The 111,183-nt window shown below is 66.8% G+C and carries 123 protein-coding genes and 2 tRNA genes (2 of these 125 running past the window's edge); 49 read left to right on the top strand and 76 right to left on the bottom strand.

All coding sequences use genetic code 11. The features are described from left to right. From F1C10_RS05635 to F1C10_RS05650, 4 genes are all read left to right on the top strand, one after another. Positions 1-765: the 3' portion of a M20/M25/M40 family metallo-hydrolase gene (locus F1C10_RS05635; protein ID WP_185209516.1), read on the top strand. The gene continues 642 nt to the left of window position 1, outside the view; the window shows 765 of its 1,407 coding nt (coding positions 643-1,407); its start codon lies beyond the left edge, outside the window; the stop codon is at positions 763-765. 129 nt (positions 766-894) lie between these two features. Continuing rightward, on the top strand, positions 895-1,161 hold the full coding sequence (locus tag F1C10_RS05640; RefSeq protein WP_085810546.1) for a hypothetical protein: 267 nt from the start codon (positions 895-897) through the stop codon (positions 1,159-1,161). Positions 1,162-1,299: 138 nt separating this feature from the next. Further along, positions 1,300-1,373, top strand: a tRNA-Ile gene (locus F1C10_RS05645). Between the two features lie 50 nt (positions 1,374-1,423). After that, positions 1,424-1,500, top strand: a tRNA-Pro gene (locus F1C10_RS05650). 13 nt (positions 1,501-1,513) lie between these two features. On the opposite strand, the gene F1C10_RS05655 is transcribed toward F1C10_RS05650, so the two are convergent. Together F1C10_RS05655 and F1C10_RS05660 are read right to left on the bottom strand one after the other, a co-directional pair. Next, the gene (locus F1C10_RS05655; RefSeq protein ID WP_185209517.1) at positions 1,514-2,536 is read right to left on the bottom strand and encodes a polysaccharide deacetylase family protein; all 1,023 of its coding nucleotides are present in this window, start codon (positions 2,534-2,536) and stop codon (positions 1,514-1,516) included. A 2-nt stretch (positions 2,537-2,538) separates the two neighbouring features. Continuing rightward, positions 2,539-4,257: a HAMP domain-containing histidine kinase gene (locus F1C10_RS05660; RefSeq protein WP_185209519.1), complete on the bottom strand. Its 1,719-nt coding sequence runs from the start codon at positions 4,255-4,257 to the stop codon at positions 2,539-2,541. A gap of 176 nt (positions 4,258-4,433) precedes the next feature. Between F1C10_RS05660 and F1C10_RS05665 the strand changes: the two genes are divergently transcribed. Continuing rightward, positions 4,434-4,904: an Lrp/AsnC family transcriptional regulator gene (locus F1C10_RS05665; RefSeq protein WP_185209521.1), complete on the top strand. Its 471-nt coding sequence runs from the start codon at positions 4,434-4,436 to the stop codon at positions 4,902-4,904. A 30-nt stretch (positions 4,905-4,934) separates the two neighbouring features. Here the strand turns inward: F1C10_RS05665 and F1C10_RS05670 are convergent, their stop codons facing one another. From F1C10_RS05670 to F1C10_RS05680, 3 genes are read right to left on the bottom strand one after another with little or no spacing between them, the layout of a single operon-like run. Next, complete coding sequence (locus F1C10_RS05670; protein WP_185209523.1) at positions 4,935-5,948, bottom strand: inorganic phosphate transporter; 1,014 nt, start codon at positions 5,946-5,948, stop codon at positions 4,935-4,937. Between the two features lie 12 nt (positions 5,949-5,960). Next, entirely contained in the window at positions 5,961-6,611 is a 651-nt protein-coding gene (locus F1C10_RS05675) for a DUF47 domain-containing protein (protein ID WP_185209525.1), read from the bottom strand. A 22-nt stretch (positions 6,612-6,633) separates the two neighbouring features. Further along, positions 6,634-7,833 carry a penicillin-binding protein activator gene (locus F1C10_RS05680; RefSeq protein ID WP_185209527.1) on the bottom strand — a complete coding sequence of 400 codons (1,200 nt, stop codon included), beginning with the start codon at positions 7,831-7,833 and terminating at the stop codon, positions 6,634-6,636. On the opposite strand from F1C10_RS05680, the gene rsmI reads away from it, so the two are divergent. The 4 genes from rsmI to F1C10_RS05700 all read left to right on the top strand — a co-directional run bounded on the left by rsmI (position 7,832) and on the right by F1C10_RS05700 (position 10,826). Beyond that, positions 7,832-8,683 (top strand): 16S rRNA (cytidine(1402)-2'-O)-methyltransferase, encoded by an 852-nt coding sequence (gene rsmI / locus F1C10_RS05685; RefSeq protein ID WP_185209529.1) that lies wholly within the window; start codon positions 7,832-7,834, stop codon positions 8,681-8,683. The genes F1C10_RS05680 and rsmI overlap by 2 nt on opposite strands. A gap of 85 nt (positions 8,684-8,768) precedes the next feature. After that, a complete protein-coding gene (locus F1C10_RS05690) occupies positions 8,769-9,143 on the top strand; it encodes a YraN family protein (RefSeq protein WP_185209531.1) in 375 nt (124 codons plus the stop codon). Positions 9,144-9,238: 95 nt separating this feature from the next. Continuing rightward, positions 9,239-10,198: a glutathione synthase gene (gene gshB, locus F1C10_RS05695; protein ID WP_185209533.1), complete on the top strand. Its 960-nt coding sequence runs from the start codon at positions 9,239-9,241 to the stop codon at positions 10,196-10,198. A gap of 19 nt (positions 10,199-10,217) precedes the next feature. After that, complete coding sequence (locus F1C10_RS05700) at positions 10,218-10,826, top strand: DedA family protein (protein ID WP_185209535.1); 609 nt, start codon at positions 10,218-10,220, stop codon at positions 10,824-10,826. A gap of 10 nt (positions 10,827-10,836) precedes the next feature. Here F1C10_RS05700 and thiS read toward each other — a convergent pair whose 3' ends face one another. Continuing rightward, a complete protein-coding gene (gene thiS / locus F1C10_RS05705; protein WP_185209537.1) occupies positions 10,837-11,844 on the bottom strand; it encodes a sulfur carrier protein ThiS in 1,008 nt (335 codons plus the stop codon). A gap of 83 nt (positions 11,845-11,927) precedes the next feature. Between thiS and aroQ the strand changes: the two genes are divergently transcribed. The 10 genes from aroQ (at position 11,928) to bfr (ending at position 21,174) form a co-directional block, all read left to right on the top strand. Next, positions 11,928-12,359, top strand: a complete 432-nt coding sequence (gene aroQ / locus F1C10_RS05710; protein ID WP_185209539.1) for a type II 3-dehydroquinate dehydratase — start codon at positions 11,928-11,930, stop codon at positions 12,357-12,359. Positions 12,360-12,395: 36 nt separating this feature from the next. Next, positions 12,396-12,881 (top strand): acetyl-CoA carboxylase biotin carboxyl carrier protein, encoded by a 486-nt coding sequence (accB, locus tag F1C10_RS05715; protein WP_185209541.1) that lies wholly within the window; start codon positions 12,396-12,398, stop codon positions 12,879-12,881. Between the two features lie 4 nt (positions 12,882-12,885). Beyond that, entirely contained in the window at positions 12,886-14,235 is a 1,350-nt protein-coding gene (gene accC / locus F1C10_RS05720; protein ID WP_185209543.1) for an acetyl-CoA carboxylase biotin carboxylase subunit, read from the top strand. Positions 14,236-14,297: 62 nt separating this feature from the next. Next, positions 14,298-14,987: a hypothetical protein gene (locus F1C10_RS05725; protein ID WP_185209545.1), complete on the top strand. Its 690-nt coding sequence runs from the start codon at positions 14,298-14,300 to the stop codon at positions 14,985-14,987. A gap of 9 nt (positions 14,988-14,996) precedes the next feature. Next, positions 14,997-15,317: an ArsC/Spx/MgsR family protein gene (locus tag F1C10_RS05730; protein WP_185209547.1), complete on the top strand. Its 321-nt coding sequence runs from the start codon at positions 14,997-14,999 to the stop codon at positions 15,315-15,317. 95 nt (positions 15,318-15,412) lie between these two features. Continuing rightward, positions 15,413-16,750 carry a phospholipase D-like domain-containing protein gene (locus F1C10_RS05735; protein ID WP_185210097.1) on the top strand — a complete coding sequence of 446 codons (1,338 nt, stop codon included), beginning with the start codon at positions 15,413-15,415 and terminating at the stop codon, positions 16,748-16,750. A gap of 85 nt (positions 16,751-16,835) precedes the next feature. Further along, positions 16,836-19,058: a phosphoribosylformylglycinamidine synthase subunit PurL gene (gene purL / locus F1C10_RS05740; RefSeq protein ID WP_185209549.1), complete on the top strand. Its 2,223-nt coding sequence runs from the start codon at positions 16,836-16,838 to the stop codon at positions 19,056-19,058. 46 nt (positions 19,059-19,104) lie between these two features. Continuing rightward, positions 19,105-20,343 carry a DUF418 domain-containing protein gene (locus F1C10_RS05745; RefSeq protein ID WP_185209551.1) on the top strand — a complete coding sequence of 413 codons (1,239 nt, stop codon included), beginning with the start codon at positions 19,105-19,107 and terminating at the stop codon, positions 20,341-20,343. Positions 20,344-20,421: 78 nt separating this feature from the next. After that, positions 20,422-20,592, top strand: coding sequence for a bacterioferritin-associated ferredoxin (locus F1C10_RS05750; protein ID WP_185209553.1), 171 nt, complete (start codon positions 20,422-20,424; stop codon positions 20,590-20,592). Positions 20,593-20,688: 96 nt separating this feature from the next. Beyond that, on the top strand, positions 20,689-21,174 hold the full coding sequence (gene bfr / locus F1C10_RS05755) for a bacterioferritin (protein ID WP_185209555.1): 486 nt from the start codon (positions 20,689-20,691) through the stop codon (positions 21,172-21,174). A gap of 50 nt (positions 21,175-21,224) precedes the next feature. On the opposite strand, the gene F1C10_RS05760 is transcribed toward bfr, so the two are convergent. The 41 genes from F1C10_RS05760 to rpsL form a co-directional block, all read right to left on the bottom strand. Next, entirely contained in the window at positions 21,225-21,638 is a 414-nt protein-coding gene (locus F1C10_RS05760) for an Hpt domain-containing protein (protein ID WP_185209557.1), read from the bottom strand. Positions 21,639-21,720: 82 nt separating this feature from the next. Next, positions 21,721-23,070 (bottom strand): ribosome biogenesis GTPase Der, encoded by a 1,350-nt coding sequence (gene der, locus F1C10_RS05765; protein ID WP_185209559.1) that lies wholly within the window; start codon positions 23,068-23,070, stop codon positions 21,721-21,723. Between the two features lie 31 nt (positions 23,071-23,101). After that, positions 23,102-24,424, bottom strand: a complete 1,323-nt coding sequence (locus F1C10_RS05770; RefSeq protein ID WP_185209561.1) for a PQQ-like beta-propeller repeat protein — start codon at positions 24,422-24,424, stop codon at positions 23,102-23,104. Then, entirely contained in the window at positions 24,421-25,134 is a 714-nt protein-coding gene (locus tag F1C10_RS05775; protein ID WP_185209563.1) for a tetratricopeptide repeat protein, read from the bottom strand. Before F1C10_RS05775 ends, F1C10_RS05770 begins: the two co-directional genes overlap by 4 nt. A gap of 67 nt (positions 25,135-25,201) precedes the next feature. Next, complete coding sequence (gene panB / locus F1C10_RS05780; protein WP_185209565.1) at positions 25,202-26,062, bottom strand: 3-methyl-2-oxobutanoate hydroxymethyltransferase; 861 nt, start codon at positions 26,060-26,062, stop codon at positions 25,202-25,204. A 24-nt stretch (positions 26,063-26,086) separates the two neighbouring features. Further along, the gene (locus F1C10_RS05785; RefSeq protein ID WP_185209567.1) at positions 26,087-26,392 is read right to left on the bottom strand and encodes a hypothetical protein; all 306 of its coding nucleotides are present in this window, start codon (positions 26,390-26,392) and stop codon (positions 26,087-26,089) included. Between the two features lie 291 nt (positions 26,393-26,683). Beyond that, positions 26,684-27,031, bottom strand: coding sequence for an arsenate reductase (locus F1C10_RS05790; protein WP_185209569.1), 348 nt, complete (start codon positions 27,029-27,031; stop codon positions 26,684-26,686). A gap of 6 nt (positions 27,032-27,037) precedes the next feature. Beyond that, the gene (locus F1C10_RS05795) at positions 27,038-27,445 is read right to left on the bottom strand and encodes a GNAT family acetyltransferase (RefSeq protein ID WP_308458079.1); all 408 of its coding nucleotides are present in this window, start codon (positions 27,443-27,445) and stop codon (positions 27,038-27,040) included. Next, entirely contained in the window at positions 27,442-28,251 is an 810-nt protein-coding gene (gene bla / locus F1C10_RS05800; protein WP_258043092.1) for a subclass B3 metallo-beta-lactamase, read from the bottom strand. The genes F1C10_RS05795 and bla overlap by 4 nt, the downstream gene beginning before the upstream one ends. Positions 28,252-28,301: 50 nt before the next feature. After that, positions 28,302-29,855, bottom strand: a complete 1,554-nt coding sequence (gene guaA, locus F1C10_RS05805) for a glutamine-hydrolyzing GMP synthase (protein ID WP_185209572.1) — start codon at positions 29,853-29,855, stop codon at positions 28,302-28,304. Between the two features lie 112 nt (positions 29,856-29,967). After that, complete coding sequence (rplQ, locus tag F1C10_RS05810) at positions 29,968-30,390, bottom strand: 50S ribosomal protein L17 (RefSeq protein WP_085810257.1); 423 nt, start codon at positions 30,388-30,390, stop codon at positions 29,968-29,970. 257 nt (positions 30,391-30,647) lie between these two features. Next, the gene (locus F1C10_RS05815; protein ID WP_185209574.1) at positions 30,648-31,712 is read right to left on the bottom strand and encodes a DNA-directed RNA polymerase subunit alpha; all 1,065 of its coding nucleotides are present in this window, start codon (positions 31,710-31,712) and stop codon (positions 30,648-30,650) included. Positions 31,713-31,803: 91 nt separating this feature from the next. Then, a complete protein-coding gene (gene rpsK / locus F1C10_RS05820; protein ID WP_019516037.1) occupies positions 31,804-32,193 on the bottom strand; it encodes a 30S ribosomal protein S11 in 390 nt (129 codons plus the stop codon). 86 nt (positions 32,194-32,279) lie between these two features. Next, positions 32,280-32,648, bottom strand: coding sequence for a 30S ribosomal protein S13 (gene rpsM / locus F1C10_RS05825; protein ID WP_085810259.1), 369 nt, complete (start codon positions 32,646-32,648; stop codon positions 32,280-32,282). A 227-nt stretch (positions 32,649-32,875) separates the two neighbouring features. Further along, positions 32,876-33,523, bottom strand: a complete 648-nt coding sequence (locus F1C10_RS05830) for an adenylate kinase (protein ID WP_185209576.1) — start codon at positions 33,521-33,523, stop codon at positions 32,876-32,878. Positions 33,524-33,559: 36 nt separating this feature from the next. Further along, positions 33,560-34,906 (bottom strand): preprotein translocase subunit SecY, encoded by a 1,347-nt coding sequence (gene secY, locus F1C10_RS05835; RefSeq protein ID WP_185209577.1) that lies wholly within the window; start codon positions 34,904-34,906, stop codon positions 33,560-33,562. Between the two features lie 187 nt (positions 34,907-35,093). After that, positions 35,094-35,636, bottom strand: a complete 543-nt coding sequence (rplO, locus tag F1C10_RS05840) for a 50S ribosomal protein L15 (RefSeq protein ID WP_185209579.1) — start codon at positions 35,634-35,636, stop codon at positions 35,094-35,096. A 111-nt stretch (positions 35,637-35,747) separates the two neighbouring features. Beyond that, complete coding sequence (rpmD, locus tag F1C10_RS05845) at positions 35,748-35,924, bottom strand: 50S ribosomal protein L30 (protein ID WP_185209581.1); 177 nt, start codon at positions 35,922-35,924, stop codon at positions 35,748-35,750. A 6-nt stretch (positions 35,925-35,930) separates the two neighbouring features. Beyond that, positions 35,931-36,707, bottom strand: a complete 777-nt coding sequence (rpsE, locus tag F1C10_RS05850; RefSeq protein WP_258043095.1) for a 30S ribosomal protein S5 — start codon at positions 36,705-36,707, stop codon at positions 35,931-35,933. Positions 36,708-36,710: 3 nt separating this feature from the next. Further along, positions 36,711-37,061, bottom strand: a complete 351-nt coding sequence (rplR, locus tag F1C10_RS05855) for a 50S ribosomal protein L18 (protein WP_085810265.1) — start codon at positions 37,059-37,061, stop codon at positions 36,711-36,713. Continuing rightward, positions 37,058-37,591 carry a 50S ribosomal protein L6 gene (rplF, locus tag F1C10_RS05860; protein WP_185209582.1) on the bottom strand — a complete coding sequence of 178 codons (534 nt, stop codon included), beginning with the start codon at positions 37,589-37,591 and terminating at the stop codon, positions 37,058-37,060. Before rplF ends, rplR begins: the two co-directional genes overlap by 4 nt. Then, positions 37,591-37,986: a 30S ribosomal protein S8 gene (gene rpsH / locus F1C10_RS05865; protein WP_085810267.1), complete on the bottom strand. Its 396-nt coding sequence runs from the start codon at positions 37,984-37,986 to the stop codon at positions 37,591-37,593. The genes rplF and rpsH overlap by 1 nt, the downstream gene beginning before the upstream one ends. A gap of 10 nt (positions 37,987-37,996) precedes the next feature. Next, on the bottom strand, positions 37,997-38,302 hold the full coding sequence (gene rpsN / locus F1C10_RS05870; RefSeq protein ID WP_085810268.1) for a 30S ribosomal protein S14: 306 nt from the start codon (positions 38,300-38,302) through the stop codon (positions 37,997-37,999). 38 nt (positions 38,303-38,340) lie between these two features. Next, on the bottom strand, positions 38,341-38,922 hold the full coding sequence (rplE, locus tag F1C10_RS05875) for a 50S ribosomal protein L5 (RefSeq protein WP_085810269.1): 582 nt from the start codon (positions 38,920-38,922) through the stop codon (positions 38,341-38,343). Then, entirely contained in the window at positions 38,915-39,232 is a 318-nt protein-coding gene (rplX, locus tag F1C10_RS05880) for a 50S ribosomal protein L24 (RefSeq protein WP_185209584.1), read from the bottom strand. The genes rplE and rplX overlap by 8 nt, the downstream gene beginning before the upstream one ends. Next, positions 39,232-39,600, bottom strand: a complete 369-nt coding sequence (gene rplN / locus F1C10_RS05885) for a 50S ribosomal protein L14 (RefSeq protein ID WP_085810271.1) — start codon at positions 39,598-39,600, stop codon at positions 39,232-39,234. Before rplN ends, rplX begins: the two co-directional genes overlap by 1 nt. Before the next feature lie 250 nt (positions 39,601-39,850). Continuing rightward, positions 39,851-40,135: a 30S ribosomal protein S17 gene (gene rpsQ, locus F1C10_RS05890; protein WP_085810272.1), complete on the bottom strand. Its 285-nt coding sequence runs from the start codon at positions 40,133-40,135 to the stop codon at positions 39,851-39,853. Positions 40,136-40,148: 13 nt separating this feature from the next. Next, positions 40,149-40,352: a 50S ribosomal protein L29 gene (gene rpmC / locus F1C10_RS05895; protein WP_085810273.1), complete on the bottom strand. Its 204-nt coding sequence runs from the start codon at positions 40,350-40,352 to the stop codon at positions 40,149-40,151. Between the two features lie 2 nt (positions 40,353-40,354). Further along, the gene (rplP, locus tag F1C10_RS05900; protein WP_085810274.1) at positions 40,355-40,789 is read right to left on the bottom strand and encodes a 50S ribosomal protein L16; all 435 of its coding nucleotides are present in this window, start codon (positions 40,787-40,789) and stop codon (positions 40,355-40,357) included. A 12-nt stretch (positions 40,790-40,801) separates the two neighbouring features. Then, entirely contained in the window at positions 40,802-41,509 is a 708-nt protein-coding gene (gene rpsC / locus F1C10_RS05905) for a 30S ribosomal protein S3 (protein ID WP_085810275.1), read from the bottom strand. Next, entirely contained in the window at positions 41,509-41,886 is a 378-nt protein-coding gene (gene rplV / locus F1C10_RS05910; RefSeq protein WP_085810276.1) for a 50S ribosomal protein L22, read from the bottom strand. Before rplV ends, rpsC begins: the two co-directional genes overlap by 1 nt. Then, positions 41,886-42,164 carry a 30S ribosomal protein S19 gene (rpsS, locus tag F1C10_RS05915; protein WP_085810277.1) on the bottom strand — a complete coding sequence of 93 codons (279 nt, stop codon included), beginning with the start codon at positions 42,162-42,164 and terminating at the stop codon, positions 41,886-41,888. The genes rplV and rpsS overlap by 1 nt, the downstream gene beginning before the upstream one ends. Then, entirely contained in the window at positions 42,164-42,997 is an 834-nt protein-coding gene (gene rplB / locus F1C10_RS05920; RefSeq protein WP_085810278.1) for a 50S ribosomal protein L2, read from the bottom strand. The genes rpsS and rplB overlap by 1 nt, the downstream gene beginning before the upstream one ends. A gap of 1 nt (position 42,998) precedes the next feature. Beyond that, on the bottom strand, positions 42,999-43,313 hold the full coding sequence (locus tag F1C10_RS05925) for a 50S ribosomal protein L23 (protein ID WP_185209586.1): 315 nt from the start codon (positions 43,311-43,313) through the stop codon (positions 42,999-43,001). Further along, complete coding sequence (gene rplD / locus F1C10_RS05930; protein WP_085810280.1) at positions 43,306-43,920, bottom strand: 50S ribosomal protein L4; 615 nt, start codon at positions 43,918-43,920, stop codon at positions 43,306-43,308. The genes F1C10_RS05925 and rplD overlap by 8 nt, the downstream gene beginning before the upstream one ends. Positions 43,921-43,922: 2 nt before the next feature. Next, entirely contained in the window at positions 43,923-44,657 is a 735-nt protein-coding gene (rplC, locus tag F1C10_RS05935; protein ID WP_185210100.1) for a 50S ribosomal protein L3, read from the bottom strand. A gap of 311 nt (positions 44,658-44,968) precedes the next feature. Further along, positions 44,969-45,277, bottom strand: a complete 309-nt coding sequence (gene rpsJ / locus F1C10_RS05940) for a 30S ribosomal protein S10 (RefSeq protein ID WP_066776796.1) — start codon at positions 45,275-45,277, stop codon at positions 44,969-44,971. Positions 45,278-45,447: 170 nt separating this feature from the next. Beyond that, the gene (tuf, locus tag F1C10_RS05945; RefSeq protein ID WP_185209588.1) at positions 45,448-46,644 is read right to left on the bottom strand and encodes an elongation factor Tu; all 1,197 of its coding nucleotides are present in this window, start codon (positions 46,642-46,644) and stop codon (positions 45,448-45,450) included. 239 nt (positions 46,645-46,883) lie between these two features. Continuing rightward, on the bottom strand, positions 46,884-48,977 hold the full coding sequence (gene fusA / locus F1C10_RS05950) for an elongation factor G (protein ID WP_185209590.1): 2,094 nt from the start codon (positions 48,975-48,977) through the stop codon (positions 46,884-46,886). Positions 48,978-49,074: 97 nt separating this feature from the next. Beyond that, positions 49,075-49,545 carry a 30S ribosomal protein S7 gene (gene rpsG / locus F1C10_RS05955; RefSeq protein ID WP_185209592.1) on the bottom strand — a complete coding sequence of 157 codons (471 nt, stop codon included), beginning with the start codon at positions 49,543-49,545 and terminating at the stop codon, positions 49,075-49,077. 77 nt (positions 49,546-49,622) lie between these two features. Beyond that, entirely contained in the window at positions 49,623-49,994 is a 372-nt protein-coding gene (gene rpsL / locus F1C10_RS05960) for a 30S ribosomal protein S12 (RefSeq protein WP_022691828.1), read from the bottom strand. A gap of 289 nt (positions 49,995-50,283) precedes the next feature. On the opposite strand from rpsL, the gene F1C10_RS05965 reads away from it, so the two are divergent. Further along, positions 50,284-51,243 (top strand): hypothetical protein, encoded by a 960-nt coding sequence (locus F1C10_RS05965; protein WP_185209594.1) that lies wholly within the window; start codon positions 50,284-50,286, stop codon positions 51,241-51,243. Between the two features lie 6 nt (positions 51,244-51,249). Here F1C10_RS05965 and F1C10_RS05970 read toward each other — a convergent pair whose 3' ends face one another. From F1C10_RS05970 to F1C10_RS06000, 7 genes are all read right to left on the bottom strand, one after another. Beyond that, the gene (locus tag F1C10_RS05970; RefSeq protein ID WP_258043096.1) at positions 51,250-52,233 is read right to left on the bottom strand and encodes an alpha/beta fold hydrolase; all 984 of its coding nucleotides are present in this window, start codon (positions 52,231-52,233) and stop codon (positions 51,250-51,252) included. 84 nt (positions 52,234-52,317) lie between these two features. Beyond that, the gene (locus tag F1C10_RS05975; protein WP_185209595.1) at positions 52,318-52,668 is read right to left on the bottom strand and encodes a DUF3140 domain-containing protein; all 351 of its coding nucleotides are present in this window, start codon (positions 52,666-52,668) and stop codon (positions 52,318-52,320) included. 144 nt (positions 52,669-52,812) lie between these two features. After that, the gene (locus F1C10_RS05980) at positions 52,813-53,568 is read right to left on the bottom strand and encodes a sulfotransferase (protein WP_258043097.1); all 756 of its coding nucleotides are present in this window, start codon (positions 53,566-53,568) and stop codon (positions 52,813-52,815) included. Next, positions 53,565-54,485 (bottom strand): aminotransferase class IV, encoded by a 921-nt coding sequence (locus F1C10_RS05985; RefSeq protein WP_185209597.1) that lies wholly within the window; start codon positions 54,483-54,485, stop codon positions 53,565-53,567. The genes F1C10_RS05980 and F1C10_RS05985 overlap by 4 nt, the downstream gene beginning before the upstream one ends. Before the next feature lie 99 nt (positions 54,486-54,584). Continuing rightward, positions 54,585-55,985 (bottom strand): dihydrolipoyl dehydrogenase, encoded by a 1,401-nt coding sequence (gene lpdA, locus F1C10_RS05990; RefSeq protein ID WP_185209599.1) that lies wholly within the window; start codon positions 55,983-55,985, stop codon positions 54,585-54,587. A gap of 3 nt (positions 55,986-55,988) precedes the next feature. Further along, entirely contained in the window at positions 55,989-56,189 is a 201-nt protein-coding gene (locus F1C10_RS05995) for a hypothetical protein (protein WP_185209601.1), read from the bottom strand. A gap of 1 nt (position 56,190) precedes the next feature. Then, positions 56,191-57,585 carry a pyruvate dehydrogenase complex dihydrolipoamide acetyltransferase gene (locus F1C10_RS06000; protein ID WP_185209603.1) on the bottom strand — a complete coding sequence of 465 codons (1,395 nt, stop codon included), beginning with the start codon at positions 57,583-57,585 and terminating at the stop codon, positions 56,191-56,193. Between the two features lie 106 nt (positions 57,586-57,691). Between F1C10_RS06000 and F1C10_RS06005 the strand changes: the two genes are divergently transcribed. After that, positions 57,692-58,144, top strand: a complete 453-nt coding sequence (locus tag F1C10_RS06005) for a universal stress protein (RefSeq protein ID WP_185209605.1) — start codon at positions 57,692-57,694, stop codon at positions 58,142-58,144. 67 nt (positions 58,145-58,211) lie between these two features. Here the strand turns inward: F1C10_RS06005 and F1C10_RS06010 are convergent, their stop codons facing one another. Then, the gene (locus F1C10_RS06010; RefSeq protein WP_185209606.1) at positions 58,212-59,006 is read right to left on the bottom strand and encodes a hypothetical protein; all 795 of its coding nucleotides are present in this window, start codon (positions 59,004-59,006) and stop codon (positions 58,212-58,214) included. Between the two features lie 148 nt (positions 59,007-59,154). On the opposite strand from F1C10_RS06010, the gene F1C10_RS06015 reads away from it, so the two are divergent. Beyond that, positions 59,155-60,492, top strand: a complete 1,338-nt coding sequence (locus F1C10_RS06015) for a M20/M25/M40 family metallo-hydrolase (RefSeq protein WP_185209608.1) — start codon at positions 59,155-59,157, stop codon at positions 60,490-60,492. A 151-nt stretch (positions 60,493-60,643) separates the two neighbouring features. Here the strand turns inward: F1C10_RS06015 and F1C10_RS16675 are convergent, their stop codons facing one another. Together F1C10_RS16675 and F1C10_RS06025 are read right to left on the bottom strand one after the other, a co-directional pair. After that, entirely contained in the window at positions 60,644-61,837 is a 1,194-nt protein-coding gene (locus F1C10_RS16675; RefSeq protein ID WP_258043099.1) for an RcnB family protein, read from the bottom strand. A 131-nt stretch (positions 61,838-61,968) separates the two neighbouring features. Further along, positions 61,969-62,454 (bottom strand): GAF domain-containing protein, encoded by a 486-nt coding sequence (locus tag F1C10_RS06025; protein ID WP_185209610.1) that lies wholly within the window; start codon positions 62,452-62,454, stop codon positions 61,969-61,971. Between the two features lie 121 nt (positions 62,455-62,575). On the opposite strand from F1C10_RS06025, the gene F1C10_RS06030 reads away from it, so the two are divergent. Then, a complete protein-coding gene (locus tag F1C10_RS06030) occupies positions 62,576-63,877 on the top strand; it encodes an isoprenylcysteine carboxylmethyltransferase family protein (protein ID WP_185209612.1) in 1,302 nt (433 codons plus the stop codon). A 101-nt stretch (positions 63,878-63,978) separates the two neighbouring features. Beyond that, positions 63,979-66,129 carry a hypothetical protein gene (locus tag F1C10_RS06035; RefSeq protein WP_185209613.1) on the top strand — a complete coding sequence of 717 codons (2,151 nt, stop codon included), beginning with the start codon at positions 63,979-63,981 and terminating at the stop codon, positions 66,127-66,129. A gap of 4 nt (positions 66,130-66,133) precedes the next feature. Here the strand turns inward: F1C10_RS06035 and F1C10_RS06040 are convergent, their stop codons facing one another. Next, on the bottom strand, positions 66,134-67,399 hold the full coding sequence (locus F1C10_RS06040; RefSeq protein WP_185209615.1) for a glutamate-5-semialdehyde dehydrogenase: 1,266 nt from the start codon (positions 67,397-67,399) through the stop codon (positions 66,134-66,136). A gap of 115 nt (positions 67,400-67,514) precedes the next feature. On the opposite strand from F1C10_RS06040, the gene msrB reads away from it, so the two are divergent. Continuing rightward, positions 67,515-68,012, top strand: coding sequence for a peptide-methionine (R)-S-oxide reductase MsrB (gene msrB, locus F1C10_RS06045; protein WP_185209617.1), 498 nt, complete (start codon positions 67,515-67,517; stop codon positions 68,010-68,012). Positions 68,013-68,036: 24 nt separating this feature from the next. Here msrB and F1C10_RS06050 read toward each other — a convergent pair whose 3' ends face one another. The 3 genes from F1C10_RS06050 to F1C10_RS06060 form a co-directional block, all read right to left on the bottom strand. Next, entirely contained in the window at positions 68,037-68,621 is a 585-nt protein-coding gene (locus F1C10_RS06050; protein WP_185209619.1) for a CHAP domain-containing protein, read from the bottom strand. Positions 68,622-68,756: 135 nt separating this feature from the next. Continuing rightward, positions 68,757-70,289: an MFS transporter gene (locus F1C10_RS06055; RefSeq protein ID WP_308458080.1), complete on the bottom strand. Its 1,533-nt coding sequence runs from the start codon at positions 70,287-70,289 to the stop codon at positions 68,757-68,759. Further along, on the bottom strand, positions 70,286-71,104 hold the full coding sequence (locus F1C10_RS06060; RefSeq protein WP_185209621.1) for an SDR family NAD(P)-dependent oxidoreductase: 819 nt from the start codon (positions 71,102-71,104) through the stop codon (positions 70,286-70,288). The genes F1C10_RS06055 and F1C10_RS06060 overlap by 4 nt, the downstream gene beginning before the upstream one ends. Positions 71,105-71,249: 145 nt before the next feature. On the opposite strand from F1C10_RS06060, the gene F1C10_RS06065 reads away from it, so the two are divergent. Beyond that, the gene (locus F1C10_RS06065; protein WP_185210105.1) at positions 71,250-72,038 is read left to right on the top strand and encodes an SDR family oxidoreductase; all 789 of its coding nucleotides are present in this window, start codon (positions 71,250-71,252) and stop codon (positions 72,036-72,038) included. 52 nt (positions 72,039-72,090) lie between these two features. On the opposite strand, the gene F1C10_RS06070 is transcribed toward F1C10_RS06065, so the two are convergent. From F1C10_RS06070 to F1C10_RS06085, 4 genes are all read right to left on the bottom strand, one after another. Further along, entirely contained in the window at positions 72,091-73,071 is a 981-nt protein-coding gene (locus F1C10_RS06070) for an RcnB family protein (RefSeq protein WP_185209623.1), read from the bottom strand. A 122-nt stretch (positions 73,072-73,193) separates the two neighbouring features. Continuing rightward, positions 73,194-74,786 (bottom strand): AMP-binding protein, encoded by a 1,593-nt coding sequence (locus tag F1C10_RS06075; RefSeq protein ID WP_185209625.1) that lies wholly within the window; start codon positions 74,784-74,786, stop codon positions 73,194-73,196. Positions 74,787-74,903: 117 nt separating this feature from the next. Continuing rightward, a complete protein-coding gene (locus F1C10_RS06080; protein ID WP_185209626.1) occupies positions 74,904-76,481 on the bottom strand; it encodes an acyl-CoA synthetase in 1,578 nt (525 codons plus the stop codon). Positions 76,482-76,545: 64 nt separating this feature from the next. After that, positions 76,546-77,805 carry an acetyl-CoA C-acetyltransferase gene (locus F1C10_RS06085; RefSeq protein WP_185209628.1) on the bottom strand — a complete coding sequence of 420 codons (1,260 nt, stop codon included), beginning with the start codon at positions 77,803-77,805 and terminating at the stop codon, positions 76,546-76,548. Positions 77,806-77,893: 88 nt separating this feature from the next. On the opposite strand from F1C10_RS06085, the gene F1C10_RS06090 reads away from it, so the two are divergent. The 3 genes from F1C10_RS06090 (at position 77,894) to F1C10_RS06100 (ending at position 81,177) form a co-directional block, all read left to right on the top strand. After that, positions 77,894-78,487, top strand: coding sequence for a TetR/AcrR family transcriptional regulator (locus F1C10_RS06090; protein WP_374939367.1), 594 nt, complete (start codon positions 77,894-77,896; stop codon positions 78,485-78,487). Positions 78,488-78,500: 13 nt separating this feature from the next. Further along, the gene (locus F1C10_RS06095) at positions 78,501-79,460 is read left to right on the top strand and encodes an NADPH:quinone oxidoreductase family protein (RefSeq protein ID WP_185209632.1); all 960 of its coding nucleotides are present in this window, start codon (positions 78,501-78,503) and stop codon (positions 79,458-79,460) included. A 100-nt stretch (positions 79,461-79,560) separates the two neighbouring features. Beyond that, positions 79,561-81,177: a choline dehydrogenase gene (locus F1C10_RS06100; RefSeq protein ID WP_185209634.1), complete on the top strand. Its 1,617-nt coding sequence runs from the start codon at positions 79,561-79,563 to the stop codon at positions 81,175-81,177. Positions 81,178-81,216: 39 nt separating this feature from the next. On the opposite strand, the gene F1C10_RS06105 is transcribed toward F1C10_RS06100, so the two are convergent. Then, positions 81,217-83,703, bottom strand: a complete 2,487-nt coding sequence (locus F1C10_RS06105; protein WP_219729793.1) for a PAS domain S-box protein — start codon at positions 83,701-83,703, stop codon at positions 81,217-81,219. An 82-nt stretch (positions 83,704-83,785) separates the two neighbouring features. On the opposite strand from F1C10_RS06105, the gene F1C10_RS06110 reads away from it, so the two are divergent. From F1C10_RS06110 to F1C10_RS06120, 3 genes are all read left to right on the top strand, one after another. Continuing rightward, positions 83,786-85,831 carry an NAD(+) synthase gene (locus F1C10_RS06110; protein ID WP_185209635.1) on the top strand — a complete coding sequence of 682 codons (2,046 nt, stop codon included), beginning with the start codon at positions 83,786-83,788 and terminating at the stop codon, positions 85,829-85,831. A gap of 52 nt (positions 85,832-85,883) precedes the next feature. Next, the gene (locus F1C10_RS06115) at positions 85,884-87,647 is read left to right on the top strand and encodes a sensor domain-containing diguanylate cyclase (RefSeq protein WP_185209636.1); all 1,764 of its coding nucleotides are present in this window, start codon (positions 85,884-85,886) and stop codon (positions 87,645-87,647) included. Positions 87,648-87,717: 70 nt separating this feature from the next. Further along, positions 87,718-88,152 carry a PaaI family thioesterase gene (locus tag F1C10_RS06120; protein ID WP_258043101.1) on the top strand — a complete coding sequence of 145 codons (435 nt, stop codon included), beginning with the start codon at positions 87,718-87,720 and terminating at the stop codon, positions 88,150-88,152. Between the two features lie 12 nt (positions 88,153-88,164). Here the strand turns inward: F1C10_RS06120 and F1C10_RS06125 are convergent, their stop codons facing one another. Both F1C10_RS06125 and F1C10_RS06130 read right to left on the bottom strand, forming a co-directional pair. Continuing rightward, positions 88,165-88,944 (bottom strand): SDR family NAD(P)-dependent oxidoreductase, encoded by a 780-nt coding sequence (locus F1C10_RS06125; RefSeq protein WP_185209637.1) that lies wholly within the window; start codon positions 88,942-88,944, stop codon positions 88,165-88,167. Between the two features lie 103 nt (positions 88,945-89,047). Further along, positions 89,048-89,269: a hypothetical protein gene (locus F1C10_RS06130; RefSeq protein WP_185209638.1), complete on the bottom strand. Its 222-nt coding sequence runs from the start codon at positions 89,267-89,269 to the stop codon at positions 89,048-89,050. A gap of 142 nt (positions 89,270-89,411) precedes the next feature. Between F1C10_RS06130 and F1C10_RS06135 the strand changes: the two genes are divergently transcribed. Genes F1C10_RS06135 through F1C10_RS06145 form a run of 3 tightly spaced genes read left to right on the top strand, consistent with a single transcriptional unit; the run spans position 89,412 to position 91,667 of the window. Further along, positions 89,412-90,152, top strand: a complete 741-nt coding sequence (locus F1C10_RS06135; protein ID WP_185209639.1) for a hypothetical protein — start codon at positions 89,412-89,414, stop codon at positions 90,150-90,152. Between the two features lie 40 nt (positions 90,153-90,192). Further along, positions 90,193-90,567: a fluoride efflux transporter CrcB gene (gene crcB, locus F1C10_RS06140; RefSeq protein WP_185209640.1), complete on the top strand. Its 375-nt coding sequence runs from the start codon at positions 90,193-90,195 to the stop codon at positions 90,565-90,567. Continuing rightward, positions 90,564-91,667, top strand: a complete 1,104-nt coding sequence (locus F1C10_RS06145) for an RluA family pseudouridine synthase (RefSeq protein ID WP_185209641.1) — start codon at positions 90,564-90,566, stop codon at positions 91,665-91,667. The genes crcB and F1C10_RS06145 overlap by 4 nt, the downstream gene beginning before the upstream one ends. Here F1C10_RS06145 and F1C10_RS06150 read toward each other — a convergent pair. Beyond that, complete coding sequence (locus F1C10_RS06150; protein WP_374939368.1) at positions 91,650-91,826, bottom strand: hypothetical protein; 177 nt, start codon at positions 91,824-91,826, stop codon at positions 91,650-91,652. The genes F1C10_RS06145 and F1C10_RS06150 overlap by 18 nt on opposite strands. 219 nt (positions 91,827-92,045) lie before the next feature. On the opposite strand from F1C10_RS06150, the gene F1C10_RS06155 reads away from it, so the two are divergent. Further along, entirely contained in the window at positions 92,046-92,258 is a 213-nt protein-coding gene (locus F1C10_RS06155) for a hypothetical protein (protein ID WP_185209643.1), read from the top strand. Continuing rightward, positions 92,255-92,938 (top strand): ATP12 family chaperone protein, encoded by a 684-nt coding sequence (locus F1C10_RS06160; RefSeq protein ID WP_185209644.1) that lies wholly within the window; start codon positions 92,255-92,257, stop codon positions 92,936-92,938. The genes F1C10_RS06155 and F1C10_RS06160 overlap by 4 nt, the downstream gene beginning before the upstream one ends. Positions 92,939-92,941: 3 nt before the next feature. On the opposite strand, the gene gmk is transcribed toward F1C10_RS06160, so the two are convergent. From gmk to F1C10_RS06180, 4 genes are all read right to left on the bottom strand, one after another. Beyond that, on the bottom strand, positions 92,942-93,613 hold the full coding sequence (gene gmk, locus F1C10_RS06165; RefSeq protein ID WP_374939369.1) for a guanylate kinase: 672 nt from the start codon (positions 93,611-93,613) through the stop codon (positions 92,942-92,944). Between the two features lie 39 nt (positions 93,614-93,652). Continuing rightward, positions 93,653-93,871: a hypothetical protein gene (locus F1C10_RS06170; protein WP_185209645.1), complete on the bottom strand. Its 219-nt coding sequence runs from the start codon at positions 93,869-93,871 to the stop codon at positions 93,653-93,655. A gap of 44 nt (positions 93,872-93,915) precedes the next feature. Further along, complete coding sequence (fumC, locus tag F1C10_RS06175) at positions 93,916-95,307, bottom strand: class II fumarate hydratase (protein ID WP_185209646.1); 1,392 nt, start codon at positions 95,305-95,307, stop codon at positions 93,916-93,918. 91 nt (positions 95,308-95,398) lie between these two features. After that, a complete protein-coding gene (locus F1C10_RS06180) occupies positions 95,399-95,884 on the bottom strand; it encodes an SspB family protein (protein ID WP_085810325.1) in 486 nt (161 codons plus the stop codon). A 73-nt stretch (positions 95,885-95,957) separates the two neighbouring features. Between F1C10_RS06180 and hisB the strand changes: the two genes are divergently transcribed. The 12 genes from hisB (at position 95,958) to F1C10_RS06240 (ending at position 109,247) form a co-directional block, all read left to right on the top strand. Continuing rightward, on the top strand, positions 95,958-96,545 hold the full coding sequence (gene hisB / locus F1C10_RS06185) for an imidazoleglycerol-phosphate dehydratase HisB (protein ID WP_085810326.1): 588 nt from the start codon (positions 95,958-95,960) through the stop codon (positions 96,543-96,545). Next, entirely contained in the window at positions 96,542-97,159 is a 618-nt protein-coding gene (gene hisH / locus F1C10_RS06190) for an imidazole glycerol phosphate synthase subunit HisH (protein WP_185209647.1), read from the top strand. Before hisB ends, hisH begins: the two co-directional genes overlap by 4 nt. Next, complete coding sequence (hisA, locus tag F1C10_RS06195; RefSeq protein ID WP_185209648.1) at positions 97,156-97,890, top strand: 1-(5-phosphoribosyl)-5-[(5-phosphoribosylamino)methylideneamino]imidazole-4-carboxamide isomerase; 735 nt, start codon at positions 97,156-97,158, stop codon at positions 97,888-97,890. Before hisH ends, hisA begins: the two co-directional genes overlap by 4 nt. Beyond that, positions 97,887-98,648, top strand: coding sequence for an imidazole glycerol phosphate synthase subunit HisF (gene hisF, locus F1C10_RS06200; RefSeq protein WP_185209649.1), 762 nt, complete (start codon positions 97,887-97,889; stop codon positions 98,646-98,648). The genes hisA and hisF overlap by 4 nt, the downstream gene beginning before the upstream one ends. 53 nt (positions 98,649-98,701) lie before the next feature. Beyond that, a complete protein-coding gene (locus tag F1C10_RS06205; RefSeq protein WP_258043103.1) occupies positions 98,702-98,899 on the top strand; it encodes a hypothetical protein in 198 nt (65 codons plus the stop codon). A gap of 31 nt (positions 98,900-98,930) precedes the next feature. Continuing rightward, positions 98,931-99,266: a phosphoribosyl-ATP diphosphatase gene (locus F1C10_RS06210; protein WP_085810329.1), complete on the top strand. Its 336-nt coding sequence runs from the start codon at positions 98,931-98,933 to the stop codon at positions 99,264-99,266. A gap of 17 nt (positions 99,267-99,283) precedes the next feature. After that, positions 99,284-99,676 carry a histidine triad nucleotide-binding protein gene (locus F1C10_RS06215; RefSeq protein ID WP_185209650.1) on the top strand — a complete coding sequence of 131 codons (393 nt, stop codon included), beginning with the start codon at positions 99,284-99,286 and terminating at the stop codon, positions 99,674-99,676. A 153-nt stretch (positions 99,677-99,829) separates the two neighbouring features. Continuing rightward, complete coding sequence (locus F1C10_RS06220; RefSeq protein WP_185209651.1) at positions 99,830-101,395, top strand: amino acid permease; 1,566 nt, start codon at positions 99,830-99,832, stop codon at positions 101,393-101,395. A 64-nt stretch (positions 101,396-101,459) separates the two neighbouring features. Beyond that, positions 101,460-103,589: an NAD-dependent DNA ligase LigA gene (gene ligA / locus F1C10_RS06225; protein WP_185209652.1), complete on the top strand. Its 2,130-nt coding sequence runs from the start codon at positions 101,460-101,462 to the stop codon at positions 103,587-103,589. Between the two features lie 183 nt (positions 103,590-103,772). Next, the gene (locus F1C10_RS06230; protein WP_185209653.1) at positions 103,773-107,135 is read left to right on the top strand and encodes a carboxypeptidase regulatory-like domain-containing protein; all 3,363 of its coding nucleotides are present in this window, start codon (positions 103,773-103,775) and stop codon (positions 107,133-107,135) included. Positions 107,136-107,232: 97 nt separating this feature from the next. Continuing rightward, on the top strand, positions 107,233-108,351 hold the full coding sequence (locus F1C10_RS06235; RefSeq protein WP_185209654.1) for a sensor histidine kinase: 1,119 nt from the start codon (positions 107,233-107,235) through the stop codon (positions 108,349-108,351). Positions 108,352-108,437: 86 nt separating this feature from the next. Beyond that, entirely contained in the window at positions 108,438-109,247 is an 810-nt protein-coding gene (locus F1C10_RS06240; RefSeq protein WP_185209655.1) for a LytTR family DNA-binding domain-containing protein, read from the top strand. Here the strand turns inward: F1C10_RS06240 and F1C10_RS06245 are convergent. The 3 genes from F1C10_RS06245 to F1C10_RS06255 all read right to left on the bottom strand — a co-directional run. Next, positions 109,244-110,347: an acyltransferase family protein gene (locus F1C10_RS06245; RefSeq protein WP_185209656.1), complete on the bottom strand. Its 1,104-nt coding sequence runs from the start codon at positions 110,345-110,347 to the stop codon at positions 109,244-109,246. The genes F1C10_RS06240 and F1C10_RS06245 overlap by 4 nt on opposite strands. 49 nt (positions 110,348-110,396) lie before the next feature. After that, the gene (locus tag F1C10_RS06250; protein ID WP_185209657.1) at positions 110,397-111,065 is read right to left on the bottom strand and encodes a GDSL-type esterase/lipase family protein; all 669 of its coding nucleotides are present in this window, start codon (positions 111,063-111,065) and stop codon (positions 110,397-110,399) included. 117 nt (positions 111,066-111,182) lie between these two features. Next, position 111,183, bottom strand: a 1-nt sliver of a protein-coding gene (locus tag F1C10_RS06255; RefSeq protein WP_185210110.1) for a TonB-dependent receptor. It continues 2,309 nt past the right edge of the window; just 1 of its 2,310 coding nucleotides falls inside the window; the start codon falls outside the window, past its right edge — the gene reads right to left on this strand; only part of the stop codon is in view: it crosses the right edge, with 1 base visible at position 111,183.

Raw genomic sequence — 111,183 nt, forward strand, 5'->3', positions numbered from 1 at the left:
CCCGACGGCACCGCTGCGATCCCCGCGGCGGCGCTCTCCGTCCCAGATGCCAAGCTGCTCGAAGCGATGGCGCGCCGCGGGCAGCCGATCCGCATGAAGCTCGTGTTGACGCCACGTCAGGTCGGCGAGCAGGAGTCGGGCAACGTTATCGCCGAGGTACCGGGCACCGATCCGAATGCCGGCGTCGTCCTCGTCGGCGGCCATCTCGACAGCTGGGATCTCGCCACCGGTGCGATCGACGACGCGAGCGGCGTCGCCATTACCGCGGCCGCGGCGAAACGCATTCTGGACAGCGGCAAGCGGCCTCGCCGCACGATCCGCGTTGTCTGGTTCGGCGCGGAGGAGGTCGGTGGCTTCGGCGGGCGCGACTATGCCGCGAAGCACGGTGCCGAGCGACACGCGCTCGCCGCGGAGAGCGATTTCGGCGCCGATCGCGTGTGGCGTTTCGAAACGACGCTGCCGGAGACCGCCGGCGCAGTAGGCGATCGCCTCGCCACCGCACTGTCGCCGCTCGGGATCGTACGCGGCACCGGTCGCGCCGGCGATGGCTCGGATATCGCCCCTGTAATCGCGCTCGGCGTAGCCGGGGTCGACCTCAATCAGTCGGGGCTCGACTATTTCGACACGCATCACACGCCCGACGATACGCTCGACCGCGTCGATCCCGAGAAGCTGCGGCAGAATGTCGCTGCCTGGACGACGATGCTCGCGGTCGTTGCCGACGCGCCCGAGGAAATCGGCCCAGTCGTGCGCCCGGCGCGCTAGTTCGGTTCGTCGCGAACCTTGCTGGCAGATGAATTTCTCGATTGACCCATCAAAATGCTGCGGTATTTGCCGGGGCTCGCGACGGCACAGGGTCGGCTGCGAAACGAATATATGCTTGGGAGCATTCGAATGAAGAAGATCGTTCTGATCGCTGCCGCCGCCGGCCTGATGTCCGTGGCTGCTTGCTCGAAGTCGCCGGAGGCGGCCGCTGTTGAGAACAACGCGGACATGATGGCCGACAATATGGAAATGATGGCGGACAACCTCGAGGACATGGCCGACAACTCGAGCAATGGCATGGCCGCTGCTGGTCTTGAGAACGCCGCCGACAACCTCGAAGACGCAGCGGACAACGTCCGTGACGTCGCCGAGGAGAAGGCCGACAACATGCAGTAAGCCTTGCGGGCCTTCGGGCTCGTGGCTTGATGCAATGAACAGGGCGTTCCCGGATCGGGAGCGCCCTTTTCTTTTATGCGCGCGACGGCGACGGCATTGCGGCACGCCGACGCAACCTCTAGGCACCGCGGCACGCGGGGGCCTGTAGCTCAATTGGTTAGAGCTGGCCGCTCATAACGGCTAGGTTGCGGGTTCAAGTCCTGCCGGGCCCACCGCGTATCGCTTGCATGGTAGGGCGTGACCGCCTACCGCACGCCGGCGTCGGGGAGTGGCGCAGTCTGGTAGCGCGCCTGCTTTGGGAGCAGGATGTCGCAGGTTCGAATCCTGTCTCCCCGACCACCGCCTCGCCGCCTTACCGGCCGGCCATCTGCTGAACGTCGGCGATCAAGATTTCGGGCGTCGTCGATGCGACCCCGAGCTCGTCGAGCAGGTCGAGCATTACGTCCCACCAGCGGTGAAAGCGCGCGAGGTCACCCGCATCGCGGACATAGGGCGTGTTCCCGGGAACGAGGCTCGGCGAGTGAAACGCAAAGTTGAGGAGGCGCCTCCCCTCACCGACCGCGACGCGCACCGCCTCGCACGCCTCGGCGATGGGGACACCTTCAGGCGTCAGTGGCACGCGCGACAGCAGCCCCGTGCGCGCCAGAACGCCGCGCCCGCGCGGGGCCGCCCCCGCCAGCCGATGGAGCGGGCGCCCGACCCGACGCAGCGTGCCGGTATAGACGGTCGTCAGCGGCACCTCGACGATCGCGCCGCCCGAGCCCGTACGAAAGGCGTCCGGCCCGATCAGCGAGAAATCCGGCCCGCCCGCCGGCCGATAATCGTGCCGCGCGCGCATTGTCGTATCGAGCCGATAGCCGCGCGCGTGCAGCAGACGCAGGGTGTTGCGGCCCAATCCATAGCGGCCCGATCGGAACGCCACCGGCGCCTGCCCGAACGCCGTCGTGATCGCTGATGTCAGCGCATCGATCTTCGCCGCCTCGAGCGCGACCGGCAGATTGCCGGCATAGGAGCTGTGCACCGACACGATCTCGTCGTGCGGCGGATTTACCCAAGCGTGCAGCTGCGCCCCGATCGATCCCGAACCATCGGCGACCATCGCCTTGAGGATCGCGGCGGACGCTTCGTCGACAACGACGGGATAGTCGCAGAGGTAGCAGGGAAAGACGCCGCGTTCGGCAAACCGCTGGTGCCTATCGGGCAGCGCCGCGATCGCCGTCACCGACCGGGCGCCGCGCGCGAACGGCGCCGACCAGTCGAATTCCTCTTCCGTGTCGACGAAAACGACGAAGCGGGCGCCGCGCTCTTCCGGCCAGCGAATCAACTGCTCCGGCGCGGGGGGCGGCACGCGCCAGCCATGCGAGCCCGCCGCCACCGTCAGTTCGTCGACGCCTGCCCTACCGCGTCGGACGACGCCGCTGGCAACACCACACGCACGTGACCGTCGGGGAACGACAGCGTACCGCCGAGCTCGGCCGCGAGATTGCGGATCAGGCGAAGCGCGAAGCCGGTGCCGAGCAGTGGCTTGCCCGGAAGGTCGGCCTCCAGCTCGGCGTCGAGGCGCAGCAGCGCATCTTCGGTCAACGCCGCCAATGCACGTGGCCGGCTGATCGTGACGGCGATGCGATCGCCGGCGCGATCGGCTGACAGCGCTACCGCCTCCTGCGCCTGCGCGGCGGAGACGATCGTGGCAAGCAGGCGAGCGAACAGACGTTCAGTCGCGCGATCGTCGCAGGCGAAAGCAAGCTGCGAATCGACCACGCCGAGCGTAATGCCGCAGCGGCGAACCTCGGCAAGTGTCGAAAGCTCGCCCACCGCACGCGCCAGCAGGCCGGACACGGGAACGACGCCGGGCCGCAGCTCCAGCGCATGCCCGTCGATTCGTGCGGCAAGGTCGAGATCCTCGATCGCGGCAACGAGATCGGCAGCCTGCGCGCGGATCGCCGCCGCGCGCTCGCGGTACGCAGGCGCGACGGGCCCAAGCAACTGCGCCTCGATCAGCTCGGAAAACCCCGCAATTGCATTGGTGGGCGTGCGAAGCTCGTGCACCAGCCGTCGCAACCCTTCCGACTGCCCGCTCCCGGATGGTCGCACCGCGCTCTCGTCGACGCGCGGTCGCCGCCCGCCGCCGCGATAGCCCAAGAAGCGTCCACCAACGGGATCGAACATCGGGACGGCCGATAGTCGCCAGTCGCCGGCGATCGCCGACGCGCCAGGCAGCGTCAGCCGCGCGTCGGTGAAGGCGGTACGGCGACGGAACGCACCGGTGACGATCCCGTCGACCGGCGCCGCGCCCTGCCCATCGGCGCGCGCGATCGACAGGCCGATCACCGCGCCGCGCGGGGCCGCGTCGGTCCATGACACGATGCCAGCGGCGTCGGTCTCTAATCGAAAGGTGTCGATCCGCTCCGGCGTTGCGACCGGCGTCGGCGTTCCGCGCGCGCGCTGGAAGGTCGCGATGCGATCGACCAGGTCGGCGATCTCGAACCCGGTCGGCTCCGGCACGGGCTCGGTGCGTGCAGCGCGGCGGGCGAGCGCGACGACGGGGAGTGCGTCGGTCAGCAACCCGACCGGCTTGAATGGACCGGTGCCGACCGGGGGCGGTACCGGGCGATCGATTGGCGCCGACGGCGGCGCGTCGGACGTGGTGTCTGCGGCCGGTGGCGCATCGAAGCCGATCGTGAAGTCGGTCGAGCCGAAGCTTTCCAGCCCGCGCGCCACCACCGGATCGAGATCACTTCGGTTGCGCAGCGTCGCGCGGCCGACCGGCCCAAGCGTCGGCAGTAGCGCGATCCAGTCGGCGGCCGGCAGCCGCGCCGCGCGCAGCGCCGCCGCCGCAATCGCTGGTTCGTCCTCGGCAAGCAGCGCGACGAGACCAACCGGCGGCCGTGACAGCGCGAGCCCTCGTGCGACGGCAGCACGGACCGCGGGCGGAACCTGCGGGCGCAGCGTCCGCAGGCGATCCAGCGTTGCAGCATCGGCAGCGGCGCGACCGCGCGCAATTAGGTCGACCAATTGGCGGAACGTCGCCTGTGCCCCGAATGCGGTGGAGGCATCGGCGGCGAGCACGGTATTGAGACTGTCGTCGAACCGCACGCCGCGCCCTCGTCGGGCCCACGATCCATTCGCGCCCTGCGTCCCCTTAACGCGGCTGAGGCAGGCCGGAAACAGCGCAATTTGCGCACGTCGCATTGTGGGACAATTGCGTTTGCGCGCAATTATCCTATGGTTGGGCGTATGTTAATGGTTACGATGATGCGTGCGACCGTCTGATGGCGCTGGACAAGATCGATCGCCAGATATTGGCGCTGCTGCAAGACGATGGCCGTATGACCAACGTCGACCTCGCCGAGCGCGTCGGGCTGACGGCGCCGCCATGCCTCCGCCGCGTGCGCTCGCTCGAGCAGGCGGGCGTCATCCGCGGTTATCACGCGGTGTGCGACCCGGCGCTGCTCGGATTTCCCATCACCGTTTTCGCGATGGTCAGCCTGCGAAGCCAGGCGGAGCATGATCTCGCGCTGTTCGAACGCCATGTCGCCGGCATCCCCGAAGTGCGCGAATGCCACATGCTCAATGGCGAAATCGACTTCATCCTCAAGATCGCCGCCCCCGATCTCGAAACGTTCCAGCGCATCCTGACGACGCATCTCACCGCGGCGCCGAACGTCGCTAGCGTCAAATCGTCGCTGACGATCCGCACCGCGAAGATGGCGCCGGGCGTTCCGATCGACGATGCGGCGTGAGGCCGGCCGTGACCGGAACCGCGCAGACGATCAGAAAAGCAGCGTGAGCGCGTAGAACCCTGCGCCGACGATCGCGGAGGCGGGGATGGTGATGATCCACGCGACCACCACGTTGCTCGCGGTGCCCCAGCGAACCGCAGACGTGCGCCGCGCAACGCCGGCACCGATGATCGCGCCCGTGATCGTGTGCGTCGTCGAGACGGGAATGCCGAGCGCCGACGCGGTGAACAGGACGATCGATCCGCCGGTCGACGCGCTGAATCCCTGGTGCTGCGACAATTTGGTGATCCGCGAGCCCATCGTCTCGATGATCTTCCACCCGCCCGACAGCGTGCCGAGCGAGATGGCGACGTAGCAGCTGATCGCCACCCAGTGCGGCACCTCGAACTCGCCGCTGAGATAGCCGGTCGAGTAGAGCAGCACGGTGATGATCCCCATCGTCTTCTGCGCGTCGTTCAGCCCGTGGCTCAGCGAATAGGCCGCCGACGAGATCAGGTGTAGCACACGAAAGCGTCCATCCGCTTGCCGCACGGTTGCTCGGCGCAGCGCCCAGCTGCTCGCCAGCATCACCATCATCGCGAGAATCATGCCGAGCGTCGGCGACACGACGATCGCTAGCAGCGTCTTGGTCAGCCCGCCGATTTGCACGCTGTTGACGCCGGCGTGCGTAATTCCCGCACCGACGAGACCGCCGACGAGCGCGTGGCTCGACGACGACGGAATGCCCTTCTGCCACGTCACCACGTTCCAGAACATCGCCCCGCCCAGCGCGCCGAAGATCACGGCCGGCGTCACGGCGTCCTGGCTGATCAGCCCCTTGCCGATCGTCTCGGCGACCGCATGCAGACTGGGAACCGCGAGCGTCAGGAAATAGGCGGCGAAATTGAAGAAGGCGGCGAACAGCACCGCCTGGACGGGGGACAATAGCCGCGTCGCGACGACGGTCGCGATCGAATTGGCGGCGTCGTGCAATCCGTTGAGGAAATCGAAGGCCAGGGCGACCGCGATCAGGCCGATCAGCAGCGGTAAGGCGAGTTCGTGCATGGGGATGCGGGCTCAGGCGTGATCGATGACGATGCCATCGATCTCGTTCGCGACATCCTCGAAGGCATCCGAGATCTTCTCGAGATGCTTGTAGATCTCGCGATCGACGACGAAGCGCATCGGATCGCCGCCCGCTTCCTGATGCTTCTCGAACAGCCGGCGAAGGCCCTGCTCGTGCAGCTGGTCGACCGAACCTTCCAGGTTGACGAGACGCTCGGTCAAATCGTGGAGTCGCGGGCCGTTGCGCGCGATGTCGGGCAGCAGCCGCATCGCTTCCGCACTGACGCCAGCGGCTTCCAGCATCAGCCGCGCCATCTCGTGCATATCGGGGGCAAAGCTCTGCACACCGTAGATGCGCACCGCGGTCACCGCGGCGAACATCGCGTCGATCGCATCGTCCATGCGGTTGATAAGCCCGCTGATCGCGCTGCGGTCGAACGGCGTCAAGAACGTGACGCGCACCGTCTGCAGCACGGTGCGCGTGATATCGTCCGCCTGATGCTCGAGATCCTTCAGCCGCGCGATCAGCGTCTCGGCATCGGCCTCTCCCGCGAAGATGCGCGTCGTCGTCTCCGCCGCCTGCAGCGTCACCGCGGCATGGGCGTCGAACAGCTCGAAGAAATTGCCGCGCTTCGGAAGGAGGCGCTGGAACCAGGCAAACATCGATGATCCTTATGATTGGCCGTTAGCGCCCGAAACTGGCCGGGGCCGGCGAGACGACGACACTGCTGCCGCCGCGAATTTCCTGCACGTCGAGCGCGCGTTCGGCGACGCCGTCGCGGCCGAAACGGAACGCGCCGTCGATCCCCGCATAGCCTTCGCCCGAGCGCAGCCGCGCCTCCGGGAACCGCGCGCCGACGCGCCAATCGCGCGAGATGCGCGCGGCGAGCAGAACGGCGTCGTAGCCGAGGCTCGACAGGCGATAGGGCGCAGCGCCGAAGCGTGCGCGATATTTGACCGCATATTGGCGGTAGAGCGTGTTGGAGACGCTGGCGAACCACGCGCCGTTCAGCGCTGGACGCGCGGCGACGCCGCTGTCGCTGTTCCACAATTCGGTGCCGATCACCCGCGTGTTCGGGCTGGCACGGCGCAGCAGCGGCACCGCCGTCGCCGCCTTGGCCGCTGAATCGGCGATCAGCACGCCATCGAACGGCGCATCCTTCGCCATTCGGGTGACGGCCGCCCCGATGCTGTTGGGCGCCCGATCGTAGGTCTGCAGCGCGACGACGCGACCGCCCGCTGATTCGACCGCTCGCAGGAACACGGTCGAGGCGCGCGAGCCGTAAAGCGCATTGGGCACCAGCCCGCCGAAATTGGTGACGCCGCGGCTGCGCGCATATGTCACGACGCGCTCGATCGACTGCGACGGCGTGTAGCCGAGCAGGTAGACGCCATCGCCCGCGACGCCGACGTCGTTGGAAAAGGAGATCACCGGCACACCCGCCCGGCGCGCGATCGGCGCCACCGCGCGAACATCCTCAGCGAGCAGCGGCCCGAGGATCAGCTGCGCGCCGTCTGCCACCGCGCGCTGCGCGGCTGCGGTCGCGCCCAGCGCCGTATCATAATTCGTGATCCGGATCTGTTCCGATCGCGTGTCGAGCAGCGCGAGCTGCGTCGCGTTGGCCAGGCTTTTGCCGACGCCGGCGTTGGTTCCTGACAGCGGCACGAGCAGTGCGATGCGGTTGCGCGCCGTATCGCGCGGAATGCCCGCTTCGACGCCGGTATCGGGACGCGCAACCGGCGGCGGCGCCTGCGATGGGCGCGGCGGCGGGGCCGGGCCGCGCGGCACGACGGTCGAACACGCCGATATCAGCAAGGCGCTGACGGGCACGAAGCCACGCGCGATTATCTTCGCCCGTTGCGATACGGTTGCAGCCTCTGCCATGACACCCCTTGTGGAAACCCTGAACCCCGGCCTTTACATCGTCGCCACCCCGATCGGCAATCTCGGTGACCTGTCGCCGCGCGCCGCGGACATCCTTTCGCGCGCCGCCGTAATCGCCGCAGAAGACACGCGTGTTACAGCGGGGTTACTGCGTCACATCGGCACCAAGCGGCCGATGACGCCGTATCACGATCACAATGCTGATTCGGTCCGCCCGCAGCTGATCGCGCGGATGGCGACCGAGGCGGTGGCGCTGGTTTCAGATGCGGGCACGCCGCTCATTTCCGATCCGGGCTACAAGCTGGTGCGCGATGCTCACGCCGCGGGGCATCTCGTGGTGACGATTCCCGGCCCATGCGCCGCGATCGCCGCACTGACGCTGGCCGGCCTGCCGACCGACCGCTTCCTGTTCGCGGGCTTTCTGCCGGCCAAGGCGAAGGCGCGTGCAGACGCCATCGCCGAGATCGGCGCGATCCGCGCGACGCTCGTCCTGTACGAGAGTGGGCCACGGCTCGGCGCGACGCTCGCCGCGCTCGCCGACGCGCTTGGCGCACGCGACGCCGCCGTCACGCGCGAGATATCGAAGCGATTCGAGGAGGCGGTCACCGGCACGCTGCCGACGCTCGCTGCGCGCTACGCCGATGCGCCGCCCAAGGGCGAGATCGTGATCGTCGTCGGCCCACCGGGCGATCCGGCGCCAGCCTCCGCGGAGGACGGCGACGCAGCCTTGGCGGAGGCGCTGACGCGCTTGCCTGCCGCAAAAGCCGCTGGTGAGGTTGCCAAACGCCTCGGGCTCGATCGCAAGGCGCTGTATGCGAGGTCACTCGCGCTCAAGGAGCAGGATAACTGAGCGGCAAGGCCGATCACGCCAAGGTCGAATCACCTCCAGCGCCAGCTCGCTTGCTCGGCCGCGCAATGATCGTCAGGCTGTCGCGATGCCGCGCCCGACCCGCACGACCACCGACCGCCGCACCGCAGAGGCGACGGGCCGTCGCGGCGAGCGCCTCGCGGCATGGTGGCTGCGGCTGAAAGGCTGGACGATCCTCGACCAACGCGTGCGCACCGCGGCGGGCGAAGTCGATCTCGTCGCCAAGCTCGGTTCGCTCGTCGCCTTCGTCGAGGTGAAAACGCGCGCCACCGCCGCCGAGCTCGATTTCGCGATCGACGCGCGACGGCTCGCCCGAGTCGCTGCCGCCGCGGAGATCCTGATGCCGCGCTATGCGGCGGCAGGCGAGGACATCCGCGTCGACGTGATCCTGCTCGCCCCCGGCACGCGGCCTCGGCACATCGAGAATGCCTGGATCGGGTGATCGCGCCGGCGGGCCCCGCCTCGTCGCGCCCGCGGGTGACATTCCCCTGCCCTGCGCCTAGGCCGCACGACAAAGCCTGTCGCGGAGGAAACGCCTTGCCCTTGACCGTCGCTGTCCAGATGGACCCGCTCGAATCGATCAACATCGCGGGCGATTCCAGCTTCGCGCTGATGCTGTCGGCGCAGCAGCGCGGTCACCGCCTGTTCCACTATGCGGCGGATAACCTCAACTGGTCCGACGGCCGCCTGTGGGCCAAGGCGCGGCCGGTGACGGTGCAGCGCGTCGTCGGCGATCATTATGCGGCCGGCGATCCGATCGACCTCGATCTCGGCGCGGACGCGGACGTTGTTCTGATGCGCCAGGATCCGCCGTTCGATCTCGGCTATATCACCGCGACGCACCTGCTCGAGCGGATCACTGACCGGACGCTGGTGGTCAACGATCCCGCGAGCGTGCGCAACGCGCCCGAGAAGGTCTTCGTGCTCGATTATGCGCGCTTCATGCCGCCGACGCTGATCACCCGCTCGCTCGACGAAGCCCGCGCCTTCCTCAAACAGCACGGCGCGATCGTGGTGAAGCCGCTGCACGGCAACGGCGGCAAGGCGATTTTCCGCGTGGGGCCGGAGGGCGAGAACCTTTCCGCGCTGATGGAAGTGTTCAACCAGACGTGGCGCGAGCCGCACATGGTGCAGGCGTTCCTCCCCGACGTCGCCAAGGGTGACAAGCGGATCGTGCTCGTCGATGGCGAAGTTGCGGGCGCGATCAACCGCCTGCCCGGCGAGGGCGAGTTCCGCAGCAACCTTGCGGTCGGCGGATCGGCCGAGAAGGCCGAGCTTACGCCGCGCGAGCGTGAAATCTGCGCCGCGTTGGGGCCGGAACTGAAGAAGCGCGGGCTCATATTCGTCGGGATCGATGTGATCGGCGGCGAGTGGCTGACCGAAATCAACGTCACCTCGCCGACCGGCATCGTCGCGATCGAACGGTTCGACGGAACTGATGTCGCCGGGCTGATCTGGGACGCGATCGAACGCCGGGTGGCGGAACGCTCTGCCTGATCCCGCCGTTGGCGCGGGAATGACCGAGCTCATCATCGATTGGATCGCCTGGGGCGGCTATTTCGGCATTTTTCTGCTGATGGCGCTCGAGAATGTCATCCCACCAATTCCGTCGGAGGTGATCATGGGCCTCGGCGGAATTGCGGTCGCGCGCAAGCAGATGGCGCTTGTCCCGCTTATCGCCTGGGGCACGGCCGGGACGACGATCGGCAACATGTTCTGGTACGAAATCGGGCGGCGCATGGGCGTCGCGCGCTTCCGACCCTTCGTCGAACGACACGGCCGCTGGCTGACGATGGAGTGGGAAGACGTCGAACGGCTCGACCATTTCTTCCACAAACACGGTCACTGGGTAATCTTCGTGTTCCGCTTCATGCCCACCTTCCGCACGATCATCTCGCTGCCGGCAGGCATGGCCAAGATGCCGCTGGCGAAGTTTCTCGTCTTCACCTTCGTTGGCAGCGCGATCTGGAACACGGTGCTCGCCGGCGCCGGGCTGTTCCTCGGCTCGCGCTTCGAACAGCTCGATCGCTACGTCGGGCCGGTGGCGATCGCCACGACCGCGCTGATCGTCGTCGGCTACCTCTACCGCGTCGTCACGTGGAAGCCACGCGCCGAGCGCGGCTGACCTTTGGCGCTCAGATCAGGCCGGCGAGCGGCGAAGACGGATCGGCGTAGCGGCGGATCGCCATGCGGCCCGCACGGTACGACAGTCGGCCGGCCTCAACCGCCGCCTTCATCGCGGCGGCCATCATAACCGGGTCCTTCGCTTCGGCGATCGCGGTGTTCATCAGCACGCCGTCACAGCCGAGCTCCATCGCTACCGCTGCGTCGGACGCGGTGCCCACCCCGGCGTCGACCAGCACCGGCACCTTCGCGCCCTCGACGATCAGCCGGATCGTCACGCGGTTCTGAATCCCCAACCCGGAACCGATCGGCGCGCCCAATGGCATTATCGCGACCGCGCCCGCCTCTTCGAGCTGCTTCGCCGCGATTGGATCGTCGACGCAATATACCATCGGCTTGAAACCCTCGCGCACCAGTACCTCGGTCGCCTTAAGCGTCTCGCGCATGTCGGGGTAGAGCGTACGCGCCTCGCCGAGCACTTCCAGCTTCACCAAATCCCAGCCGCCCGCCTCACGCGCCAGCCGCAGCGTGCGGATCGCGTCTTCCGCGGTGAAACAGCCGGCGGTGTTCGGCAGATAGGTGAAGCGCTTGGGATCGATATAGTCGGTCAGCATGGGCGCATTACGATCGCTGACGTTGACGCGGCGCACCGCGACGGTGACGATTTCCGCCCCCGACGCCTCGAGCGCGGCGGCGTTCTGCGCGAAATCCTTGTACTTGCCCGTCCCGACGATCAGCCGCGATCGGAAGGTGTGCCCCGCGACACTCCAGCTATCCGCATCGATCGCGGCGGCGTGATCCCCGCCGCCGACGAAATGCACGATCTCCAAGTCGTCGCCGTCCTCGACGCAAACCTCGCCCAGCGTCGAGCGCGGTACCACTTCCATGTTGCGCTCGACGGCGACCTTTTCGGGCACCAGCCCGAGTTCGGCGGCGAGCTGCGCCAGCGTCATCCCGGCGGCGACACGGCGATGCGCGCCGTTCACGGTGATCGATACGGTTCCGTCGGTATGGGGCATGTCATCCTTTGTCGAAGGCAGGTATGCAGATTGCCTTCCACCTAGGCTTGGCGCAGACGCCGTTCAAGCAAGGAGCCCCCCGCTTGGCCATCGTCTACGTCCTGAACGGCCCGAACCTCAACCTGCTCGGCACACGCGAGCCGGAGATATACGGCCACGACACGCTCGACGATATCGCCGGCCAGCTCGAGGATCGCGCACGCGAGCTGGGTCTCGAGGTTGACATCCGGCAGTCCAACCATGAGGGCCATCTCGTCGATTGGCTGCACGAGGCGCAGGCACACGATGCGAAGGCGGTGCTGCTCAACGCCGGTGCCTTCACCCACACGTCGATTGCGGTGCACGATGCGATCAAGGCGATACGCACGCCGGTGATCGAGATACATCTGTCGAACCCGCACATCCGCGAGTCCTTCCGCCACGTCTCCTACGTCGGCCGTGCCGCACGCGGAACGATTGCGGGCTTCGGCGCGCTATCGTATCTGCTCGCGCTTGAAGCCGCCGCGCGGTTCTGACACAGCGCGCGCCCTATTCAGGGGAAAGGGTCGGGAATGGCCGAAAAGGAAAATGGGGCGATGAAGGTCGACGTCGATCTCGTTCGCCAGCTTGCCGAGCTGCTCGACACGACGCAGCTCACCGAAATCGAGGTCGAGGACGGCGACCGCCGCATCCGCGTCGCGCGCAAGGCGGCGAGCGTCGCGGCCGCCGCGCCGGTGCATTACGCAGCCCCTCCCCCGCCCGCAGCGAGCCCTACCGCGGTCGCCGCGCTACCCACGGCCGAGCCGGCCGCGACGCCCTCCAATGCGAATGCCGTGCGCTCACCGATGGTCGGCACCGCCTATCTCGCCGCCGAGCCGAGCGCGCCGCCGTTCGTCAGCGTCGGGCGCCAGGTCCAGGCCGGCGACACGCTGCTGATCGTCGAGGCGATGAAGGTGATGAACCCGATTACCGCGCCGAATGCCGGAACGGTGAAGGCCGTGCTGGTCGAGAACGGCCAGCCGGTGGAATTCGATCAGCCGCTCGTCGTCGTCGAGTAAGTCGATGCCCGAGATCAAGAAGCTGCTGATCGCCAATCGCGGCGAGATCGCGCTGCGCATCCACCGTGCCTGCCATGAGATGGGGATCAAGACCGTCGCGGTGCACTCCACCGCCGATGCCGATGCGATGCACGTGCGCCTCGCCGATCAGGCGATCTGCATCGGCCCGCCGTCCGCCGCCGACAGCTACCTCAACATCGCCAACATCATCTCGGCGGCGGAGATTTCGGGTGCCGACGCGATCCACCCCGGCTACGGCTTCCTCAGCGAGAACGCCAAGTTCGCCGAGATCGTCGAGGCGCACGGGCTGATTTTCGTCGGTCCGAAGCCCGAACATATCCGCACCATGGGCGACAAGGTGGAGGCGAAGCGCACGGCCGGCGCGCTCGGCCTGCCGCTCGTCCCCGGATCGGACGGCGCGCTGACCGATTCGGCAGAGGCGAAGCGCCTCGCACACGACATTGGTTACCCGGTGCTGATCAAGGCCGCGTCGGGCGGCGGCGGGCGCGGCATGAAGGTCGTGCCGTCGGAGGACGAAATGGACACGCTGATGGCGCAGGCCGGCAGCGAGGCGAAGGCCGCATTCGGCGACGCCACGGTCTACATGGAAAAGTATCTCGGCAACCCCCGCCACATCGAATTCCAGGTGTTCGGCGACGGCAACGGCAATGCGATCCACCTCGGCGAGCGCGACTGTTCGCTCCAGCGCCGCCACCAGAAGGTGGTTGAGGAAGCCCCCTCCCCGATCATCACGCCCGAGGAGCGTGACCGGATGGGCGGCATCGTCGCCAAGGCGATGGCGGACATGGGCTATCGCGGCGCGGGCACGATCGAGTTCCTGTGGGAAGACGGCAAATTCTACTTCATCGAGATGAACACCCGCCTGCAGGTGGAGCATCCGGTGACCGAGGCGATCACCGGCCTCGATCTCGTGCGCGAGCAGATCCGCGTCGCCGAGGGGTATCCGCTGACGCTGCGGCAGGAGGATGTCGTCTTCCGCGGCCACGCGATCGAATGCCGCATCAACGCCGAGGATCCCAGAACCTTTGCGCCGTCACCGGGCCTCGTGAAACTGTATCACGCCCCCGGTGGCATGCACGTGCGCGTCGATTCGGGGCTCTATGCCGGCTATCGCGTGCCGCCTTATTACGACAGCATGATCGCAAAGCTGATCGTCTACGGCACGACGCGCCAGGGCGCGCTGCGCCGGCTGCGGCGCGCGCTGGAGGAATTCGTCGTCGACGGCGTCAAGACGACCATTCCCCTGCATCAGGCGCTGCTCGAGGATCCCGAGTTCCAGCAGGGCGACTACACGATCAAGTGGCTCGAGGGGTGGCTCGCGAAGCAGGCGTGACCGATGACTAGCCACCGCTTGCGCGGGCGGTTAGCGTCGGCCGTCCCTGACGGAGCGACCGCATGTTCATCGGGCATTACGCGCCGGCGCTGATCGCCGCTGCACACCCGCGCGCGCAGCGGCTGGGTAGCCTGTTCCTCGCCGCGCAGCTCGTCGATGTCGCATTCTTCGGTTTCGTCCTCGCCGGTGTCGAGCGGATGCGCGCGGTGCCGGGGACGACGGCGATGAACGCGATGGACCTCTACCATTTGCCGTACACGCACAGTCTGATCGGCAGTGGCTGCTTCGCGCTGGTATGGGCCGCCGTGACGTATCTCGTCCGACGCGCCGCGCTCGCTGCCGCACTTGGCGGCGGCGTCGTATTGTCGCACTGGTTCCTCGACTTGCTGGTCCACGCGCCCGATCTGACGCTCGGCGGCGGGGCCGACCGCTACGGCTTCGCGCTGTGGGACTATCCGGCGATCGAAATGCCGCTCGAACTGGCGATAACTTTGGGTGCGTTCGGCTACTACCTCCTGCGCACCGTTCCGCGTTCGAGCAGAGTGTGGATCGCCCCCGCGCTGCTCTTCGCGGCGCTACTGCTCGTGCAGGCGATCAACTGGGCGACGCCGCAACCGACCGCAATACTCGATCCTGTGCCCGCCTCCGAGCCACTGACCGCACTTGCTGCCTTCGCCATGCTGAACGCCCTTGCGGCGTGGACCGGTCGAAGTCGGCTGCCAAGGCTTGGTCCGCGCGTGCGGACGCTATAGGGGCGGCGCATGAAGGCAACGATCTGGCACAACCCGCGCTGCTCCAAGTCGCGAGAGGCTTTGGCGCTGCTGCACGAGGCGGGTGCCGACGTGACGATCGTCGACTATCTGCAGCATCCGCCGACCAGGGCCGAACTCGCCGCCCTATACGGGCGTGCTGGGATCGCGCCCGGCGCAGCGATGCGCAAGGACGCGCCACCGGTCGATGACGACGATGCGGCGCTCGATGCCATGGCCGCCGATCCCCGCGTGATCGAACGGCCGTTGGTGGCGACCGAAAAGGGCGTCGTTCTCGCCCGCCCCACCAGCCGCATCCGCGACATCCTGTGAGCATTCCCGACAACGCGCGCTGGCGGGTCGAGCATGCGACGCACGCCTCGGTCATCATCGATGCCGATCATTATTTCCGCGTCGCGCGCGAGGCGATGCTCGGGGCGCGGCACCAGATCTTCCTTGTCGGCTGGGATTTCGACGCGCGGATCAATCTTGCCTGGGCGAACGAGCCGCCCGGCGTGCCGACCACCGTCGGCGAGTTCATCGGCTGGCTGGTCCGCCGCCGCCCCGACCTCAACGTCTACATCCTGCGCTGGGACAAGGGCGCGTTCAAAACGCTGTTCCGCGGCAAGACGCTGTGGACGCTGACGAAATGGCGTTTCGCTCGCAAGCGGATCCACCTCAAGCTCGATTCGTACCATCCGATCGGCGCCTCGCAGCACCAGAAGATCGTCGTGATCGACGATTGCCTCGCTTTCTGCGGCGGGATCGACATGACCGACGAGCGCTGGGACACGCGCGAGCATCGCGACGACGATCCGCATCGTACCTCCCCCAGCGGCCGGCCCAACAAACCGTGGCACGACGCGACGACCGCGCTGATGGGCCCCGTGGCGAAGGCGCTCGGCGAGCTATGCCGTGCACGATGGGAGGTCGCCGGCGGCGCGCCCGTCCCGCCGCCCCCACCGACGCAGGATTGCTGGCCCAAGAGCCTGACGGTCGATTTCAACGACGTCGACGTCGCTATTTCGCGCTCGCAGCCCGATCACGGCACGCAGGAGGCGGTGCGCGAGATCGAGAACCTGTATCTCGCGCTGATCGCCCGCGCGAAGCGTCACATCTACGCCGAGAGCCAGTATTTCGCCTCCCGTCGCGTGGCCGAAGCGATCGCGCGCCGGCTCGACGAGCCCGACGGTCCCGAGATCGTGATCGTCAACCCGGTCAGCGCGCAGGGTTGGCTGGAGCCGATCGCGATGGATACCGCACGCGCCCGCCTAATCGAGGCGCTGCGGCGGCGGGACGTGCATGGCCGGCTGCGCATGTATCATCCGGTCACCGCGGGCGGGACGTCGATCTACGTCCACGCCAAGGTTTTGGTGATCGACGACGATCTGATTCGCGTCGGATCGTCTAATTTCAACAATCGCTCGCTGCGGCTCGATACCGAGTGCGACGTGACGATCGAGCATGACAGCGACCGCATCACCGCGATCCGCGATGATCTGATCGCCGAGCACCTCGGCACCGATATCGCGAGGGTGACGGACGCGATCGCGCAGCACGGCCTGATCGGCGCGATCGAGCATCTGCGCGGATCGGGGAAGACGCTGATCCCCTACGAGATACCGGATCTTTCGAGCGTCGAGGAATGGCTGGCCGACAACGAGATCCTCGATCCCGAAGGCCCGGAGGACATGTTCGAGGCGCCGAGCAAGCGACCGGGGCTGCTGACCAGGATCAAGGACCGCCGGCACCGCAGGGGCAAGTAGTGCCACCCACGCGAGCGACGGTTCACCGCGCCGTCGCAGGCGCGGATTGGTGACACCGGCGCCGCCGCTCGCTATCGCGCGCGGCATGACCGCGATTACGCCCGAGATCGTCGCCGAACACGGCCTGTCCCCCGAGGAATACGAGCGCGTCCTCCACGCGCTCGGCCGAGAACCGAACCTCGTCGAGCTAGGCATCTTCTCGGTCATGTGGTCCGAGCACTGCAGCTATAAATCGAGCCGCATCCATCTGAAGAAGCTTCCGACCGAAGCGCCATGGGTGATCTGCGGCCCCGGCGAGAACGCTGGCGTGATCGACATCGGGGATGGGCAAGCAGCGATCTTCAAGATGGAGTCGCACAACCACCCCTCGTACATCGAGCCGTATCAGGGTGCGGCGACGGGCGTCGGCGGCATCCTGCGCGACGTCTTCACGATGGGCGCGCGCCCCATCGCGAACATGAACGCGCTTCGCTTCGGCCGTCCCGATCACCCCAAGATGCGCCACCTCATCTCGGGCGTGGTTCACGGCATCGGCGGCTATGGCAATTGCGTTGGCGTCCCCACGGTGGGCGGTGAGGTGAACTTCCACCCCGCCTATGACGGCAACATCCTCGTCAACGCGATGACCGTCGGCATCGCTGATCAGGACAAGATCTTCTATTCCGCCGCCAGCGGCATCGGCAATCCGATCGTCTATGTCGGCTCCAAGACCGGCCGCGACGGCATCCACGGCGCCACCATGGCCTCCGCCGATTTCGGCGAAGATGCTGAGGAAAAGCGCCCTACCGTCCAGGTCGGCGATCCCTTCACCGAGAAGCTGCTGATCGAGGCCTGCCTCGAACTGATGGCGTCCGACGCGATCGTCGCGATCCAGGACATGGGTGCCGCCGGCCTCACCTCCTCCAGCGTCGAGATGGCGTCGAAGGGCGGCGTCGGCATCGAACTGATCATGGACGACGTGCCGCAGCGTGAAGAGGGCATGACGCCCTACGAAATGATGCTCTCCGAATCGCAGGAGCGCATGCTGATGGTGCTGAAGCCGGGCCGCGAGGCCTTTGCCGAAGCGATCTTCCGCAAGTGGGAACTCGACTTCGCCGTCATCGGCCATGTCACCGACACCGGCCGCATGGTGCTGAAGTGGAAGGGCGACACGGTCTGCGACATCCCGCTCGCCCCGCTCGCCGACGAGGCCCCGCTCTACGATCGCCCGCACGTCCCCACCCCGCCCGCCAAGGCGCTGGTCAACGTGCCGGAGTGCAAGGACATCGCCGCCGATCTCGTCACCCTGATGGGCTCGCCCGACATCGCCAGCCGCCGCTGGATCTGGGAGCAGTATGACCACATGGTCGGCGCCGACACCGTGCAGCGCCCGGGCGGCGACGCCGCGGTGGTGCGCGTGCATGGGACGGACAAGGCGCTGGCGATCACCACCGATTGCACCCCGCGCTATTGCTACGCCGATCCGGTCGAGGGCGGGAAGCAGGCCGTCGCCGAGACCTGGCGCAACCTAGCCGCCGTTGGCGCCAAGCCGCTCGCGATCACCAACTGCCTGAACTTCGCCAACCCGCAGCGCCCGGAGATCATGGGCCAGATCGTCGGCTGCCTCGATGGCATGGCGCAGGCGTGCCGCGCGCTCGACTATCCGATCGTCTCCGGCAACGTCTCGCTCTACAATGAGAGTAAGGCGACCGGCGGCGGCAGCGCGATCCTTCCCACCCCCGCGATCGGCGGCGTCGGGCTAATGGCGGATTGGCGGAAGAGCGCCACCATCGCCTTCAAGGGCACTGGCGACGTCATCCTCGCGGTCGGCACGCGCCGCGGTGATCTTGGCCAGACGCTCTGGCTGCGCGAGATCCACGGCCGCGAAGAAGGCCCGCCCCCGCGCGTCGATCTCGCCAAGGAGCGCGCGACCGGAGACCTCATTCGCAGCGCGATCGACAAGGGCCAGCTCTCCGCCGTTCACGACGTGTCGGACGGCGGCATCGCCGTCACGCTCGCCGAGATGGCACTGGCCGGCAACATCGGCGCGATGATCGACCGCAAGCAGCCCTATGACTGTGCGCACTCCTTCTTCGCCGAGGATCAGGGCGTGTACATCGTCACCGTCAACGATCATGCGTTGCCCGATTTCCTCCTCGCCGCGCTCGACGCCGGTGTCGAGGCCGAGCCGATGGGCCGCACCGGCGGCAAGCGACTGATCTTCGAACGTCCGAACCGCGACGACGTCGTCGCGCTTGACGCGCTGCGCACCGCGCACGAGGGCTTCTTCCCCCGCCTGATGTCGGGCGAGGTCGAACTGGCAAGCTGATCGCGCGCCACCTTGCCGACGATCGGCTGCCGGGAACGCCAGGCTCATGACCGCAGCGGGCTCGACGCGGATCGTGGCGCTCGATGCCGTGCGGGGGATGGCCGTTCTCGGCATCCTCCTGCTCAACATCGTCGACTTCGCGATGCCGCGCTACGCCTACGTCGATCCGACCTTCTACGGCGGGGCTACGGGGGCGGACTGGTGGGCATGGGCGCTTACCTTTGTCGTCGCGGACGGCAAGATGCGCGGGCTGTTCTCGATGCTGTTCGGCGCATCGATGCTGCTGGTCGCCGAGCGCGCGCAGGCGACCGGCGAATCGCCCTTCCGCGTGCACATGGCGCGGATGGCCGTCCTGTTCGTCATCGGCATGGTGCACGCCTATCTGATCTGGTCGGGCGATATCCTGGTACTGTACGCACTGTGCGGCGTGCTCGCGTTCGCCTTCCGGGAAGCGCGCCTGTCGACGCTGCTCGCGATCGCCGCGATCCTGATGCTCGGCGAAGTGGCTACCGCGATCGTCGACCACCACGCGGCGCGCGCGTTCGAAGCGCGCGCGACGCAGAGCGGCGCGTCCGCCACGCTACAGGCCGATTGGGCGCAATACATGGCGGGTATCGCGGATCTACGTGCATCGATACCAGCCGAACTCGCGACCTATCGCGGCGGCTGGGCGCAGGTGCTTCCCGCGCGCGCCGCCGCAACGTGGCAGGCGCAGCGTGAGATGATCCCGGGCACCCTTGCCGATACGCTGGCCATGATGCTGCTCGGCATGGCGCTGTTCCGCAGCGGCTTCTTCGCCTTCCGGTGGCGCCCGCCATTCTACCAGTTGATGCTGGCGATCGGCTACGGCGCTGCGCTGCCGCTCACCGCCCTGCTCGCATGGTGGATCGACCGGCGCGGGTTCGATCCGATCACGCTCGCGCTCGCCGAGCCGCTTCAGCTCGCGCTGCTGCGCCCGTGGGTGGCCCTGGCGCATGCCAGCGTCATCATCCTCGCCGTCGAGCGCGGCGTCGCCGCCCGTCTCATCGCCCGGTTGGCGGCGACGGGCCGCATGGCGTTCACCAACTATCTCGCGACCAGCATCATCTGCGCCTGGATCTTCTGCGGCTACGGGCTTGGATGGTTCGGCATGCTTACGCGGTGGCAGCTATATCCCGTCGTACTCGCAATCTGGGCGCTGCTCCTCGGCTGGTCACCGTGGTGGCTGGCGCGGTTCCGATACGGCCCGTTCGAATGGCTATGGCGCAGCGCCAGCCGTATGATCCGGCAACGTCTACGCCGATGATCTAAGATGCGAGTCAGACGCAATAGACTTGCGATCCGGTCGCAATAGCGGTACGCCGCCGTTGCGAGGGAGAGTTCCATGGTCGTCTGCGTGTGCAATGCCATCCGGGAATGTCAGGTTCGTGAAGCCGCGCGGTCGGGTTCGACCACCGCTTGCCAAGCATACCGTACGCTCGGGCGGCAGGCGAAGTGTGGCCAATGCGTGCCCTTCGCCCGCGCGATCATCGATCAGGAACGTGCGGCTGCCTGACAATCGCAACAAGCGATTTTGGCGGTTTTCCGCGACTTTTAGGTTGCCCGTCCGCGAACGAACGCGATACACGGTCGCGACTATGGAGATCGTGACATGAAGGGCGACGCGCGCGTCATCGAGTATCTCAACGAGACGCTCAAGAATGAATTGACGGCGATCAACCAATATTGGTTGCACTATCGCCTGCTCGAGCATTGGGGCGTCAAGAAGCTCGCCGAGTACGAGCGGCACGAATCGATCGATGAGATGAAGCACGCCGACTGGCTGGCGGAGCGCATCCTGTTTCTCGATGGTTTGCCCAATTTTCAGCTGCTCGGTCGTTTGCGCATCGGCGAGACCGTCGAAGAGGTGTTGAAGGCAGATCTAGCAATGGAGATCGAGGCGGTCGCCGAGCTCAAGGCCGCCGTCGCCTATTGCGAGGAGGTTCGCGATTTCGTCAGCCGCGATTTGTTCATGCGCATCCTGATCAGCGAGGAGGAGCATGTCGACACGCTCGAGCGGCAGTTCGAGATGATCGAGCGCATGGGCCTGCCCAATTACATCCAGCTCAATTCGGAAGCGGATCAGCCGCACGGCTGAGGCGGCGAGCCGGGCGGCGGCGACGCGGCCCGGCTGCCGGACCTACGTCGTCAGACCTGGCGTCGTCCAAATCCCGTCACCCCGCGGCGTTCGGTTAGCGGATTGGCCTCGCGCTCCAGCAGCGCGAGCGTCTGCGCGAACAGCGGTCCCAGCTTCACCACATCCTCGAGCGCGGCCTCAGGCGTGTCGCGCGTTTCGACGCAATCACGCGCCAACGCTTCGATTCGCTCGGCAAGATCGGCGAGTGGGAGCGCGCCGAACTGCCGCGCTTCACCCTTTAGTGTGTGTGCCGGGATGACGATCGCGGTCGCGTTCTGTGCGCGCATCGCGGCCTCGATCGCGGCGACAGATTTCACGCCGTCCTCGCGAAAATAGCCAAGGATGCGACCGAAGCCGGCGCCAAGCTCGGCACGGGCCTTCGTAAAGGCGGCCCAATCGACCAGGGTGCTGCCTTCGAACGACACAGATCATATCCTCGATCGGGCCGCATATGGCCGGCGGGTGATGGCCTTGTTCTACGTTGCGGGCGTAAACAGGAAGTAACCGTCAGGTGCCGAACGGGTTTTTCGGCGCGCGCATCGTCAGCCGCACGGGCACTGCGCCGAAGCCCAGGTCGCGCCGCATCGAGTTGACGAGATATCGCTCGTAGCTCGCGGGAAGCTGGTCGACGCGCGTGCCGAAGACGACGAAGCTTGGCGGGCGCGTCTTCACCTGCGTGACATAGCGCATTTTGATCCGCTTGCCGCCCGGCGCCGGCGGCGGATTGGCGTCGATCGCGCGCTCGAACCAGCGGTTGAGCTCGCCGGTCGGCACGCGGCGCGACCACGCCTCGCGCGTCTCGAACGCCGCCGCCAGCAGCTGGTCGATGCCCTTGCCCGTCATCGCCGAGACGGTGATCAGCGGCACCCCCTTCACCTGGCTCAGCCCGTCGCCCAGCGCCGCCTTGACGCCGTTAAACAGCGCCGACGGCTCATCGGCGACATCCCATTTGTTGAGCGCGACGATCAGCGCGCGTCCTTCTTCAAGCACGCGATCGGCGATGCGCAAATCCTGCGATTCGAGCCCCAGCGTCGCGTCGAGCAGCAGGACGACTACTTCGGCGAAATCGACCGCGTGGAGCGCATCGGCGACTGACAGCTTCTCCAGCTTGTCCTGCACCTTGGCGCGTTTGCGCATGCCCGCGGTATCAATCAGCCGCACCGGCCGCCCCTGCCACGCCCAGTCGATCGCAATCGAATCGCGCGTGATGCCAGCCTCGGGTCCGGTAATCATGCGGTCCTCGCCAAGCATCCGGTTCACCAGCGTCGACTTGCCGGCGTTGGGACGGCCAACGATCGCGAGCTTCAGCGGCGCTTGGGCATCGTCCTCGTCATCGGCGTCGTCCGCCTCCGTCGACTGTTCGAGATGCGGCAGCAACGCTTCGAACAGATCGGCGACGCCCTCGCCATGTTCGGCGGAGAGTTGCACCGGATCGCCGAAGCCAAGCGACAGTGACTCAAGGATGCCCTGTTCCCCCGCGCGTCCTTCGGCCTTGTTGGCGACCAGCACGATCGGCGTCGTCGATCCGCGCAGCCAGCGCGCGATCTCCTCGTCGAGCGGCACGATGCCAGCGCGCGCGTCGACCATGAACAGTGCGACGTCAGCATTCGCCACCGCCGCCTCGGTCTGCAGCCGCATCCGGCCGGGCAGCGAGGCCGCGTCGTGATCCTCATAGCCCGCCGTGTCGACGACGCGGAAGTCGAGCCCGATCAGGTGTGCGTCGCCCTCGCGCCGGTCACGCGTCACGCCCGGCCGATCGTCGACCAGCGCCAGGCGCTTGCCGACGAGGCGGTTGAACAAGGTGGATTTGCCGACATTGGGTCGGCCGACGATCGCGACGGAGGGGAGACGTGCCATCACGCGCCCCTACCCGCTCGCACCCGCCGCGTCACCTGTAGGCGGACACCCGCCCCTTCTGATCGAGCACGTACAGCGTCTGATTGGCAACTACCGGCGGCAGAGTGAACGCATCCGCCGCCGGGATCGTCACCTGCACGCTGCCGTCGGCGGGCGACACACCGACCAGCTCGCCGCGCGAATTGGTCAGCCACAGCCTGTCGCCGGCCAGCACCGGCCCGAACCACGTATAGGCCGCCTTCTTCTTCTCTTCGTTGCGATAGGCGCGAAGCTGGCTCATCCAGCGCACCTTGCCGTTCGCGCGCGACAGGCAGACGAGCTGCGCCTGATCGGTGACGACGAACAGCCACTCGCCGGCGATCCACGGCGTCGTGATGCTCGCGAAATTCTGCTCCCACAAACGCTGTCCGGTCGCGATCTCGACCGCGACCATGCGTCCGCCCTGCCCCACCGCATAGGCACGGCCATCGGCGATCACCGGATCCGCGTCGATATCGGCAAGGCTCGATACCGAGGTCGAGATGCTGGTGCGCGACAGCGCATCCTGCCACAAAGTTCTGCCATTCTCGTAGCGATAGGCGTTGAGCTCACCCGAGGAGAAACCGGCAACGATCGTACCCGCCGCCGCCGCCGGTGCCGCGACCCCGAATACGCCCTGCGTTTCGACACTGGCAGATCCGGTCCAGACGACCTTTCCGTCCGCCTGGTTGAGCGCGAAAAGCTGATTGTCCTGGCTCAGGACGTATATCTGGCCATTCGCGATAGTCGGCGCACCGCGCAAAGGCCCGCCCGGCTTCGAGCGCCAGACGACAGCGCCGTCGGCGGCATTCATCGCCACGACATCGCCAATCCCGTCGGTTGCATAGACGCGCCCGTCATCGAAACTCACCCCGCCGCCGAAGCGCGCCGGCTTGTTCTCGTCGCCCTCGAACACCGCGGCCTTCCACAGCGGCGCGCCGGTGTCGGCAGTGAAGGCATGAACAGTGGCATCGACGTCGACGACGAACAGCTTGCCGTCGCCGATCACCGGCGCGGCGCCGAGACGCTGGCGGTTCGAACCGCCGTCGATCGCGGCGGTCCACAGCCGCGCCGGCGAACCGCCGAGCGCCAGATGCCCCATCGTCTTTGATGCGTTGCCGCCGGGCTGGGTCCACGCCGCGTTCACCTCGGCAGTCGGCAGCAGGACCTGCACGCCGGCGAGCGACGGATCGACTTCGGCGGCATTCTCCGACACCAGGATCGGCACGCGATTGCCGACGGTCGGCGTCTTCTTCCCGCCGCCCTTGAACACGCCGCAGGCGCTGAGGCCCATCAGCGCCGCAATCGCGAACGGCGCGGCAATCGACTTCTTCATTGTGTCGCCTTGTTTCCTAGCGTGCCGGCCTCTGCCGAAACCGCATCGACGCCCAGTACGCCCGCCATCTGAACCGCGCGTTGACGGAGCGACGGGGGCACGCGGTCGGATTGCGCGATCTGCCCGAACAGCTTGCCTGCCAGATCGCGCTTGCCCTGCTTCAGATAGGCAAGCGCGACGAGTTCACCCGCGCTGCCGAAATAGGCGTTCTCGGGAACCGCGATCGCACGCAGCCGGGCGATCACCTGCTCTGGCGGCAGCGTGTCGAACTCCGCATTGGTCTGCCGCACGGCGGCAAGCTCGCGGAACGAGGGATCGAGCGTATTGTCGGCGGCGATCGCGGCGAACTTGGCCGCCGCGCCCTTCAAATCGTCCTTGCGCAGCAGGAGATCGGCCTGCGTGAACAACGCCACCGCGCGATAGCCGTCGCGCTTCGACGCGGCGAGCTGCGCCAGCGCGGGCGTCGCCTTCGCCGTGCGCTCAGCGGACAGATCGTCCCACGCCAGCTGCATCTGCTCGCCCTCGCGCCCGGCAGCCTCGCGCCGCTGGTGCTGCCAGAACAGATAGCCCGCGAACACTGCGAGCCCGGCGACGATCGCGATCGCGATCGCACGTCCCCAGCGCCGCCACAGCGCCGCCGCCTGATCCTTGCGCAGTTCCTCGTCGACTTCGCGCAGGAATGCTTCGTTATTCTGCGGCGTCAGCGCCACGACATGCTCCAATCTGGCGGGGGAAGGCGCCGGACCTTAGTCGCGCCCTCCGGAAAACGGAAGCGGATCACGCTTTGGGCGCGTAGGTCTGCTCGGCGCCGGGGAAGACGCGCGCGCGCACCTCGTCGGCATACGCCGCCGCGCGCTCGCCGATAAAGCCGGCCATGTCGCCGTAACGCTTGACGAAGCGCGGGGTGCGCTCGAACAGCCCGAGCATATCCTCCGCCACCAGCACCTGGCCGTCGCACTCGGCGGATGCGCCGATGCCAATCGTCGGCACCGCGATCGTCTTCGTAATCTCGATCGCGATCGGCTCCACGACGCCCTCGATCACCACGGCGAACGCGCCCGCCTCCGCCACGGCCTGCGCGTCGCCGACGATCTTGCGTGCCTCTGCCTCCGATCGCCCGCGGGCGCCGTATCCGCCAAGCGCGTTCACTGCCTGCGGCGTCAGCCCGACGTGCCCCATCACGGGGATTCCCCGCTCGGATAGGAACGCCACCGTCGACGCCATCGCCGTACCGCCCTCCAGCTTGACCGCCGCCGCACCGGTCTGTTTGAGCAGCCACGCCGCGCTCTCGAACGCTTTCTCCGGGCTCGCCTCGTAGCTGCCGAACGGCATGTCCACGACGACGACGGCGTGGTAACTGCCACGCACCACCGCCGCGCCGTGCGCCGCCATCATGTCGAGTGTGACCGGTACCGTCGACGGCAGGCCGTAGATCACCTGCCCAAGGCTATCGCCGACGAGCAGCAAGTCGCAGTGCGGATCGAGGATCTGCGCGGTGCGGACGGTATAGGCAGTCAGCATCACCAGCGGGTCCTTGCCCTTGCGCTGGCGTACCGCCGGCACCGTCAGCCGCTTCATGGGCGCGGATACCGGCGTCGCCCGGCTGGTCGAGCTGTCAATCGTGAAGGTCGTGGACATGGAGCGGCGCTTAGCCTGTCCCGATCACGCGATCCAGCCGCGCGCCTGCACCGATCGTGAGAACCACAAGGTGACGACCCCGACGATTGTGATCACCGCGTCGAAATAGGTCGTCCCGACGCCCTCCCTGCGATCAGGCCGTTTGTCGCGAACTTTTATCCCAACACCAGAATCGTGGCGGCGAGCGATATTGCCGCGAGCGGCATCGCATACCGTCACAGAACGCGAGCCCGACGCCGCTCGCCACGACGCCCCGGTCGCAATGGTACAGATCCGCGCGTACCAGCGGGGCAGCAACACGTAGTGGCTGCGATCATAGCTGCCCGCCACGATGCCCGTCGCGGCCGGCCCGTGGGCGATATGCTTTGCAGGAACAGACGCCGATCACCTGCCACCGCCGCAGCACGATCTTCACGACTTAGAACCACCACGGTGGCCGCCCGATACCCTCAGCCGTCGCCCTCTGCCGTACCGCTACAATGCGTGGAGAAAATGCGGCTGTCGGTTCGCAAGCGTAACAATCCCAGTCGCGCGAAGCGCAGCGGCACACGGGCAAAAGCCTGGGAAACACCGGCGGTTAACTTGGACCGGGCGCACTTCGCAATCGCGCTCGCGCGACTATCACGCGAAAAGCGTCTCGTACCGCTGTGCGTCGAAGCCGAGTTCGATGTGTTCGTTGTGAACAAGCAGCGGGCGTTCGATCGCCGACGGATTCGCTTCCATCAACGCCAGCGCGCGCGTCGCAACCAGCCCGGTCCGATCTTCCTCCGGGAGCTTGCGGAACGTCGTGCCCTGGCGATTGAGCACCTTTTCCCAGCCGAACCGCTCGACCGCGGCCGCCAGAACCGCCGGGTCCACACCCATTTTCTTGTAGTCGTGAAACGCGTGCTCGATGCCGCGCGCCGCAAGCCAGGCCCGCGCCTTCTTGATCGTGTCGCAATTCGCGATGCCGTAGATCGTCGTCCGCATCGGCGATCAATCGAGGAAACGGCCGAACACCGCAACCGGCTGCGGCTCCATTCCAAGACTGGCGTAGAACAGTCGCGCCGTGTCGTTTCCGTCGCGCACCATCAGTTGCAACTTCGCGACACCGCGCGCGCGCAACCACGCCTCGGCGGCCGCCATCAGCCGTCGGCCCAGCCCCCCGCGGCGGGCGGTAGGATCGACCGCAAGGTAATAGACCCATCCGCGATGCCCGTCGTCACCCACCATCACGCTACCCGTGACGCGGTCCTCGTCGCACCATTTCAAGATCGTCGAGGATGTGCCGCTGATCGCGCGGCGGAAGTCGTCATCCGGCGAATTCCATGGCCGCGTCAGCCCGCAGCGTGTCCACAGCGCGATCACCGCCGCCGCATCCGCCATGCTGGCCTCGACGATCACCGCCGCTGCTTGGCTAGGTCTGCCGCGAAGGCGGTGCGCGCGTCCGCGACCAATTTCGGCAGGATGCTGCGATCGACCAGCGCCCTGCGCTTCGCCCGCCCGATCAGATCGACCGTTTCCGGGTGAAAGGGCAGCACCACATCGGGCTTGAGCGCGCCAAGACGGTCGAAACTGCGCGCGAAATCGGCGGCGATCCCGGGATAGCGCCTGTTGCCGACGAGCTTGTTGCCCGCCACCGTGACGCTGCACGCAAATAGGACCTCGAGCGGCTTGCCGCGGTGCTGCAGGCGCATCGTCCAGCTGGTGCAGCCGGGGGTGTGCCCGGGTGTCGCGATCGCCGTCAGCGTAACCCCGCCGAGCGCCACGCGCCCGCCATCCCGTATCGCCCGATCGACGTTTGCGGGCGGAAAGCGGATGACGCCGTAGCTCGTCTCACCCGGCGGCACGCCGGTCGACACCGCGTCGGCATCGCCAGCGCCAACGATCAGCCGCGCGCCCGTTGCCCGCTTCAGCGCCGCGAGACCGCCGGCATGATCGAAGTGCGCGTGGCTGAGCAGGATCAGCTTCACGTCGGCGAGCTTCACCCCGCGCGCCGCGATCGCCCGCTCCACTGCGGCCGCATTCTCCGCCATCGGCGCGTCGATCAGGATCGCACCCGCCGGCGTGCGGATAAGATACGCGGCGAGCCCCTCGGTCCCGACATAGTCGATCGGCCCGAGGAGATTGAACGGCGCGATCGGCCTGGTCCACGCGGGCGGATCGGGCTGCGCGGTCGCCGGTGCGCCCAGCAGCGACGCCAGCAACACGGCTGCGGCACCTACCCTGCAGCGAGCGCGCCGCTTGTCCCTAGCCTTCATCATTCCCACTCGATCGTGCCCGGCGGCTTGGAGGTGTAATCGTACGTCACGCGGTTGATGCCGCGTACCTCGTTGATGATTCGCGTCGTGACCCGCGCGAGGAACCCGCCCGGAAACTCGAACGCCTGCGCGGTCATCCCGTCGGTCGAGGTCACCGCGCGCAGCGCGAGGACGCTGTCGTAGGTGCGCCCGTCGCCCATAACCCCTACCGACCGCACCGGCAGCAGCACCGCGAAAGCCTGCCAGATTGCATCGTACAGGCCGGCATTGCGGATTTCTTCGAGATAGATCGCGTCCGCCTTGCGCAGGATATCGCAGCGCTCGCGCGTCACCTCGCCGGGAATGCGGATCGCGAGGCCCGGCCCCGGAAATGGGTGACGCCCAACGAAGATCTCGGGGAGGCCAAGCTCGCGCCCAAGCGCGCGCACCTCGTCCTTGAACAGCTCGCGCAGCGGCTCGACGAGCTTCATGTTCATCCGCTCGGGCAGGCCCCCGACATTGTGGTGGCTCTTGATCGTCACCGATGGCCCGCCGGTGAAGCTGACGCTCTCGATCACGTCCGGATATAGCGTCCCCTGCGCGAGGAAATCGGCGCCGCCGATCTTCTTGGCTTCGCTCTCGAACACCTCGATGAAGGTCTTGCCGATGAACTTGCGCTTCGTCTCGGGATCGGTGACGCCGGCAAGGCCTTTCATGAACAGCGGCTCGGCGTTCACATGCACCAGCGGGATGTTGTAATGGCCGCGGAACAGGCTGACGACCTGATCGGCCTCGCCGCTGCGCATCAGCCCGTGATCGACGAACACGCAGGTCAACTGCTCGCCGATCGCCTCATGGATCAGCACCGCCGCGACTGCCGAATCGACACCCCCGGAAAGCCCGCAGATGACGCGGCCGTTGCCGACCAGCGCCCGGATCTCCGCGATCTTGGTTTCGCGGAACTCGGCCATCGTCCAGTCCCCGGCGAGGCCGCAGACGTGACGTGCGAAATTCTTGATCAGCCGCCCGCCGTCAGGCGTGTGCACTACCTCGGGATGGAATTGCATCCCGTAATAGCGACGCTGCTCGTCCGCGGTTATGGCGAACGGCGCCCCTGGCGACGTCGCGACCGGCACGAAGCCCGGTGCCAGCTCCGCGACGTGATCGCCGTGGCTCATCCACACCTGATGGCGCTCGCCCTCCTGCCACAGGCCGTCGAACAACCCGCACCCGGTCGCCACCTCGACGAAGGCTTCGCCGAATTCTCCGGAAAAGCCCTTTTCGACACGCCCGCCGAGCTGAGTGTTCATCACCTGTTGGCCGTAACAGATGCCGAGCACGGGCACTCCGCTGTCAAACACCGCCTGGGGCGCACGCGGGCTGCCCTCGTCGACTACCGATGCCGGACCGCCGGAAAGGATCACGCCGCGCGGCCTGATGCGTGCGAACGCCTCCTCGGCTGACTGGAACGGCGCGATCTCGCTGTACACGCCCGCCTCGCGCACGCGGCGCGCGATCAGCTGCGTTACCTGGCTGCCGAAATCGACGATGAGAATGCTGTCGGGGTGCTCCATGGCGGGCGTGTAGCGGCGGTGATCGCACAAATGAAGAGGCCGCGCTCCCGGGCGGGGAACGCGGCCTCTTGTAATCAACTGGCCCGCGGCAAACCGCCGGGGGCGGGCAGGATCATGCCGCCTCGTCGAAATCCTCGTCGTTCATGACCGGGCCCGAATCCTGCCCCTTGGCGGATACGTCGCGGTCGACGAACTCGATGATCGCCATCGGCGACGCGTCCGATGCACGAACACCCGCCTTGATCACGCGGGTATAGCCACCGTTGCGATCGGCGTAGCGCGGCGCCAGCACGTCGAACAGCTTCACCAGCTGCGCGTCGTCGAGCAACCGGGCGTGGGCCAGACGGCGATTCGACAGGCCGCCCTTCTTGCCCAGCGTAATCAGCTTCTCGATGTACGGGCGAAGCTCCTTCGCCTTGGCGAGCGTGGTGGTGATCTGCTCGTGCTTGATCAGTGCTGCCGACATATTGCGGAACAGCGCGGTGCGGTGGGCCGAGGTCCGCTGAAGCTTACGGCCGCCTACACGGTGACGCATGGTATGTCCTTCTTGTTCGTTCGGGGCCGCGCAGAGCCCCATCAAAGTGATACTTTGATGGGCACCCCCAGGTACCCCGGGACAGGTGGGACGTGTGGGCCACCCGAATATACGCCAGCCCGGACTTCGGCCCGGGATCCCACTTACAGTCTTTGGCCGGGTCGCGTCGTGGCAAAGCCACGCCGTCGGTCCTCGCCGAGCGAGGCCGGCCGAGCTGATCGCCGAGGCGCGGATTAGCTTGCGCTAATGCGCTGCGATCAGCCCATGATCTCCTGCTCGAGCTTCTTGGCCATCTCTTCGATGTTCTCAGGCGGCCAGCCCGGAATTTCCATGCCCAGACGCAGGCCCATCGACGACAGCACTTCCTTGATCTCGTTCAGCGACTTGCGGCCGAAGTTCGGCGTCCGCAGCATCTCCGCCTCAGTCTTGCCGACGAGATCACCGATGTAGATGATATTGTCGTTCTTAAGGCAATTGGCCGAGCGGACCGACAGTTCGAGCTCGTCGACCTTCTTGAGGAGGTAACGGTTGATCTGCTGCGTGTCGCTGGCATCTTCGCTGCCTGCCGGCGCCGGCGCCGCCATACCGATCGGCGCGGAACGCTGCACGGTCGAATCGTCGAAGTGGACGAACAGCGCCAGCTGATCCTGAAGAATGCGTCCGGCATAGCCCAGCGCGTCTTCCGGTGTCACCGTACCATCGGTCTCGACCGTCAACGTCAGCTTGTCGTAATCGAGGTCCTGCCCGACGCGGGTTGGATCGACCTTGTAGCTGACCTGCCGTACCGGCGAGTAGAGCGCGTCGACCGGAATGAGGCCGATCGGCGCATCCGCCGGGCGGTTGACGGTGGCGGGAACATAGCCCTTCCCCGTATCGGTGGTCAGCTCCATGTTGAGCGTCGCGCCTTCGTCGAGGTGGCAGATGATCAGCTCGGGGTTCATCACCTCGATGTCACCCGAAACCGCGATGTCGCCGGCCTTCACCTCGGCCGGACCGGTCGCCGACAGCTGCAGACGCTTCGGACCTTCGCCCTGCATCTTGAGCGCGATCTGCTTCACGTTGAGGACGATGTCGGTCACGTCCTCGCGCACGCCGGCGAGGCTCGAGAATTCATGCAGCACGTTTTCGATCTTGATCGACGTAACGGCCGCACCCTGGAGGCTCGACAGCAGCACGCGACGCAGCGCGTTGCCGAGCGTCAGGCCGAAACCCCGCTCGAGCGGCTCGGCGACGAAGGTCGACTTGCGCTTGCCATCGCCGCCCTTCTTCTCGAGCGCGTTGGGCTTCTTCAGTTCCTGCCAGTTCTTTGCGTTGACGGACAAGGCTTGTGTCCCCTGATGTTGGGCCAGACGGGGGCGCGTCCGGCCGGGAAGAAAGAGGCGCGCCGGCTCGTCAGCCGGGCGCCGAAAATCATCAGACGCGACGGCGCTTCGACGGACGCACACCGTTGTGCGGGATCGAGGTCACGTCGCGGATCGACGTGATCTGGAAGCCGACCGCCTGCAGCGCGCGCAGCGCCGATTCGCGGCCCGAACCCGGGCCCTTCACCTCGACCTCGAGCGTGCGGACGCCGTGCTCGGCGGCCTTCTTGCCCGCGTCCTCGGCAGCAACCTGGGCGGCATACGGGGTCGACTTACGCGAACCCTTGAAGCCCATCATGCCGGCCGACGACCAGCTGATCGCATTGCCCTGCGCGTCGGTGATGGTGATCATGGTATTGTTGAAGCTGGCGTTGACGTGCGCCACGCCGGCGGTGATGTTCTTGCGCTCGCGACGGCGAATACGCTGCGGTGCCTGTGCCATTTGGTTATCCTGACCTTTGTTTCAAGCCGAGGCCGGGAGGCGCAATGCCTGCAACCAGCCCCTCGACCGAAGAAGAAGCGCGGTGCTTACTTCTTCTTGCCTGCGATCGGCTTCGCCTTGCCCTTGCGCGTGCGCGCATTGGTGTGCGTGCGCTGGCCGCGGACCGGCAGGCCCTTGCGGTGACGCAGGCCGCGGTAGCAGGCGAGATCCATCAGGCGCTTGATGTTCATCGCGGTCTGGCGACGAAGATCACCCTCCACAGTGTAGCCGGCGTCGATCGCTTCGCGGATCTGCAGGACTTCCTGATCGGTCAGGTCCTGAACACGGCGCTCGGCCGAAATCTCGAGCTTGTCGGTGATTTCCTTGGCCTTGGTCGGGCCGATACCGTGGATATACTGAAGCGCGATCAGAACGCGCTTGTTGGTCGGGATGTTGACACCCGCGATACGTGCCATGAACTTCTATCTCCTCATGCTCCACGAGGCGCGGCATGGATCACGCACCCCATCTCTTCGCAGGACCTTCCGCCACGCAAGAAAACGGCTAGCGCAAGAAGCGCTGCCGGTTGCCGGGGTGTTGGAAGGTCGGTCAACTAGGGCGCGGCAAACGCAGTGTCAAGCGAACGGTTCCGCGATCGTGCAGCGGCTCAGGACAAGCCACCATCGTAGCACGACCATTGGTCTCAGCTGTCGAGGATCGCCTCGATCGCCTTGGTGACGACGGTGATGTCCGCCATTCCGTCGACGCGGCGGACGAGGCCGCGCGCCTCGTACAGCGGCAGGATCGGCGCCGTCTTGGCGCGATACTCAGCCATACGCGTGCGCACGGTCTGCTCGTTGTCGTCGGGCCGCCGCTTGAACTCGTGTGAGCCGCATACGTCGCAGGTATCGGCGACCTTCGGCTGCTTGAACCGATCGTGATAGCCCGCACCGCAATTGCCGCAAGTGAAGCGCCCGACGATCCGCTCGACCAGCGCATTCTCGTTCACTTCGAGCTCGATAACGTGATCGAGGCTGCGGCCGCGCTCGTCGAGCAGCAAGTCGAGCGCCTCGGCTTGCGCTGCAGTGCGCGGATAGCCGTCGAAGATCGCGCCCTGACCGTCGCCCAGCCGATCGAGATTCTCGCCGATCAGCGCCGACACGATCGCGTCGGAAACGAGCTCGCCCGCGTCCATCACCGCCTTGGCCTGCATGCCGACCGGCGTGTCTGCCTTGACCGCGGCGCGCAGCATGTCGCCGGTTGAGAGCTGGACCATGCCACGCTCGGCGACGAGGCGCTCGGACTGCGTTCCCTTGCCCGCACCCGGCGGGCCCAGAAGAATGATGTTCACGACACGCCTCCCCGTTTGTATCCGCGCCGACGCCGCTCAGCGCAGGCGGCCGCCCTTCAGCTTCGCCTTCTTGATCAGGTCGCCATATTGATGCGCCAGCAGGTGCGACTGAATCTGCGTCACCGTGTCCATCGTCACGTTCACCACGATCAGTAGGCTGGTGCCGCCGAGGTAGAAGGGAATCGACAGCGCCGACACGAGATACTCCGGCACCAAGCAGATGAAGGCGAGATACGCCGCACCGATCACGGTGATTCGCGTCAACACGTAATCGAAATACTGCTCGGTGTTCTTGCCCGGGCGGATGCCGGGAACGAAGCCGCCGTAGCGCTTCAGATTCTCCGCCGTCTCCTCGGGATTGAACACCACCGCCGTATAAAAGAACGAGAAGAAGACGATGCCGGCGCCGTACAGCAGCATGTACAGCGGGCTGCCGTGCTGAAGATACTGGTTGAGCCTGATGATCGCATCGCCCCACCAGCTTTCGCCCGAGACGCGGTTGCCCGCGAACTGGGTGATGGTCAGCGGCAGCAGCAGCAGCGACGAGGCGAAGATCGGCGGGATCACGCCCGCGGTGTTGATCTTGAGCGGCAGATGGCTGCGATCCGCCTGCATGCCGCGCTGCGTCTGGCGCTTCGGATACTGGATCAGGATGCGACGCTGCGCGCGCTCCATGAAGCAGATGAACAGCACCAATCCGGCGACCGCCAGGATGATCGCGATGAGGATCGCGGGGTTCATCGAACCCGTGCGCCCGCCTTCGAGCAGGTTGACGATCGTCGTCGGCAGATGCGCGACGATGCCGGCCATGATGATCAGCGAGATGCCGTTGCCGATGCCGCGGCTGGTGATCTGTTCACCGATCCACATCAGGAACATCGTTCCGCCGATCAGCGAGATCACCGCCGCGACGCGGAACAGCGTCCCCGGCTCGACCACCGCACCGCCGGCCTCGAGGCCGGTGGCGATGACATAGCCCTGGATCGCCGTCAGCAGCACGGTGCCGTAGCGCGTGTACTGGTTGAGCTTCTTGCGCCCGCTCTCGCCTTCCTTCTTGATCGCCGCGAGCTGCGGCGACAGCGAGGTCGCGAGCTGCACCACGATTGAGGCGGTGATGTACGGCATCACGCCGAGCGCGATCAGCGAGGCGCGCTGCAACGCGCCGCCCGAGAAGGTGTTGAAGAAATCGAGCACGCCGCCCTGGGTCTGCTTGGCGAGCGCCGCCAGCCCCGTCGGATCGATGCCGGGAAGCGGCACGTAGCTCAGCAGGCGGAAGACGATCAGCGCGCCGATCGTAAACCACAGCCTCTTCTTGAGATCGGTCGCCTGCGCGAACTTCGCGAGGCTGATGCTTTGCGCCATCTGGTCGGCTGCGGATGCCATCGTACGTCGGTGCCTTCGGAAACGAAAACGGCGGAGGAGGTCTGCTGCCCCGCCCCGCCGCTCATATAGTCGCGCTCGATGGCTTGTCTAACCCAGCGAGCATATTCCGCCCCGGCACGAAGCCGGAAGCCCAATCACGAGCGGCGCGCGACTGGACCCCGGCGCATGGCCGGGGTGGCAGCCTGGCTTACTTGCCCTGCTTGGCGGCCTTGTTGGTGAGACGCTCTTCGCGCGCCTTGCCCTTCTTCGCCTTCGCCTTGTCGGCCGCGGCGACGACGTCGATCACGGTAACGCTGCCGCCAGCCTTCTCGATCGCCTCTCGCGCACCGGCGGAGACGCCAGCGACCGCGAGGTTGAGCTTCGCGCTGATTTCGCCCTTGCCGAGCAGGCGGACACCATCCTTGCCGCCCCGCGCCAGGCCAGCGGCCTTCAGCGCCGCATGGTCGAGATCGGTGCCGGTCAGCTTGCCGCTGTCGATTGCCTTCTGGAGCTCGCCGGTGTTGACCACGGCATAGTCCTTGGCGAAGATGTTGTTGAAGCCGCGCTTCGGCAGACGCATGTGAAGCGGCATCTGGCCGCCCTCGAAGCCCGCGATCGAAACGCCTTCACGGCTCTTCTGGCCCTTCTGGCCGCGACCGCCGGTCTTGCCCTTGCCCGAGCCGATACCACGGCCCACGCGCATCCGGCGATGGCGCGCGCCCTCGTTGTCGCGCAGTTCGTTCAGTTTCATGTGTGCACTCGCTTTCGCTTCTGTCGCGCTAAAAACAGGATGGTGATAAAAAGGAAGGGGGCCCGTTAGCCCCCTCCCCCGTATTTGTCACTAGGTGATCGCAAGGACCGTTCAGTCCTGCACTTCCACCATGTGATGCACCTTGCGGATCATGCCGCGGACCTCGGGGCTATCCTCGAGCTCCGAAACACGGTGCATCTTGTTGAGGCCCAGCCCGACAAGCGTCGCGCGCTGGTCCTTGGTGCGACGGATCGGCGATCCGGTCTGCTTTACCTTGATCGTTGCCATGCCGGCTTACTCCGTGACGGCCGCAGCGTCCGCCTCGGCGGTCTGCGAACCACCGCGGCCGAGCAGGTCGGCGATCTTCTTGCCACGACGCTGAGCGACCGACTTCGGCGAAGTCTGATTGTTCAGCGCCTCGAACGTGGCGCGGATCATGTTGTAGGGGTTCGACGTGCCGACCGACTTGGTCACCACGTCGGCGACACCGAGCGACTCGAAGATCGCGCGCATCGGGCCGCCGGCGATGATGCCGGTACCCTGCGGCGCCGAGCGCACCGTCACGCGGCCGGCTCCGAAGTGACCGTTGACGTCATGATGCAGCGTGCGGCCTTCCTTCAGCGGCACGCGCACCATCGCCTTCTTGGCCGATGCGGTCGCCTTGGAGATCGCCTCGGGCACCTCGCGCGCCTTGCCGTGGCCGAAGCCGACGCGGCCCTTGCCATCGCCCACGACGACCAGCGCCGCGAAGCCGAAGCGCTTGCCGCCCTTCACCGTCTTCGACACGCGGTTGATGTGAACGAGCTTCTCGATCAGCTCCTCGCCACCATCATCGCGATTGCGATCGTCGCGACGCCCGTCACGGCGCCCACCGGGACCACCGCGATTGCCGCCGGGGCCACCGCGACCGCGATTGCCGCCGCCGCCCGGGCCGCCGCGCCCGCGACCACCGCCCTGGTAGCCGCCACCGCCGCCCCCCTGGTAACCGCCGCCCTGCTGGGGCGCTTCGGCCTGCGTGGTGGCAGGCGCGTCCTGCTGCGGCGTGTCCGGCGTGTTGTTCTCGTCAGCCATGTCTTAGAACTCCAGTCCGGCTGCGCGCGCGGCTTCCGCCAGCGCCTTCACCCGGCCGTGAAAGAGGAAGCCGCCACGATCGAACACGACCTGCGTCACGCCGGCCGCCTTCGCGGCCTCCGCGATGCGCGTGCCGACCGCCGTCGCCGCGTCGATGTTCGCGGTCGAGCCCTCGTGGCCCTGCAGCGTCGATGCCGCCGCGACGGTGCGACCCTGCGCGTCGTCGATCACCTGGGCATAGATGTGCTTGCCCGAACGGTGGATCGACAGGCGAGGACGCGTGCCGCTGCGCGCGCGAAGCGCCGTGCGGTTGCGGCGACGCCGCTTCTCGAAAAGCGAAAGGCCCTTGGTCACTTCTTCTTTCCTTCCTTACGGAAGATGAACTCGCCGTCGTACTTGATGCCCTTGCCCTTGTACGGCTCGGGCTTGCGCCAGCGGCGGATCTCGGCGGCCAGCTGACCGACCTTCTGCTTGTCGGCACCGCTGATCTCGACGGTGGTCGCGTCCGGCGTCTTCACCTCGATGCCTTCCGGCACGTCGATGTTGACGTCGTGGCTGTAGCCGAGCTGCAGCTTGAGGTTGCGACCCTGCGCCGCCGCACGATAGCCGACGCCCGTGATCACCAGCTTCTTGCTGAAGCCTTCGGTCACGCCGGTCACCAGGTTCTGCACCATGGTCCGCTGCATGCCCCAGAAGGCGCGCGCCTTCTTGGTGTCGTTCGCCGGCTGCACCGCGATGCCGTCCGACTGCACGTCGTAGGTGATGAGGTCGGACATCTGCATGGCCAACGTGCCCTTGGGGCCCTTGACCGACAGCTTGTTGCCATCGACCGTCGCGGTCACGCCCGCAGGTACGGCCACGGCCTTCTTACCGATGCGGCTCATCAGAACACCTCCGCGAGCACTTCGCCGCCGACGTTCTGCTCGCGCGCCTCGGCATCCGAGAGCACGCCGCGCGGCGTCGAGACGATGGTGATGCCCAGGCCGTTCATGATCCGCGGCAGGTCGTTCGACCCGCTGTAGATCCGGCGACCCGGCTTCGAGACGCGCGCGACGTGCTTGATCGCCGGCTGACCCTCGAAATACTTGAGCTCGATGCGGACACCCTTGACGGGGCCCATCTCTTCTTCACTGTAGCCGCGGATGTAGCCCTCGCGCTGAAGCACGTCGAGCACGCGAACGCGCAGCTTGGACGCCGGCGAGAGGACGGAGTCCTTCTTCGCCCGCTGCCCGTTGCGGATGCGGGTGAGCAGGTCACCCAGGGGATCGGTCACTGCCATCTTGGTGTCCTTACCAGCTCGACTTCGTCAGACCGGGGATCAGGCCCTTGTTGGCCAGATCGCGCAGCATGACGCGGGCAAGACGGAACTTGCGGTAATAAGCGCGCGGCCGGCCGGTGATCTCGCAGCGATTGCGGACCCGCGTCGGGTTCGAATTGCGCGGCAGCTCGGCCATCTTCAGGCGCGCGATGAGACGCTCGGTCTCGTCGAGCGACTGGTCGTTCGCCGCCGCCTTCAGCTTCGCCCACTTGGGGGCATATTGCTTCACGAGCTTCTTACGACGCTCGTTCTTGTTCACGGAACTCAGTTTCGCCATGGACTTAAGCTCTCTCGTTCAGTTCGTTGCTACGGGGCTCACGCCGCCTGCTTCTCTTCTGCGTCCTCGTCGCGCGGGAACGGGAAACCGAACAGACGCAGCAGCTCGCGCGCCTCGTCGTCCGTCTTCGCGCTCGTCGTGACGATCACGTCCATGCCGCGCACCTTGTCGATGCGGTCATAGTTGATTTCCGGGAAAACCAGCTGCTCCTTGAGGCCGCAGGCGTAATTGCCGCGTCCGTCGAAGCTCTTCGGGTTCAGCCCGCGGAAGTCGCGCACACGCGGCAGCGCGATCGTGATGAAGCGATCGAGGAATTCGTACATCCGCTCGCGGCGAAGCGTCACCTTCACGCCAATCGGCATGCCTTCACGCAGCTTGAACTGCGCGATCGACTTCTTCGCCTTGGTAATCACCGGCTTCTGGCCAGCAATCAGCTCCATTTCCGACGCCGCCTGCTCGACGCGCTTCTTGTCCTGGGTCGCCTCGCCGACGCCCATGTTGAGCACGATCTTCTCGATCCGCGGAATCTCAAGGACGTTCTTGTAACCGAACTTGTCGGTCATCGCCTTGACGATGCGATCGTCGTAGATCGCCTTCATGCGGGGCTTGTAATCAGCCACTGATCTTCTCCCCCGTCTTGACGGCGACGCGGACCTTCTTGCCGTCCAGCGTCTCGAAACGAACGCGCGTCGGCTTGCCGTCGGCGGTGACGTGCGCGACCTTGGAGACGTGCAGCGGCGCCTCGAAGCGCTTCAGCCCGCCCTGCGGATCGTTCTGCGTCGGCTTGGTGTGACGCGTCGCGACGTTGACGCCGCCGACGATGACCTTGCCGTCCTTCGGCATGGCGGCAGTGACGGTGCCCGTCTTGCCCTTGTCCTTGCCGGACAGGACGATGACCTGGTCACCCTTCTTGATCTTGGCAGCGGCCATTACAGGACCTCCGGAGCCAGCGAGATGATCTTCATGTGCTTCTTGCCGCGCAATTCACGCACGACCGGGCCGAAGATACGGGTGCCGATCGGCTCCTCGTTCTTGTTGACCAGCACCGCGGCGTTCGAATCGAAACGGATGGTCGAGCCGTCCGCGCGATGAATGTCCTTGGCGGTGCGCACGATGACGGCGCGATGCACGTCACCCTTCTTCACCTTGCCGCGCGGCTGCGCTTCCTTGATCGACACGACGATGATGTCGCCGACGCCGGCGGTGCGGCGCTTGGACCCGCCAAGCACCTTGATGCACTGCACCCGCTTCGCGCCGCTGTTGTCAGCGACGTCGAGATTGGACTGCATCTGGATCACTGATCCGCTTCCTTCTCGCTAATGGGGTGGATACCGACCCAACCCCGCCTTGAAAAAAATGACCCCGGCCGCGGCGATCCGCGTCCAGGGGGAGCGGCCCGATAGCCGCCCCGCGGGAAAAAAGCAATGCCCCGCGGGGCGCCGCCTTCTCCTGCTCTCGATCGCCTCCGCCCCTCGCCCGGTCTCCGGCATGATCCGGACCCTGGACGATACTGACAGACGCGCCCTGTTGTTCGATCCGACGCGCGGCTTACGCCGACGCCGGCTCGTCGATCTCGACCCGCTCGGGCGTCGCGTGGGTGTTCACCCGATCGATCACCTTCCAGGTCTTCAGCTTGGAGATCGGCGCGGTCTCTTCAATCCGCACGGTCTCGCCCTGCTTGTACTCGTTGCCCTCGTCATGGGCATGGTACTTCTTCGAACGGCGGATGATCTTGCCGTAGAGCGGGTGCTTCACCTTGCGCTCGACGTTCACCACCACCGTCTTGTCGCCCTTGTCGGAGACGATCAGCCCGGTCAGCACGCGCTTCGGCATGTGCTAGGGTCCTTTACTTGCCGGTCGCAGCGGTGCGCTGCGACTGGAGGGTCTTGATGCGGGCGATGTCCTTGCGGACCTCACGCACGCGGCTCGGCTTCTCGAGCTGGTTGGTCGCCGCCTGGAAGCGCAGGTTGAACTGCTCGCGCTTCAGGTTGCCCAGCTGTTCGGACAGCTGATCGTCCGATTGGCCGTTGAAATCGGTCTTCTTCGCCATGATCACTCGCCTCCGAGGTGCGTGGTGTCGCCGAGACGCGCCACGACCTTGGTCTTGATGGGGAGCTTCATCGCCGCGCGCTCGAAAGCCTCCGCAGCGAGCGGCCCCGGAACGCCGTCGAGCTCGAACAGGATGCGGCCCGGCTTGACGCGCGCCGCCCAGAATTCCGGCGAGCCCTTGCCCGAGCCCATGCGGACTTCGGCCGGCTTGCCCGAAACCGGAACGTCCGGGAACACACGGATCCACAAACGCCCCTGGCGCTTGATGTGGCGCGTGATCGCGCGGCGGGCCGCCTCGATCTGGCGTGCAGTGATCCGCTCCGGCTCCATCGCCTTCAGGCCATAGGCGCCGAAGTTGAGCGCGGTGCCGCCCTTGGCGTCGCCGCTGATGCGGCCCTTGAACGCCTTGCGGAACTTGGTGCGCTTTGGTTGCAGCACTTCTTCTACTCCTTAGCGGCGGTCGTCGCGCGCGGGGCGCACGCCGGAGGTCTGAGCCTCCATCATCAGCCGGTCGGTGGCCATCGGATCATGGCCGAGGATCTCGCCCTTGAAGATCCAGACCTTCACGCCGCACACGCCATAAGCGGTGTGAGCCTGCGCCTCGGCATAATCCATGTTCGCGCGCAGCGTGTGCAGCGGAACGCGGCCCTCGCGATAGCTCTCGGCGCGCGCGATCTCGGCGCCGCCGAGGCGACCACCGCACGCGACGCGGATGCCGTCGGCACCCAGGCGCATCGCCGACTGCACCGCGCGCTTCATCGCACGGCGGAACGCGATACGGCGCTCGAGCTGATCGGCGATACCTTGGGCGACGAGCTTAGCGTCGACTTCCGGCTTGCGGATCTCGACGATGTTCAGCGACACGTCCGACGAGGTCATCGAGCCGAGCGTCTTGCGCAGCTTCTCGATGTCCGAGCCCTTCTTGCCGATGATGACACCGGGACGCGCGGCATAGATCGAGATGCGGCAAAGCTTGGCCGGACGCTCGATCACCACCTTGGAGATCGCCGCCTGCGGCAGCGTCTTCACGATGTACTGGCGGATCTTGAGATCCTCCAGCAGCAGGCGACCATAGTCCGCGCCGTCGGCGTACCAGCGGCTGTCCCAGGTGCGGTTGATCTGCAGGCGCAGACCGATCGGGTTGCTCTTGTGACCCATTAGGCTTCTTCCTGCTCGCGCACGACGATCCGCAGCCGCGAGAACGGCTTCAGGATACGGGTGGACTTGCCGCGGCCGCGCGTGGCGAACCGCTTCATGGTGATCGACTTGCCGACCGACGCCTCGGCGACGACCAGCGAGTCGACGTCGAGGTTGTGGTTGTTCTCGGCGTTGGCGATCGCGGATGCGAGCACCTTGCGCGCGTCGACCGCCATGCCCTTGGTCGAGAAGGTCAGGATGTTCATCGCATCGCCGGCCTTCTTGCCACGGATCAGCGCCGCGACGAGGCCGAGCTTCTGCGCCGAGCCGCGGATCTGCGTGCCGACCGACAGCGCTTCCTTCTCGCCGACCTTGCGGGGGGACTTAGGCTTGCTCATCAGCGCTTGCCCTTCTTGTCAGCGGCATGGCCGGGGAAGTAGCGCGTCGGCGCGAACTCGCCCAGCTTCATGCCGACCATCTCTTCGTTCACCGACACCGGCACGAACTTGCGGCCGTTGTAGACGTTGAACGTCAGACCGACGAACTGCGGCAGGATGGTCGAACGACGCGACCAGGTCTTGATCGGACCCGAACGACCATTCTGATCCTGCGCCACCTCTGCCTTCTTCAGCAGGTGAAGGTCCACGAACGGACCCTTCCAGACGGAGCGAGCCATTACTTCTTCCTCGCGTGACGGCTGCGGATGATCATCTTGTCCGTCGCCTTGTTATGGCGGGTGCGCGCACCCTTCGTCGGCTTGCCCCACGGGGTGACCGGGTGACGGCCGCCCGAGGTGCGGCCTTCACCACCGCCGTGCGGGTGGTCGACCGGGTTCTTCGCGACGCCGCGGGTCAGCGGACGCTTGCCCATCCAGCGCGAACGACCGGCCTTGCCGAAGTTCTGGTTCTGGTTGTCGGGGTTCGACACCGCGCCGACCGTCGCCATGCAATCGCTGCGGATGTAGCGCTGCTCGCCCGAGTTGAGGCGAACGATCACCATCCCGCGATCACGGCCGACGACCTGAACGTAGGTGCCCGCCGAGCGCGCGATCTGCCCGCCCTTGCCGGGCTTCATCTCCACGTTGTGGACGATCGTGCCGACCGGCATCTGGCCGAGTTCCATCGCATTGCCCGGCTTCACGTCGGTCTTCTTGCCCGCGACGACCTTATCGCCGACCGAAAGACGCTGCGGCGCGATGATGTACGCCAGCTCTTCGTCCGGATACTTGATCAGCGCGATGAACGCAGTGCGGTTGGGATCGTATTCCAGCCGCTCGACCGTGCCGATGACGTCCCACTTGCGGCGCTTGAAATCGACGTAGCGATAGCGCTGCTTGTGGCCGCCCGCGATGCCGCGCGACGTGACGTGGCCCTTGTTGTTGCGGCCACCGCTCTTGCGCTTGCCTTCGGTCAGCGCCTTGACGGGGCCGCCCTTGTGCAGGCCGGAACGGTCGATGAGGACCAGCCCGCGCATCGCGGGGCTGGTCGGGTTATATTGCTTGAGTGCCATCTTACTTGGCCCCCTCGGTGACGTCGATCGACTGCCCGTCCTTGAGCGTGACGATCGCCTTCTTCATGTCCGACCGGAAATAGGGCTTGCCCTTCCAGCGCTTCGTCTTGCCCTTCTGGACGATGGTGTTCACGCCTACGACGCTGACGTCGAAGATCGCTTCCACCGCCGCCTTGATCTCCGGCTTGGACGCGCTCTGGGCGACCTTGAACACCACGGCGTTCTCCTCGGAGAGAAGGGTCGACTTCTCGGTGATGTGCGGCGCAACGATCACGTCGTAGTGACGGTTGTCGATCGCCTTCTGCTGCTTAGCCATTGAAGCGCGCCTCCAGCTTCTCGACCGCCGCGCGGGTCAGCACCAGCGTATCGGCCCGGATGATGTCATAAACGTTCGCGCCGACTGCGGGGAGCATGTCGACACCCGGCAGGTTGCTGCCGGCGCGGAAGCCCTCGCCCGTCTCGCCATCGATGACGAGCGTACGCTTGCCGGTGCCGAGCGTCGCGAAATGACCCTTCAGTTCCTTGGTCTTGGTGACCTGGAAACCGTCGAGGACGATCAACGAACCCGCCTTGGCATGGCTCGACAGCGCCATCTTGAGGCCGAGCGCGCGGATTTTCTTGTTCAGCGACGGATTGAAGTCACGAACGCGGGCGCCATGCGCCTTGCCGCCGCCGATGAAGACGGGAGCGCGACGATCACCGTGACGGGCGACACCGCCGCCCTTCTGACGACCCAGCTTCTTGCCCGAACGGGCGACGTCGGCGCGCTCGCGCGTACCGCGGGCGGTGCCGCGGCGCTTCTCGAGCTGCCAGGTGACGACGCGGTGCAGGATGTCGGCGCGCGGTTCGAGGCCGAAGACCTCGTCCGACAGCTCGACGTCCGCCGCTTCGTTCCCGGCGAAGGAGGAAACCTTGACCTTCACGTTCAGCCCTCCTGGCCGTCGGTCGCGTCGGTCGCGGGAGCGGCCTCTGCGGTGTTGCTATTGGCAGCCTTGAGACCGGCCGGGCGCGGCGCATCGGCATGCGGCTTAATCTTCACGGCGTCCTTGACGAACAGCCAGCCGCCCTTCGAGCCGGGCACCGAGCCCTTGACGAAGATCAGGCCGCGCGCGACGTCGGTGCCGACGATCTCGAGGTTCTGCTGCGTGCGGTTCTTGTCGCCCATGTGGCCGGCCATCTTCTTGTTCTTGAAGACGCGACCCGGATCCTGGCGCTGACCGGTCGAACCCAGCGAGCGGTGCGACACCGACACGCCGTGAGTGGCGCGCAGACCGCCGAAGCCCCAGCGCTTCATGCCGCCGGCAAAGCCCTTGCCCTGCGTGCGACCCTGGATGTCGACGAACTGGCCGGCGACGAAGTGATCGGCCGAAATCTCCGCGCCGACGTCTAGGAGGTTGTCCTCGGTCACGCGGAATTCGTGCACCACCGCCTTCGGCTCGACCTCGGCCTTGCCGAAGTGGCCACGCTGCGGCTTATTGACGTTCTTAGCCTTGGCGACACCTGCGCCAAGCTGGACGGCAGTATAGCCGTCGGTATCTGTTTCGCGGCGAGAGACGACCTGAAGCCCGTCCAGCTGCAGAACGGTAACCGGCACGTGGCGGCCATCGTCCTGGAACAGGCGGGTCATGCCCATCTTCTTCGCGATCACGCCGGTACGCATGATCCGTTGCTCCTCAACAGAGGCACCCACGGGCCCATCCCGGGGGTGCTTGCGACGCTGCCCGGGGGAAGCGCCAACGTGGCGGCGAACGAAGCGACGCTCCATCCACCACCATCAGCCCGAGAATGCGAAGCGCGCCCCCGTCCCGGGCTGCTGCCTCTCGAGAGAGGCGGACGGGAGACGCTGTCCCAGCTGCACGCAGCTGGCGGTATCTCTTGCTCTAGGTGCCCTCGTCGGGTGCCTAGCCGTTCCCTCACCTGCGGGAACGACAAACCCGCGGGACGCAACGTCGACCGCGGGGATGCGCGCTCTTAGGCGAGCTTGATCTCGACGTCAACGCCCGCCGCGAGGTCGAGCTTCATCAGCGCGTCGACGGTCTGCGGGGTCGGCTGCACGATGTCGAGCATGCGCTTGTAGGTGCGCACCTCGAACTGCTCGCGGCTCTTCTTGTCGACGTGGGGGCCACGGTTGACCGTGAACTTCTCGATACGCGTCGGAAGCGGGATAGGACCGCGGATAAGGGCACCGGTACGTCGGGCGGTGTCGGCGATGTCGCCGGTCGCCTGGTCGAGCACGCGATGATCGAACGCCTTCAGGCGAATGCGGATGTTGCTGTCCATAATCCCTACCGATGCGAAAGAGCGGGCCACGTGAACGCGGCTCTTGCTGTTCAGAAACTGTGCGAGGCGCGGGCTGTAACCGCGCCTTCATAAAAAGGCAACCGCCCGGCGCACGCTAAGGCGCACCGGGCGGCAGCTTTTGCGGCGAACCGCAGACCTGAAGTCAGATCTTACTTGGCGATCGCGCTCACGACGCCGGCGCCGACGGTACGGCCGCCCTCGCGGATCGTGAAGCGCTGGCCGACGTCCATTGCGATCGGCGCGATCAGCTTGATGCCGAGCGCGACGTTGTCACCGGGCATGACCATCTCGGTGCCCTCAGGCAGCTCGACGGTGCCGGTCACATCGGTCGTACGGAAGTAGAACTGCGGACGATAGTTGGCGAAGAACGGCGTGTGACGGCCACCCTCTTCCTTCGACAGCACGTACACTTCCGACGAGAACTCGGTGTGCGGCTTGATCGAGCCCGGCTTGCAGAGCACCTGGCCACGCTCGACTTCGTCGCGCGCCACGCCGCGGATCAGCGCACCGACGTTGTCGCCGGCCTGGCCCTGATCGAGCAGCTTGCGGAACATCTCGACGCCCGTGACGGTGGTCTTGCGGACGGTCGGGTGGATACCGACGATCTCGACTTCCTCGCCGACCTTGACGATGCCCGTCTCGACGCGGCCCGTGACGACCGTGCCGCGACCCGAGATCGAGAACACGTCCTCGATCGGCATCATGAACGGCTTATCGAGCGGACGCTCCGGCTGCGGGATGTAGTCGTCGACCGACTGCATGAGCTCCATGACGGCGTCCTGGCCGAGCTTCTGGTTCGAACCCGACAGTGCGCAGGTCGCCGAACCCTTGATGATCGGAATGTCATCGCCCGGGAACTCGTACGACGACAGCAGCTCGCGAACTTCCAGCTCGACCAGCTCGAGGATTTCCTCGTCGTCGACCAGATCGACCTTGTTCATGAACACGACCATCGCCGGCACGCCGACCTGACGGGCGAGCAGGATGTGCTCGCGGGTCTGCGGCATCGGACCGTCGGTTGCCGACACGACCAGGATCGCGCCGTCCATCTGCGCCGCGCCCGTGATCATGTTCTTCACATAGTCGGCGTGGCCGGGGCAGTCGACGTGCGCATAGTGGCGGTTGGCGGTCTCGTACTCGACGTGCGCGGTCGAGATCGTGATGCCGCGCTCGCGCTCTTCCGGCGCCTTATCGATGTTGGCGAAGTCGACGGCGGCATTGCCGGCGACGTTCTCGGCGAGAACCTTGGTGATCGCTGCGGTCAGCGAGGTCTTGCCATGGTCGACGTGACCGATGGTGCCGATGTTCAGGTGCGGCTTGGTCCGCTCAAACTTAGCCTTAGCCATTGTATCCCTACCTTCTGGATTTCCACTGGAGCCGCACGAGGACTCACCGTGACGGCGGGCCCATAGCGGCTGAATTACGGTTTCGCAAACCCTGCGTTCTCACAGGGCCGGCTTCAATATTCCCGCGCGGGGCGGACGCGGGATCAAGTCTCCGCGTCGTCGGACGGGTTCGGCGGTGCCGACCCGCCGGCCGGCCTTTCGGCGAGGTGGGGCCAAGTTGGACTTGACCCCTGCCCGCCTCAGGCCAGCTTCGCCTTCACCTCGTCCGCGACGTTCTGCGGCACTTCGTCATAGTGCGAGAACTGCATCGAGTAGCTCGCGCGGCCCTGCGTGAACGAGCGCAGCGAGTTCACATAACCGAACATGTTCGCCAGCGGCACCATTGCGGTCACCGCCTGCGCGTTGCCGCGCGTGTCGGTACCCTGGATCTGGCCTCGACGCGAGTTCATGTCGCCGATCACGTCGCCGAGGTAATCCTCCGGCGTGACAACCTCGACCTTCATCACCGGCTCGAGCAGCGTGATGCCGGCCTTCTGCGCCGCTTCGCGCATCGCGCCGCGGGCGGTGATTTCGAACGCCAGCGCCGACGAGTCGACGTCGTGGTACGCGCCGTCGTACAGGACGATGTCGAAGTCGATGATCGGGAAGCCGACCAGCGAGCCCGTGGCCGCCGTCTCGCGGAAGCCCTTCTCGATCGCGGGGATATATTCCTTCGGAATGTTACCGCCCTTGATCTCGTCCTTGAAGACGATGCCGGCACCGCGCTCGCCCGGCGTCAGCTTCACCTTCACGCGGCCGAACTGGCCGGTGCCGCCCGACTGCTTCTTGTGCGTGTAGTCGATGTCGACGGGCTTCTTGAGGTACTCGCGATACGCCACCTGCGGCGCACCGACGTTCGCCTCGACCTTGAACTCGCGCTTCATGCGATCGACGAGGATCTCGAGGTGGAGCTCGCCCATCCCCTTGATGATCGTCTGGCCCGATTCGTGGTCGGTCGACACGCGGAACGAGGGATCCTCGGCAGCCAGGCGGTTGAGCGCGACGCCCATCTTCTCCTGGTCGGCCTTGGTCTTCGGCTCGACGCTCAGCTCGATGACGGGCTCCGGGAATTCCATCCGCTCGAGGATGATCGGATGCGCCGGGTCGCACAGCGTGTCGCCCGTCGTGGTCTCCTTGAGGCCCGCGATCGCGACGATGTCGCCGGCGCGTGCTTCCTCGATGTCTTCACGCGAGTTCGCGTGCATCAGGAGCATACGGCCGATCTTCTCCTTCTTGTCCTTCACCGAGTTCAGGTACCCACCCTTGGTGAGGACGCCTGAATAGATGCGGGCAAAGGTGAGCGAGCCAACGAACGGGTCGTTCATGATCTTGAACGCCAGCGCCGAGAACGGCGCCTCGTCCGACGATGGGCGCTCGTCCGGCGTCTCGCCGTCGAGCTTGACGCCCTTGATCGCCGGCACGTCGAGCGGGCTCGGCAGGAAGTCGACGACCGCGTCGAGCAGCGGCTGGACGCCCTTGTTCTTGAACGCCGAGCCGCAGACGACCGGCACGAACGCCATGTTGAGCGTACCCTTGCGGATCAGCTTCTTGAGCGTCGCCGCGTCGGGCTCATTGCCCTCGAGATACGCTTCCATCGCGTCGTCGTCCTGCTCGACGGCGAGCTCGATCAGCTCACTGCGATACTTCGCGGCCTTCTCGGCCATGTCGTCGGGAATCGGCTGATATTCGAACTTCGCGCCCAACGATTCCTCGAGCCAGATGATCGCGCGGTTCTCGACGAGGTCGACGAGGCCCTTGAAGCCGCCTTCCATGCCGATCGGGAGATACAGCACCGCCGGCTTCGCGCCGAGGCGATCGATGATCGACTGAACGCAGAAGTAGAAGTCGGCGCCGGTGCGGTCGAGCTTGTTGACGAAGCACATCCGGGGCACGCCGTACTTGTCGGCCTGGCGCCACACGGTCTCGGACTGCGGCTCGACGCCGGCGACGCCGTCGAAGCACGCGACCGCGCCGTCGAGCACGCGCAGCGACCGCTCGACTTCGATCGTGAAGTCGACGTGGCCCGGCGTGTCAATGATGTTGATCAGATGCTCGGGGCCCTTCCCCTCTTCCGCCTTCCACTTACACGTGGTGGCAGCCGAGGTGATCGTGATCCCGCGCTCCTGCTCCTGCTCCATCCAGTCCATCGTCGCGGTGCCTTCATGCACCTCGCCGATCTTGTACGACTTGCCGGTGTAGTAGAGGATGCGCTCGGTCGTCGTCGTCTTGCCGGCGTCGATGTGCGCCATGATGCCGATGTTGCGATACTTGTCGAGCGAATGGCTGCGGGCCATGATCGGGCTTCCTTAGCGATGTGGGGAGCAGGCCCACGGCCGGCTCCCCACGATATAGTTTACCTGCGTGACGCTTCCAAGACGGAAGCAGATGTCACTACCAGCGATAGTGGCTGAAGGCGCGGTTCGCTTCCGCCATGCGGTGCGTGTCCTCGCGCTTCTTCACCGCGTTGCCGCGGTTGTTCGATGCGTCGAGCAGCTCGCCCGACAGACGCGCGTCCATCGTGTTCTCGCTGCGGCCGCGCGCGGCGGTGATCAGCCAGCGGATCGCCAGCGCCTGCGCGCGCTCGGGACGCACCTCGACCGGCACCTGGTACGTCGCACCACCGACGCGGCGCGAGCGCACTTCGATGCCCGGCTTGATGTTGTTCAGCGCATCGTGGAACACGCCGATCGGCTCGCGCTTCGCGCGCGCCTCGACCGTGGTCAGCGCGGAATAGACGATGCCCTCGGCGACGGACTTCTTGCCGTCCAGCATCACCGAGTTCATGAACTTCGACAGAACCTCATCCCCGTAGACGGGATCAGGCAGGATTTCCCGCTTTTCGGGACGACGACGACGAGCCATCTGGTATCTTCCTTCTAAACTTCAGCCTTTGGTGGTCAGCAGCCGATCCCAGCATTCTCGCGGATCGGCGGACCGGCTTACTTCGGACGCTTGGCGCCGTACTTGGAGCGGGACTGCTTGCGATCCTTCACGCCCTGCGTGTCGAGCACGCCGCGCAGCACGTGGTACCGCACGCCTGGAAGGTCGCGCACACGGCCGCCGCGGATCAGCACCACCGAGTGCTCCTGCAGGTTGTGGCCCTCGCCCGGAATGTAGCTGATGACTTCGCGCTGGTTGGTCAGGCGGACCTTGGCCACCTTGCGCAGCGCCGAGTTCGGCTTCTTCGGGGTCGTGGTGTAGACACGGGTGCACACGCCGCGCTTCTGCGGGTTCTGCTCCATCGCAGGGACCTTCGACTTGGCCTTCTGCGGATCGCGGCCCTTGCGGACCAGCTGGTTAATCGTCGGCATTGAAGCCTTCACCTTTCATTAGGTTACTTTGCTGGAGCCATAACAGCACTTGGAATACGAAAAGGACCAAGGAGCGATCGCGCGCGACCTCCCGGTCCTTCTAGCATCCAGCAATGTTCAAGCTTGCCCGCGACCGGGCGGACCGGGTGCGAACCGGCGCGCCTATACGCCGCGACTGTCCAATGGTCAATGCCGCCACCCCTTAACGGCGCGGCAAGCAAGACGGCGCATAGCACACCCGATGGCCCCGCGACTGCCTCCCGAACCAAGCGTCCCGGCTGCCCTTGTCGTGGCGGCCGGGCTGCTCGTGCAGACAAATGCGGCGGGATACGATCACTATATAAGAATAGGGGCCGGATCGATCGTAGCAGTCGTGGCCATGGTGGCGGCGTTCGTGCACCTGACGCGGGTCCTCACGGCTCGCGAACGCACCCTCCCGCCAACGCCGCGCTTGAAGCCGAGCGCGGTGCTCTTGCCCGTTTCACTCATGTTGGCGGCCTATCTCACGGGGGCCGCCCGGCTGGGTGGCGTCGATGCCGTGTCCGTGGCGATGGGCTTGATGGCACTCGCGGCAGGCGTCGACCATCGGCACCGGCCCATGCTCGGCTGGTTGGGCCTCGCCGTCGCTGTGAGGCCCGACGCGCTGGCGATTGCTCCCTTCGTCCTCGCGCTACTAATCCGCCGACGCGTGCCGATCCGCGAGTGGCCGATCGCCGCGGCTATCTGGCTCGCAGCACGATGGATTACAGTTGCGCCGTCGGCAGACTCGTCAGGGCGTTCGATCAAAGCTCTACCGACCCCCGGCCTTTCCACGATCGTCGATCTGCTACCGCCACAAGCGGCCGTCCCGCTTACCGCGGTAATGATGGTAGCGGCCATCGGCTTTGCATCCGCCTATATAGCGCGCACCACCGTCGCCGTGCTCTCCACGCGGTCGCTGATCGCGTGCGCCGCGCTCTCTCCACTGACCGTCGCCGGGCTGCTGCCTGGCACCCACGGCAGCGCCTTCCTCCTCGCGAGCCTCGTTGCCCTGGCGATCGCGGCGGCTTGGCCAGACCAGCGAAGCATCGCCACGGCGGCGGTCTTGCTGGCGGGGTCGGCGCTAGCGGAGGCCAGCGCCGCCGTAGATCAACCTGCGCTTGCCGCATTCGGCGCAATCTGCGTCCTATCCGCCGCGATCGCTCTTGCCCGGCCGCTGCGCGACGCGCCCGCGAACGACAATTGGTATCCCGCCCGCCTCAGCGCGTAGCGCGGCTCAGCGGATCGTCGTCAGCAACGTCTGTTCGAAGCGCGCGGGATCCTCGACCTGCGGAGAGTGACCCAGCCCGTCTAGCCGGACCAGCGTTCCTTTCGGCATCTTGCGCACCGCCTCGGGCGCGACCAAAGGGATGGCACGCAGGAACTGCCGCAAGGACGCGGGAACCTGCTGGCGCCCGAACGCCGTCTTGTCGAGAGTCCCGACGATCACCGTCGTCGGCGGCTTCAGCCGGTACAGCTCGTGTGCGACGGGCTGCGTCTTGATCATCTCGCTCGTCTTCGCATGCGCGAGCGCAACGGTATCGCGCCCCTGCCCGGCGTACATGCCGGACGCCATCCACACCCAACGATCGTACGACGGCTTCCATGTGCCGTGGTAGTAATTCTCCTGCTGATACGCCTTGATCGACGCGTAAGTCGTCTTCTTCTCACCCGCCCACAACGTATCGACGTCGAGATACGGCAGCCCTTCCTCGGAGCGATCGACGAGACCAAGAGGATTGACGAGCACGAGCCGGTCGACCGCGTCCGGGAACATGATCGCGTAACGCATCGCGAGCATGCCACCCATCGAATGCCCAACCATCGTCGCGCGCGTCACCCCGCGCGAGGCGAGCAGGCGCCGCGTGTTGTTCGCCAGCATTTCGAAACTGTATTGCGCCGCCCGCGGCTTCGACGATTTGCAGAAGCCGATCTGGTCAGGAACGATCACGCGATAGCCCGCCTGCGTCAGCGCCCGCGTGCTCGATTCCCACGTGGCGCCGCAGAAATTCTTGCCATGCAGCAACACCACCGTACGCCCGTTGGGGCGCGGCGCGGCGATATCCATGAAGCTCATCGTCGCCGGCTGGCCGACGACGTCGAGCGTCATCGTCTGCACCGGCCACGGATAGGTGAAGCGTTCGAGGTTGGGGCCGAAATCAGGGCCGGCGCCATATTGCTGCGTCGCCACCGTACCGCCGACCGCCAGCGCCAAGGCCACCAATCCCGCCGCCTGTCCTATCACCGTCCCACCTTCCGCTATCGTAACGAACGGGCGCGCGTTAACCGTGACGGCGACGGATTGCTATTCCTCGAGTGGATCGTGCCCCCAGTTCATCAGTGAATAGCGCCAGTCGCTATGCTCCTTGTCCTTCGACGGCCCGCCCTGCGCGAGGTGTCGGTTAACGTAGCTGACGACCTTCTTCATGTGCGCGTAATCGTCGTCGGTGAGATCCGCCTTCTTCTTGCGCTTGATCTCAACGATGCGGCGGCCCGACGCATGCCCGACGCTCTCGCCGCCCGACTTGCCATCATCGCCCTTCCAGCCGACACGCTTCGAATCGTCGCTGTCGAGGAACTTTTCGAGCGTTGCCGGCGCCATGTTCACCGCATCCTTGAAGTCGTCGTAGATCTTTTCCTTGTCGTTGTCGGCCATCGGTGTGTCTCCTTGCGACAACAACCGATCACCTCACCGCAGGTTCAGCCGACGCGGTTGCGCCACGCAAGAAAGTACACCGTAGGCCAGGTCCTTCATGCCCCTAGCGATCGTATGACGCACGGCGCGGCGACCGCCCTACCCTCAAGCTGCGCGCAGTCTCCACCGGCTCAGCGCCTCGTAATCGTCGCGGCAGGCGTCCGCGACGCGGGCCAGCGCGTCCGGCAAGCTGGGCGCGTCCTGCTCGGCACCCCCGAACCCGGTCGACGCCTCGACGCGGCCGTACCAATGCGCCGCCCAAATCCCGTCGTCCGGGTGCCGTCCCGCCGGCCAGGCGAGCATCGCGTCGTCCCACGCGATGCCCAACGCCGCGCACAGGCGGCGAAGCGTGTCCGCGGGGTCGCGCAGCACGTCGGCGGAGTCGATGACCGGCGGCGCATGACCGATACGGTCGGCCTCGCGCTCGAACAACGCGCGCTGTTCGGCGACACCCAGATCCGCCGGCGTCACACTCTCGCGCTTCGCAGCGTAAGACGCCGCCATGCGCACCGGATCGCGGATCAGAAACGCGTGGACGACGCCGCGCAGATCGTCGGGCGCGATCGGCCCGACCATGTGGTGCGGCATGTGCTTCTGGTACCACACCGTCGCATCGCGGGGTGCCGGCCCAGCCAGCGTATCGGCGACCGAGCGCCAGTCGCAATCCATGCTCGCGATCACCGCATCGCGCATCGGATGGTCCGCGCCGCTCTCGCGCAGGAAGCAGCCGTAGAACGGCTCGTCACTCACCGCGCAGTCGGCGCGCGACGAGAAGCTGCGCATCATCGCGGTCGAGATGTTGCGCGGGCCGGACCACATCGCGATGCGGCGCGGCGCGGCGCCCTCCGAACCGTCGCTCATCCCAGCTCGCGCTCCACCGCTTCGCGGTACAGACCCTGCAGCCGCTCGACCATCGGGCCGCGATCGGTACCGATCACCCGCCCGTCGATCGCGCCGATCGGGGCGAGCCCGGCGAACGTCCCCGTAGTGAACGCCTCGTCAGCGCCGTAGACGTCGGTCAGCGAGAAGTTGCGCTCATACGTCGGGATGCCCGCTGCGCGCGCCGTCTCGACGACGATCCGCCGCGTGATCCCGTCGAGGCAATAGTCGCCGGTTGACGTCCACACTTCGCCGTTGCGAACGATGAAGAAGTGCGTCGAATTGCACGTCGCGACGAAGCCGTGCGGGTCGAGCATCAGCGCCTCGTCGGCCCCCGCCTGCGCCGCTTGGATGCAGGCGGTGATGCAGTTGAGCTTGGAATGCGAATTGAGCTTGGGATCCTGTACGTCGGGGTAGCCGCGACGGACGTGCACCGTGAACAGGTTAAGCATCCGCGTGGCGGTGCCCGCCGCCGGGCTCTTCCACTCCGGGATCAGCACGATCGTCGCCGGCGAGATCACCACCCGCGGATCTTGATAGGGGGTGGAACGGATCCCGCGCGTCACCATCAGGCGGATGTGTACCCCGTCGCCGCCCATGTCGTTGGCGTCGAGCACCCGGCGCAGCCGCCCGGCCAGCTCGTCGCGGGAGATGCCTATGTCGAGCATGATCGCCTTGGCGCCCTGCCACAGCCGATCGAGATGGCGGTCGAGAAAGGCGATCTGGCCGCCGTAGACGCGCAAGCCCTCCCACACGCCGTCGCCGAGCATGAAGCCCGAATCGAACACCGACACCTTCGCCTCGGGGCGGCGGAACAGCTCGCCGTTGACGTCGATCAGCACATCGTCGTTGCGCGGATCGGGCGTGAAAACGTGGGTGCCGGTGGCGTGATCGGTCATCGCAATCTCCTGATGTTTCGTCACGCCCCGGCTGCGGGCGTCAAGGTTGGCTTCCGATCCGGCTCCGATACGCGCCATCGGACCGGTCGGTGCGCGCGATCAGATATGCAGCGGTCGTCCATAGGCGGAGAGCACCGCCTCGTGCATCGTCTCGCTGATCGTGGGATGCGGGAAGACGGTGCCCATAAGTTCGGCCTCGGTCGTCTCCAACGTCTTGCCGATTGTGTAGCCCTGGATCAGCTCGGTCACCTCGGCCCCGATCATATGCGCGCCGAGCAGCTCGCCCGTTTTTGCGTCGAACACCGTCTTCACGAAGCCCTCGGGCTCGCCGAGCGCGATCGCCTTGCCGTTGCCGATGAAGGGGAAGTTGCCGACCTTCACTTCGAAGCCGGCTTCCTTCGCCTTCGCTTCGGTCAGGCCGACGCTGGCGATCTGCGGGCGGCAATAGGTGCAGCCGGGGATGTTGCGCGGGTCCATCGCGTGCGGATGCCCGCCCGCGATCGCCTCGGCAGCAATCACGCCCTCGTGCATCGCCTTGTGCGCCAGCCACGGGGGCGCCGTGATGTCGCCGATCGCCCATACGCCCTCCACGTTGGTTCGGCAGGCGGCATCGGCCTTGACGAACCCGCGCTCGTCCATCGCGACGCCGAGCTCTTCGAGCCCGATCTTCGCCGTATTGGGGACGATCCCGACCGCGACGATGACGTGGCTGAATTCGGCCTTGGTCTCCTTGCCGGCCTTGTCCTTCAGCGTCGCGGTCACGCCCTTCGTGCCGATGTCGAGCGCCCCCACGCCGGCAGAGGTCATGATCGTGATGCCCTGTTTTTTCAGCGCCTTTTCGAGATGGGCGGAAACGTCCGCATCCTCCACCGGCACCAACCGATCGAGCATCTCGACGACGGTAACTTCGGCTCCCATGTCGTTGTAGAAGCTCGCGAACTCGATCCCGATCGCGCCGGAGCCGATCACCAGCAGCTTGGTCGGCATCTCGGGCGGGGTCATCGCATGACGATACGTCCAGATGCGCTTGCCGTCAGCCTTGGCAAACGGCAGGTCCCGCGCCCGCGCACCGGTGGCGACGATGACGTTCTTGTACTGAAGCTCAGCCTCCTTCCCGTCCTTGTCGGTGACGCTCAGCTTGCCCTGCCCGGTCAGCCTGCCCTCGCCCATGTGCACCGCGATCTTGTGCTTCTTCATCAGGTGCGCGACGCCCTGATTGAGCTGCTTGGCGACGCCGCGTGACCGCTTGACCACTGCATCCAGATCGGCCGCGAACCCATCGACCTTGAGCCCGTAGTCCTTGGCGTGGCTCATGTAATGATAGACCTCGGCGGAACGCAGCAGTGCCTTGGTCGGGATGCACCCCCAATTAAGGCAGATGCCGCCGAGCAGCTCGCGCTCGACGATCGCCGTCTTAAGCCCAAGCTGCGCAGCGCGGATCGCCGCGACATAGCCGCCCGGCCCCGATCCGAGAACGACGAGATCATAGTTTTCAGCCACTTGTCATCGGTTCCTTGATTTGCGCGCAGCCTTGGCGATCTCGGGAACGCTCATCGCCACGATCGCGAGCATCGTCACCCAGCCGACCGGCTCGAGCGAATCCGCGCCCTGCGGATAGGCCCACACGCCGGCTCGAAAGATTGCCAGCGTCAGCATCAGGCCCGCCGCGAGATGGACGAGCTCGATCGCCACCGCGCGGTTCATGTCAGGCAAGCATGCCCAGCGGGTTCTCGCACAATTGCTTGAACGCCTGCATCAGTTCGGCACCGTCTGCGCCGTCGATCGCACGATGGTCGAAGCTGCCCGTCGCACTCATCACCGTCGCGACCGCCAGTTCGTTTTCAACGACATACGGCCGCTTCTCGCCAGCGCCTATCGCGAGGATCATGCCCTGCGGCGGGTTGATCACCGCCTCGAATTGCTTGATCCCGTACATGCCCATGTTGCTGAGCGAGGCGGTGCCGCCCTGAAACTCCTCGGGCTTCAGCTTCTTGTCGCGCGCGCGGGCGGCGAGATCCTTCATTCGCGTCGAGATCGACGACAGCGACGCGCTATCCGCCTCGGTGATGACGGGCGTGATGAGCCCCTCGGGCGTCGACACCGCCACCGAGATGTCCGCGCGCTTGAACGTGACGAGCTCGTTCGGCGTGTACATCACGTTGCACTTGGGCACCTGGACGAGCGCCGCGGCAAGCGCCTTGATCATCAGATCGTTGACCGACAGCTTCACCGCGCGCGCCGACAGGCTCTCGTTGAGCTCGGTACGCAGCGCGAGCAGCTTGTCGAGCCGCACGTCCACCGTGAGGTAGATGTGCGGCACTTGCTGCTTCGATTCGGTCAGGCGGCGCGCGATCGTCTTGCGCATGTTGCTGAGCTTGGTCGTCTCGTGCGGGATATCGGGGATCGCCACCGCGGCCGGCGCGCGCTGCGGCGTGTCCGGGGCGGCGGCTTCCGTCGCGGCCGCCGAGGGCGGTGTCGCCGCGGCAGCTTCCGGCGCTGCGCCGCCCGTCGCGCCGTCGACATCGGCCTTGACGATCCGGCCGTTGGGCCCCGAGCCGCTGAGCGCGGCGAGGTCGACCCCCTTGTCGGCGGCGATGCGGCGCGCCAGCGGGCTGGCCTTGACGCGCGTGCCGCCCGCGCTCCCGTCAGCCGACTGTGCCGCCGCGCGGGGCGCCGGCGCCTTTGTCTCGGGATTGTCGGCGGACACGGGCTCGCCGGTCTCGCGATCGACCGGGGCGTCGATCTGCTTCCTGGCCGCTGGTTCCTCCGACGCACGCGCCTCCGCTTGCTGCTTCGCGGGGGCGGGCTTCAATGCGGGTTCTGGCGCGGGCGTCTCACCACCGGCGGCGCTTTCCTCCCCCTCGGCGTCGAGCAGCATGATGACCTCGCCGACCTTCACACCGTCGGTGCCCTCGGCCACGACGAGCTTGGCGACGACGCCCTCGTCGACCGCCTCGAACTCCATCGTCGCTTTGTCGGTCTCGATCTCGGCCATCAGGTCACCGGCCTTCACCGTGTCGCCCTCCTTCACCACCCATTTCGCCAGCGTCCCCTCCTCCATCGTCGGAGAGAGCGCAGGCATCTTGATCTCGATCGGCATGAGGGTCCTCGAACTGTTCCCGGGGAGGGCATTCGTCTCTCGCGCCGAGCCCTTGCGCGGTCAACCCCGCAGGCGGATAAGCCGCCGCGACAAGGGGCTCGCACACATGCGCATTTATCTGACCGTGATCGACGATACGCCCGAGGCGGAGATCGCGCTGCGCTTCGCCGCGCGGCGCGCGGTGAAGACGGGCGGCGCGGTCGAGATCTTGGCGCTGGTCGAGCCGCAGGAGTTCATCGCGTTCGGCGGCGTGCAGGCGACGATCGAGGAGGACGCGCGGCTGGCGGCGGAAAGCCTGGTCGCGCGCGCGGCCGGCACGCTGATCGAGGAATCGGGGCTGCGCCCGGCGATCACCGTGCGGCAGGGCGACGGCCCCAAGATCATCCGCGAGCTGATCGCCGCCAATCCCCAGATCGCCGCACTGGTGCTCGGCGCAACAGCGGATGGCCCGCCTGGCCCGCTCGTCGCGCATTTCGCGGGCGAGGTCGGCGCGCTTCCGGTGCCGCTGATGATCATCCCCGGCAGCCTTGATCGCGATGCGATCGACCGGCTCAGCTGACGCGGAGCGGCCCCCGCGTTTTGGTCGACGTGCCGGGCAGCCCGCGCTGCCCGACCCGTCGCTACCATTACTGCTTGTAGGCCTTGAACGTACCGCTCGAATTGTCGCGCGGATCACGCCACGCCGCTTCGATCGTCCGGCCGTCCGGGGCGACGGTATAGGTCGTCTCCTGCATCACCTTGCCGTTCTGCATGTCGGTCAGCGTCATCTTGTTGGGCGCGAGCAGCACCGCCTTGGTCATCGTCTTGCCCGGATCGCCGACGTTGGGGGCGTAATCGCCGCCGAACTTGGCGTCGAGCGTCTCACCCAGCGGCGAGGTTAGCTTCACCCGTTCCCGATCGACCTTCAGCGTCAACGTGCGCGCATTGTCGGTCACTTCGGTCGCCGACGTGTCAGTCTTCCACTGGCCCGACACGCGATGCGCCCCTGCGATCGGCGTTCCGACGCGCGTCTGCACCATCTTCTGATCGATCTTCGTGCCAGCGGCATTGTTGGTGTTGCTCATCACCGACGTCAGCGTGCTGCCGTCCGCCGAGACGGTGCGACGGCTCTCGCCGATCACCTTGCCCGCCTTGCGGAACTGGAACGTCGCGCTGCTGGCATCGGGCGTCGCGACCGCGACCTCGTCCCAATACGGCTTGTCGGCAACCTTGTGGAACTTGCCGTCGGCCGGCACGGTGAATGGGGGAAGGCACGTCGTGCAGGTGTAGCTGCCGTTCCTGATCGTCCAGCTATCGGGCTTGACGTTAAGCGCGGCCGATTTCGGATCGCCCTTCCACGTGCCGTCGAACGGGCTTTGCGCAAGCGCGGGGGTGGCGAGAAACAGCGCGCCGACGAGGAGCGCGGGTGAAAATCTGGTCATCGTGCAAATCCTGCCTCAAGAGGAAAACGCCTTGGACTCGCGACCGTATTTTCACCCATCGTTACGCTTGCGCGTCGACCGCGTCAAAGCACCCGGCGATAACGGATCGCGCCTTGTCGCTGACGGCCTTTGCCGGCATGCCGCGACCATGCCTTTTCACCCCCGTTCCGCCCGGCTGCGCGCCGCCCTGCTGCCCATCCTTCCCGCTGCCGCGATGCTGGCCGGCGCGACACCCGCGGTCGCGCGCGAGGCCCCGTCGCAGGAGCGCCTACGCAGCTCGGTCGAGCGGCTCGTCTCGTTCGGCACGCGCCACTCGTTGTCGTCGACGACTGATCCCGCCCGCGGCATCGGTGCGGCACGCAATTGGGTGGCGAGCGAGTTCGCAAGGATCGGCGCGACTTGCGGGGGTTGCATCGCGGTCGAGCGGCTAGAGCGCCGGTTCGTCAACGCGCGCGCGCCCGCCGGCGTGGTGATCGAGGACGTGCTCGGCATCCAGCGCGGCACCGATCCCAATCGCTTCATCATCGTCGGCGGCCATATCGACAGCCGCGTCAGCGATGTGATGGACGTGACGTCCGACGCGCCCGGTGCCAACGACGATGCGAGCGGCGTGGCTCTGGTGCTGGAGGCCGCTCGCATCCTGTCGAAAGAGAAGTTCGCGGCGACGATCGTCTACGTCGCCTTCTCGGGCGAGGAGCAGGGGCTGCTCGGCGCGACGCTGCTCGCCGAGACCGCGAAGGCGCGCGGCTGGCAGGTCGACGCGATGTTTAACAACGACATCGTCGGCAACACGATCGGCCAGGACGGGCTGCGCGTCGCTGACCGCGTCCGCGTCTTCTCCGAAGGTATCCGCGTCGGTGAGACGCTGGCAGAGGCGACGGAACGCCGCGCGATCGGCGGCGAGGATGACGGGCCGAGCCGCGCGCTTGCCAAGGCGATCGATGGGATCGCCGAAACGCTACCCGGCCGTCTCGACGTGTTCGTCGACCGGCGGCCCGATCGCTTCGGGCGCGGCGGCGATCACGAGCCGTTCCTGCGCGAGGGCTATCCCGCGGTGCGCTTCACCGTCGGCGCCGAGAATTGGGATCGCCAGCATCAGAATCTGCGCACCGAGAACGGTCGCGTCTACGGCGATACGATCGAGGGAATGGACTTCGACTACCTTGCCCGCGTGACGGCAATCAATGTCGCCGCGCTAGCGCAACTCGCCGCCGCCCCCGCCGCCCCGGCGGCGGTGTCCGTATCGGGCGAGCTGACACGCGACACGACGGTCTCGTGGCAGGCCTCTCCGGACGCCGCGCGCTATCGCCTGCGCTGGCGGCGGAACGACAAGCCGGCGTGGACCGACGAGAAGATCGTCACCGGCGCGACTCCGGTGGTGCTGAAGGAAGTATCGGTCGACGATCACTTCTTCGGCGTCAGCGCGCTTGGCGCGAACAGCGCGGAAAGCATCGTCACCTTTGCCGGACGCGCTCCACGACGCTGATCCGTGGACAGTCCGGCGCTACCACGGCCCTAGCAACGACCTCCGATGCGCAAAAAAGGGTGCGTCGCCCCTGTGGCAACGCACCCTTTTTCTACTCGCTAACGGCGGACCACGGCGCTTGCCGCAATGCCCGCCCCCCAACGCGTTGAGATCAGCGGCAGATGCACTTCGGCTTGGGTCGCCACACGCGCTTGCGCGCCTTCGGCCGCGAGTAGGTGACCGAATCCTCCCAGATCTCGGTGGTGGTCGTCGTCACGACGGGCTGGCTCTGGACCGAGATCGTCGTGATGCTCGAACCGGGATAGTAATAGCCGTTGGCATAATAGCCGCCGCCCGCTGCATAGCCCGCGCCGCCGGTGGTGGTGACGACGGTCGTCCCGCCGCTGGTGACGACCGGCGACTGCCCGTGGTAAATTACCGGCGGCGGCGGCAGCGGCGCGGCGCGCGTCGCAACCGCGGGCGGATAGCCGTAGCCGGGCTGCGGGTACGGCGCGCCGTAACCGGGCGCCGGCGGTACGCGGCCGCGATCCTCGGCGCGATCGACGGCATAGCCCGTCAGCGCACCCACGCCGCCGCCGATCAGCGCCCCGCCCAATCGGTTGCCGCGGCCGGCAATCGCCGCTCCGGCGACGCCGCCGACAACCGCGCCGACTGCCGCGCCGCCAAGCCCGGTGTCGCGCTGCGGATAGCCATAAGGCGCGCCGGGCGCATAACCGCCCTGCGCCCCATAGGCATAGCCGCCGTTCTGATAGGCGTAGCCGTCGTAGCCCGCTGCGTCGTCGTAATAGGTGTAGTCGGTGCCGTCGGCATCGAACCGGTCCCAGTCGACCCCGCCGATCGTGTCGTATACCGATCCGCGACCGTCGATCAGCACCGCGTCGTCATAGTAGCGCGACCAGGTGTAGTTCGCCGGCGGCTGCGGCAGGCCGTAGCCCGACCAGTCGTTGATGTACCAGTTCGGCTGAATCCAATAGCTCGGCAGCACCCAGCCGCGGACCGGACGCTGATACGCACCCCAGCCGCCCGGCGCGCGATAGCCGCCCCACCAGCGACCCTGGACGTGGCCGCCCCAGCGCGGGCGATTGTGGACGTAGCCCGGCTTGTTCCAATTGCCACCGCCCGGGCGGTTCCAACCGCCCGGCTTGCCCCAATTGCCACCGGGCTTGCCCCAATTCCCACCCGGCTTGTTCCAGCCGCCGGGACGTGACCAGCCACCCGACGTGCCGCCGACATGGGTATTCCCGATATGGGTACCGCCGCCGCGCACGACGACGCGTTGTCCCGCATCGGCCGCGGTCGCGGAAGCCATCGAAAGCAGCGCCGTCGCCGCCAACAGGGTTCGCATCGTTTCAACTCCCCGACTGGATCTATCAGGCGCGCAACGCCCGTCCGTCTTAACGAGTTGCTTACCATCGCACCCGCGGAGTCGCCAGCGCGGGGGCTGTCCCGATATGGATCAGCGTCGAAGAATGGTTGTTAGCCGATTCGCCCGGCGAGCAGTCCCGCCACCGCTTCGCATCCAGCCGCATCGGCCGGCGTGAATCGGCCGGCAACGGGGCTGTCGAGATCGAGCACGCCGACCAGCCGGTCGCCCGCAACGATCGGCACCACGAGTTCCGATGCGCTCGCGGCATCGCACGCGATATGGCCGGGAAAGGCATGGACGTCCGCCACCAGCTGCGTCGCGCGCGTCTGCGCCGCGGTGCCACACACGCCCTTGCCCAGCGCGATGCGGATGCACGCCGGCTTGCCCTGGAACGGCCCGAGCACGAGCTCGTCGCCGATCAAGCGATAGAAGCCCGCCCAGTTGAGATCCGGCAGATACTGCCACAGCAGCGCCGCGGCATTGGCCATGTTTGCGACGCCGTCGGGCTCATCGGCAGTCAACGCGTCCAGCGCGCCCAGGATGTCGCAATACAATGAAGCGGTGTCGTCGGCCGCGGCGATGTCGAACTGGTACATGGCGTGGCATGTAGTGGCCGGCGGCGCCACGGGCGAGCGCCTTTGTCGGCAGTCTGTCGCACGTCCGTCGCACGGCGGCTCTTTACGCGATCCATACGATTGCCGCGCTATGCCGCCCCGCATGTACCATGATGCCGCGCTCGCCGCCGCCGTCCATGCCGATCCCCGGCCCGCATCGGCGGTGTCGCGCGGCGTCGGCCTCGCGGGGCTCGCGGGGCTGCTCATCTGGATCGGCGTGGCGCGCGCCTATGGCATGGACGGGCCGTACGCGGGGCTGATGAACCTCGTCGCCTGCGGGCTGCCGATGGTGCTGTGGTCGCTGCTGATCGACAAGGTCCACCGTAATCCTACGACCGGTATCGACTGGGATCACCCGCAACCATGGCGCGCGACGCTCGACGTCAGCCTCGTCAAGCTCGTCGGGCTGTGGGTTACCTGGGCCGGGATCGCGCTGATCTACGCCACCGGCCGCTTCTACTGGGACGGCAATTACCTGTTCGCGATGTGGTGCTTCACCACCGCCGCGCCGTGGTTGGTCGTCGCGTCGATCCCCTATGTGCTGTGGCTCGACCGCCGACTGATCGAGCCGCGCGACGGCGCCTGGGCGCTCGGCGCCTGGGTGACGCACACCGCGTCCACCGACGGTGCCGCGATCGCCGGCCACCTGCGTGCGTGGGGCGTGAAGGCGTTCTTTCTCGCCTTCATGCTGGCGATCGTGCCGCCGGGCTTCGCCGAGTTCATCCGCACGCCGACGTTCGGTATTCTCGCTGATCCCGTGCGGCTGACGAACTGGCTCATTACGCTGATGTTCGTCATCGACGTCGCCTTCGCGACCGTCGGCTACATGCTGACGATGCGGCCGCTCGACGCGCATATCCGCAGCGCGAACCCCTATGCCGCGGGCTGGATGGCCGCCCTGATCTGCTATCCGCCGTTCATCCTGATGAACGAAGGCGGGCCGCTCGACTATCATCCCGGCACCGCCGATTGGACGTACTGGTTTGCCGGTCACCCGCTCGTGCTCGCCGCGATCGGCTTGGTGCTCGTCGGCTTCACGGCCGTCTACGCCTGGGCGACGGTCGCATTCGGGCTGCGCTTCTCGAACCTCACGCATCGCGGCATCATCACCCACGGGCCGTATGCCTGGTCGAGACACCCGGCATATCTGTCGAAGAACCTGTTCTGGTGGCTCTCGACCATCCCCGTCCTGTCGACGAGATCGCTGGTCGACACGGTCCGCGCGACGGTGTTGCTCGGCGTCGTCAGCGGCATCTATTACTGGCGCGCCCGCACCGAGGAGCGGCATCTGTCGCAAGACATGCACTACCGCGCCTATAGCGACTGGATGACGCGCAACGGCCCCGTCCCGCGCTTTTTCCGGCGTATCACCGGCGTCTCCACGCCGCTCGCCGCCGGCGGCTGATCCCCTCCGATCGTCGCCGAACCGGCACCGCGGCGACGTGGACAGGGCAACGGGCGCTGGCTATCGCTGCCCGGGGGCACGGCGCCCCGCCGGATTGCCTCATGCCTCGTTTCATCCTTCACATCGGCACCCACAAGACGGGGACATCGGCCTTTCAGCAGTGGGCCACACGCAACCGCGCGGCGCTGCGCGATGCGGGCTTCCTCTATCCGGAGACCGGCGCGACGCCGGACGGCAACCACCACGCCCTGTCGCTCGCACTCGCCGGCGGGGAGATCGATGCCGGCCGGCGCATACAGATCCTGCGGCAGTTCGATGACGAACTACGCGCCGCGCCGGACGCGGCGGTATTGATATCCGCCGAAACCATGTCGACGGTGCGCTTCTTCCCCCTCCTGCCGGCGCTGCGTACCGCGATCGAGACGCGCGGCGGCAGCGATCTCACCGCCATCGTCGCCGTGCGGGATCAATTGGCATGGCGTAATTCCTGCTACGCGCAGATGCGCGAAATGCTGACCGCCGTCCCGCCATTCGACCGCTTCTTCATGCCCGGGCCGCACGGCGTGCACAGCGGCAATTGGGAATATCTGGACGATCGCTACACGCGCGCCGGCTTCGCGCTTCAGGCGATCGCTTGCGATGCAGCGTTCCGGCGCAACGGCGTGGTCCACGCGCTGACGCGTCTGGCGTGCCTCTCCCCGCTTGCCGACATCGACACCGCGGATCGCCAGGAAGCGAATCCCAGCCTTAGCGCACTGCAACTGATCGTTGCGGACGAGGTGCGTAGCGCCATCGCCGGCCCCGACGGCAGCGTCGATTGGCCGCTGCGCAACCTCCTGGTCCCGCTCGTCATCCGCCATTCCGAAGCGCTCGCCGGACCAAGCTTCAACGGCCATACGCCGCACGCCGCGGCGGCTTATTCGGCGCTGTTCGAGGAAAGCAATGCGCGCTTTGCCGAGCGCCACTTCGGGCGCGCATGGCATGATGTTCTTCCCCCCGCGCCGCTCAAGCCGCTGTCGCCATGCGGGATCGACGATCTTCGCCCGGCACAGCGGCGCGCCGTGATGGCAGCGGTCGAGCGCGTGCTTACCGATCCCAAGGCGGTGCGGCGTATGGCTCGGCTTGCCGCCGCCGCCCCCGCGGCGGATAAGCCTTCTCCCGCGTCCCCCGCCCCGGACGCGGCAAACGCTGTCGCGCCCCCCACTCGCACAGGCCCGCCCGCGCGGATCCTGCTTCACGCCGGCTTCGCGAAAACGGGCACCACCGCGTTCCAGGAATCGTTGGCGACGCACCGCGCCGCGTTGCTCGAGGCGGGCTACCTTCTTCCCACCGCGGGCGTGAATGCCACCGGCAACGCGAGCACCCTGCTGACCGGCCTTGCCGGGCGGCTGACCCCTGCGCAGAACGAGACGATCGCGCGGCGCTTTCACGCCGAGGTGGCCGCGCATCAGGGCGATCACGTAATCATATCGAGCGAATCGGTCACCGCGCCCCTTCTCACCCCCCGCCGCCGAGAGATCGCCGAGGCGCTCACCGCGAACGGCAATCCGGTTACGGTCCTGCTCGCGGTACGCGATCAGGTGGCGCTGCTCAATTCGGCCTATGCGCAGATGCGCGCACAGTTCCACGCGCGCGATCCGTTCGAGGACTACGTCGCGAAGATCGTCGCCAACGGCCGGCTCGACTGGAACCGGCAGCGCACCTCGTTTGAGGAACTCGGGCTCGATTTCACGCCGCTCGCCTATACGCGCGCCGTGCAGGACGAGGGAATCGTGCGCGCGCTCGCCCGCCTGCCGGAACTCGCGCCACTCGCGCCGGTCTTTGCCAACGCCGCCGAGCATCGCGCAAACCGTTCGGCAGGCTGGAAACAATTGCTCGTCGCGGAGGCGCTGCGCGTGTGGCTTGAAGACGAGGGCCGCGCCATGCTGCCGGTGCAACGTCATGCTTTGCGGGGCATCGTCGATCGGCAGATGGCGGACATTCCCGACGCGCCGTTCAACGGCTTCCACCCAACGCTGCTTGCCTACGTTCGCGAGCAGTACGCCGAGAGTAACGACACGTTCGCGGCACGCCACTTCGATACGCAATGGGCGCTGCTATTCCCGCGCACCCCGCTGCCGCCGCGCTCCCCCGCTTCGTTCGATGACCTGGCGGCGGATGTCGCGACACAGCTTCGCGGTATCGTCGCCGCCTGTCGTGACGAGGCGGAAACCAGCATCGATTGGACCATGCCGCACCGAGCCGCTGCGTAAGCGTTCAGCCTCGGCCGCGAACCTGCCCGGTACCGCGGCCGACCCATTTGTAGGTCGTCAGCCCTTCCAGCGCGACCGGCCCGCGCGCGTGCAGGCGCCCGGTCGCGATGCCGATCTCCGCGCCCAGCCCAAATTCCCCTCCATCGGCGAATTGCGTCGATGCGTTCCACAGGACGATCGCCGAATCGACGCGGGCAAGGAATTGCTCGGCAACCGCCCTGTCCTCGGTCACGATCGCATCGGTATGATGTGATCCGTGCCGTGAAATATGCGTCAGCGCGGCGTCCACGCCGTCGACGATAGCGACCGAACAGATCGCATCGAGATATTCGGTGTCCCAGTCCGCGTCGTCGGCGCGTGGCACGCCACTCAACGCCGAGATCCGCGCGTCGCCACGTACCGCGCATCCCGCCGCGACGAGCGCCGCCACCACCCCCGCGGGATCGGGATAGGCCGCGTCGATCAGCAACGTCTCCATTGCGCCGCACACGCCCGTCCGGCGCATCTTTGCGTCAACGGCCACCTGGCACGCCATTGCCGGATCGGCGGAGGCGTGAACGAATACGTGGTTGATGCCGTCGAGATGCGCGAGCACTGGCACGCGCGCTTCCGACTGAACACGGCCGACAAGGCTTTTGCCGCCGCGCGGGATGATCAAATCGATCGCGCCCGCCGCCTGCAACATTGCGCCCACGGCCGCGCGATCGGTCGTCTCCACGCGCTGCACGGCGTCGACCGGCAACGCTGCAGCGCGAAGCCCGTCCGTGAAAGCCCGGTGGATGGCGGCATTGCTCTCCAGCGCCTCTGATCCACCGCGCAGGATCACCGCGTTGCCCGACATCACGCACAGCGCCGCCGCGTCGGCGGTGACATTGGGACGGCTTTCGTAGATGATGCCGATGACGCCGATCGGGACGCGAACGCGCGCAAGGTCGAGCCCGTTGGGCCGCACCGTCCTGTCGATCTCCGCGCCGAGCGGATCGTCCAGCGTTGCCACTGTTGCTAGGCCCTGTGCCATCGCCTCGACACGGACAGCGTCCAGCGCGAGGCGATCGAGCATGGCGGCGGAAAGGCCGTTGTCGCGCGCGCGTTCCATGTCGATCTGATTCGCCACGATGATCGCGTCGGTCGCGCGCCGCAGCGCCTCCGCGGCGGCGCCAAGTGCTGCGCGGCGCTGTTTCGTGGGTGATCCCGCGAGCACAGATGCGGCCCGCCTCGCGTCAGCGGCAAGCGTTGCGATCAGAGCGGCCGAGGCGGAAGGATCGGGCATCCAACAATCGCTAGCATCGTCGCGTCCCGCTCGCGAGTCGTCCGCTCATCCCGCCGATCGCGCTTTTTTGCCGCCCGGATGCTGCGCCGGTTGCGGCGCCTCCTATATCCGAAAGATGACCAGCCTGTACGATCGCCGCTCGACGCTCGCCGCCCTCGCAACGGGCACTGTCGCCGCCGTGCTGACCGCCTGCCGCGCCGCACCGGCCGATGCCGCGGCCGGCAATTTCCCCTATCGCCTGTCCGACAAGCAGTGGCGGGCGAAGCTATCGCCGGCGGCATATCGCGTGCTGCGCGAGGAGGATACAGAGCGGCCGTTCACCAGTCCACTCAACAAGGAAAAGCGCGCCGGCACCTTCACCTGCGCCGGATGCGGTCAGCCGCTGTTTGCGTCGAAGACCAAATTCGAGAGCGGAACCGGCTGGCCAAGCTTCTGGGCCCCCTTGCCGCGCGCCGTGGGTACGACGACCGACACTACGCTTGGCATGTCGCGTACCGAAGTTCATTGCAGCCGCTGCGGCGGGCATTTGGGCCACGTGTTCGACGACGGGCCACCGCCGACCGGCAAGCGCTACTGCATGAACGGCGTCGCGCTAGGCTACCGCGGGGCCTGACACTGCCCGCGCAATCCGTCGGCCTTACTGGCCGACGGTGATTGCACCTTTCATCGGCACCGCCGCGGCCGCAGCGATCGCAAGATTGGCGAGACGCGTCTCGTCGTCGCGACCCTGCGCGATCACCGGTGCTTCGCCCGGCGCGAGCAACGGCGCATGGTCGCTATAGATAAAGCCGTTGGTGGGGTAGCTCGACGTGCCGAGCCCGCCCTGCGGCGCGTACCACACCTTGACCATGCTCCAGTCGCCTGCCGCCGACACGTCGATCGCGCGAACGTCGCGCTCGATCCCGCCGCGACGCGACCAGTTCGCGTGCGTCAACAGGACTTCGCGATCGCTGACGATGCGGCTTACCATCGCCACGTGGCCGATGCGCATGCGGCGAGTAGGCTGGAAGGACAGGACCGCGCCGACCTTCGGCGTCTCACCGCGGGCGTAGCGGCCGGCGGCCTGGCCCCACCAGGTGTTGGCATTGCCATGGATCTGGATACCCGAGATCTCACGGGCGTACGGCGCGCACTGCCAGAATTGGGCGTTGGCTGCAGTCGCCGTCGTCAGGCCGCACGCGGCCATCAGCGCGAAACGCGCTGTAAAATTCTTGAAAGTCATTGCGACCCCCCGGTCAACGGATGTCTGTTGCAGTCCGGCTACGGGGGGTTGGAAACAAAAGAAATAGCGGCGGGAACCAAAGCCGATGAACGGTGTTGCCGCGCCGACGAACTGCCGGCGCGGCCGTTTTCCGCCTTAGGGAACGGGGTCGATCCGCTCCGAATCCAGCGCCTGCATGCGCAGCGCTTCGAGCCGGGCGCTATGTTCCGCCCGGCCGAACGGGAAGGCGCGATAGGTAAGCGCCGCGATCAGCGCGAGGCTGGTGGCGGTGACGATGTAGATGATCGTCAGGCGATCGACGACTTCGACCGGCACCTGACCCGGCACGGCCTTTTCCGGAAAGCCGGCGATCGCGAGGATCAGCCCGGTAACGAAGATGCCGACACCGCTGGTGCATTTCTGGATGAAGAAACCACCGGCGAAGAACACACCTTCTGAGCGGCGCCCGGTGCGCTGTTCCGAATCCTCGACGACGTCGGCCATCATCGACGCACCGAGGATGTGCGCGGTCACGCCGGCGGCGGTACCGGCGGCGAGGAACGCGAACAGCAACGGCAGCATCGCGGCATCGCCTACCTGCGGAAAGATGCCCGCGAGACGAAGCCAGTAAGGTGCGGTGCCGATGACGATCGCGATCAGCGCCGCGGTCGACGCCGCCTTGGGCTTGCTTGTCACCTGACCGAGCTTGGGCGCGAGGACAAAGGCAACCAGCACGCCGCCGAACAGCACGAAGCTGAGCGGCACGAACGTCGGCAGCGTCAGCCCGAGGATCGTCACCGTCGTGAAGCGCCAGACGTAGGTGTAGAGATAGTTGGAGATCGCATAGGTGATCCCCTGGTTGGTGTAGACGAACAGCCCCGCGACCATCAGGATCACGAACGCGCGATTCTTCAGCGTCTCGCCCAGCTCCTGGAAATTCTTCGCCAGCGACTGCTTCTCGATCACCGGATTGGGCAGGTTCGGGATCTCGCGATGCGTACCCATAGCCGACGTCAGGATCGCGAAGCCCATGAACAGCGCGCCCGCGATCGCGAAGCCCTTATAGCCGTCACGGTTAAGCAGCCCGTTGGGAAATTCGGGCGTCGGCGACAGGAATATCCAATAGGCGCCGATCAGCATGATCAGCCCCCCTGCCCAGCCGAACAGATAGCGATACGCCATGATCCGCGTCCGCTCGTCGTAATCGGTGCTTAGCTCGGCGGCCATTGCCTGGCTCGGCACCTCATAGGCGCTTACCGCGCTGCGCACGAGAACGGCGGCGACGAACAGCCAGCCTAGGATCGCCGTCTGCGACGCCTGCGGCGGGTTCCACAAAAGCACCCAACCAAGCATGATCGGCAGCGCCGCGCCGTATAGCCAGGGATGCCGCCGCCCCCAGCGGGTCCGCGTGCGATCGGACAGGAAGCCGACGGTCGGATCGACGAAGGCGTCGATCACCAGCGCGAGCATGATGACGAAGCCGACCGTCGCCGCCGGCACGCCGATCACCTGATTGTAGAACAGCAGCAGAAACGTGCCGAACCCCGAATCCTTGACGCCATAGGCCGCCGCGCCGAAGCCGTAGCTCGCCATCGTGCCGGTGCGCAGGCGCCGTGCGGGCGGCGGTGCACCCGTAGTTGCCGCCGTGCCCAAATCCGCCGCCGCGCCGCTCGCGATCGACGCGCTCACTGGAACGCCTCCAACGCGGCGAAGAGCCCGGGCTGCTCTGGATCCCAGCTCTGCCGTGTGCCGATCGTGATGCCGCCGTCGACGACGAGGTGCGTGCCGGTGATGAAGCCAGCGTCGTCGCTGAGCAGAAAGGTAACGGCGGCCGCGATATCCTCTGGCCGGCCGGCGCGCGCGACGGGCTGCGCCTTAGCGGCGACCTGCGCGATCACCTCATTGGCGGCGGCACGCTTCTCCTCTGCCACGTCTAAGTGGCGGGTGAAGATGTTGGTGGTGATGAAGCCGGGGATCACCGCGTTGACACGCACGTTGCTCTTAGCAAGGTCGGCGGCGGCAAGCTTCGACAGATGGAGAACGCCGGCCTTGGCGGTCGAATAGGCGATCGGCGCGTAGCCGGTGCCGAGCGCCGATACCGAGGACGTGTTGACGATCGCCCCCTTGCCGCGCTTCGCCATGATCGGCGCGGCGTAACGGATACCGAGCGCGACCGAGCGCAGCAGCAGGTTCTGGGTGCGATCCCAATCGCCGGGCGCGATCTCGTCGATCTTCTCGGGCGCACCGCCCGCACCCGCATTGTTGAAGAGAACGTCGAGTCCGTCGGGCGCCTCGATCAATGCGCGGATGTCGTCGGCATTCGTCACGTCGCAGCGCTGGAAGTGGATCTTTCCGTTCGACGTTTCGGCGATCTCGCGCCCTGCCGCCTCATCGATATCGCCGATCCACACTTCGGCGCCCTCCTCGGCAAGGCGCAGCGCGGTCGCGCGCCCGATCCCCGAAGCGCCGCCCGTAACGACGGCACGCTTACCCGAAAAGCGCATCCTCTGGTCCTAACTTTTAGCTGTTTTCGGCAGCATAGTATGGCCGGCGCCTTCGTCAATCATAACCCGTTCGAATTTTCGGTAGGGTGTTGTCGCGCCTGCGACCGGACGATAGGCGATGCGTGATTATCCGGGAGAGACGACGATGAGCTTCGCCAATCTGTTCAGCCTAGAGGGCAAGATCGCGCTAGTGACGGGCGGCAGCCGCGGGATCGGCAAGATCATCGCCAAGGGCTTCATCGAGCAGGGCGCCACCGTCTATATCTCGTCACGCAAGGCGGCGGCGTGCGAGGAAACTGTCGCCGAGCTCGGCGCCAAATGCATCGCGCTGCCGCAGGACGTGTCGACGGTCGAGGGTTGCAAGGCGCTGGCGACGGCGTTCGCCGAGCGCGAACAGCGGCTCGACATCCTCGTCAACAACGCCGGCGCGGCGTGGGGTGTCCCGTTTGAGGAGTTCCCCGAGAGCGGCTGGGACAAGGTGATGGACCTCAACGTCAAGTCGCCGTTCTTCCTGACGCAGGCACTGCACGGGCTGCTCAAGGCGCAGGCAAGCCACGACAAGCCGTCCAAGGTGATCAACATCACCTCGATCGACGGGCTGCGGCTCAATCCGTGGGACACGTACAGCTACCACGCATCGAAGGCGGCGCTGATCTATCTCACCAAGCGGATGGCAGCGCGGCTGATTAAGGACGGGATCATCGTCACCAGCCTCGCGCCCGGCGCCTTCGCGAGCGAGATGAACCGCGCCGCGCGCGATCACGGCGACGCGGTGGCGAAGGGCATACCGATGCGGCGGATCGGCAACGAGGCCGACATGGCGGGCGCGGCGATCTTCCTCGCCAGCCGAGCGAGCGACTATGTCGTCGGCGATACGCTGGTGGTCGACGGCGGCGTCGTCAACGCGTCGCTCGGCACCAGCCTCGACGCGTGACGTGAAATGGGGCGGCGGCCGGTTTCCCCCGGCCGCCGCCCCCGCGACGAACCTACCAGAAGATGTTGTTGATCACGTCGACGACTTCGCCCGAGTAGACATCGACGAGCAGCGCATCGTTGTAATAGCGCACCCAGCGGTACGGCCCGTCCGCGTCGGGCAGGCGATACGCCCAGGGATCGTTGATCCAATAGTTCTGTGCGAACAGCACCTGCGACAGGATCGATCCGACGCCGAAGCTGCGATAGCCCGCGTTCCAGCCGTACGGCGCGTAATAGCGCGGCAGGCGGAAGGCATTGCGGTTGCGCGCGCGCCATCCGCTCCAATCATACCGCGTATCGCGCCGCCAGTCGCGATTCCAACCACCGCGATCGAACCGGTCGTTGCGCCCATAGGTGCGCCGCTGGTCGCCCCAGCCTCCGCGGTTCAGGTCGCCGCGATCCCAACTGCGCCGGTCCCCGCGCCAACGGTCCTGATCCGCCCAGTCCGCGCGGCTGCGGTCCCACCCGCGCTGGGCCTGCTCGCGCAGCCGCGTCCGGTCGCGGAACTGCGCGTCGCGATCACGATCGAGCCGCTGGCGATCGTCCTGCCGGTCGCGGCGATAGGCGTCGAGGTCGCGGCTGCGATCCGCACGATACTGATCGCGCGTCACCTGCCCGCCGATCAGCGCCTGCCGATCGCGCTGGCGCTCCGACTGGAAATCGCGCCGGTCGGCATCGCGCTGCTGCCGGAAGTCGCGGAACGCCTCGGCACGGGGATTATCCGGCCGCGCGCCATCTGGCCGCGCCGCGCGCTGCTCGCGCCGTTGCTGCCACGCGCCATCGGTCGGCGCCTGGCGCTGCTGCCCGCCAGTGCCCTGCGCAGGCCGCTGCCACCCGCCGCTGCGATCGCCGCCCTGCTGGCGCATCGCCTCCCGCTGCTGCGCGCGTTCGGCGCGCCATGCCCCGCGATCGCCACCGCGCTCCTGCGCCACTGCCATCGCCGGGACAATCGCCACTGCGGCCAGCAACGCCGCCACGAACTTCCTGCCCATCTCGCCTACACTCCATCGCCGGCGCACATTGCCGGCCCTGCCGATGGAACGCTTATGGACGAGGCGCGGCGACTGCGGGCTGAACCGACATGTCAGCGTTGCGAAAGGTTCTGTGGTGGTGCTTAGCTGACGCCCGCGAGAGCCTTCGCCTTGCCGTAATCGGCCTTGCCGTTCGGCGCGCGCAGCGACTGGTCGGTCGTAACGATCAGCTTGGGCAGCTTATAGCCGGCGAGCTTATGCCGCAGCGTATCGCGCGTCACGCCCTCGTCGAACCCACCCGCGGCCTGCACCACTGCCGCCACCGCCTGACCCCATTTGGGGTCGGGCATCGCGAAGACGAGCGCGTCGTCGACCTTCGGGCAGAGCTTCAGCGCCTCCTCGACCTCCTCTGGGAAGATCTTCTCGCCGGCGGAGTTGATGCACGCCGATCCGCGGCCGAGCAGGATTAGCGTCCCATCTGCCGCCACCTGCGCGAAATCGCCCGACACGGTGTAGCGCACGCCGTCGATCACGCGGAACGTCCGCGCGCTCTTTTCCGGGTCCTTGTGATATTCGACCGGGTTGGGCGGCGCGAGTACCACCTTGCCGGTGACGCCCGAGCCGGGCACCACGTCCTTGTCGTCGTCGTCGAGCACGCGGCAGCGCGTATTGGCCATGAACTTGGCGGTTTCGACCGTGCCGTCCTTCGAGGTGAGCGAGGCGCCCATGCCGATCGCCTCGGACGAGCTGAAATTGTCCTGGCACACCGCGTCGGGCATATGGCGGATCAGTCCGTCCTTCACCCCCTGCGTCCACATCACCCCGGACGACGAGATGAGCCGCATCGACGATACGTCCCACCGGCCCGGCTGCGCGTCGAGCGCCTCGAGCACCGGCCGCGCGAAGGCATCGCCGACGACGATCAGGCGATTGGCCTTCCAGCGATCGATCGCGTCGAGCGCTTCCTCGGCGCGGAAGCTGCGGCTCGGCAGCGTCGCGACGAAGCCGCCCGCGAGCAGCGCGCCGTACGACGACAGCAGCCCGGTGCCGTGCATCAACGGCGGGCCGCACACGACGCGTGGGTAATCGGAATTGGCGGCGGCGAAGGTGGCGGCTTCCTCGACGCTCGTCGGCACCGGCAGCCCCTGCGTCGCGGCGACGGCGAGGCCGATCGCATTCAACTCGCCGTGCGTCCACACCACGCCCTTTGGCATGCCGGTGGTACCACCGGTGTAGATGAAGAACCGGTCTGCCGGATCGCGTGGGATCGCGACCGGCGCACCGTCCCCCTCGACCAGATCGTCGAACCGCTCAGCGAAGGCAGGCGCCGCATCCTCGCCGCCGATCTCCACCCAGCTGCGCACCAGCGGCGAGCGATCGACGACATCGGCGACGCACTCGCGCAATCGAGCGTCGTAGACCAGCACCGTCGCGTCGCTGTCGGCCAGGATATAGGCAAGCTCGTCGGCAACGTAGCGGTAATTGACGTTGACGTGCGTGCCGCGCGCCTTCCAGCACGCCATCAGCGCGACGAGATAATCGGCCGAATTGTACGCATAGAAGGCGAAGCGATCGCCGGGTTGCAGCCCGCGTTCGATCAGCGCGCGTGCGAGGTTGTTCGAGCGGTGGCGCAGCGTCGCCCAGTCGATCACCTGTCCGCCGTGCGCCAGCGCGACGCGGTCACCGGGGATCGCGGCTTCGACAGCCTCGATCATGTCGCCGAAGTTGAAGCTCATCCTCGCCTCCCAAACTCGCGCGTCATGCCCGGCTCTTCCCGGCAGGTCCGCCGCATCCTCTCGCCGATCGGCGCCCCGCCCCTCGCTCCGGCTCATTCGCCGGAGCGATGGCCGCGGTCACGCCGCCTGCTCGGCGGGCTTGTTCTTGACCCAATATTCGTCGCGTAGCAGACGCTTGTAGAGTTTGCCGGTGTCGTGGCGCGGCAGCTCCTCGCGGAAGTCCCAGCGGCGCGGCGACTTGACGTGGCTGAGGTTGGCGCGCGCGTATTGCGACAGTTCCGCCGCGAGCGCCTCGCGATCCTCGAGCGGATCCTTGGGCTGGACGACCGCGACGACTTCCTCGCCCATCTCGTCGTGCGGCGCGCCGATCACCGCGACGTCGGCGACCTTGGGGTGCGTGATCAGCAAATTCTCGATCTCGGCGGGATAGATGTTCACTCCGCCCGAAATGATCATGAAGCTCTTGCGATCGGTGAGGTAGAGATACCCCTCCTCGTCCATCCAGCCCACGTCGCCCAGCGTCGTCCAGCCCTTGGCGCTGGTGCTCTCCTTGGTTTTCTCGGGATCGTTGTGGTAGCTGAACGGCGCCGCGCCGGTCGGGTTGAGATCGGTGACGGGCGCCTCGAAGAAGATCGCGCCCTCGGTGCGCGGCGGCACCTCGTTGCCGTCCTCGTCGCAGATGTGCGTGATCGTCGTCAGGTTACGCCCGACCGAGCCCTTGTGCGTCAGCCACTCGGACGACAGGATGTTGTGGAAGCCGTTGCCCTCAGTGCCGGCGTAATATTCGCCGATGATCGGCCCCCACCAGTCGATCATCTGCTCCTTAACCGGGATCGGGCACGGCGCGGCGGCGTGCCACACCGCCTGGAGCGACGAGACGTCGTACTTGCGGCGCACCTCTTCGGGCAGCTTGAGCATGCGGATGAAGTGCGTCGGCACCCATTGCGCGTGCGTCACCTTGTACTTCTCGATGAACTCGAGCGCTTTCTCGGCGTCAAACCGCTCCATCACCACCACCGTGCCGCCAAGCTGCTGCACCGCCATCGACCAGCGCAGCGGCGCGGCGTGGTACAGCGGCGCGGGCGACAGATACACCATGTCGGCGTTGAAGCCGTAGAGCCCCTGCCCGATCATCACCAGCGGCGAGACGTTCTCGCCATAGGGCTCCTCCGGCAGCGCGAAGCGCACGCCCTTCGGCTTCCCCGTCGTACCCGACGAATAGAGCATGATCTGCCCCGGCGACGGATCGGCGATCGGCGTCTCCGGCTGCGCGGCGACCGCCTCCTCCCAGCTGTCGTATCCCTCGATTACCCCGTCGGCCATGAATCGGGCGAGGTCGCCGATCAGCGGCAGCAGCGCCTCGGCGCAGGCAGCAGTGCCCTTGCCCGCGACGAACATGCGGCACTCGCCGTCGCGGATGATATATTCCGCCTCCGCGGGCATCAGCTTGGACGAGATGCAGGTAAGATAGACGCCCGCACGCTCCGCCGCCCAGGCGATTTCAAAGTAGCGCGCCGAATTGTCGAGCATCATCGCCATCGCGTCGCCGCGCTTCAGCCCGAGCGAGCGGATGAGATGCGCACCCTGGTTCGCGCGCGCGTCGAGCTGGGCATAGGAGACCGTCTCGCCCGATCCGCCCATGATGAAGGCGGGTTTGTCGGGCATGGCGGCGGCGTGCTTGTACGGGTGCGTCATCAGTCTCTCCGCCGCGGCGGGCGCTGGCGGCCCGCTCGCAGTCTTTTGGTCTTCGTGGCGTCGATCAGGCGGCGATACGCTCGACGATGATCGCCGGTGCCATGCCGCCAGCCGCGCACATGGTGACGAGTCCGTAGCGCTTCTCCTGGCGCTCGAGTTCGTCGACGATCGTGCCGATCAGGATCGAACCGGTCGCACCGATCGGGTGGCCAAGGGCGATCGAACCGCCGTTCACGTTCACCTTCTCGCGCGGCAGGTTGAGGTCACGGATGAACTTTTCCGAGACGACAGCGAACGCCTCGTTGATCTCGAACAGGTCGATGTCCTCCACCGTCAGGCCGGCCTTCTCCAGCACCTTCTTGGCGGCCGGCACCGGCGCGTTGAGCATCAGCGTGGGATCGTCGCCGACGTTCGCCATCGCCACAATGCGCGCGCGCGGCTTCCAGCCCTGCTTCTCGGCATATTCCTTCGACGCCAGCAGCACCCCCGCCGCGCCGTCGACCACGCCCGACGAATTGCCGGCATGGTGGAAATGCTGAATGTCGAGATCGGGATACTTGCGATTGATCTGCTTGCGGAACGTGTCGCCCTCTTTGTTGTATGGCACGTCGGCCATCGCAGCGAACGACGGCTTGAGTGCGGCGAGACCTTCCGCCGTGGTCTGCGGGCGCGGGAACTCGTCGTGATCGAGCACGACATTGCCCTCGTCGTCCGTCACCGGAACGAGCGACTTCTTGAAGCGGCCTTCCTGAATCGCGACGGCGGCCTTCTGCTGGCTCTCGAGCCCGGCACGGTCGAGCTCCTCGCGCGTGAAGCCTTCCTTGCTCGCGATCGCGTCGCCGCAGATGCCCTGGTGCGACTGGGGATGATTGATGTTCAGGCGCGCATTGCCCGAGCCCATGCCGAGCGGCGGCTTGCCGCTTTCCATGTCCTCCGCGCCCATCGCGGCAGTGAGGCTCATCATCTCGGTGCCGCCGGCGATGACGCAATCTTCCATGCCGCTCATGATCTGTGCTGCGGCGAAGTTCACCGCCGTGATGCCGCCGCCGCAGAAGCGATCAAGCGTCGTGCCGCTGGCCTTGACGTCATAACCGGCGTCGAGCGCGGCCATGCGGCCCATGTCGCCGCCCTGCTTGCCGCGCTGAGTCGAGGTCGACCAGATAATGTCGTCGACTTCCTCGGTCTTGATGTTGTTGCGCTCTTTCAGCGCCTTGAGCACCGTCGCGGCGAGGTGCTGCGGATGCATGTGCGCCAGCGCGCCCTTGCCCTGCTTGCCGATCCCGCGCGGCGTGCGGACGGCGTCGATGATGTAAGCGTCGGCCATTGCTGAATAACCCCTTCGAAGATGCCAGCCGCGAACGATAGCTTTACCGACGCGGATTTCCGGCATAACCTTCGTTATGGTAGAGGGGATGTCAAGCGTGGAGCCTGCAGTTTCGGTACGGACGGTGCCCCAAACGCGAAGTCCGGACCTGACACCACGCGTCTGGCTGGAGGCTGGCCAGTCGCTGCTGCGTCGCGGCGGATTGCGCGCGCTGAAGCTTCGCCCGCTCGCCGAGGAGCTCAAGGTATCGACCGGCAGCTTCTACCATCACTTCCGCGATTTCGACGATTACCAAGGCAAGCTTGCCGCCTATTTCGCCGAGGATCAGGTCAGCGACCTCATCGCCGCGCTGGAACGCGCGACGCCCGATCCCATCGGACGTATCCGGCTGCTCGGGCAGACGGTGCGGCGGCGCGGATCGTCGCGGATCGCGGTGGCGATGCGCGCCTGGGCCGAAAGCGACACGCGCGCACGTGACGCGGTGCAGCGCCACGACGCGCTGATGCTCGATTTCCTCGCGCGAAGCCTGATGGCGACGGGCTTCTCGCGCGAGGAGGCGGAGGTACGCGCCTACGGCCTCATCACGCTGGGGCTGAGCAAGGTCCACGCGCCGCACCTCGACATGGTCAATCTGTTCGACGCGCTGCTCGACATCATGGTCGCGCGTCCGGCGTGCAAGTGAGGGCGATCGTCGCATGAAGGCCCTGGTTGTCTCCGCCCTGTCGCCCGATCTTTCCGGGACCGCGCTCGTCGACGTGCCCGAGCCGGTCGCCTCGCTCGGAAAGGTGCTGATCGCGGTCAAGGCCGCCGCACTCAACTTCCCCGACCTGCTGATGACCAAGGGCGAGTATCAGCTGAAGCCCCCGCTGCCCTTCTTCCCGGGCATGGAGATCGCCGGTGAGGTGATCGATGGCGACGGCTTTACTCCCGGCGAGGCGGTGGTCGCGGGCACGCGATTGGGCGGTTTCGCGGAGCGCGTCAGCGTCGACGCGAACGCCGTGCGGCGCAAGCCCGCGCATCTCTCGTTCGGCGAGGCGGCCGGGGTCGGCGCGGCCTATCTCACCGCCTATGTGGCGCTGGTACGGCTCGCCAAAGTCGAGGCGGACGAGTGGGTGCTGGTGCACGGCGCGACCGGCGGCGTCGGGCTCGCCGCGGTCGATCTGGCCAAGGGTCTCGGCGCGCGCGTGATCGCCACCTCACGCTCGGCGGAGAAGCTCAAGGTAATTGAGGCCGAATACGGCGTCGACGCCTGCCTGCCCGCCCCCGGCTTCCGCGATAGCGTGAAGGAGATTACCGGAGGCGGCGCGGACGTGATCTACGATCCCGTCGGCGGCGACGTGTTCGATGAATCGGTCCGTGCGATCGCGTTCGGCGGGCGGCTGTGCGTCGTCGGCTTCACCTCCGGCCGGATCGCCACCGTTTCTACCAACATGCCGCTGATCAAGGGCTTCTCGGTGATCGGCGTTCGCGCGGGCGAATACGGGCGGCAGTTCCCCGACAAGGGACGTGAGAACCAGCAGGCGATCTGGGACCTGGCGGCCGCGGGCAAGATCAGGCCGCGCGTCCACGCCGAATATACGCTCGACGACTGGCGATCGGCGTTCGACGCGATGGCGCGCAGCGACATGGTGGGCAAGATCGTCCTCGTTCCCTGACGCGAGCGCGCCGAGAGCCGCTTGCCGAAGGCGCGGCAACGCCGCAATATCACCGCGAATGCGCCGGGCGACACGGCGCCAGCACGATTTGGAGAGCAGCATGGCCGGGTTCGATTACGTCATCATCGGCGGAGGTTCGGCAGGGTGCACGCTCGCCGCGCGCCTCAGCGAGGATCCCGCGGTCAGCGTGTGCCTGCTCGAGGCGGGCGGCGCCAACAAGGAGATGCTGGTGCGCATGCCCGCCGGCGTCGGCAGCCTGATCAAGGCCAAAGGCAAGCACAATTGGGGGTTCTGGACGCAGCCCGAGCCGCACCTCGACAACCGTCGCTTGTGGTGGCCGCGCGGGCGCGGACTCGGTGGCTCTTCGTCGATCAACGGCATGGTTTACACCCGTGGGCATCCGCAGGATTTCGACGAGTGGCGCCAGCTGGGACTCAGCGGCTGGTCGTGGGACGACGTGCTGCCCTATTTCCGCAGGCTCGAAGGCCACCACCGCGCCGATCCGCTGCACGGTGCCGAGGGGCCGCTGACGATTTCCGGTGGGGAGAGCGACAGCCCGTTCCACGACGCGCTGATCGAGGCCGGGCGGCAGGCGGGCTATCCGGTGACGGAAAATTTCAACGGCGCCAGCCAGGAAGGCTTCGGCCGCTACGACCTGACGATTGCCAACGGCCAGCGCTGGTCGACCGCGGCGGCCTATCTGCGCCCGGTCGAGCATCGCGCGAACCTCACAGTCATCACCGATGCGCGCACGATGCGGATCGTGGTGAGCGGCGGGCGCGCTGCGGCCGTCGACTATATCAGGAACAATCGGATCGAGCGCGTCGAGGTCGACGGCGAGGCGCTGCTGTGCGCGGGCGCGGTGCAGAGCCCGCATATTCTCCAGCTGTCGGGCATCGGCGCCGCGGCGGCGCTGAAGGAAGCCGGCGTCCAGCCGGTGCACGACCTTCCCGGTGTCGGCGAGAACCTGCAGGACCATCTCGACATCATCATGAGCTGGCACAGCCGCGGGCTGATGACGGCCTTCTCCTCGACCAAGGGCCTGCGCCAGCTGCGCGTCGGGATCGAATATCTGACGCGCGGCACCGGGCTCGGGCGGCAGCAGTTCCTCGAATCGGGCGCGTTCATCAGCTCGCGCGAGGGGCTGTCGCGTCCTGACGTGCAGATCCACGGCGTCCTCGCGATCATGAAGGATCACGGCAAGACGCGCGTCGCCGCCGACGGCTTCTCGCTCCATCTGTGTCAGCTGCGCCCGGAGAGCCGCGGCCGTATCGCGCTTGGCTCCGCCGATCCCACCGCCGATCCGCTGATCTACGCCAATTACCTCGCGAGCGAAGTCGACCGACGCGTGATGCGCGACTGCGTCCACATCGGCCGCGAAGTCGCCTACCAGGCGGCGCTCGATCCGTATCGCGGCGACGAAATCGCGCCGGGCCGCGCGGTGCAGAGCGATGCCGAGATCGACGCCTGGGTCCGCGCCAATGCCGAGACGATCTACCACCCCGTCGGTACGTGCAAGATGGGCGCCGACGGCGACACGATGGCGGTGGTCGACGAGCGGCTGCGCGTGCGCGGGATCGCTGGCCTACGCGTCGTCGACGCCTCGGTGATGCCGACGCTGGTCGGGTCGAACACCAACGCGCCGACGATCATGATTGCGGAGAAGGCGGCCGACCTGATTCGCGGCACCGCGCCGGCGACGGCGCTGGCGGCGTAGGGACGGCCAGCGGCGCGGCCCGCGCGGCCGCGCCGTCGCTCAGCCTGCCGGGTCGAGGATCGCGCGCAACCGATCGCTGACCGCGCCGCTCGGATACGGCTTCTGCAACACCTGATCCTCGGGCACGTGCGCCAGCGCGGCGAGATCGGCGTAGCCCGTCACGAAGATAACCGGCAGCGCGGGATAGCGGCGGCGCGCCTGCTCGGCAAACTGCGCGCCGTTCATCCCCGGCATCGCGAAATCGGCGACGACTGCCGCGATCGGCTCGGCCGCGAGCGTCTCGAGCGCGGCGGGCCCGTCCGCCGCCTCGATCACCCGGCACCCCGCCTCGCGCAGCTCGTCCGCAGTAACGCCGCGCACCCCGTCGTCGTCGTCGAGTACCAGGATCGTGCGCCCCGCGATCGATCCGCTGCGCGGCGATGCCGCAGGCGCCTGGTCGCGCGCACCGGCCAGCACTTCGGCACGCGGCAAATACACGCTGACGATCGTTCCCTCGCCGGGCGTCGTATCGATCCGCACGCCCCCGCCCGATTGCTTGGCGAAGCCGTAGACCTGCGCGAGGCCAAGCCCCGATCCCTTGCCGACCTCCTTGGTGGTGAAGAAAGGCTCGAACACCTTGTTACGGATCTCCTCGGTCATCCCGCTGCCGGTGTCGATCACCGACACCGCGACATAGTCGCCGGCTGCTGGTTCCTCCGATCGCTCGGGATCGCCCAGCGTCACGTTGCGGGTCGTGACGCGCAGCGTGCCACCGCCCTCCATCGCGTCGCGCGCGTTGATCGCGAGATTGAGGATGATGAGCTCGATCTGCGTCGGATCGACCAGCGCCGGCCACACGTCGTAGCCGAGCTCGGTCTCCACCGCGACCGCCCCGCCCAGCGTGCTCTGCAACAGGTCGCGCATGTTGGCGACAATCTCGTTGAGCGACACGGCACGCGCTTCGAGCCGCTGCCGACGCGAAAAGGCGAGCAGCTGCCCGGTCAGCCGCGCGCCGCGCTCCGCCGCAGCGCGCACGTGCTCGAGCCGCTGGCGCGTCTTGTCGTCGATCCCGGCGCGATCGACCGTTCGTTCGATCAGGGCAAGATTGCCGAGCACCACCGTCAGCAGATTGTTGAAATCGTGCGCCACCCCCGACGTCAGCTGGCCGACCGCTTCCAGCCGCTGCATCTGCGCCAGCGTTGCCTCCACCCGCTCGCGCTCGCTGATCTGCTCGGTCAGCTCGGCGGTACGCTCGGCGACGCGCCGCTCCAGCGCCTCGCCTGCAGCGTGCGCATCGGTCACGTCGACGCCGCACCCGACGAAGCCCTCGAAATTCGCGCCCCAGCGTCGCGGCCGCCCCTCAACGTGAAACCAGCGGACGTTGCCATCGGCGTCGCACAGGCGGACATCGCGCGAAAAGCTGCGCGCCTCGGATAGCCGCCGCCGGCCGAACTCGGCAAAAGCCATCACGTCGTCGGGATGAACGACGCGGCGCCACCCACCCGCCAGCATCGTCTCCGGCGCCTGCCCCAGCAATGTCTCGAACCCGCGGCTGGCGAACAGGAGGCGCCCTTCGGCATCGTTGATCCAAACCAGCGCGGGCAGGCTGTCGGCAAGCGTGCGGAAGCGCTCCTCGCTCTCGCGCAGCTCGTCGGCCTGGCGCTTGCGATCGGTGACGTCGGTGCCCTCGACGAAGATCGCGGTGATCGCGCCGTTCACGTCGCGCACCGGCTGGTAGATGAAGTCGACGAAATGCTGTTCGTCAGGCGCATGGTCGCCGCGCCACAGCCGCACGGAGACGTTCTCGCCGCGATAGGCCTCGCCGCTTGCCACCACGGTATCGAGCAGGGTCATGAAATTCTGCGAAACGAGTTCGGGCAGCGCCTCCGGCACGGTAAGCCCGATCAGGTCGCGGCCGCCGACCAGCTGCTGGAACGAGGCATTGACCAGTTCGAAGACGTGCCCCGGCTGGCGCAGAACGGCCATGAAGCTCGGCGCCTGATCGAACATCTCTGCGAGCCGCGCGCGCTCCTCCGCCAGCTGGCGAGCGGCCCGCACGCGTGTCGTCGTCTCGGCGACGATGCACAGCACCCCGCCGACCGTGCCGTCCGCCGTTCGCACCGGCGAATAGGAGATGTCGAAATACACTTCCTCGCCGTAGCCGGCACGCTCGATGTAGAAGGGCCGGTCCTTCGCGCTGTACGTTTCGCCCGTTTCCCGCACGTGCCGCAGCAGCGGCTCCAGATCGTCCCATAATTCGGACCACGATTCGCGCGCCGGCCGACCGAGCGCCGCGGGATGCTTGCTGCCGATCGTCGGGGCATAGGCATCGTTGTACAGCGCGACCTGCTCGTCGCCCCAGAACAGCACGATCTCCGCACTCGCCGGCAGCAGCAGGCTAACCGCGCTTAGCAGCGCCTCGGACCATCCATCCGGCGGGCCGAGCGGCGACGTCGACCAATCGTACGACATGATCCGGTTGCCCATGTCGCCGCCGCCGGCAAACAAAGCGGCCAGCCGGCCGTTGTCGGGTTGCGGATCAACCATTTCGCGTTGCGTAAACCACTAACGGGGTGGCGCAAGGCCGGATCGTTGGCGTGAAGATGAAACAGGAGCTAACACGCACGCCATGAACGCTCGTTTCGGTTCGATCCACCACCATCGGATGCTGCGCGTCGCGGCGGCGACCCCCGTTGCCAGCGTTGGTGACACCGCCGCCAACGCCGAGCAGACGATCGCGCTCGCGCGTCGCGCAGACGCCGAGGCGGTCGATCTCGTCGTCTTTCCCGAACTCAACGTCACGTCCTACGCGATCGACGATCTTCACCTGCAGACCGCGCAGCAGCAGGCGACGGCCGACGCTCTGACAACGATCGCCGGGGAGAGCGAGAGCCTGCGCCCCGTGCTGGTCGTCGGCGCGGCGCTGCCGCGCGCGGGCCGGCTGTACAATTGCGCGGTGGTGATCGCGCGCGGGCGGATCCTAGGCGTCGTGCCCAAGACGTTCCTGCCCAACTACCGCGAATATTACGAGAAGCGCTGGTTCGCGAGCGGCGCCGGCCTGACGGGTCTGTCGATCGAGATCGCCAGGCAGACGGTGCCGTTTGGCGTCGACCAGATCTTCGCCGCGCGCGATCTGCCGCACTTCGTCTTCCACGCGGAGATCTGCGAGGATTACTGGTCCCCCACCCCGCCCTCGACCGCAGGCGCACTCGCCGGCGCGCTCATCTGCTGCAACTTGTCTGCGTCGAACGTCGTCATCGGCAAGTCGCGTGAGCGCATGATGCTCTCCGCGGCGCAGTCCGCCCGCGCCGTCTGCGCCTATGTCTATGCCGCCGCCGGACCGGGCGAAAGCACCACCGATCTCGCGTGGGACGGACAGGGATCGGTGCACGAACTCGGCGAGCTGCTCGCCGAATCGTCGCGCTTCGGGCTCGATCCCGAACTCGTCGTCGCCGACGTCGATTGCGAGCGGCTGGCGCAGGAGCGGATGCGCAACGGCACTTTCGGCGATGCGGCGACGTTCGCCGGCCATCCCGAGACGCGCTTCCGCCGCACCGTGTTCGATCACCAACCCGATTTCGCCGATGTCGGGCTGAAGCGCGCGATCCGCCGTTTCCCGTTCGTGCCGGATACGCCCGCCCGGCTCGACGAGGACTGCTACGAGGCGTTCAACATCCAGGTCGAAGGGCTGCTCAAGCGTCTCGCCGCGACGGGGGTCGAACGGCTAGTGATCGGCGTCTCGGGCGGGCTCGATTCGACGCACGCGCTGATCGTCGCCGCGAAGGCACTCGACCGGCTTGGCCGCCCGCGCTCCGACATTCTCGGCATCACCCTGCCGGGCTTCGCGACGAGCGACGATACCAAAGGCAATGCCTGGAAGCTGATGCGCGCGCTCGGCATCACCGCGGAGGAGATCGATATCCGCCCCGCCGCGCGGATGATGCTGGAGGGTATGAAACACCCGTTCGCCAGCGGCGAACCGGTGTACGACGTTACGTTCGAGAACGTGCAGGCGGGTCTGCGCACAGACTATCTGTTCCGCATCGCCAACCAGCGCAACGGCCTCGTCGTCGGCACCGGCGATCTCAGTGAACTCGCGCTCGGCTGGTGTACCTATGGCGTCGGCGATCACATGAGCCACTATGGCGTCAACGCCGGTGTGCCCAAGACGCTGATCCAGTTCCTGATTCGCTGGTGCATCGCCACCGACCAGTATGATCGCGAGACCGACACCGTACTCGACGCGATCCTGTCGACGGAGATCTCGCCCGAGCTCGTCCCGGCCGACGCGAGCGGCGCGATCCAGAGCACCGAAGCGAAGATCGGGCCCTATGCGCTCAACGATTTCTTCGCGCACTACGTGCTGCGCCACGGCCTTGCGCCATCGAAGATCCTGTTCCTCGCCTGGCACGCCTGGCACGATATCGACACCGGCCGCTGGCCGATCGGCTATCCCGACGCGGCGCAGACTGCGTACGATCGCGACACGATCAGGGCGTGGCTCGAGAAGTTCCTGTGGCGCTTCTTTCAGATCAGCCAGTTCAAGCGATCCGCCTTGCCCAACAGCCCCAAGGTCTCCGCCGGCGGCGCGGTATCGCCGCGCGGGGACTGGCGCGCGCCGTCGGACGGCTCGGCCGACGTGTGGCTGGCCGAACTGGCCGCAAACGGGCCCTGAATTGCCCCCCTTCCGAAACCGGCTGTTTACTGTATCGGGTTAAGCGGGCGCGATGGGAAGGCGCAGCAATCGGCGGAATGGAGCGGCATTTGCTACGGGCGTCGCCTATTTCCTCGCCTGTGCGCTGACGATCAGGCTGACCCGCTTCGAAGGCGGCGTCGCCTTCATGTGGATCGCCAATGGCCTGCTGACGGCGCGACTGACGACGCTGATGCCGCGCAACTGGGCCGCCCCGCTTGCCGCCTGCTTCGTGGCAAGCGTGCTGGCGACCGCGACGCTTGGCCTTGGCGCCGCGCTGGCCGTGCCGCTAGGTGTCGTAAATGTCGGCGAGAGCGCACTGGGGGCAGTGCTGCTCCATCGCTACGTCGGGCGGCACAGCGGGCTCGACTCGCACCGGTGGCTGATCATCTTCGTACTGGCGACGGGCATCGCGGCGCCCGCGGCCGGCGCGATCGTCGCCGGCGCATCGATCAGCGCGTTGAGCGATCACTCGTTCGTCGCCGCCGCGCTTCAATGGTATAACGGACACGCGCTCGGCACCCTCGCCTTCATGCCGATCTTCATGCTGGTCATGCGCGGCGAAGCATGGCGACTGATCAGGCGGATGCGCCGCGCCAAACTTATCGAATTGGCGACGCTGATGGGGCTCATCACACTCGTCGCGATCGCTACCTTCTCACAGACGCGTTTTCCGCTTCTGTTCCTGCCGCTGCTGCCGATCGTGCTCGCCACCTTCCGCGGCGGCGCGCTATCGACGGCTGCGTCGATCGTCATCGTCGCGATCATCGGCGCGGTGCTGACGGTGCGCGGCTACGGTCCGATCGCGCTGATGGATGGATCGATCGGCGAGCGGATGCAGTTCTTCCAGCTCTATCTCGCCTGCGCGATGCTCACCGTGCTTCCGGCGAATGCGGAGCTCCAGCGCCGCAGCGAGCTGTTCCGCCAGCTGCGCGACAGCGAGGCGCGCTACCGCCTCGTCACCGACAGCTCGACCGACATTATCCTCAACGTCGATTGCGATGGGCGGCTGCGCTTCGTGTCGTCCTCGGTCCATCAGCTCGCAGGCCAGCGCGCCGAGACACTGATCGGCCGGCCGCTGACCGAACTCGTCCATCCGGACGACGCCGATCGCGCGATGGCGACGCTGCGCAGCGTGCTCGACGATCCAACCGCCGTGTCGGTCAACGAATATCGCGGGCGGACGGCAAGCGGCGACAGCCGCTGGTTCGAATCGCAGAGCCGGGCGGTGATGGATGAGGAGGGAAATGTCACCGGGCTCGTCAGCGCCATTCGTGAGGTGACGCGCCGCCGCCAGCACGAAGAGCGCCTCGCCGAAGCCGCGCTCACCGATCCGCTTACCGGGCTCGTCAACCGCCGGGGCATCGAGCATGAGCTGACGCGGCTGCTGGCGAGCAGCGACGGCGGCTGCGTCGCGCTGTTCGATCTCGATCACTTCAAGCGCGTGAACGACACCTACGGCCATTTCGCCGGCGATGAGGTGCTGCGCCGTTTTGCCGTCGTTGCGCGATCGAGCCTGCGCGATCAGGATCTGATCGGACGGCTGGGGGGCGAGGAATTCGCGGTGCTGCTGCCCGATGCGACGATCGAGCAGGCGCGGCTCGTCTGCGACCGTCTCCGCCAGGCGATCGGCGACGCGCGTATCAAGGTCGGCGACGCGCAGATCGGCGTGACGGTGAGCGGCGGCGTCGTCACCTATCTCCGCCACGAAGCGCCCGAAGACGTGCTCCACGCCGCCGACGTCGCGCTGTACCGTGCCAAGCACGCCGGCCGCGACCAGCTCGCGCTCGCCGCCTGACCGATCGCGCTTGCCGACGCAGGTGCCGGGCGACACAAGGGCGGCAACCAGAACGGCAGGAGAGCAGAACGTGAGCGAGGGCGAACCGGAGATCCACGAACTGAGCCGGACGCTCGGTCTCGTTCGCATCGTCGAGATGGACCCGGCCGGTCGCGCACGGCTCGAATATCGCGCGGGCATGCACATGTGCCACTCGGGCGGCGTCGTCCAGGGCGGCTTTGTCAGCGGCTGGATCGACGCTGCGATGGCCCATGCCGCGATCGCGATGGGCGGACCCGACGTTTCGCCGATGACGCTCGAGCTCAAGGTCAGCTATTTCGCCCCCGCGCGCGCCGGTTTGGTCGTTGCCGAAGGCTGGGTCGAACGGCGCGGCCGCAGCACCTGCTTCTTCGAGGGGCGGTTGCTCGACGAGGGCGGCAAGGTCCTCGCCAAGGCAAGCTCGACGCTGATGCTCGCGCAGCGCGACCGCGTCGAACAGGCCGCCAAGGCCGCCACGCAGGGCTGAACGGCGCGGCTCTTAGGCGTTGCGCGCGACCAGTCCGCCGTCGACCGGGATGATCGCGCCGGTGACGAAGCCCGCCGCCGGCGCGCACAGGCTCGCCGTCATGAACGCCACCTCCTCGGGCAGGCCGTAGCGGCGCAGCGCGGTGCGACGCGCGGCATAAACCTGCTTCGCCTCGTCGGGGATTCCCTGCGTCATCCCCGTCTCGATCGGTCCCGGGCAAATGCAATTGACCGTGATGCCCGATTTGCCGAGTTCCACCGCCAAGCTACGCGTTAGCCCGATCACCCCCGCCTTCGCCGCGGAATAAGCGCTGAACCCCGATGTCGCGCCCAGCCCCTCGGTCGACGCGATATTGACGATGCGCGGGTGCGCGGCGCGACGCAGGTGCGGCAACGCAGCGCGGATCAGCCGCTGGTGCGCGGTCAGCAGCACCGAAATGTGCCGATCCCACTGCGCGTCATAGCCGGCGTCGTCGACCGGCAAATTCGCCGAGATGCCGGCGTTGTTGACGATCACCGAAAGGTCACCGAACGCCGCGGCGCTCTCCTCGACCACGCGCGCGATCGCTGCCGCATCGCCGACGTCGAGCGACCAGGCCTGTGCACGCAACCCCTCGCCCGCGATCTCGTCGACCACCGCCTGCGCGGCGTCCTGCGACACGTCGGTGACGGCGACGGCGGCACCCGCGCGGGCAAGAAGGATCGCGGTCGCGCGGCCCATGCCGCTCGCGGCGCCGGTGACGATCGCACCCGCCCCGTCGAGCCGCGCCGTTACCTGGGGAATCGGCCGCATCGTCTCTCTCCTGTCGAATCGCTGTTTGCCGTAGCGTAAGCGAAATGCCGACAGGCGGAAACGCGCGATCCGCGACGGGACAGCGCGAGCCGGGGGTGACCGATCAGATGATCCCGCCGCCCAGCATCAGCCGCAGCGTGAAGATCACGATCAGAACGAGATTGAGGTTGCGCCCGGCGTTCGAGGCCGACAGCGCGCCGACCGCGGCCCCCACGATGCCGATCGGAATGACCAGCCAGTTGAGCCACCCCAGCAGCGGCACGAATGCAATCAGCCCCGCCGCCAGCGTGATGAGACCGATCAGGATCGAAGCGATATTCAACATGCCACCAACATGGGTCAGCACCCGGTGTATTGCAACAGTGAGACACACATCGTCACGGCGCGAACGCGTCGTGTGGCGGCGCACGCTTCCTTAACGGCTGGCGCTGCATGAAACGCCGGCAAGTGAATCAGGGGGATAGAAGATGATCGGGCTGGTTCGCGCGGTGCCGCTGCTCGCGTTTGCACTCGCCGCAGCAAGCTGCGGCAAGGCGCCGGACGAAGACGCGTCGATCGCCGATCTCGACAATGCGCTGGCACAGGTGAACGGTGCGGCGAGCGCGAACGATCCCGTGCTGCAAAGCGCGCTCAAGGATCAGATCATGGTCGATCCGGCGCTGGTGCAGCAGGCGAATGCCGACACCGTCCGCCCCCCGATGCAGCCCGAGAGCGGCGCGGTGCCGCCTGACGGGATCGCTGGGGCGGCGATGAAGGGCGAGAAGGACGACGTTCGTCCCGCCCCGCCGCCGGGCGAATGCAAGCAGTGCGCAAGTGCACGCCAGGTGCTCAGCCGCGGCGCGCAGGCGGCGGCGCAGGGCCGATCGGCGAATTGCGCCGGCAGCGTGGCCTATTCGGCCGGCTGGGCGAACCGCCTGCCGGCAGGCGTGCCGCTCTATCCCGATGCGCGCGTCGCCGAGGCGGCGGGCGTGGACGGCGACGGCTGCGCGCTGCGCGTCGTCAGCTTCGCCAGCGCCGCGCCGCCGCAGCGACTGCTCGACTGGTATTTCACCAAGGCGTCGGACAGTGGCTATCGCGCCGAGCACGCCGCGCGCGGCGGCGAGCACGTCCTCGGCGGCACCAAGAGCGGCGGCGCCTTCCTGCTGACGGTGAAGCCACGCAGGGACGGCGGCAGTGATGTGGACCTGATGGCCGACGGCGGCGCCTGACACCTTTCGCCGGCGCGCGCGACGCTCTAGGGCGAGCGCCATGAATTCGATGTTTCTGGTGATGGCGGGCGGCACGATCGGCGCGGCTTTGCGACATCTCGCCGGCCGGCTTGCCCTTTCCGCACTTGGCCCGGCGTGGCCATGGGGGACGCTGTTCGTCAACCTCCTCGGCGGGCTGCTGATGGGCGTGCTCGCCGGCATGCTCGCCCGCCTGCCGTCGGGTGAGGCGGCCCGCCTGTTCCTAGGCACTGGGCTCCTCGGCGGCTTCACCACCTTCTCAGCCTTCTCGCTCGACACGGTGCTGATGATTGAACGTGGGGCATGGATCGCCGCGCTCGGCTACGTTTTCCTCTCGGTGGTCGGCGCGATCGCCGCGCTCGCCGCCGGGCTCGGTCTCGTCCGGAGCTTCGCATGACCGACACGGTTCGCCAGTTCACCGTCGCTTCGGACGACGACGGCATCCGCATCGACCGCTGGTGCAAGCGGCACCTGCCGGAGACGAGCTTCACCACTGTCGCCAAATGGGCACGCACCGGCCAGCTGCGCCTCGACGGCGCGCGTGTGGGCCCAGGTGACCGTGTCGTTGCGGGGCAGACGCTTCGCCTGCCGCCCGAAGAGGCGCCGCGGGTCGAGGCGCGGCCCAAGCGCGTCCGTCCGCCGCTCAGCGACGACGAGATTGATTTCGCGCGCGACATGGTGATCCACCGCGATCCCGCGGCGATCGTCATCAACAAGCCGCCGGGGCTCGCGACGCAAGGCGGCACCAAGACGACCGCACATGTCGACGGCCTGCTTGACGCGCTCCAGTTCGAGGCGGAGGGCCGGCCCAAGCTAGTCCACCGGCTCGACAAGGATACCTCGGGGGCGCTGCTGATCGCGCGGAGCGCTCGCGCCGCAGGCTTTTTCGCCAAGGCGTTCTCGAGCCGCAGCGCGAAGAAGGTGTACTGGGCGCTGGTCGTCGGCGTGCCGTCGATCGAGGACGGCACCGTCGATCTACCCATAGCCAAGCAGCCCGGCACCGGCGGCGAGAAGATGCACGTCGACGAGGAGAATGGGCTACCCTCGCGCAGCCGCTACCGCGTGATCGAGCGCGCCGGCAATCGTACTGCCTGGGTCGAGCTGCAGCCGTTCACCGGCCGTACCCACCAGTTGCGCGTTCACATGGCGGCGATCGGCCACCCGATCGTCGGTGACGGCAAATACGGCGGCGCGGCCGCGTTCCTCACCGGCGGGATCAGCCGCAAGATGCACTTGCATGCCCGCCGCATCCGCGCTGACCATCCAGACGATGGCGTCGTCGACGTCACCGCGCCGTTGCCCGCACATTTCGCCGAAAGCCTCGCCAGCCTTGGCTTCGAGGAAGCCGCCGCCGACCGGCTGCCGCCCGACAGCAAGCCACCGATCACGCGCGAGGTGCAGAAGGCACAGGCGCGTGCGCACGCCAAGCAGGTACGCAAGGGCCGCCGCGGCGAGCGCCGCGGGCGCGGCGCCGCCGACTCAGAACGGCAGCGGTAGCAACGATACGCCCAGCGTATCGCCGACGGCATGGGCGAATAGCACCATCGATCCGCCGGCGGTAAGCCCGCACAGGACGTACCCTAGATATTGCATGATCGGCGGGTTCGGGCGGCGAAGTTTCGCGTTGCGCGACGCCCCCGAAAAAATGAAGCTCACCAATAAACCGTACACAAACACCGCTGCGCCAGCCATCGCCGTTCCGTTCTCCGAACCATCTGGTTTCTGGAGGCCTGCCCCCCCGGGCCGCTCTCGCTATTCACTGGCGTAAACCATATCTCTTATGCGTAACCAAGTGGTTGATCCGCATTTGGCCCCGTTTCGGCATCACTTTGTCGTGGCTGGCATGCGGCGGCCGGAAACGCCATATCGCCCGCGATGAATGGTGATCCCGCCCGATCGCGCTGGCTCGCGCTGGTGCTCGTCCGTCTCGTCGCCGCAAGCGTAGCGGTGCTCGGCATCCTGCTCCTCGCGAATGGCGCGGAACTGTCGCGCAAGCTGCTCGGCGGCGCGATCGTCGTCGTCGCTTTGTGGACGATGGCGATCGTGCCGCGCGCGCTCGCCCACCGCTGGCGGAGCCTGGTCGAATGAAGCGTTTCTGGCAATCGGTAACGATCGACGCCGATCGCGTCGTCCGGCTCGACGACCGTCCCGTGCGCACGCCGGGTCGCGTGCTGCTTGCGCTGCCCGCCATCGCGCTTGCCGAGGCGATCGCGGAGGAATGGCGCAGCATTACCGAGACGATCGATCCACGCGCCATGCCGCTCACTGGCCTCGCCAATGCTGCGATCGATCGCGTCGCGCCCGATCCTGCCGCCTTCGCCCGTGGCATCGCCGCCTATGCGGAGAGCGATCTGCTCGCCTATCGCGCCGAGTCGCCGGCCGAACTCATTGCGCGCGAGGCCGCGGCATGGGATCCGCCGCTCGCCTGGGCCGAGGCGCGATACGACGTGCATTTCGTGCGCGTCACCGGCATCGTCTACCAACCGCAGCCGGCCGAGACGATCGCCCGGCTGCACGAGGCGGTTGCCAGCCGCGATGCCTTTGCGATGGTCGCGCTCCAGCCACTCGTCACGATTAGCGGCACGCTGGTCGGGTCGCTGATGCTTGCGGAGGGTGCGATCGACGCCGACGCGCTGTGGCAGGCGGTAACGGTGGACGAGACATGGCAGGCCGAACAATGGGGCGAAGACGCGGAGGCGAGCGCGGCACGTGCCGGGCGGCGTCGCGAGTTCGACGCGGCGGTGCGCTTCCTGTCGCTGCTGGCGTAGCCGCTACTTAAGCAGGCTGCGGATGAAGCCGATGATGCCCGTCTGCCGCGAACGCTTGAGCCGCTCGGCCGCCAGGATCGTGCGCACGTGCGCGAAACACTGGTCGAGATCGTCGTTCACCAAGACATAGTCGTAGCCGTCCCAGTGGCTCACCTCGTTCGCCGCGCGCGCCATCCGCGCGTCGATCACCTGCATGCTGTCGGTCGCGCGTTTCTCGAGCCGGTCGCGAAGGATCGCCATCGACGGCGGCAGGATGAACACGCGCACCACGTCGCCGCCGGCCAGCTGGTGCAGCTGCTGCGCGCCCTGCCAGTCGATGTCGAACAGGATGTCGTGCCCCTCGCTCAACGTATGGAACACGTCGGACTTCGGCGTGCCGTAACGGTTGTCGAAGACGTGCGCCCACTCGAGGAACTCGTGGTTCGCGACCATCTCGCGGAATCGCTCGAGCGAGACAAAATGATAGTCGCGGCCATCCACCTCGCCCGGCCTAATCGGCCGCGTCGTGTAACTCACCGACATCGACAGCTCGTCCTCGGCGGCGAGGAGCTTCTTCGCGATCGTCGACTTTCCCGCCCCCGACGGCGAGGACAGTACGAACAAGACGCCGCGGCGGCGCATGCCGTGCGGATCGGACGGGGTGGAGGCGACCATGCGCGCTAGTGCCGCGCGCATGGCCGAAGCGTCAAGGCAGCTATTGCCTCTTCACGCGCCTCAGTAGCGTGACGTGGTGCCCGCGACGGTCTGCGACGCCTTGTGGCGATCGTACATCTTCTTGGCGAGATAGCCGCCGCCCAGGATCAGCCCGAGCGGGCCGGTACGCGTTGCGGCTCGCGCCGCCAGCATGCCGATCGCCGCACCTTTGAGACCGCCGCGACCGCGACGCTCGGTCATTTCCTTGCCGACGAGGCCACCGATGATGCTGCGAAGCATGTATATGTTCCTTTCGTTGCGTCGGCTCAACAAGCCGCAGCAATTCAGGTTCCAAGCATCGCGTCGGGGCGCACGACACGGTCAAAGGTCGCTTCATCGACCAGACCAAGCGCCACCCCCGCCTCGCGCAGCGTCAGCCCCTCGGCATGTGCGTGCTTGGCGATCTTGGCGGCACTGTCGTAGCCGATCTCGGGCGCGAGCGCGGTGACGAGCATCAGCGATCGATCGAGCAGGTCGGCGATGCGCCGCTCGTCTGCCTCCAGTCCGTCGATGCAGCGCGCGGCAAAGCTTTCCGTCGCCACCGCCAGCAGGTCGATCGAGCGCAGCACCGCCGCGCCGATCATCGGCTTGAATACGTTGAGCTCGAGATGCCCCTGCAACCCGCCGACGGTGATCGCGGCGTGATTGCCGATCACCTGCGCCGCCACCATCGTCAGCATCTCGACCTGCGTCGGATTGACCTTGCCCGGCATGATCGAGCTGCCCGGCTCGTTCGCCGGCAGCACCAGCTCGCCGATGCCGCAGCGTGGGCCCGAGCCGAGCAGCCGCACGTCGTTGGCGATCTTGGTCAGCGCCACCGCCAGCGTGTTGAGCGTCCCCGAAAGGTCAACCAGCGGATCGTTGGAAGCGAGCGCCTCGAACGCATTCTCCGCCGGGGCGAACGGCACCCCGGTGATCGCGGACAGCTCGGCGCAGAAGTCACGCGCGAACTTGGGCGGCGCGTTCAGCCCGGTGCCGACCGCGGTGCCGCCCTGCGCCACACGCTGCGTGCCCTGCTCCACCGCCGGCTCAATGCGTCGGCGGCAGCGATCGAGCTGGTTGGCATAGCCCGAGAACTCCTGCCCGAGCGTCAGCGGCGTCGCATCCTGCAGATGCGTGCGGCCGATTTTTACTATGCCGCTCCACGCTTGCGCCTTCGCGTCGAGCGCGGCGTGCAGCCGGTCGAGCGCGGGCAGCAGGCGCTGGCGGACGGCGAGCGTCGCAGCGATATGCAATGCGGTCGGGAACGAATCGTTCGAGGATTGCCCGCGGTTGACGTCGTCGTTGGGATGGACCGGCGTTTTGCCGCCGCGCGTGCCAGTCAGCGCCTCGTTGGCGCGTCCCGCGATCACCTCGTTGACGTTCATGTTGCTCTGCGTGCCGCTGCCCGTCTGCCAGATGACGAGCGGAAACTGGTCGTCGAGCGCCCCCGCCGCGACCTCCGCCGCGGCCGCCTCGATCGCCGCCGCCTTCGTCTCCTCCAGCCCGTGCCGCCGGTTCACCCGCGCCGCGGCCTGCTTCACCAGCGCGAGCGCGTGGACGATGCCGATCGGCATTCGCTCGCTGGGCGGAAAGGGAAAGTTCTCGATCGATCGCTGCGTCTGCGCGCCCCAATAAGCGGCGGCGGGAACCTCGATCGGGCCGATCGAGTCGGTTTCAGTGCGCGTGTCGGTCATGCCGACTAGCTGGGGATGCGACGCACCCGAGTAAATGGTCGACGCCCGCGGCGGCGAACCGTTCGCCACCGCACACCGATCGAAACTAACGTTACTTCTTGCGCTTGAAATCCACGCTGACGACGTTCGAGCCGTCCTCAGCGGGCTGGCTCGGCGTCCCGTCATTCTCTGCCGAATCGTGCGGTCCGGGGCCGTCACCCGGTCCCTCCTGCGCCTGGAAGCGCAGCTCGAAATTGACCGACGGATCGTGGAAGCCGGTGATCGCCGAATAGGGAATGACGAGCTTCGAGGGCACCTGGTTGAAGCTGAGCCCGACCGAGAAGCGCTGATCGTCGACGGTCAGATCCCAGTAGCGGTTCTGCAGCACGATCGTCATTTCGTCCGGAAAGCGCTCGATCAGCCGCTGCGGAATGTCGACGCCCGACGCCTGCGTCTTGAAGGTGATGTAGAAATGATGCTCGCCAGGCAGCGCGCCGCCCTCGGCGACCGACCCGAGCACACGGCCGACCACGGCGCGCAGCGCCTCCTGCACGATCTCGTCGTACGGAATCAGGCTATCGATTGAATGATCGTCCATCCGCGCCATGGGTAACGGCACGCCGCGCGCGGTCAAGATTGCATGAAATACCCGCTCCGCTATGTGCCCGCCGATGCGCACCGCCACCATCCGCCGCGATACCAGCGAGACCAGGATCGCCGTCACCGTCAACCTCGACGGCACCGGGGCCTATCGCGTGTCGACCGGCGTCGGCTTCTTCGATCACATGCTGGAACAGCTGTCGCGCCACTCGCTGATCGATCTCGACGTCGAGACCAAGGGCGATCTGCATATCGATCAGCATCATACGATCGAGGATACCGGCATCGCGATCGGCGAGGCGATCGCGCGCGCGCTCGGCGACAAGCGCGGCATCCGCCGCTATGGCGACGCGCTGTCGCCGATGGACGAGACTCTGACACGCGTCGCGCTCGACATTTCCGGCCGCCCCTGGCTCGTCTGGAAGACCGAGTTCAGCCAGAAGCGGCTCGGCGAAATGGACACCGAGATGTTCAAACACTGGTTCCACAGCTTCGCGCAAGCCGCTGGAATCACGCTGCATGTCGAGACGCTGCACGGCGAGAACAATCACCATATCGCCGAGAGCGCGTTCAAGGGGCTCGCCCGCGCGCTGCGCCAGGCGGTCGAGATCGATCCGCGCAAGGCGGACGCGATCCCCTCTACCAAGGGCGTTCTGTGACGCTGGCACTGGTCGACATCCAGTCGGGTAATCTCCACTCGGTCGAGAACGCGCTGCGTGCCGCCGGCGCCGTCGACATCGTCGTGACCGCGGACCCGGCTGTGATCGAGGGGGCCGATCGCATCGTGCTGCCCGGCGTCGGGGCGTTCGGCGCGTGCGCCGCCAATTTGCGCGCGGTCGACGGGCTCGAGGCCGCGCTGCGCCGTCGCGTGCTCGACGAGCGCGCGCCGTTCCTCGGCATCTGCGTCGGCATGCAGTTGCTCGCCGAGCGCGGTGAGGAGCTGGGGCAGCATCGCGGGCTCGGCTGGATCGCCGGCACCGTGCGTTGGATCGATCCCGCCGGCAGCGACGCCAAGGTGCCGCACATGGGCTGGAACGACGTCACCCCGCTCGTCGATCATCCGCTGATTGCGCGCGGCGAGGCGTATTTTCTCCATAGCTACGCTTTCGAGAGCGACGGCGAGGGAGAGAACGTGATCGCGCGCACCGACCACGCCGGCCTGGTGACCGCCGCGATCGGCCGCGACAATATCGTCGGCGTCCAGTTCCACCCCGAGAAGAGCCAGCGCTACGGCCTCGATCTTCTCGCCCGCTTCCTGGAGTGGCAGCCGTGAGCCTCATCGTGTTTCCCGCGATCGATCTGAAGGCCGGACAGGTCGTGCGCCTTGCCGAGGGCGACATGGATCGCGCCACCGTCTACGGCGACGATCCCGCCGCACAGGCGATGCTGTTCGCTGAAGCGGGCGCCGGCCACCTCCACGTCGTCGATCTTGACGGCGCGTTTGCCGGCGAGAGTCGCAATGGCGATGCGGTACGCGCGATCGTCGGCCGCTTCCCGGGCCACGTTCAGCTCGGCGGCGGGATTCGCACCCCGCAGAGCGTCGAGGGGTGGTTCGCCGCCGGTGTCGCGCGCGTCGTGATCGGCACTGCGGCGCTCGAGAACCCGCAGTTCGTGCGCGACATGGCCGCCGCCTTTCCCGGCGGGATCGTCGTCGCAGTCGATGCGCGTGACGGCATGGTCGCGACGAAAGGCTGGGCGGATGTGTCGACCACCAGCGCGGTCGATCTCGCGCGCCGCTTCGAGGATGCCGGCGTTGCCGCGCTGCTGTTCACCGATGTCGGCCGCGATGGCCTGCTCAAGGGCTGCAATGTCGAGGCGACCGTCGATCTCGCGCGCGCCGTCTCGATCCCCGTCATCGCCAGCGGCGGCGTCAAGGGTATCGCCGAAATCCACGTACTTGCGCTGCATAACCGCGATGGGATCGAAGGTGTCATCACCGGCCGCGCGCTGTACGACGGCCGGCTCGATCTCGCCGCTGCGCTGAGCGTGGCGGCTGCGGCATGAGCGTCCGCGCGCGGGTGATCCCGTGCCTCGACATTGCAGGTGGCCGCGTCGTCAAGGGCGTGAACTTCGTCGACCTCGTCGATGCGGGCGATCCGGTCGAACAGGCGCGTGCCTATGACGCCGCCGGCGCCGACGAGCTTTGCTTTCTCGACATCGGCGCCAGCCACGAGGGGCGCGACACGATCCTCGACGTCGTCCGGCGCACCGCCGCGGTCTGCTTCATGCCGCTGACGGTCGGCGGCGGGGTGCGGTCGGCGGAGGACGCGCGCGCGCTGCTGCTCGCCGGAGCGGACAAGGTCGCGGTCAATTCCGCGGCGGTCGCACGCCCCGAAGTCGTCGCCGAGATCGCCGAGCGGTTCGGCAGTCAGTGCTGCGTCGCCAGCGTCGATGCGCGCCGCGTCGGCGATGGGTGGGAGGTGTTCACCCACGGCGGCCGGCGCGCCACCGGGATCGATGCCGTCGCGCATGCGCTCCGCCTCGCCGAGCTCGGTGCGGGCGAGATCCTGCTGACGTCGATGGATCGCGACGGCACGCGCGACGGCTACGATCTCAACCTCGTCCGCGCCATCGCCGATCACACCAGCGTGCCAGTCGTCGCGTCGGGCGGTGTCGGCAGCCTCGACCATCTCGTCGCCGGAATCGTCGAAGGCCACGCCTCCGCGGTGCTTGCCGCCTCGATATTCCACTTCGGGGAGGCGACGATCGCCGATGCGCATCGCGCCCTGGCGAAGGCCGGCGTACCCGTGCGCGCTCACTGATCGTTTACGCCGGACGGCTATCGCGAGGATCGCGACGGAAAAGGACGCGCCCCTTGTTGAAGTTTCTAATCCTGTCCCTCCTACTCGCTTGGCCCGCCTATGCCGACAACGGCCATTCGGGCGTCGCGACGGCGCGCACCGGCCCCGAACTGTCCGACGCGGCGCTGTTCGTCGCCGCCGCGCTCGCGGTGTGGCTGACGCGGCGCGCGTTGCGCAACCGCGCACGCCGGGATGCGCGCCGCAGAGGTTGACCTTCGCCGCGCCAGCCGCCACCCCCGCACCATGGCCGAAGATACGCTGGACCGCCTCCAAGCCACAATCCGCGCGCGCAAGGATACGCCCGCGGTGCGCTCCTACACCGCCAGCCTGTTCTTCCAGGGCCGGCACAAGATCGCGCAGAAGCTCGGCGAGGAAGCCGTCGAGACGGTGATCGCCGCCTGCTCGGGCGACGACGCGAAGATCGTGCCCGAGGCGGCAGACCTCATCTTCCACCTCCTCGTCCTGCTCGCCGACGCCGGCCTCGGCCTCGACGACATCCGCCGCGAGCTCGAACGTCGCGAGGGTCAGTCAGGGCACGACGAGAAGGCCGGCCGCCCGCTCTCCTTCCGCCCCGAGTAAGGATCAAAGGACCGCCGATGCCCGTCGATGCCACGCAGCCCTACGACGATCAGAACATCTTCGCGCGCATCCTGCGCGGCGAGATCCCCTCGAAGACGGTATATGAAGACGAGCACACACTTGCCTTCCACGATATCGCGCCCTGGTCGCCGACGCACCTCCTCGTCATCCCCAAGGGTGCTTACGTCAGCTGGGACGATTTCTCCGCGCGCGCCAGCGATGCGGAGATCGCCGGCTTCGTCCGCGCGGTCGGCCATGTCGCGCGCGCGGCGGGGCTGGTCGAGCCGGGCTATCGCCTGCTCGCCAACACTGGCGCGCACAGCCATCAGGAAGTGCCGCACCTCCACGTCCATATCCTCGCCGGCCGCCCGCTCGGGCCGATGCTGGCGCAGAACGATGGACGTAGCTGACGCCTTCGCGTCGCCACGATCCGTCACCGAAATGTCGCACATCGGTGGCCGTCGTACCGCTCGCACGCGGCTCGGGGATTGCACCGGGGCGATTGCCCGCTAGGCTCGCGCAATAAAGCATCAAGGCCGCCGGGGAGCGGCCAAGGGAGAATTATGGCAACACGACCCGCAGGCGGGATCTTCTCGCGCATGATGGCGCGCAAGTCGATCGCGCAGGTACAACGCGAATCCGCCAGCAGCGAGCTGAAGCGTACGCTTGGCAAGTGGAACCTGCTGCTGCTGGGTGTCGGCTGCATCATCGGCGCCGGCATCTTCGTCCGCACGGGCAGCGCCGCGGCGCTTCACGCTGGCCCGGCGGTGCTGCTGTCGTTCGTCGTCGCCGGCATCGTCTGCGCCTTCGCCGGGCTGTGCTACGCCGAACTGTCCTCCACCCTACCCGTCTCGGGCTCTGCCTATACCTATGGTTACACCACGCTCGGCGAATTCGTCGCGTGGATCATGGGTGCGTTGCTGCTCCTCGAATACGGGCTCGCCGCATCGGTCGTCGCGGTCGGCTGGGGCGGCTATGTCGTCAGCCTTCTGGCGGACATTGGGATCGTCATCCCGCCGCAATTCACCGGGCCTTCGGGCTATCCGCTGGTGCGCGACGGCGTCGCGGTGCTGGTCGACGGGCAGCCCGTCACCACCATCTTCAACCTGCCCGCCTTCCTGATCTGCATCGCGCTTGCGCTCCTGCTGGTGCGCGGCGTGTCGGAATCAGCCAAGGTCAACAACATCATCGTCGCGATCAAGGTCAGCGTGCTCGTTGCCTTCATCGCCGTCGGTGGCCTGATCGTGCTGTCGAACCTGGGTGAGCTCGTCGCCAAGAACTGGACGCCGTTCATCCCGCCGAACCAGGGCGACGGCAAGTTCGGGGTAGACGGCATCATGCGCGCCGCCTCGATCGTCTTCTTCGCCTATATCGGCTTCGAAGCGGTCTCCACCGCCGGGCAGGAGGCCAAGAACCCGCAGAAGGACATGCCCTTCGGCATCATCGGCAGCCTCGTCGTTTGCACCGTCATCTACATGCTCGTCGCCGCGATCATGACGCTGCTGGTGCCCTACGGTGCGCTCAACGTTCCCGATCCCGTCGCCGTCGTGGTCGACAATTTTGGCCCGCAATGGGGCTGGCTCGCCAAGATCATCAAGATCGGCGCGATCGTCGGTCTCACCTCGGTCGTGCTGGTGCTGATGTACGGCCAGACGCGCATCTTCTACACCATGGCGCGCGACGGGCTGCTGCCGCGCGTCTTTGCCACCGTCCACCCGAAGTTCAAGACGCCGTATATCAACACGCTGCTCGTCGGCGTCATCACCGCCGTCGCCGCCGGCTTCTTCGACATCAACGTGCTGGGCGACATGACATCGGTCGGCACGCTCGCGGCGTTCGCGATCGTCTGCCTGTCGGTGATCTACCTGCGCCGCTCGGCGCCCGAGCTGCCGCGCGGCTTCTCCGTGCCGCTCTATCCGGTGCTGCCGATCCTCGGCATCGCCTCGTGCGCGTACCTCATCACGACCGTGCCGTGGAACGTGCTGGTGTTCTTCCTGTGGTACATGCTCGGCGGCGTGGTGCTGTATTTCGTCTACGGCATCCACAAGTCGAATCTGCAGAACGGCCTTGAGGCCGGTGGCGGCCCGGAGATGGGCGAATTCCCCGCCCCGGTGGGTGAGCAGCCTTAAGCCGAAAGCGCCCCTTCCCGTTCGCCCTTCGACAATTCCTGGGCGAACGGGATAGAGGTCGCGCATGACGACCGATCTGCCTGCCGACGATTCTGCCGCCGCCGCCGAGCTAGAGACACTCGCCGGCGCGATCGCGCACCACAATCGGCTCTACCATACCGACGACGCGCCCAAGATCTCGGACGCCGACTATGACGCGCTCGTTCGCCGCAACGCCGCGCTCGAGCAGGCCTTTCCGCACCTCGTCCGCGCCGACAGCCCATCGCGCCAGATCGGGGCCGCGCCGGCCGCGCACCTCGCCAAGGTTGCGCACGCCCGGCCGATGACCAGCCTCGACAACGCCTTCTCGGATGCCGAGGTGGAGGAGTTCGTCGCCCGCGTCCGCCGCTTCCTGCGCCTGCCTGACGACGAAGCCGTCGCGCTAACGGCCGAGCCCAAGATCGACGGCCTGTCCTGCTCGCTGCGCTACGAGAACCGCCGACTGGTCCAGGCGCTGACGCGCGGCGACGGCACGACCGGCGAGGACGTGACCGCCAATGTGCGCACGATCGCCGATATCCCCGCGACGCTACCTGCCGATGCGCCCGACGTGTTCGAGGTGCGCGGCGAAGTGTATATGGCGAAGGCCGATTTTGCCGCGCTCAACGCACGGCTCGCTGACGAGGCGGCCGGCACCGGCAAGGACGCGCGGCAGTTCGCCAATCCGCGAAACGCCGCGGCGGGATCGCTGCGCCAGAAGGACGCGGTCGTCACCGCTGGGCGGCCGCTTCGCTTCCTCGCCCACGGCCTGGGTGAGGCGAGCGCGATCCCCGGCGACACGCAGGCTGCACTGGTCGAAGCGATCCGCCGCTGGGGCTTCCCCGTTTCGCAGGCTTTCGCCCGCGCCGCCACCGTCGACGAGGCGCTCGCCACCTATCGCACGATCGAGGCGGCGCGCGCCGACCTGCCGTTCGATATAGACGGCGTCGTCTATAAGGTCGATCGGCTCGACTGGCAGGAACGGCTCGGCTTCGTCGCACGCGCGCCGCGCTGGGCGATCGCGCACAAATTCCCCGCCGAGCGCGCGCAGACGACGCTCAACGCGATCGACATCCAGGTCGGCCGCACGGGCAAGCTAACCCCCGTCGCGAAGCTCGAACCCGTCACCGTCGGCGGCGTGGTGGTGCGCAACGCGACGCTGCACAATGCCGACGAGATCGGGCGGCTCGGCGTGCGGCCGGGCGACCGCGTCGTGCTCCAGCGCGCCGGCGATGTCATCCCCCAGATCGTCGAGAACCTCACCCGCGACGCGCCGCGCGACGCTTGGCACTTCCCCACCCACTGCCCCGAATGCGGATCGGAGGCGGTGCGCGAGGTCGGCGAGGTCGACTGGCGCTGCTCGGGCGGGCTCGTCTGCCCGGCGCAGGCGGTCGAACGGCTGCGCCACTTCGTCTCGCGCCATGCGCTCGACATCGAAGGTCTCGGTATCACCAATATCGAGAATTTCTACGCCGACGAGCTGATCGCGCGCCCGGCGGATATCTTCCGGCTGACTATCGAGACGCTGCTCGCACGCGAACGCTGGGCCGATGTCTCGGCGCGCAATCTCGTCGCCGCAATCGATGCCAAGCGCGCGCCGCCGCTCGATCGCTTCCTGTTCGCGCTCGGCATCCGCCACGTGGGTGAAGTCACCGCGCGCGATCTCGCGCGGCGCTGGAGGAGCTGGACCGCGTTCCGCGCGATGATCGACGCCGGCATCGCCGCGCGCGACGCGATGCTACAGGCGATCGGCGAGAGCGACGACAAGCTGCTCGCGCGGACTGCGAAGGAACTCGCAGCGATCGTCGATACCAAGCAGGTCGGCCCCGAGGTTGCGCTCGCGCTGATCGATTTCTTCGCCGAGGAACGCAACGATGCCGCCGTCGCCGATCTGCTGACCGAGATCGCGCCCGCCGACGTGGTGCACGAGACGCGCGCGTCGGAGGTATCGGGCAAGACGGTGGTATTCACCGGCACGCTCGAGACGATGAGCCGCGACGAGGCGAAGGCCCAGGCAGAAGCGCTCGGCGCCCGCGTCGCCGGATCGGTCTCGGCGAAGACCGAGCTCGTCGTCGCCGGCCCGGGCGCGGGGTCAAAGGCGAAGAAGGCAGCTGATCTAGGCATCCGCGTCGTCGACGAGGCCGGGTGGCAGGCGATCGTCGCCGCATCGGCTTAGAGGCGGCCACCGGCCGATCTAGGACAGACGTGATGCCTTTTTGCAACGGAACGAAAGCGATTTCGGTTCCCCCGCGAATCCCCTCGCAGCTGTAACCGAAGCGAAATATTGCTGGGCCACGGGCGCAGCGTACGGTTTGGATGCCGGCGTTCAGAGCTGAAGCTCTCAAGGGGAAAACATCAGATGCGACATAACCTGTTCTTGGGCGTGGCTGCGGTCGCGCTCATCGCACCGGCTGGGGCGATGGCACAGGAAACCACCTCGGTGATTCGCGGCAACGTGACGGCCGGCGGCGCGCCGGTTGCCGGCGCCACGGTCACGGTCGTCAACGTACCGTCGGGCACGACGACCAACGCGACGACCGATGCCAACGGCTCGTTCAACGCATCGGGCCTGCGCGTCGGCGGCCCCTTCTCCGTTACCGTCGCGGCGCCGGGCTATCCGCAGGTCACCGTCACCGACATCTTCACCGTCGTCGCGCAGGCCTATGATCTGCCGATCGAGCTTCAGGCGGAAAGCGCCGAGACGCCGGGCGGCGACATCGTCGTCACCGCGTCGCGCGTCGCCAATGCGCGCACCGTTAGCCAGGGCCCGGCCAACGTGCTGTCGGCCGCCGACATCGCCAGCGTCGCCTCGGTCAACCGCGACGTGCGCGATCTGATGCGCCGCGATCCGTTCGCCCGTCTCGACGACAGCCCCTCGGGCGGCCGCGCCGTCAGCTTCGCCGGCCAGAATGCGCGCTTCAACCGCTTCTCGGTCGACGGCGTGCCCGTCACCGACAATTTCGGCCTCAACCCCGACGGCCTGCCCACCCGCCGCTCGCCGGTGCCGTTCGACGCGATCGGCCAGTTCCAGACCAAGGTCGCGCCGTACGACGTGCGCGAGGGCAACTTCCAGGGCGGCGCGATCAACGCGATCCTGAAGTCGGGCACCAACACCTTCCACGGCACGGGCTTCTACGCCTATTCCGAGGACGGGCTGACCGGCAAGGAAACCAAGGCGGGCCCGGGCGTGCCGACCGGCCGCGTGACGCTGCCCGATTTCAAGTACGAGAATTACGGCGCGCAGATCTCGGGCCCGATCATTCAGGACAAGCTGTTTTTCATGGTCGCCGGTGAGCGCATCCGCGCGAACACCCCGATCCCTGAAGGCACGATTGGCAACAACGCCGGCACCGTCGTTCCCAACATCACCGACGCCAACATCGCGACGATCCAGCAGATCGCGCAGTCGCGCTACAATTACGAGACGGGGGGCATCCTCAACAACGCGAAGGATCGCGACGATCGCTTGGTCGCGCGTATCGACGCCAACCTCTCGGACACGCAGCGCGCCTCGGTGACCTATCTGTACACCAAGGATTCGATCCAGTTTAACCAGAACACCTTCACCACCGGCACCCCTGGTATCGGCCTCGAATCGAACGGCTACGTCGGCTCGAACCGCCTGCACACCGGCGTGTTCCAGCTCAACAGCGACTGGACCGACGATTTCTCGACCGAAGTCCGCGGCTTCTACAAGGATTACAAGCGCGGTCAGGATCCGATCCTCGGGCGCGGCTTCGCACAGATGCAGGTCTGCACCGCGCCGACCTCGGATCGCGGCACCGGCACGGCGACGAACAACGATCTCGCCGGCACCTGCCAGTCGGGCTACGGCAACGTCTCGTTCGGCCCGGACGTCTCGCGCCAGTCGAACGAACTCACCAGCCGCACCTACGGCGGCCTGCTGCAGGCACGCCTGACGCGCAACAACCACGATCTGCGCATCTTCGGGGAATTCTCCGACACGAAGATCTTCAACCTCTTCGTGCAGCGCACCGCGGGCGATTATTATTTCGACTCGCTCGCCGACTTCCAGGCCGGCAACGCACAGCGCTTCCGCTACGGCAACGCGGTGCCCAGCCTCGATCCGGCGGAGGGTGCGGCGCGCTTCCGCTACCAGTCGTACACCTTCGGCATCCAGGACACGTGGTCGATCAGCGACATCCTGACGCTGTCGTATGGCGCGCGCTACGATCTGTTCGGCGGTGACAGCCGCCCCGCGCTCAACTCGGCGTTCCTCACCCGCTACGGCTTCCCGAACACCTCGTACATCTCGGGCCGCGGCGTGTTCCAGCCGCGCGTCGGTTTCGATTTCAAGCCGGTGTCGGACGTGTCGCTGCGCGGCGGTATTGGCATCTTCTCGGGCGGCTCGCCCGACGTCTATGTGTCGAACAGCTTCTCGAACACCGGCTTCCTGACCAACGCGATCGACGTGCGCCAGCTGAACGGTGGCGGCTTCACCGTGCCGGGTCTCTCCGGGGCGGACGCAACAGCGGCGGGCAATGCGATCCTCACCAACGTCAACGGTACGGTCGTTCCGGCGCAGGCCAATGCGGCCCTCACCAACGCGTCGGTCAATCAGCTGTCGCCGACCAACGCGCTCGATCCGAACTTCAAGGTGCCCTCGCAATGGCGCGGCACGCTGTCGGCGGATTGGGATCCGAACTGGGGCGGCACCTTCGGTGACGGCTGGCATTTCGGCGCCGACTTCCTGTGGTCGGAAGTGCGCAACCAGGTGTTCTTCACCGACCTGCGCGTCGTGCCGACCGCGCTGCGTACGCCCGACGGCCGCGTCCGCTACACCTCGGCGGCTGGCAACCTCGGTGACACGAACCAGGATCTGCTGCTCACCAACACGTCGCGCGGCCGCAGCTACATCGGCGTGGCGCGCATCGGGAAGGACTTCGACTTCGGCCTGAAGGCGTTCGTCAGCTACTCGTACCAGGACGTGAAGGATCAGGCGCCGGCGACCTCGTCGACCGCCTCGTCGAACTACGGCAACGGCGCGTTCTTCGATGCCAATGGCGCCGCCTACGGCATCTCGAACGACCAGGTCCGTCACAATCTCAAGTACAACCTGAGCTTCGATCACGCCTTCTTCGGCGATTACAAGACCAACTTCACCCTGTTCGGCGAAACCCGCATCGGCCGCCCGTACAGCTACACGATGCAGGATCAGTCGAGCGGCCGCTCGGGCGTATTCGGCACCAACGGCAACAGCTCGCGCTACCTGCTGTACGTGCCGACCTCGACCACCGATGCGCTCGTATCGTACGACAGCGCTGCAACGCAGACCTATCTCGATAACCTCATCAACTCGACGAAGCTGGGTAAGTATCGCGGCAAGGTGGCGCCACGCAACGCGTTCAACTCGAAGTGGTTCACGCGCTTCGATCTGCACATCGGCCAGGAAATCCCGACCTTCATCGGCGACAGCCGGGTCGAGCTTTTCGCTGATATCGAGAACATCACGAACCTGATCAACAAGAATTGGGGTCAGGTGCGCGAGTATCAGTTCCCGTATACGATCCCGGCGGTGCGCGTGCAGTGCCTCCAGACGGCAGTGGCGACCGGCACGGCGCCGGGCTCGGCAGCAGCGGCGAACACCGGTCAGGCGTGCGCCCAGTATCGCTACAGCGCACCGTCAACCACGCCGAGCGATCAGATCTACACGCGCCAGTCGCTCTACTCGATCCGCGTCGGCGCGCGCTTCACCTTCTAAGCGTCGGTTACGTCCTTCGCTTATCGGGCCGCCGTCCCCCACCGGGACGGCGGCCTTTCTTTTGCGTGCCGCGCCCGCCCCGCCTATAGCGCGCTGCATGGCGACGACGCTCCCCGCCCCTTCCGTTGCACCGGCCTCGATCCGGCCGAGCAACCTCGCCGTCCGCCCGTTCTTCGAGGACAAGGCGCGCGCCTTCTGGATCCTGCAGGCGGCGGGCTGGTCCGGCTATCTCGTGCTGCGCACGGTGTCGTCGATCTCGAACGGCTTCACGCTGCAGGGCGTTGTTACCAACATCGTCGAGACGATCGTCGGCTATTGCATCACGCTGCTGCTCTCGACGCTGTACGGATATTACCGCGGGCTGCCGCGGATCACCGCGATCATCCTGACGGTGATGACGCTCGGCGCCGCCACCTTCGTCTACGCGCTGCTCGACACCTTCTCGTTCAGTTTCATCAAGCTTGCGGCGCCGGGCGTCGACGTGAAGCTGCTGATCGGCGCGCTGTTCCTCAACTTCACCGTGCTCGCCGGCTGGTCGGCGCTGTATTTCGGTATCAATTTCTACCTGATCGTCGAGGAGCAGATCGATCAGATGCAGCATCTGGAGACGCAGGCGTCGTCGGCGCAGCTCGCGATGCTGCGCTACCAGCTCAACCCGCACTTCCTGTTCAACACGCTCAATTCGATTTCGACGCTCGTGCTGCTCAAGCAGACCGAGCGCGCCAATGCGATGCTGAGCCGGCTGTCGAGCTTCCTGCGCTACACGCTCGCCAACGAGCCCACCGCGCACGTCACCGTCGCGCAGGAGGTCGAGACGCTGAAGCTCTATCTCGAGATCGAGAAGATGCGCTTCGAGGATCGGCTGCGGCCCAAGTTCGAGATCGATCCGAACGTGGAAAAGGCCCGCCTTCCCTCGCTGCTGCTCCAGCCGCTGGTCGAGAATGCGATCAAATATGCGGTGACGCCGAAGGAGGATGGCGCGGAGATCTGCGTCACCGCGCGGCTCGTCGGCGATCGCGTGCGGATCGGCGTATCGGATACCGGGCCGGGGTTGCAGCCGACGCGGAACCGGCCAAGCCTTTCAACCGGCGTGGGCATCGCCAATATCAGGGAGCGACTGGTACAATCTTTCGGAACGGATCACCGCTTCGAGATCCGCGCGATGCCGACAGGGGGCTTTGGCGTGGAGATCGAGATCCCGTTTCAGACGGAATGAAGAGGAACAGGGGGCAGAAGCGTTGAGGTGACCAGTCCGGCCGATCGTCACGGCCGGGCGGCATCGTATCGGAGATTGACGTTACCATGACCATCCGCACCATTCTCGTCGACGACGAGCCGCTCGCGATCCAGGGCCTCGAGCTCCGGTTGCAGCCGCACGACGACGTCGAGATCGTCGCCAAGTGCCAGAACGGGCGCGAGGCGATCAGCGCGATCAAGACCCACAAGCCCGATCTCGTGTTTCTCGACATTCAGATGCCCGGTTTCGACGGCTTCTCGGTCGTCCAGGGATTGATGGAGGTCGAACCGCCGCTGTTCGTGTTCGTCACCGCCTATTCGGATCACGCGCTGCGCGCGTTCGAGGCGCAGGCGGTCGATTATCTGATGAAGCCGGTCGAGGAAGCACGGCTTGCCGATACGCTCGAACGCGTGCGCCAGCGCCTGTCGGAAAAGTCGAGCGTCGGCGAGGCGGAGAAGCTCAAGGAGGCGCTTGCCGAGCATGCGCCCGAAGCGGCGGCGGAGATCGCCGACGTCGGCAGCGGCGGCGAGCAGCCCAACATCGGCCGGTTCGAGAAGCTCATCAACGTCAAGGACCGCGGGCAGATCTTCCGCGTCGACGTCGACACGATCGAGATCGTCGAGGCGGCGGGCGACTATATGTGCATCAAGACGGCGGACAACACGCTGATCCTGCGCGAGACGATGAAGGACCTGGAGAAGCGGCTTGATCCGCGGCGCTTCCAGCGCGTCCACCGCTCGACGATCGTCAACCTCGATCAGGTGCGCCAGGTGAAGCCGCACACCAACGGCGAATGCTTCCTGGTGCTCGATTCAGGCGCGCAGGTGAAGGTCAGCCGCAGCTACCGCGACGTCGTCGCGCGCTTCGTCCACTAGGCGGCGGCCGGGTTGGCGGTGATCGCCGTCGCCACCGGCTGGCGCGCCGACCGCTGCTCGCTTCGCCCGTTGAGCAGCAGCGCGGCAAGGCGGAAACGCTTCACGATCAGCACATGCGCCAGCCATGACAGGCCACCGGCAAGGACGATCGTCATCGGGTAGGCGATGTTGGCCGGCAACGAAGGCGGGTACAGGCGCGTGTTGATCAGCGCCGCGAACGGCAGGTGCAGCAGGTAGATCGTGTAGGATGCGTCGGTCAGCGTCGCCACGATCGGGGGTACATGTCGGATCGTCGCTGCCGTTCGTAGCAGTATCGCAAAAACCAGCGGCGGACACAGCGCCGCCCCGACGAAGCGGACATACGCCTCGCCAGCGCCCAGCAACCCGGTCGCAGCTGTCGCGTAGCAGCCCGCGATCGCCACCAGCACCATCGCCGCCATGCGCGTCGAGCGGACCAGGCTATCCCGAACAACGTCCGATCGCGCGGCAAGGACGCCGAACAGGAAGGTGGGCAGATATCCGACGATCAGCTGGATATTGCCGTAGGCGCGCACCAGTCGCGGCGAGAGGAGCGCGAACATCGCGGGCGGCGCGAGCGCGAACATCACCGACGTCGCAACCGCCGTCGCCAGAATCAGCGTCAGCGGCGCGATCCGCTGGGCGACGGCGATGATGACACGCCAGACGCCCGCGTTCCGATCGAGCAGCCGCAGCAGCGCCGACGCCAACAGCAGGCCCCACAGGAACCAGAAATGCCACCATTCGAACAGCAGCGGCGACCCGGCGTAACCATCGTCGGTCGTCAGCAGCCACCACGTGGCCGGCGACAGCAGCAATATCCCGGTCATCACGGGATAGCCGAGCTGTCGCAAACGGCGCGAGTACCAGACGTCGCTCGGCACGCGCCGCAGCGTTAGTGCCGCCAGATAGCCTGACAGGGCAAAGAAGACCCCCATGCGGAACGCCTGCGAAACCATTTCGACGACATAGAATAAGCGATTATGGTCAAGCGTGATCGAGCAGTGGACGAACAGCCCACCCAGCATCAGCATCGCCCGCCACGCATCGAGCCCGACAATCCGCTCTGCCCTGTCGCTCATCGACTTGCCCCTTAGCCGCTGATATTGCGGCCGAAGTCTCTCGTATCGATTAACGGCATTCGTTGTTTCGCGCGCGACGTAGGCCGGCGATGATCGGCGTCGACCATCGGCGATAGCCCTGCTCCATCAGGTGGACGCCGTCGTCGCGATAGAAGTTGCCGGGCCGACCATCGACCAGGAGCCGCTCGCCGGCCGCAACGAACGCGGTACGCGGCATACCGGCGGCGAAGCGGCTCATCGCGGCATCGACCGCCAGTTGCGCAGGACGGTTGCGCCAGCGGGTCGGGCTCGGCTTCATCGACACGATCAGCAGCGCGCTTCCCGGCGCGCGAACGCGCAGCGCCTTTGCGAGATCAGCGAGCTCGCGCGCCACTTCCTTCGGATCGGCACCGTCCGCAATGTCGTTTTCACCGGCGTACAGTACAATCGCCGCCGGCGCCGGCTCGCCGCGAGTCTTGGTGAGCCGCAGCGTGAGTTCGGACAGCCGCGCCCCCTCGATCCCGCGATTATACACCGTCCACCCGGCCAAATCGCGCTCGGCATTCTCCCAGCGATGCATTGAGGAGCTGCCGACGAGCCACACGGTGCAGCGGCCACCGGTGGCGATCCTGCCCGGCAGCGGCGCGTGGCCATGCTGCCAGGTCGTGAACAGGAAATAGCCGGTGATGATCGCGATGAAGACGCCCCCGGCAAGCGCGAGCTTGCCAAGGGTCGCCACCACTTCGCGTAGTGTTGCCGATGACCGAGCGACGCGCATCGGCAACGCCTCGCACGACAAGGTTAAGGCTACGTCGATGCCGGCCGGGAAACCGGCCGGTCTCGATCCGCTGTGCCGT

Origin of the sequence: Sphingomonas sp. NBWT7, assembly GCF_014217605.1 — a bacterium.
In the GTDB taxonomy this organism is placed as follows: domain Bacteria; phylum Pseudomonadota; class Alphaproteobacteria; order Sphingomonadales; family Sphingomonadaceae; genus Sphingomonas.

Excerpts from the sequence above, each read along its gene's own strand:
- F1C10_RS16675 (WP_258043099.1), bottom strand. The coding sequence starts at position 61,837 with ATGCGAACCCTGTTGGCGGCGACGGCGCTGCTTTCGATGGCTTCCGCG.
- rpsE (WP_258043095.1), bottom strand. The coding sequence starts at position 36,707 with ATGGCTGACGAGAACAACACGCCGGACACGCCGCAGCAGGACGCGCCT.
- F1C10_RS06095 (WP_185209632.1), top strand. The coding sequence starts at position 78,501 with ATGAAGGCCCTGGTTGTCTCCGCCCTGTCGCCCGATCTTTCCGGGACC.
- rpsQ (WP_085810272.1), bottom strand. The coding sequence starts at position 40,135 with ATGCCGAAGCGCGTGCTGACCGGGCTGATCGTCTCCGACAAGGGCGAC.
- hisB (WP_085810326.1), top strand. The coding sequence starts at position 95,958 with ATGCGCACCGCCACCATCCGCCGCGATACCAGCGAGACCAGGATCGCC.
- F1C10_RS05675 (WP_185209525.1), bottom strand. The coding sequence starts at position 6,611 with ATGTTTGCCTGGTTCCAGCGCCTCCTTCCGAAGCGCGGCAATTTCTTC.
- F1C10_RS05925 (WP_185209586.1), bottom strand. The coding sequence starts at position 43,313 with ATGGCTAAGCAGCAGAAGGCGATCGACAACCGTCACTACGACGTGATC.
- F1C10_RS06000 (WP_185209603.1), bottom strand. The coding sequence starts at position 57,585 with ATGCCGATCGAGATCAAGATGCCTGCGCTCTCTCCGACGATGGAGGAG.
- F1C10_RS06180 (WP_085810325.1), bottom strand. The coding sequence starts at position 95,884 with ATGGACGATCATTCAATCGATAGCCTGATTCCGTACGACGAGATCGTG.
- accC (WP_185209543.1), top strand. The coding sequence starts at position 12,886 with ATGCCCGAGATCAAGAAGCTGCTGATCGCCAATCGCGGCGAGATCGCG.
- F1C10_RS05770 (WP_185209561.1), bottom strand. The coding sequence starts at position 24,424 with ATGAAGAAGTCGATTGCCGCGCCGTTCGCGATTGCGGCGCTGATGGGC.
- rplO (WP_185209579.1), bottom strand. The coding sequence starts at position 35,636 with ATGAAACTGAACGAACTGCGCGACAACGAGGGCGCGCGCCATCGCCGG.
- F1C10_RS05670 (WP_185209523.1), bottom strand. The coding sequence starts at position 5,948 with ATGCACGAACTCGCCTTACCGCTGCTGATCGGCCTGATCGCGGTCGCC.
- F1C10_RS06040 (WP_185209615.1), bottom strand. The coding sequence starts at position 67,399 with ATGCCCGATCCTTCCGCCTCGGCCGCTCTGATCGCAACGCTTGCCGCT.
- fusA (WP_185209590.1), bottom strand. The coding sequence starts at position 48,977 with ATGGCCCGCAGCCATTCGCTCGACAAGTATCGCAACATCGGCATCATG.
- bfr (WP_185209555.1), top strand. The coding sequence starts at position 20,689 with ATGAAGGGCGACGCGCGCGTCATCGAGTATCTCAACGAGACGCTCAAG.
- F1C10_RS06235 (WP_185209654.1), top strand. The coding sequence starts at position 107,233 with ATGGCGACGACGCTCCCCGCCCCTTCCGTTGCACCGGCCTCGATCCGG.
- F1C10_RS05790 (WP_185209569.1), bottom strand. The coding sequence starts at position 27,031 with ATGCGGACGACGATCTACGGCATCGCGAATTGCGACACGATCAAGAAG.
- F1C10_RS06160 (WP_185209644.1), top strand. The coding sequence starts at position 92,255 with ATGAAGCGTTTCTGGCAATCGGTAACGATCGACGCCGATCGCGTCGTC.
- F1C10_RS05680 (WP_185209527.1), bottom strand. The coding sequence starts at position 7,833 with ATGGCAGAGGCTGCAACCGTATCGCAACGGGCGAAGATAATCGCGCGT.
- F1C10_RS06010 (WP_185209606.1), bottom strand. The coding sequence starts at position 59,006 with ATGACCAGATTTTCACCCGCGCTCCTCGTCGGCGCGCTGTTTCTCGCC.
- F1C10_RS05995 (WP_185209601.1), bottom strand. The coding sequence starts at position 56,189 with ATGAACCGCGCGGTGGCGATCGAGCTCGTCCATCTCGCGGCGGGCCTG.
- rplV (WP_085810276.1), bottom strand. The coding sequence starts at position 41,886 with ATGAGCAAGCCTAAGTCCCCCCGCAAGGTCGGCGAGAAGGAAGCGCTG.
- F1C10_RS06030 (WP_185209612.1), top strand. The coding sequence starts at position 62,576 with ATGTACCATGATGCCGCGCTCGCCGCCGCCGTCCATGCCGATCCCCGG.
- F1C10_RS06230 (WP_185209653.1), top strand. The coding sequence starts at position 103,773 with ATGCGACATAACCTGTTCTTGGGCGTGGCTGCGGTCGCGCTCATCGCA.
- guaA (WP_185209572.1), bottom strand. The coding sequence starts at position 29,855 with ATGGAGCACCCCGACAGCATTCTCATCGTCGATTTCGGCAGCCAGGTA.
- F1C10_RS06115 (WP_185209636.1), top strand. The coding sequence starts at position 85,884 with ATGGGAAGGCGCAGCAATCGGCGGAATGGAGCGGCATTTGCTACGGGC.
- der (WP_185209559.1), bottom strand. The coding sequence starts at position 23,070 with ATGGCACGTCTCCCCTCCGTCGCGATCGTCGGCCGACCCAATGTCGGC.
- F1C10_RS05640 (WP_085810546.1), top strand. The coding sequence starts at position 895 with ATGAAGAAGATCGTTCTGATCGCTGCCGCCGCCGGCCTGATGTCCGTG.
- F1C10_RS06075 (WP_185209625.1), bottom strand. The coding sequence starts at position 74,786 with ATGAGCTTCAACTTCGGCGACATGATCGAGGCTGTCGAAGCCGCGATC.
- F1C10_RS06105 (WP_219729793.1), bottom strand. The coding sequence starts at position 83,703 with ATGGTTGATCCGCAACCCGACAACGGCCGGCTGGCCGCTTTGTTTGCC.
- F1C10_RS06100 (WP_185209634.1), top strand. The coding sequence starts at position 79,561 with ATGGCCGGGTTCGATTACGTCATCATCGGCGGAGGTTCGGCAGGGTGC.
- rpsN (WP_085810268.1), bottom strand. The coding sequence starts at position 38,302 with ATGGCGAAACTGAGTTCCGTGAACAAGAACGAGCGTCGTAAGAAGCTC.
- F1C10_RS06170 (WP_185209645.1), bottom strand. The coding sequence starts at position 93,871 with ATGCTTCGCAGCATCATCGGTGGCCTCGTCGGCAAGGAAATGACCGAG.
- rplQ (WP_085810257.1), bottom strand. The coding sequence starts at position 30,390 with ATGCGTCACCGTGTAGGCGGCCGTAAGCTTCAGCGGACCTCGGCCCAC.
- F1C10_RS06080 (WP_185209626.1), bottom strand. The coding sequence starts at position 76,481 with ATGACGCACCCGTACAAGCACGCCGCCGCCATGCCCGACAAACCCGCC.
- F1C10_RS06090 (WP_374939367.1), top strand. The coding sequence starts at position 77,894 with ATGTCAAGCGTGGAGCCTGCAGTTTCGGTACGGACGGTGCCCCAAACG.
- F1C10_RS06005 (WP_185209605.1), top strand. The coding sequence starts at position 57,692 with ATGCGCATTTATCTGACCGTGATCGACGATACGCCCGAGGCGGAGATC.
- F1C10_RS06025 (WP_185209610.1), bottom strand. The coding sequence starts at position 62,454 with ATGTACCAGTTCGACATCGCCGCGGCCGACGACACCGCTTCATTGTAT.
- rpsM (WP_085810259.1), bottom strand. The coding sequence starts at position 32,648 with ATGGCACGTATCGCGGGTGTCAACATCCCGACCAACAAGCGCGTTCTG.
- F1C10_RS05665 (WP_185209521.1), top strand. The coding sequence starts at position 4,434 with ATGGCGCTGGACAAGATCGATCGCCAGATATTGGCGCTGCTGCAAGAC.
- rplF (WP_185209582.1), bottom strand. The coding sequence starts at position 37,591 with ATGAGCCGCATCGGTAAGAAGGCCGTGGCCGTACCTGCGGGCGTGACC.
- rpsC (WP_085810275.1), bottom strand. The coding sequence starts at position 41,509 with ATGGGTCACAAGAGCAACCCGATCGGTCTGCGCCTGCAGATCAACCGC.
- F1C10_RS06085 (WP_185209628.1), bottom strand. The coding sequence starts at position 77,805 with ATGGCCGACGCTTACATCATCGACGCCGTCCGCACGCCGCGCGGGATC.
- F1C10_RS06015 (WP_185209608.1), top strand. The coding sequence starts at position 59,155 with ATGCCTTTTCACCCCCGTTCCGCCCGGCTGCGCGCCGCCCTGCTGCCC.
- F1C10_RS05980 (WP_258043097.1), bottom strand. The coding sequence starts at position 53,568 with ATGAGCGACGGTTCGGAGGGCGCCGCGCCGCGCCGCATCGCGATGTGG.
- F1C10_RS06060 (WP_185209621.1), bottom strand. The coding sequence starts at position 71,104 with ATGCGCTTTTCGGGTAAGCGTGCCGTCGTTACGGGCGGCGCTTCGGGG.
- F1C10_RS05690 (WP_185209531.1), top strand. The coding sequence starts at position 8,769 with ATGCCGCGCCCGACCCGCACGACCACCGACCGCCGCACCGCAGAGGCG.
- fumC (WP_185209646.1), bottom strand. The coding sequence starts at position 95,307 with ATGACCGACACGCGCACTGAAACCGACTCGATCGGCCCGATCGAGGTT.
- F1C10_RS06215 (WP_185209650.1), top strand. The coding sequence starts at position 99,284 with ATGCCCGTCGATGCCACGCAGCCCTACGACGATCAGAACATCTTCGCG.
- rpsS (WP_085810277.1), bottom strand. The coding sequence starts at position 42,164 with ATGGCTCGCTCCGTCTGGAAGGGTCCGTTCGTGGACCTTCACCTGCTG.
- rpsJ (WP_066776796.1), bottom strand. The coding sequence starts at position 45,277 with ATGGACAGCAACATCCGCATTCGCCTGAAGGCGTTCGATCATCGCGTG.
- rplX (WP_185209584.1), bottom strand. The coding sequence starts at position 39,232 with ATGGCCGCTGCCAAGATCAAGAAGGGTGACCAGGTCATCGTCCTGTCC.
- rplB (WP_085810278.1), bottom strand. The coding sequence starts at position 42,997 with ATGGCACTCAAGCAATATAACCCGACCAGCCCCGCGATGCGCGGGCTG.
- F1C10_RS06050 (WP_185209619.1), bottom strand. The coding sequence starts at position 68,621 with ATGACTTTCAAGAATTTTACAGCGCGTTTCGCGCTGATGGCCGCGTGC.
- F1C10_RS06135 (WP_185209639.1), top strand. The coding sequence starts at position 89,412 with ATGATCGGGCTGGTTCGCGCGGTGCCGCTGCTCGCGTTTGCACTCGCC.
- rpsG (WP_185209592.1), bottom strand. The coding sequence starts at position 49,545 with ATGGCTCGTCGTCGTCGTCCCGAAAAGCGGGAAATCCTGCCTGATCCC.
- F1C10_RS05725 (WP_185209545.1), top strand. The coding sequence starts at position 14,298 with ATGTTCATCGGGCATTACGCGCCGGCGCTGATCGCCGCTGCACACCCG.
- F1C10_RS06210 (WP_085810329.1), top strand. The coding sequence starts at position 98,931 with ATGGCCGAAGATACGCTGGACCGCCTCCAAGCCACAATCCGCGCGCGC.
- purL (WP_185209549.1), top strand. The coding sequence starts at position 16,836 with ATGACCGCGATTACGCCCGAGATCGTCGCCGAACACGGCCTGTCCCCC.
- rpsH (WP_085810267.1), bottom strand. The coding sequence starts at position 37,986 with ATGGCAGTGACCGATCCCCTGGGTGACCTGCTCACCCGCATCCGCAAC.
- tuf (WP_185209588.1), bottom strand. The coding sequence starts at position 46,644 with ATGGCTAAGGCTAAGTTTGAGCGGACCAAGCCGCACCTGAACATCGGC.
- rplC (WP_185210100.1), bottom strand. The coding sequence starts at position 44,657 with ATGCGTACCGGCGTGATCGCGAAGAAGATGGGCATGACCCGCCTGTTC.
- F1C10_RS05730 (WP_185209547.1), top strand. The coding sequence starts at position 14,997 with ATGAAGGCAACGATCTGGCACAACCCGCGCTGCTCCAAGTCGCGAGAG.
- rpsL (WP_022691828.1), bottom strand. The coding sequence starts at position 49,994 with ATGCCGACGATTAACCAGCTGGTCCGCAAGGGCCGCGATCCGCAGAAG.
- rsmI (WP_185209529.1), top strand. The coding sequence starts at position 7,832 with ATGACACCCCTTGTGGAAACCCTGAACCCCGGCCTTTACATCGTCGCC.
- accB (WP_185209541.1), top strand. The coding sequence starts at position 12,396 with ATGGCCGAAAAGGAAAATGGGGCGATGAAGGTCGACGTCGATCTCGTT.
- rpmC (WP_085810273.1), bottom strand. The coding sequence starts at position 40,352 with ATGGCGAAGAAGACCGATTTCAACGGCCAATCGGACGATCAGCTGTCC.
- F1C10_RS05735 (WP_185210097.1), top strand. The coding sequence starts at position 15,413 with ATGCTCGGGGCGCGGCACCAGATCTTCCTTGTCGGCTGGGATTTCGAC.
- F1C10_RS05745 (WP_185209551.1), top strand. The coding sequence starts at position 19,105 with ATGACCGCAGCGGGCTCGACGCGGATCGTGGCGCTCGATGCCGTGCGG.
- F1C10_RS06245 (WP_185209656.1), bottom strand. The coding sequence starts at position 110,347 with ATGAGCGACAGGGCAGAGCGGATTGTCGGGCTCGATGCGTGGCGGGCG.
- F1C10_RS06125 (WP_185209637.1), bottom strand. The coding sequence starts at position 88,944 with ATGCGGCCGATTCCCCAGGTAACGGCGCGGCTCGACGGGGCGGGTGCG.
- thiS (WP_185209537.1), bottom strand. The coding sequence starts at position 11,844 with ATGCCCCATACCGACGGAACCGTATCGATCACCGTGAACGGCGCGCAT.
- rpsK (WP_019516037.1), bottom strand. The coding sequence starts at position 32,193 with ATGGCACAGGCACCGCAGCGTATTCGCCGTCGCGAGCGCAAGAACATC.
- F1C10_RS05750 (WP_185209553.1), top strand. The coding sequence starts at position 20,422 with ATGGTCGTCTGCGTGTGCAATGCCATCCGGGAATGTCAGGTTCGTGAA.
- ligA (WP_185209652.1), top strand. The coding sequence starts at position 101,460 with ATGACGACCGATCTGCCTGCCGACGATTCTGCCGCCGCCGCCGAGCTA.
- hisF (WP_185209649.1), top strand. The coding sequence starts at position 97,887 with ATGAGCGTCCGCGCGCGGGTGATCCCGTGCCTCGACATTGCAGGTGGC.
- F1C10_RS06070 (WP_185209623.1), bottom strand. The coding sequence starts at position 73,071 with ATGGGCAGGAAGTTCGTGGCGGCGTTGCTGGCCGCAGTGGCGATTGTC.
- F1C10_RS06155 (WP_185209643.1), top strand. The coding sequence starts at position 92,046 with ATGAATGGTGATCCCGCCCGATCGCGCTGGCTCGCGCTGGTGCTCGTC.
- F1C10_RS06240 (WP_185209655.1), top strand. The coding sequence starts at position 108,438 with ATGACCATCCGCACCATTCTCGTCGACGACGAGCCGCTCGCGATCCAG.
- F1C10_RS06130 (WP_185209638.1), bottom strand. The coding sequence starts at position 89,269 with ATGTTGAATATCGCTTCGATCCTGATCGGTCTCATCACGCTGGCGGCG.
- crcB (WP_185209640.1), top strand. The coding sequence starts at position 90,193 with ATGAATTCGATGTTTCTGGTGATGGCGGGCGGCACGATCGGCGCGGCT.
- gmk (WP_374939369.1), bottom strand. The coding sequence starts at position 93,613 with ATGCGCGCGGCACTAGCGCGCATGGTCGCCTCCACCCCGTCCGATCCG.
- F1C10_RS05985 (WP_185209597.1), bottom strand. The coding sequence starts at position 54,485 with ATGACCGATCACGCCACCGGCACCCACGTTTTCACGCCCGATCCGCGC.
- F1C10_RS06110 (WP_185209635.1), top strand. The coding sequence starts at position 83,786 with ATGAACGCTCGTTTCGGTTCGATCCACCACCATCGGATGCTGCGCGTC.
- F1C10_RS06035 (WP_185209613.1), top strand. The coding sequence starts at position 63,979 with ATGCCTCGTTTCATCCTTCACATCGGCACCCACAAGACGGGGACATCG.
- F1C10_RS06145 (WP_185209641.1), top strand. The coding sequence starts at position 90,564 with ATGACCGACACGGTTCGCCAGTTCACCGTCGCTTCGGACGACGACGGC.
- F1C10_RS06220 (WP_185209651.1), top strand. The coding sequence starts at position 99,830 with ATGGCAACACGACCCGCAGGCGGGATCTTCTCGCGCATGATGGCGCGC.
- secY (WP_185209577.1), bottom strand. The coding sequence starts at position 34,906 with ATGGCATCCGCAGCCGACCAGATGGCGCAAAGCATCAGCCTCGCGAAG.
- rpmD (WP_185209581.1), bottom strand. The coding sequence starts at position 35,924 with ATGGCAACGATCAAGGTAAAGCAGACCGGATCGCCGATCCGTCGCACC.
- F1C10_RS05975 (WP_185209595.1), bottom strand. The coding sequence starts at position 52,668 with ATGGCCGACAACGACAAGGAAAAGATCTACGACGACTTCAAGGATGCG.
- panB (WP_185209565.1), bottom strand. The coding sequence starts at position 26,062 with ATGTCCACGACCTTCACGATTGACAGCTCGACCAGCCGGGCGACGCCG.
- F1C10_RS06065 (WP_185210105.1), top strand. The coding sequence starts at position 71,250 with ATGAGCTTCGCCAATCTGTTCAGCCTAGAGGGCAAGATCGCGCTAGTG.
- msrB (WP_185209617.1), top strand. The coding sequence starts at position 67,515 with ATGACCAGCCTGTACGATCGCCGCTCGACGCTCGCCGCCCTCGCAACG.
- F1C10_RS05700 (WP_185209535.1), top strand. The coding sequence starts at position 10,218 with ATGACCGAGCTCATCATCGATTGGATCGCCTGGGGCGGCTATTTCGGC.